The organism is Ruegeria sp. CDSC052, assembly GCF_059610685.1.
In genome coordinates this window covers 507464-620798 of sequence record NZ_JBXWOB010000001.1, presented here as the reverse complement: position 1 = coordinate 620798, position 113335 = coordinate 507464, and the positions used below count along the sequence as shown (strand labels likewise).

The window sequence follows — 113335 nt, the reverse complement described above, 5'->3', positions numbered from 1 at the left end:
ATTGCGGGGCGGAAGCAAACTTTTATGCCTGTTTCAGGCAGAATTGGCGCCGCCAATGGCTTGCCCTGCGTTGGCGCGACGATTACAGCAGGCGCAGTTTTCGGAGACAACCATGCCAAGCGACAAATCCCAGCCCTCATTTGTGCTCGTGCGCCCGCAGATGGGTGAAAACATCGGTGCCGCCGCGCGGGCGATGTGGAATTTCGGGCTGGACCGGATGCGGATCGTGGCCCCACGTGATGGCTGGCCGAACCCCAAGGCAGTGGCGATGTCCAGCGGTGCGGGCCGTCTGCTGGATGAGGCGCAGCTGTTTGACGATTTGGCTGGCGCACTCTCCGACAGCACCTATGTCTTTGCCACCACGGCCCGCCAGCGCGGGTTGACCAAGCCGGTCTTCAGCCCCGAACGCGCTATGCAGATCGCGGCCGAAAAGGTCGCTGCGGGCGAAAAAGTCGCCGTGCTGTTCGGCCCGGAACGGGCAGGGCTTGAGAATGAGGATATCGCCAAGGCCAATGCCATCATCTCGGTCCCGGTGAATCCGGAATATGCCTCATTGAACCTTGGGCAATGCGTGTTGCTGACCGCCTATGAGTGGATGCGCCAGACAGGCGACGTCGTGCATGAGGCAACCGATCTGGGCAAAGGCGACTGGGCCACAGGCATCGAGGTCGAAAAACTGGTCGAACATTATGAAGACCGGCTGGAAGAGGCGGGGTTCTTTTACCCCCCCGAAAAGGCCGAAAGCATGAAGACCAATCTGCGCAATCTGTGGTCACGGATGCGGATGACGCGGGCGGATGTGCAGATGTTGCACGGGGTCATGCGTCAGATGGTCCGTTGGAAAGACAAAGGGTAAGGCTGGACCTCGTCCCATGGTGGTCCTAGCTTGCAACGAAATTCAAGACACATGAGGAACGCATGAGCGGCAAGCGCAGCATCTTCGAAGAGGTCTCAGACTCTGAAAAACAACAAGCGGTTCAACCTGGTATGATTGACCGGGGCCGCGGTGGTGCGCGTAAGGCTATCCGGGCCTGGCTGATGATCCTGTTTGCGCTTGTGGTTGTGATGATTGCGGTCGGTGGGCTGACCCGCCTGACCGATAGCGGGCTGTCGATCACCGAATGGCGCCCGCTCACTGGGGCTGTCCCGCCGATGACCGAAACCGACTGGCAGGCCGAGTTCGACAAGTACAAGCAAATCGACCAGTGGCGCATCCAGAACCAGTGGATGGAGCTGGCGGATTTCAAATCCATCTATTGGTGGGAATGGGGCCACCGGCAGTTGGGCCGTGTGATCGGGCTGGTCTGGGCGCTTGGCTTTTTCGGGTTCCTTATTGCCCGCAAGATACCAACAGGCTGGACCGGCAAGCTGATGATCCCCGGTGCTTTGGGTGGGATTCAGGGAGCGGTTGGCTGGTGGATGGTTGCGTCAGGCGTGACGCAGGGCGAGGGGATGATCGCCGTTGCCAGCTATCGCCTGGCGATCCATCTGGGTCTGGCCTTTGTGATCTTGGGTTTCCTCGCCTGGTATATGTTCGAACTTGGCCGGGATGAGCGTGACCTGATGCAGGCCCGCCGCGCGAAAGAGGCCAAACTGTTTTCCCTGTCTACCGGCCTGATGCATTTCGCATTCCTGCAGATCCTCATCGGCGCACTTGTCGCAGGTATCGACGCTGGGCGGTCTTATACCGACTGGCCATTGATCGGCGGGCAGATTTTCCCGCCGGACGCGGCGATACTGGAACCGATGTGGCGGAACTTTTTCGAAAGCCCCGGGCTTGTGCAGTTCATCCATCGTTGCGCGGGTTATCTGCTGTTGATCTTTGCCATCGTTGTCTGGCGGCGTGGCAATTCCAGTGCGCATCCGCAAACGCGCTTTGCCTTCAACATGATTTTCGCTGCCTTGTCGCTGCAGGTGGTTGTCGGGATCATGACCGTGATCTACGCGGCCCCCTGGCAGATCGCCATTTTCCATCAGTTCATGGCCGTGATCGTGTGGACTCTGATCCTGCGTGCGCGCTTCCTGACAGCCTATCCCATCGCAACTTCGATCCGCGGAGCCTGACCCAGATGACTGCCTATGATAAACTGATGGCCTTCCAACGTGAAACTTCAGCCCTTGGTCAGATTGCCGGGCGTCTGGGATGGGATCAGGAAACAGTTATGCCGCGCGGCGCAGCACCGCAGCGCGCAGAAGAAATGGCCGCGATCGAATCTGTTTTGCATGCCCGACGGTCTGATCCGCGTGTGGCAGAGTGGCTGGAGCAGGCCGACCCGCAGGACGATGTCGCCCGCGCGCAACTGCGCGAGATCCGCCGGTCCTATGAGCGGACCGTGAAAGTGCCCGCCGATTTGGCCAAGACCATCGCACGCGTTACCTCAGCCGCGCAGGGCACATGGGCACAGGCGCGCGCCGATGAGGATGTGGCGGCCTTTTTGCCCGTGTTGGAAGAGGTTGTGGCGCTCAAACGTCAGGAAGGTCAGGCCCTGGCACAGGGCGGTGATGTCTATGACGCCATGGTCGAAGATTACGAGCCCTATACGACCGGCACTCAGATCGCTGCGATCTTTGACCAGATGCGTCCGCGTCTGGTGGCATTGCGAGCAGCCGTACTGGATCAGCCCGGACCGGCCGCCCTGACTGGGACGTTTGACTCAGCGACCCAGATGCGCCTGTCACAGAAGCTGGCCACCGGATTCGGTTACGACCTGAACACTGGCCGGGTCGACAAGGCCGTTCACCCGTTCAGCTCGGGCAGCGGATTGGACGTGCGGATCACCACGCGCACCAGCGAGACCGATCCGTTCAACTGTTTCTATTCAACCATTCACGAGGTCGGCCACGCCGCCTATGAACAGGGCATCGACCCGGCCTACCTTTTGACCCCGCTGGGGCAGGGCGTGTCGATGGGCGTGCACGAAAGCCAGAGCCGGATTTACGAAAACCAACTGGGTCGATCACGCGCCTATACCGGCTGGCTGTTTGGCCAGATGGTCGAGGCTTTTGGCAGTTTCGGCGTCGCCGATGCCGATGCGTTCTATGCCACGGTCAACCGGGTCCATAACGGCTATATCCGCACCGAGGCGGATGAGGTGCAGTACAACCTGCACATCATGCTGCGCTTTGATCTTGAGCGTGCGTTGATGAGCGGCGATCTGCAGGTCAGAGACCTTGAGGGTGCATGGAATGACCGGTTCAAGGCCGATTTCGGCTATGCGGTTGATAAGCCCTCGAACGGGTGTCTGCAGGATGTCCATTGGTCCGTCGGTCTGTTCGGGTATTTCCCGACCTACTCGCTGGGCAATGTCTATGCCGGATGCCTGAATCAGGCTCTGCGATCCGCGCTGCCCGATCTGGATACTCAACTGGCCGAGGGTGACACGTCGGGCGCCACCGGTTGGCTGCGCGAAAACCTCCAACGCCACGGCGGCCTTTTCGCCCCACGCGAGATCATCCAACGCGCAAGTGGAATGGAACCGGGTCCAGAACCACTGTTGGAGTATCTGGAGCAAAAGTTTGGATCGTTGTACGGGTTGTGATAGTGGGCCTAACTGGGCCTGACCAGACAACGCACTCAATCGTACACCCAATTCGTGATAGGAGACGAAAGCTTGCTCTGAGCCCAAACCTGCCGAGAAAGCGCCAACCTGCTTATAAGTTGACACTTGTCAAGGATCGAGACTTTTAGTTCACCTACTCTGACAATGGATTGTCCACTACTTAGGCGCTTCCGACATGAACGGATTTATCCAAATTGGTATAGCAATCAGTATTATAGTTTGGGCAGTTCCCTCAACTGCCCAGAGGGCGAATCCCCATTTGATCTACGAAGAGAATTGCGCATCTTGTCACCTGCCGCATGCAGGAGATTTTGTCTCCGAAAAATTGATTGTGTCAGAAAGCGGCATTGTCGGAAAAGCTTCTGGTCGTCCCGTCATTGATTATCTGAAGGCAGGACACGGCGAGTTGTCAGACGAAGAAATCAATGTGCTGATAGAACAGTTTGAGTTCATCCAAGAATCTGGCCGTCTATTCCAAGAAAAATGCATTATTTGCCACGACAACGCCGCCGAATTTGCGCGCCAAAAGTTGATCTTGCGCGATGACATAGTTACGGGCCGGTACACAGACAGAGATGTCGCAGAGTTTTTGTTGCAGCACGGACGGCTTGATGCTTCTGAGGCACAAAAGATGGTTGAGGTCCTTATGCGCCAACTTCAGGTAAAATAAAGAGCATCAAAATACCACGCGATGCAGGTCGGTTCTTAGCCTTAATTCGGGCATTAGGTCTATGCATTGATAGGCAGTTTTGTCCGCACACCAGACACCCAGAAACATCGCCGAGGCCAGAGAGCCTCGGCTTTCATTGCTTATTCTTCCGTCTCGTCCTCATCACCCTGATCTGCGATCCAGGCAACGGATACGACCTCTTCGCCTTTGCCGGTGTTGAACACCTTCACGCCACCTGCTGACCGCGAGCGGAATGAGATGCCTTCGATCGGGACCCGGATCGACTGACCCTTGGACGTGGCCAGCATGATCTGATCTTCGATATCGACCGGGAACGACGCCACAAGTGCCCCGCCGCGCATCGCCTTATCCATCGCCGCAACACCCATGCCACCGCGCCCGCGAACGGGGTAGTCGTGGCTGGAGCTCAGCTTGCCCGCACCGCCCGTGGTGATCGTCAGGATCATGTTCTCGGCCGCAGACATCTCGGCATAGCGTTCCTGCGTGATGGTGCCGGGGGTTGCTTCATCCTCATCCGTCTCACCGTCATCGGCGATGCCTGCCACTGCGCGGCGCATCTTGAGATAGGCGGCGCGTTCATCCGGATCAGCTTCAAAGTGGCGGATCACCGACATCGAGACGACACGGTCGCCACTGCTCAGCCTTATGCCCCGAACACCGGTGGATTCGCGTGAGTTGAATACGCGAACATCAGTGGTGCGGAACCGGATTGCGCGGCCCGAATTGGTGACCAGCATCACATCTTCGTCTTCAGAGCAGATGCGTGCATTCACCAGTTCGATGCCTTCGGGCAATTTCATCGCAATCTTGCCGTTGCGGCGGACATTGGTGAAATCCGACAGTCGGTTCCGGCGCACATCACCTGCGCTGGTGGCAAAGATGATCTGCAGGTTTTCCCATTCTTCGTCCGGCACATCCACGGGCATGATCGCCGCGATGGAAACCCCGGTCGGAATCGGCAGGATGTTGACAATGGCCTTGCCCTTGCCAGTGCGCCCGGATTGCGGCAGACGCCAGGTTTTGAGCTTGTAGACCATCCCGTCAGTGGTGAAGAACAACAACTGTGTATGCGTGTTCGCCACGAAGAGGTTGGTAACGACGTCCTCTTCCTTGGTCTGCATTCCCGACAGGCCCTTGCCACCACGTTTTTGCGCCCGGAAATCGGCCAGCGGAGTACGCTTGATGTAGCCACCCGACGTGACGGTCACGACCATGTCCTCACGCTCGATCAAGTCCTCGTCTTCCATGTCGCCGGACCAATCGACGATCTCGGTGCGACGGGGCACGGCAAACTGTTCACGCACGCTGCGCAGCTCGTCCCCGATGATCGACATGATGCGCTCTCGCGAGGACAGAATATCCAGGTATTCCTGGATCTTACCCGCCAATTCTTCCAGTTCGTCCGTAACCTCTTTGACACCGATCTGGGTCAATCGCTGCAGGCGCAGGTCGAGGATGGCGCGGGCCTGAACTTCGGTCAGGTTATAGGTGCCGTCGTCGTTCATCATCGACAGAGGGTCGTCGATCAGGCGCAGATAGCTTTCGATCTCAGCCGCGGGCCAGCGGCGGGTCATCAGCTTTTCACGCGCTTGCGCGGCGTCAGCGGATGACCGGATGGTTGCAACCACCTCATCCACATTCGAAACTGCCACGGCCAAACCGCACAGGATGTGACTGCGTTCGCGGGCCTTGCGCAGGTCGTAAGCCGTACGGCGCGCAACAACGTCTTCGCGGAAATCGATAAAGCTGGTCAGGAAGCGGCGCAGGGTCAACTGCTCGGGCCGGCCACCATTCAGCGCCAGCATGTTGCAGCCAAACGAGGTTTGCATCGGCGAAAAACGGAACAGTTGGTTCAGAACCACTTCGGGCGTGGCATCACGTTTCAGTTCGACCACAACGCGTACGCCGTTACGGTCGGATTCGTCCTGAACGTGGCTGACGCCTTCAATCCTCTTCTCACGCACGGCCTCGGCGATCTTTTCGATCATCGAAGCCTTGTTCACCTGATATGGAATCTCATCAACCACGATGGCATAGCGGTCTTTGCGGATTTCCTCGACGCGGGTCTTGGAGCGGATTATGACGCTGCCGCGCCCTTCCAAATAGGCTTTGCGCGCGCCGGACCGGCCCAGCATTACGCCGCCGGTCGGGAAGTCGGGGCCTGGAACATACTCGATCAGCTGCTCGGACGTCAGATCGGGATCGTCGATCAGGGCTAGGGTGGCGTCGACCACCTCACCAAGATTGTGCGGCGGGATATTGGTCGCCATGCCCACGGCAATGCCGCCAGCGCCGTTGACCAGCATGTTCGGGAACCGTGCGGGCAAGACTGTCGGCTCTCTGTCTTTGCCGTCATAGTTGTCCTGAAAATCGACGGTGTCTTTCTCGATATCCGCCAGCAGAGAGGCGGCGGGCTTGTCCATCCGAACTTCGGTATAGCGCATGGCCGCCGGGTTATCGCCGTCCATCGAGCCAAAGTTGCCCTGACCATCCAGCAGCGGCAGCGACATCGAGAAATCCTGAGCCATCCGCACCAACGCGTCATAGATCGCGCTGTCGCCGTGTGGGTGGTATTTACCCATTACGTCGCCGACCGGACGGGCCGATTTGCGATAGGATTTGTCATGGGTGTTTCCGGTCTCGTGCATCGCGTAAAGGATGCGCCGATGTACCGGTTTCAACCCATCGCGCAGATCAGGAATCGCACGGCTAACAATGACCGACATCGCATAGTCCAGATAGGACGTGCGCATTTCGGATTCGATGGAGACCGTCGGGCCACCGTAAACGGGGCGTTCTGGTGGGTTTTCATCCATATTTTCAGGAACTTCTGGCGTATCGCTCACGTAAACTGCCCGTTCTGTATGCAGACTCTATATCTTGTGGATACACCTTATCAGACCCGGCACATAAGGTGCAAGCAAGCAACCATTTTGCAAGTGAGAAACTCCGGTAACATCACGGTAACATATTGTTAACTAAGGATTAGGGTGTTTTCGTGATACAATAGGCGGACCTTGCAATTAATATTGAGGTCGAAATGGAGCGCAGCGAAACGGAATTGATGCTTAAAGGATATGGGCTGACAACGGCGGAATTATTCTACCACATGCCCGACTATATCCATGTTCTGAACACCTTCATCTGGCAGGAATACGATCTGGCGCCGGATCATCCGAAACTGTTCGAGTTCATTGATTTCTGGCAGCGAGAGATCGAAGGTCCCTTACATTCCGTAAAATTCACCCACCGTAAGATGATCGCGCCCGGAGAGTGGCGCAATCAAGTTGGCGAGTTTCGGGTGAATTAGCCGCCCTGACAGATTATTGGCTGTGTAACGAAAGGGCGTGTTCCATTTGATTTTCTTAGGCTAGGGTCGTGTCCAAACCATTGATCAGCTAAGGAAATGTCCCATGCCCAGAATGTTGCTGTTTGTCGCCGCCGTTTTGCTTGGTGGGTCAGTCGCCGCTGAGGGAGTTTTGGACAAGATCAAAAAAGGCGCGGCAAACGCGGCTGACGTTGTCGGGCAAGGGGCCGAAACCGTTGGCGAGACAATCGATAAAGGCGCGAAAGCTGTTGAGGGTACGGTCGACTCGACCACCGAATTGCTAAGCAATGAGGCCACTCCGGAAGAGACGCGCGCCAAGCTGGACACATTGGCCACGCAGATTCTGGATCAGTTGCTGGCCGAAAATCCCGAAGCGCAATCACTGTACGAGGTCTGTGCCGGCTATGCCGTGTTCGACTCGCGCAAGGTTACGGTGTTTCCAGTCTCGGCTGGGTATGGGCGGGGTGTGGCGGTGTCAAAGGACACCGGCCAGCACACATATATGAACATGGGAACAGGCGGCGTGGGTGGAGCGATCGGCATCGGCGGTTTTGAATCCAAATTTGTGATCATGTTCGAAACATCTGCTGATCTGGATAAGTTCATCACTCAAGGCTATGACGCGACCGCCGAAACCGGTGCCATGTACGGCGACGAAAACACGACGGAAATCGTGCGATTCAGCGACGGTCGGTCCTTTTTTGCATTGTCCAAGACAGGGTGGCGCGTGGCAGCGGGCGCGTCGGGTACAAAATTCTGGAAATCGCCGGAACTGAACTGATCAACCCGAGCAGCTGGCCCCGCCCAGAACGCAGAATTTGGCACAATGCGGATGGTTAAGGTGCACGTCCGTTTCCGCCTCGGCCAGCGTATGCCCCATCTCGAATTCCGGCTCATAAGGCAGCAACGTGCAGGCCAGAACGGCCGGTTTTTCAGCGCCCTTGCGTTTGACCACCATCCGGGCACTGGCGCACATCACAGTCGCGGGTGATTTGTCCAAGATACCCCAGCAGGCGGTGGTAATTTCCGGCACTTCGACGGTTTCGTCCATTTCAGGGAAAAGGACCGTTCGCGCAGGGTCATGCGCGTCGATGCCAAACCCGTGGCGGTTGAATAACGTAGCATATCCCTGACGGCTTTTTTCATCGTCCTCGCCCCATACGGTTCTGCCGGCAACAGCCATCCGGAATCCGCCATCGCGTAGCCACTTCATACCTTCCACGGTTTTGTCAAAACTGCCTTTGCCACGTTCCTTATCGTGCAGGTCGGCACGATAATGGTCGAGCGATACCCGCAGCGTCAGTTTCCCAGCGTAGTCGCGCTGAAGTTCAGTCAATCCCTCGCGCATCTTCTGGCGCATCATTGGCCGCATCGCGTTGGTCAGTATCAACACCTCATAGCCGCGTTCCAGCGCAGCGCGTGCCATCTCGATCATGTCGGGGTTCATGAACGGCTCACCACCGGTAAAGCCAATCTCACGCACGGGCCAGTTTCTGTCTTCGATCTGGTCCAGATAGTCTCGCACTTCATCCGCCGAGATATAGACCAACGCATCATTGGTCGGGCTGCTTTCGATATAGCAGTTGACACATTCGATGTTGCACAAAGTCCCGGTATTGAACCAGAGCGTCTCGGGGTTGGTCAACGCCACCGAGGCACGAGTCTGGCCATCCGCTGTCACCAATTTGTTTTGAAACTTGCCGATATTGACGATCTGAGGGGCGTTGTCTTTCATTCCGGTTTCCGGTTCTTTTCTGTTGTCACCTTGAATTAGAGGTTTCAGACCGTTTCGCAAAGTGAGACATGGGTGAGCTGACAGAGAATTGATGTCGCGGAAATCCGCAAAAATGGTTGCGCTAACATTGGACATTGAGCATAGGGCAAGGTAAGGAAAACACATGGTTTCTCGCGTCATACCTGTAGACCCCTTTGATCTGGTCATTTTTGGCGGAACCGGCGATCTGGCGCAGGGTAAAATCCTGCCTGCTCTGTTTCGCCGGTTTTGTGCTGGCCAGTGGGCTGAAGGCGCGCAAGTAATCGGGGCGGCCAGAACGGATTACGACCGTGACAAGTTCCGCAATTTGGTCCGCAACTCGCTTGAGGCACATGCCGGACGACACAGTCAGGACACCGCTGCACTGAACGCGTTTTTGCAGCGGGTTGATTATGTGACATTGGATGCTGTTGCGGATCATGGCTGGGTCGAGCTTGCGCAGAAACTTCAGCCGGATCGGGTTCGGGCGTTCTATTTTTCGGTGGGGCCGCGGTTGTTTGGCCCTCTGGCGGAACGGATCGAGGCTTATGATCTGACTACGCCGCAGACGAGGATCGTGGTTGAAAAACCCTTTGGCCATGATCTGGAAAGTGCGCGAGCTTTGAATGCCACGCTGGCCGCGCATTTCAGGGAAAGTCAAATCTATCGAATCGACCACTATCTGGGCAAGGAAACCGTCCAAAACCTGATGGCTGTTCGGTTCGGCAACATGTTGTTCGAACCACTTTGGAACAGCCAGTATGTCGACCATATCCAGATCACCGTAGCCGAATCCGTCGGAATTAACGGCCGTGAAGAGTATTACGAGCGCGCAGGCGCGATGCGCGACATGATGCAGAACCACCTGATGCAGCTTTTGTGCCTGATCGCCATGGAGCCTCCGGCCAAGTTCGACCCGGATGCGGTGCGTGATGAAAAGCTCAAGGTTATTCGCGCTCTGGACCCGGTAAAGCCGCATCATATCGTGCGGGGGCAGTTTGAGGGCGAAAGTTCAAGTTACCGCAAAGCGGTTGGAAATCCGCGCTCGACCACGGAAAGCTATGTGGCGCTGCGGGCGCATATCAGCAACTGGCGATGGGCGGGAACACCGTTCTACTTGCGCACAGGCAAGCGCCTTGTGGCCCGGTCTTCGGTGATCAACGTGATGTTCAAAGACGCTCCGCACTCGATCTTTGGAGCGGATGCCGGGCGTCATGCGAATGCGCTGTCGATCCGCCTGCAGCCAAATGAGGGTATCACGCTGAAAGTGACGATCAAAGAGCCCGGGCAAGGAGGTATGCGTTTGGTCGACGTGCCCCTGGATATGAGCTTTGCCGAGGCATTGGGCGCCGAGAACCAGGACCCGCCAGACGCCTATGAACGTCTGGTGATGGATGTGATCCGAGGCAATCAGACGCTGTTCATGCGCGGTGATGAGGTCGAGGCCGCCTGGGCCTGGACAGACCCGATCATCGCAGGATGGCAGGCGCGTGGCGACGTGCCGAAACCTTATGAGAGCGGCAGCACTGGGCCGGGCGACGCCGAGCTGCTGATGAAACGGGACGGTCGCCGTTGGCAAGGGATAAACCCATGAAAATTCAGGAATACGCCGACCGGGATATGCTAGCCATCGACGTGGCCAATGCTATCGCCGGAGATCTTGAGGCGGCGCTGCTGCATCACGATCTGGTCTCTTTTGCTGTGCCGGGCGGTACCACACCCGGGCCGGTCTTTGACGGATTGTGTGCCGCTGATTTGGATTGGGACCGGGTCCGAATTCTGCCAACGGATGAACGGTGCGTGCCCAGCGACAGCGATCGCGCAAATGCGCGGCTGATCCAAGAGCGTTTGCTGACCAATCGCGCCTCAGTCGCGCAATATGTGCCTCTGTATCTGGATGGCAAAGATCCGGAATCGGTGCTGCCCGAAATTGAGAGCTTGATTGCGCCCGTGCTGCCTCTTTCGGTTCTCATGCTGGGTATGGGCGAAGATATGCACACCGCCTCGCTGTTTCCGGGGATGGAAGGGTTGGCCGCCGCATTGGACGGGCATGCGCCACCTTTGGCCGTGGCCCGACCCGAAGTTCAGCCCGAGGCGCGGATTACATTAACGGCTCCGGTCTTGGACGGCGCATTGTCTAAGCATCTGGTGATTTTTGGGGAAACCAAACGCAAGGCGCTGGACCGGGCCATGTCCCTGCATCCCAAAGAGGCGCCGATTGCTGCTGTGTTGGGCGGCATGACGGTCCATTGGGCGGAGTAGAGTTATGAACCTGGATACTCTCAAGGCATTTGCGTCAGATGGCGGTCATTCCATTTTGGACTTGTTCGAACAAGACGTGGATCGGGCACAGGTTTTCTCGACCTCAACGGGCGATATGCTGTTTGACTATTCAAAGACGCAGATTGACGCAGATATTCGCGCAGCCCTGATCCGCCTATGCGACGAGGCGGGGCTTGCCGACAGGCGCGACGCGATGTTTGCGGGTGCCAAGATCAATGAAACCGAAGAACGCTCGGTTCTGCATACGGCATTGCGGAATCTGGATGGCGGTCCGGTCGACGTGGATGGTCTGGATGTCATGCCTGGCGTTCTGGATACGCTGCAGCGGATGCGTGTCTTTGCCGAAGAGGTGCGCGGTGGCGCGGTGGCCGGGGCAGGGGGCAGCTTTACCGATGTGGTGAATATCGGAATTGGTGGGTCTGATCTGGGACCGGTTATGGCCACGCATGCACTGGCTCCGTATCACGACGGGCCGCGGCTGCACTATGTCTCGAATGTAGACGGGGCACATATTGCCGATGTTCTACGGCAGCTGGATCCGACGCGGACACTTGTGATTGTCGCGTCCAAGACGTTCACGACCATTGAAACCATGACCAATGCCCGCACCGCGCGCGCCTGGATGGTCGATGGCGGCGGGGAGCCGGCCCGACAGTTTGCTGCGGTTTCCAGTGCTTTGGACAAGACTCAGGCCTTTGGCATTCCCGAACAGCGCGTGTTTGGTTTCGCCGATTGGGTCGGCGGACGTTATTCGGTTTGGGGGCCTGTGGGCCTGCCGGTGATGATTGCCGTAGGCTCGACGGCCTTTGACGCGTTTTTGCGTGGTGGACAGGCAATGGACGTGCATTTTCGCGCCGCCGATTGGTCCGAGAATATGCCGGTGATGTTGGCTTTGACCGGTATCTGGCATCGGCAGGTTCTGGGATATGCCAGCCGGGCCGTGCTGCCATACGATCAGCGTCTCCTGCGCTTGCCCGCATATTTTCAGCAGCTCGAGATGGAGTCGAATGGCAAATCCGTTGCCATGGACGGCAGTGCGCTGACCATTCCTTCGGGTCCGGTGGTCTGGGGTGAGCCTGGTACCAATGGTCAGCATGCGTTTTATCAGCTGATCCATCAGGGCACAGACGTTATCCCTTGCGAATTCATGGTCGCTGCCGAGGGACATGAACCTGAGCTGACCCACCATCACCGGCTGCTGCTGGCCAACTGTCTGGCCCAGTCCGAGGCGCTGATGCGCGGCCGATCGCTGGACGAGGCGCGGCAGCGCATGGCCGACAAAGGGTTGACGGGTGAAGAATGCGAACGTCAGGCCCGACATCGGGTGTTTGCTGGCAATCGTCCCTCGACCACGCTGATGTACCCCAAACTAACGCCTTTTGTTCTGGGTCAGGTCATTGCCCTGTACGAGCATCGCGTATTCGTCGAAGGGGTCCTGTTGGGGATCAACTCTTTTGACCAGTGGGGCGTTGAACTGGGCAAGGAACTGGCGACTTCACTGGGGCCAATCGTGGACGGTGCAGAAGGTACCGAGACCAAAGACGGGTCAACCGCCGCCCTTGTTGCCTATGCCATGTTGCACCGGGAAACCGAATAAAAGCCAGCTTTACAGCCCTGGCATGACGCATTCTTCTATTGTCAGACAATTAAATGCTTGGCAGGGTTTCTTTTGACCGCGCCGATTGCAGAAGATGCGTGGCAAACAAGAAGGTGCTGCAAAAAGCGGCCCCGACACAGGGAGGATGTCCATGCTGGGACAAATGATGACGCAACCGTTGCTGATCTCGTCACTGATCGAGCATGCCGATCGCTATCATGGCCAAACCGAGATATATTCTGTCGAAACTGACGGCAGCTTGACTGAAACGAACTGGTCGCAAGTCGCCGCGAACGCACGAAAATTAGGTTCTGCACTGTTAGGTCTTGGGCTGGAACCGCACGCTCGGATAGCGACATTGGCATGGAACAACCGCCGCCATCTGGAAATCTACTATGGCACTTCGGGTGCTGGATTCGTCTGCCACACCGTAAACCCCAGGCTGTTTCCAGAGCAGCTGACCTATATCATCAATCATGCGCAGGACCGGGTTCTGTTTTTCGACGCCACATTCATCCCGCTTGTCGCCGCTTTGAAGGACCAACTGACAGAGGTGCAGCATTTCGTGTTAATGGGTCCGCGGAATGATGACGCAATCGCGCAGGTTCCAGGGGTGCAGTTCTATGATGAGCTGATCGAAACCGGTGATTCCGGCTTTCAATGGCCCAGACTGGACGAAAACACAGCCTCAAGCCTTTGTTACACCTCGGGCACAACCGGAAACCCCAAGGGGGTGCTCTATTCCCATCGCTCGACAGTTTTGCACAGTTTTGGATCCAACACGCGTGACGTGATCGGGTTTTCGGCGATGGATGTGGTACTCCCAGTTGTGCCGATGTTCCATGTGAACGCTTGGGGATCGCCGTACGCTTGCGCGATGTCGGGGTCTCGGATGGTATTACCGGGACCAGATTTGCATGGCGAGGCATTGGTCAATTTGATTGACAGCTATGGGGTGACACTGGCCATGGGCGTGCCGACGATCTGGCAGGGTCTGCTGGCCTCTGCAAAGAAGTCGGGCAGTCAACTGTCCAGTCTTGAGCGCACAGTTATTGGTGGGGCCGCATGTCCGCCGTCGATGATCGAGACGTTCCGCGAAACCTATGGTGTCGATACAGTCCACGCCTGGGGGATGAGCGAGATGAGCCCGCTGGGAACCGCGAACCAGCCCTTGGCGAAACATGGAAAACTGCCCAAAGAAGAGCAGTATGGGCTTCGGGAAAGTCAGGGCCGTCCTTGTTATGGGGTCGAATTGAAAATCGTTGATGATTTCGGCAATGAGCTTCCGCGTGACGGTGAAACACAGGGAGACCTGATGGTGCGCGGATACTGGGTATTGGACAGCTATTTCATGATGCAGGATCAGGGTCTGCTGCAAGACGGTTGGTTTGCCACTGGCGACGTGGCGACACTGGACCCGGACGGGTATATGACGATCCGAGATCGCTCAAAGGACATCATCAAATCCGGCGGTGAATGGATCAGTTCGGTCGAGCTCGAAAATATCGCGGTGGCACATCCAAAGCTGGCAGGCGCAGCCGTTGTGGGTGTGCCGCATCCGAAATGGGACGAACGGCCCGTTCTTGTGGCGGTGAAAGCCGAGGGGGCAAACCCAAGCGAAGAAGAATTGCTGGCGTTTTTTGGTGGTAAGATCGCCAAGTGGCAGATCCCGGACAGGGTAGTCTTTGTGGACGCGCTGCCACTGAACGCGACTGGCAAGATCCTGAAACGCAACCTGCGGGAAGACTTCAAAGATGTGCTGAGTACCTAGCGCAAGATCACTGGCCTGGCAGACACAAGCGAGATGGTTTGCCGGGTTTTCTGACTTCGCGGCGAACGTAGATCTATAGCCCCTCAGCCTTCTGAAGTTCCACGCCTGAAATCTGCCAGTTTGGGCTTCCTCGTGCGCCTGAAATACTCGAATGAACTGCCGGGCCAGTTGGTGGTTATCCGCTCGCCATCTTTGTAATAGCTGCGCTCGATCCGCGCCCACTGACTTTTGGCAAGACGCTGTTGCATCTCGTCATCGAAACGCAATGCCGCCTCAGGTTTTACTTCGATCGTGCCGTGATCGGCCGCCTTGATAAGTTGGATGACAAAACCGATTTGCGCTTCGATCATGGCCAGAACCGTCGTGTGGCCAAGGTTTGTGTTTGGTCCGTAAATAATGTGCAGATTAGGGAATTTGGGAACCGAGATGCCAAGATAGGCCCGCGCACCACCTTCATCCCAAACATCGCGCAACAAGATACCATCACGTCCCTTGATATCAATAGCTTGCAGGAAGGGGTTGGATTGGAACCCAGTGCCAAGAATGACCACATCATGGTTGCGTTCGGTACCGTCTGTGGTCTTGATCCCATCTTTGGTGAAACAGTCGATTCCGTCCGTCACCAACTCAACCTTATCCTGGTTCAGGGTCTGATAGTAGCTGTCCGAGACCAAAAGACGACGCGCGCCGGGCGGGTATTTGGGCCGAAGCGCCTCGCGCAGTTTTGGGTCCGATATCGTCTTTTCCAGATGCCGGTTCAGTATGTTCTGCATCAGCATCTCGTGCAGTTTCGATCCTTTCATGACTGGAAAGATCTTGAATTCATTCTCGGCCCAAAGGCGGAAACGATAAAGTTTTTGAAGGAAAGGCATCGAACGCATCAGCGACTTGAAGCTCTCGCCATAGGTCTTGTTGCCTTTGGGCATGACCCAATTTGCCGTGCGTTGATAAACTGTCAGACTGCGTGCCTGTTTGGCGATCTCTGGGATGAACTGCAGCGCGCTGGCTGCATTTCCAATCACGGCAACTGATTTGTCCTTCAGGTCGATATCATGGCGCCATTCGGCAGAATGGAATATGGTTCCCCCGAAGAGCTTCATCCCCGGTATCCCAATACGGTTGGGAAAGTGCAACTGACCAACCGAGCAAACCACGTGGCGGCAGAGATAGGTTTCATCTCCATTGCCCTTGGTCGTTACAGTCCACATTTCACTGGTCGGATCGAAGCTTGCTGAAGTGACGGCGCAGCCAAGGCGTAAATGCGCGATCACTCCGAATGTTTCCGCACAATCCCGGATGTAATCCAGAATCTCTTTCTGTCCCGACCATTTTCGGCTCCAGTTCGGCGTTTTGCTGAAAGAGTAAGAATACAAATGCGAGGGCACATCGCATTCCGCACCGGGATAGGTGTTATGCTGCCAAGTGCCCCCAAATTCAGTGGCCTTGTCGAGTATTGCGAAGCTGTCGATTCCCGCTTGTCTGAGCTGGTAGCCCATACCAATGCCGCCAAAGCCAGCACCTATGATCAAACAGTTCACCTGCTTCATGATACTTCCTTATGCTCGTATGTCCGTTTCGCGACTTGCCAGTGGCGTTTCTGATCTGCCTGGTTTGGCTTTGGGACAAGCGTGACCGGCATAAAATCTTCTTTCAATTTATCTCAAGTTCACCTGAGCCTGCTAATAACTTGGGCCCAGACTAAGTCCTTCAATGCAAATGTAATTGGGAACTTATCCCTCAACTTTGAGTTGAAGGGAATGGAAAAATTAGAGGATGAAACTTTGAAACCGTTTATCATCTGCCTTGAGTTATGGCGCACGGCCTGAGGCAGGGTGTTTCTATAGTCGTGAAGATTTTGGAAGATTGGCTCCGGCGGTAGGGATCGAACCTACGACCAATTGATTAACAGTCAACTGCTCTACCGCTGAGCTACGCCGGAACGGTTCGCGCCGTATAGCAACCCGACTCTTCGCCGTCCAGAGGGGAAGCGCGGTTTTGGAAAAAAAATTACCTCGGCATCTATGGGGTTCTGGCGAAGATCGCGCCGACGGATAATTTTGACTGCGGTGCAACCAGAAATCGGCATGTAAGATCAACGAGATGGGCGAATACATTCCGTTCGGCAGCGGGCAACAGGGCAGCGGGGGTTTCGGTATAGATTCGCTCGGCCAATTCCCGGGCGGTTCCTGGCCTGGTTTCCAATGCGGACAGAATCTGTTTTTCCCGGGCGCGCCGGTGGGTGATCAACCAATCGAGCCTTTTGGCAGGGTCGTTAATCGGTGCGCCATGCCCTGCGTGGAATACGGACCAGTTATGTTGTCCTAGCTTTTCGCAAGCCGCCATGAAATCGGTCAGATCACCATCAGGTGGTGACACCAGTGAACTGGCCCAACCCATCACATGATCGGCGGTAAAGCAGACATCCCCCCAACCCAGCGCAATATGGTTACCAAGATGACCGGGCGTATGGATCACATTCAACTGCCACCCTTCGGCGGCGATTACATCACCATCTTCGACTTCGATATGCGGGCGGAACGCCGTGTCGATCCCTTCACCTCCGCCTGCGAGCCCCTGATTGGCCAATTCGGACATCACCTCACTGCGGCCTGCTTCAGGGCCTCCGAAAGCAATGATCTTTGCTTGCGTTCGTTCGGCCAGCGGTGCAGCCAGCGGAGAGTGGTCCAGATGAGAATGTGTGACAATGATGTGGCTGATCCGTTGTCCGGGTTTAACCGCGTTCAGGATTGCATCCAGATGGTCCGCATTGGCAGGGCCGGGGTCAATCACCGCAAGATCGGTTTGGCCAAGCAAGTATGTATTGGTGCCGCGATATGTCATCGGAGACGGGTTGGGGGCGAGAATCCGCCTTAGGCCCGGTTGTAACTCGTCATCTCGACCTGGCATTGGATTGAAATCGTCCGGTGCTTGCATTCTGCACTCTTTCTCTCGTCTGAACAGCCCGTTAGGTTTAACCCATGACGACGCAATGGCTCAAACTTTATATGCCGCGCAGCCTGTACGCACGGGCGGCTTTGATTCTCATTTTGCCGGTGGTGGTGATGCTGCTGGTGATCAGTGTCGCCTTTTTGCAAAAGCACCTGGAAGATGTCACCGCGCAAATGACTCGTGCCGCATCGCGTGAGGTTACGCTGGTTACGGATGTGATAGAACATTCTGAAACGCAGCATCAGGCGGTGGCCGAACTTCGGCCCGATCTGGCCGCGCTTGATATGAAACTGCGGTTTCTCGGGATAAACGAAACGCCAGTCATCGGGAATCGCCGCTGGTATGATTTCATTGCACCTCAAGTCGAATCCGAGTTGCGCGCTTTGCTTCCCGATCTTGTAGCGGTCGCCTTGCCAAGCGGGCAGGAGGCTCGATTGTATCTGCAGACGGATTTGGGTGTATTGCAGCTAACTTTCGACCGTCGGCGATTGTCCCCAACCGCGCCGCATCAGTTGATTGTGACCGTCTTGTTCTTTGCGATCATCATGACAACCATTTCGTTTTTGTACATGCGCAACCAGCTACGACCGATCACCCGTCTGGCCGAGGCTGCACAGGCGTTCGGACGCGGGCGGGTTGTTCCTTATTCGCCAGGCGGCGCGATCGAGGTGCGGGCCGCTGGCAGTGCGTTTCTGGATATGCGCGCCCGGATTGAGCGTCAGATGGAGCAGCGCACCATGATGCTGTCCGGTGTCAGCCACGATTTGCGAACGCCTTTGACGCGTCTCAAGCTTGGGCTGTCTTTGTTGCCCGAAGGTGAGGCAGCGCCATTGCAACAGGACGTGGATGAAATGCAGCTATTGCTGGACGCGTTTTTGGACTTTTCCAAAGGAGCGGCAGAGGTGGCGCCGGAATCCGTAGACCCTGAGAGGTTCCTTCGGCAGATCGTCAAGGATGCGTGCAGGGCAGGGCATAAGGTCGAATTGGTAAAGGTTGATGGCGCAGGAACCGCGATGTTGCGCCCGACGGCTATTCGTCGCGCGGTAGAGAACTTGATCGGGAATGCGGTCAGGTACGGAAATCGCGCTGAGATCAGCCTGTCGGTCTCCTCCAAATCGCTGCGTATCCGCGTCGAAGATGATGGTCCGGGTATTCCGCCCGAGCAGCGCACCGAAGCGGTCAAACCTTTCTCGCGATTGGATCCTGCGCGCAACCAGAATCGGGGCAGCGGTGTTGGTCTGGGGTTGGCCATTGTGGCAGATGTCGCCCGAGCCCATGGCGGCGTGCTTCGATTGGGCAAAAGCGAACATCTGGGCGGTCTGTGTGCCGATATTATCATCGGTCGCTAGAGCATCGTGCACCGGACCTCTGCTCTGCCAAATCTGGTGTGAGTTCATCTTGGATTGTCGGATGTTCAGTGACCGATAAACTGATTCAAGCGCCTGAAAAGTTACCGGGATATCCCGGGCGGGAATCGAAGATATGTCCTGAAACCGTGGGGCACTTGCCTCGCAACCTATTGTTAGGTCGTGGAGCATCTCTCTCTATTTTCGGGCTGATCGATCGTTGTTTCTAAAGGAAAATTTGCGGAATTTGGTAGGCCCGGAGGGACTCGAACCCCCAACCAAAGCGTTATGAGCGCTCTGCTCTAACCAATTGAGCTACAGGCCCGCCTAGGCGCTTTGCCTATCATGGTGAACGCCCGCGTCAAGCCTGACCGTTGCAACATCTCCAACAATCGACTAACCCGCGCGGGAACCATTCAAAAGAGGTTGGCCATGACAGCGGGCAAAAACGGAATCACCTACGCGGATGCGGGCGTTGATATTGATGCGGGGAATGCTCTGGTCGACCGGATAAAACCTGCTGCCAAGCGGACCAACAGATCCGGTGTGATGAGCGGGCTGGGCGGGTTCGGCGCATTGTTCGACCTGAAGGATGCAGGTTATCGGGACCCGATTCTTGTCGGCGCCACCGACGGTGTTGGCACCAAGTTGCGGATCGCGATTGATACAGGCCTGGTCGATGGCGTCGGTATCGATCTTGTGGCCATGTGCGTCAACGATCTGATCTGTCAGGGGGCTGAGCCACTTTTCTTCCTCGACTATTTCGCCACAGGCAAACTGGATACCGAGACCGCCGCACGGATTATTGAGGGCATTGCCGAAGGCTGCGTTCAATCGGATTGCGCATTGATCGGTGGTGAAACTGCCGAGATGCCGGGCATGTACCCCGATGGTGATTTCGATTTGGCCGGGTTTTCGGTCGGTGCGATGGAGCGCGGCGCACACCTTCCTGCAGATGTTCAAAAGAGTGACGTGTTGCTTGGGCTGGCCTCAAACGGGGTGCATTCCAATGGCTATTCGCTAGTGCGCAAGCTGGTCGAGATCTCGGGCCTGGGTTGGGATGCGGCATCGCCCTTTGGGGATGGATCGCTGGGCGAGGCACTGCTGACCCCGACGCGCCTTTACGTGAAACCTGCGCTACAGGCGATCCGGACAGGCGGGGTGCATGCGCTCGCCCATATCACCGGCGGTGGCCTGACCGAAAACCTGCCACGGGTGCTGCCCGAAGGGCTGGGTGCCCAGATCGACTTGAACTCCTGGGATTTGCCACCCGTATTCCGCTGGATGGCAGAAACCGGCGGTATTGCTGAATCCGAGATGCTCAAGACTTTCAACTGTGGCATCGGCATGATCGTGGTTTGCGGCGCAGAGCAGGCCGACGACCTGTCGGCACTGCTGGCCCAAGCTGGTGAGACGGTTTCGCGGATTGGCACCGTGACCGACACCGCAGGAGTGGCCTATTCGGGCAAATTGCTGTGAGCCATAAGCGCGTCGCCATTCTGCTCTCGGGCGGGGGGTCGAACATGGTCTCTCTGGTCGACAGCATGACCGGCGACCATCCGGCACGGCCTTGTCTGGTCTTGTCCAACGATGCCGGGGCAGGCGGGCTGAAAAAGGCCGCTGATCGTGGAATCGCGACCGCCGCCGTTGATCACCGACCCTTTAAAGGCGACCGCGCGGCTTTCGAAGCCGAGCTGCTGAAACCGTTAGAGCAAGCACAACCGGACATCGTGTGTTTGGCTGGGTTCATGCGGGTGCTGACCGGTGATTTCGTCTCGCGCTTTCAGGGTCGGATGCTCAACATCCACCCGTCACTGTTGCCGAAATACAAGGGTCTGAACACCCATGCCCGTGCGATTGCAGCAGGTGATATCAAGCATGGATGCTCGGTTCACGAAGTGACCGCAGCGCTGGACGATGGCCCAATCTTGGGGCAAGCCCGCCTGAATATTGAGGCTGGAGACACTCCTGAGACTTTGGCGTCGCGCGTTCTGACCTACGAACACAGGCTTTATCCGGCCGTATTGCGCCGCTTTGCCGGAAATGACCGCACACCGGTGCTTTTGCCGTGAATCCCGCGGGGTGATTTACACGCGGTTGCCATTCGGCCTATGGTTCGCCCGACGGCCCGGAAACGTGTAGGACTGACGGGTGATTAAAAACAAAAGCAAGAATAGCACCACGAATGAAAACCCTCACGACGACGCAAGAGCTGGCCGATTTCTGCAAAGCGGCTGCGGCCTTTGATTACGTAACCGTAGATACCGAGTTCCTGCGCGAACGGACCTACTATTCCAAACTTTGCCTGCTTCAACTGGCGGTCCCGTCGCCCGACGAAGACAGCGCCGTTTTGGTCGACCCGTTGGCCGAAGGGATGACTCTGGAGCCTTTGTACGAGCTCTTCGCCGATGAAAGCGTGGTTAAAGTATTTCACGCAGCCCGTCAGGATCTTGAGATTTTCTGGGTTGAGGCGGGTGTGTTCCCCAACCCTCTGTTCGACACCCAGGTCGCTGCTATGGTCTGCGGATTTGGCGAGCAGGTTGGCTATGAAACCCTAGTGCGCAAGATTTGTAAGGAAGGCGTGGACAAGACCTCTCGATTTACTGACTGGTCACGCCGCCCACTGTCCGAGGCGCAAAAGACGTATGCCCTGGCAGATGTAACGCATCTGCGGAAAATCTATGAGTATCTGTCGGCCGAGTTGACGAAAACCAAGCGCAGCCATTGGGTCGCCGAAGAGCTGCGCACGCTGACGCAATCCGGCACCTATGAGATCCAGCCCGAAAATGCGTGGAAGCGTATCAAAACCCGGACGAACTCGGCCAAGTTTTTGGCTGTTGTTCGCGAGTTGGCCGAGTTCCGCGAAACCTATGCGCAGGAAAACAACGTACCGCGCAGCCGGGTGTTCAAAGACGACGCTCTGATCGAACTGGCATCGACCAAGCCGAAATCTTTCTCAGATTTGGGTGGATCGCGCCTGCTGTTGCGCGAGGCCCGCAAAGGGGTCATTGCGGATGGGATTCTGGCCGCCGTCAAAAAGGGTGTTAATTGCCCACCAGAAAAATTGCCCAAGATTGATACCAGCCGTGACAAGATGAAGGTAAATCCTGCGCTTGCCGACCTATTGCGGGTGCTGCTGAAATCAAAAACCGAAAGCTCGGGCGTGGCCGCCAAACTGATTGCTACCAGTTCCGAACTGGATCAGATCGCAGCCGGTGAACGGGAATTACCTGCAATGTCCGGTTGGCGGTTCGAGGTATTCGGCGAAGATGCCCTGAAACTGTGCGATGGCAAAATCGCCCTGGCAGCTAAAGGGCAGACCGTCACGGTCGTAGAGCTTTAGCAGGAATTATCTGCGGCGGGATTCCAGGGCATTTTGTTCCCCTTTGACGCGGACCAACCGAATGTTTGCAAGCTCGTCTCGGCTGATATTGATTGCATTGGATACTCTTCGGGACCGTTCGGTCCCCTGGCTTGTCGCATATGACGGGTAGTCGACACGGAACGTGAATTCGAGAATGCCGTTTTTTGCATTCTCTTCGCTTTCAACACGAACAAGCCGCGCATTATAGGCACCCTGCCTTGCAGCAATACCAGTCGTGTAAACGATAGCTCCATTCGGAATTGGATCGATCCGCAATTCTTCGATCTTGGCGATCGGGAAGCTCTTATCCTCGGGTGGCTTCTTGGAAAACAGGCCAACACCATCGTCTGTCTGGGGAACCAGCGCATTTGCATCGTTCACCGAGACTTCAGAGGGTGCCGGAGTACTGGACCCAAACCAGTTTGTCGGGTTGACCCGAGAATCACGCCAAGCGCTGCAAGCCGACAGGGTCAAGGCAGCAGCCAAAAGAACAGACAGTGATTTCTTCATCGTCACAACACCCAGAGCAGTCTATATGGCAATGAGTTATAGCACTTTTCCGGGTTTGAAAAGCCACGTGGGGGGCTGGACAGATGCTGGTCAGGATCATAGTTCAAAAATGTGAACCCAATGAGAGGACAGCCCCGAGATGGCGACACCTGCTTTCGAAGAAATCGTCGAAGATTTCGAATTCCTGGAGGACTGGGAAGACCGGTACCGCCATGTCATCGAGCAGGGGAAAGCGATGGCGCCAATGGATGATGCGTTGAAGGTGCCTGCAACCAAAGTACATGGTTGCGCCAGCCAGGTCTGGCTGCATCCCAGTGTCGAGGGAGGGACCTTTCATTTTGACGGCGACAGTGATGCTCTGATCGTGCGGGGGCTGATTGCGGTTCTGCGATCCCTATATAACGGCCTGCCGGTTCAAGAAGTCCCGCAGGTTGACGCAGGAGGCGAACTGGCGCGGCTGGGGTTAAACGATCATCTTTCCGCGCAACGATCTAACGGTTTGAGGGCGATGATCGACCGTATCCGCGAGGTCGCGATAGAGGCCGCCTAAAGCGGGCGGCTGGCCCAGTCGCTCAGCGTGGATTGCAGATCACCATAGCCGGTAAAACGGCGCTCGAAAGCTAGGCCCATTCGGTCTGCGCACTCCTTGGCCCGTTCGGTCAGAACCGCATCATCAGTCTGTGCCTGATAAACCAGTTTCGTGTAGTTGCCGAAATACATTTCCCTAAGCTCGGGGTGCCGATCCAGCCCCAGCGGCTTCCAGACGAAGGCATCGAATTGACGTGCCAGAAAATCTGTTAGGTAGAACGCTGTAGTTTCATCCTCGCCGCGATTTTCAAAGACCTGGTTCCCCTCGAAGAAAGAATAGCAGTGGGGCCCTTTAATCATCTCCACTCCAATCTCCTCGCAGGCTTTCTGCAACAGGCCACCGGTGCCGCAATCTGCGTAGACGACATAAACTTTATCGTATTGGTCGCGGTGTTTGGCAACGGCCTCTTCCACCGCCTGCGTGATCCGTTCCGGGTGGACGTGCAAGATGGCGGGCAGGCAGGTCAGTTCCATATGATCCCAGCCGTTACGACGCTTTAGGTCCAGGATTTCCCGCGCCAGCGCACCGCAGGCCAATAGCAGAATTCGCCCTGCGCCGTGATGGTCTGAATAGCCCTGTGTTGTCAGGCTGGCGTCGTCGGGAAGTTGGTCCTGAGTCATTTCGCGCCTCTTTCTCGTTATCTAGAAAATCGGCTTATTCGGTGGCTGGCAAGCCCGTATTCGACACATAATGTCGGCTTCGGATCAGGGTAGGGTGAATAAATGAAAAAGGCCGCCCGAAAACCGGACGGCCCTGAAATGGTCTAGATGTCGATCAACCCGCCAGCTGATTGTGCTTGCGCGAGACAAAATCCTTTGCGGTCTCAACCGCTACGGCCGCGTCACGGCAATAGGCATCAGCACCGATCGCCTTGCCGAACTCTTCGTTCAGGGGCGCACCGCCAACCAGAACGATATAGTCGTCGCGCCGACCCTGTTCGATCAGTGTGTCGATCACGACTTTCATATATGGCATGGTCGTCGTCAGCAGTGCCGACATGCCCAGAATATCGGGCTGTTCGGTATCAAGCGCTTCCAGATAGTTTTCGACGGGGTTGTTGATGCCGATATCAACAACCTCGAATCCGGCGCCTTCCATCATCATTGACACCAGGTTTTTGCCAATGTCGTGAATGTCGCCTTTAACAGTGCCGATCACCATTTTACCAACACGCGGTGCGCCGGTTTCGGCCAGCAGCGGCTTGAGGATAAACATGCCGCCCTTCATTGCGTTTGCGGCCAGCAAGACCTCGGGTACGAACAGAATGCCGTCACGGAAGTCGTGGCCCACGACCGTCATGCCGCCGACCAGTGCCTTGGTCAGGATGTCATAAGGTGTCCAGCCGCGCTCCAGCAGGATGTTCACACCTTCTTCGATTTCTTCTTTCAGACCGTCGTAAAGGTCATCGAACATCTGTTCGACCAGTTCGTCGTCGTTCAGTTCGGACAGGACGATGTCTTCTTCATCGGACATGGGGCGTTTCCCTGAGCTGTTCGGGCCTTGCGCCCGTGGTGGCATTTTTTCCGTTTTGGCCATTTCGCCGTAATACTACTGTGACGATTGCGACCTTGGCAGTTCCGAGACCGACCTATAGGCCAAATTTGTCGTTATCTCGACGTCATTTTACACATGAACATCCTGCAATTCGTTCAAATGTACCAATTGTTCAGGGCCTGATTGGGGTTCTGATGATGCCTCAGCAAGGTAAATGTGCCGCTTGCTGGACCGGTCGATATTCCATATACCAAATGACATGAACAAAAGTAGAACAAACCTACCTTCGGCCATTCCCAAGGGGCGAGCAGCCACGGAAAATACGGCAGGCAGATTCGAACGGTTTGACACAATCCCCTGCGATGACGGCTGGGGGTATGATGACGATCTTCCTCCGTTGCGGACTGAAGTCAGGCACGAAACGGCACGCAGCATAATCACTTATAACCGCTCCCCCGACTTGCCATTTGATCGCTCGATTAACCCCTATCGGGGGTGTGAGCACGGCTGCATCTATTGCTTTGCGCGGCCCAGCCATGCCTATCTGGGTCTGTCGCCGGGGCTGGATTTTGAGACGCGCTTGATTGCCCGACCCAATGCGGCCGTGCTTCTTCGCAAAGAGCTTTCTGCGAAAGGTTACACTGTTGCGCCAATCGCGATTGGAACCAATACCGACCCTTATCAGCCAGTTGAAAAAAACCTCGGAATCACAAGGTCTTGTTTGTCGGTGCTTACTGAGTTTCGCCATCCGTTTGCGATTGTGACCAAGGGGGCACTGATCGAACGTGACCTCGATCTGCTCGCACAGATGGCGGAACAGGGTTTGGTTCGGGTCGGGATATCTCTGACCACGTTGGATGCGGATTTATCGCGCCGAATGGAGCCACGGGCACCCGCGCCAAATCGGCGCCTGAAAATCATTCGCAGGCTGACCGAAGCGGGGGTTCCGGTACGAGTCATGACCTCGCCTTCTATTCCCGGTTTGACAGATCATGAGATGGAAAGCCTGTTAGAGGCGGGCAGGGATGCCGGGGCGGATGCAGCAAGCTGGATTATGCTGCGGCTGCCGCGCGAAGTTTCGCAACTTTGGCAAACCTGGCTGCAAGAGCAAGAGCCAACGCGCGCCGAAAAAGTCATGTCCAAGCTTCGGCAAATGCACGGGGGCAGGGACTATGATCCGCGCTGGGGCCACCGAATGCGCGGTGAGGGCGAATATGCCGAGATGGTGGCTAAGCGGTTTTCACTGGCTGTAAAACGACTGGGCCTTGCAACGCGCACCCCGAAGCTGCGGTGCGATTTGTTCGATATCCCGCCCCAAGCCGGGGACCAGTTGACGCTGTTCTAACAAATCAGCCCCGGATTCTGGTCCGGGGCTGTTTGGTTTGTTGGGGATCGAAATCAGCGTTTTTCGATGTCCACGTAATCGCGACTGGTTTCGCCCAGATAGAGCTGGCGCGGGCGGCCGATTTTGTTCTGTGGATCTGCGATCATCTCTTTCCACTGACTGACCCAGCCAACGGTGCGCGACAGTGCGAAAATCGGGGTGAACATCGACGTCGGGAAACCCATCGCCTCAAGGATGATCCCTGAATAGAAGTCCACGTTCGGGAACAGTTTCTTTTCGGAGAAATACGGATCTTCCAGTGCCTGTTTTTCCAGCGCCTTGGCGACCTGCAGCTTGGGATTGTCCTCAATCCCCAGCAGATCCAACACTTCGTCGGCGGATTGCTTCATAACCTTGGCGCGCGGGTCAAAGTTCTTATAGACGCGGTGACCAAAGCCCATCAGGCGGAACGGATCAGCCTTGTCTTTGGCGCGGGCGATAAATTCCGGGATACGGTCAACCGTGCCAATTTCTTCCAGCATTTCAAGGCAGGCCTGGTTTGCGCCGCCATGGGCAGGGCCCCAAAGACACGCGATACCAGCGGCAATACACGCAAACGGGTTCGCCCCCGAGGACGAGGCCAGACGCACTGTCGAAGTCGAGGCATTCTGTTCGTGATCCGCGTGCAGAGTAAAGATGCGGTCCATCGCGCGGCTGAGGATTGGGTTTACCTCATATTCTTCGGCAGGGACGCTGAAGCACATGCGCAGGAAGTTTGAAGCATAATCCAGATCGTTGCGCGGGTACACGAAGGGCTGACCGGTATGATACTTGTAAGCCCAGGCGGCGATGGTCGGCATCTTGGCGATCAGACGATGGGATGCGACCTCACGCTGATGCGGGTCCGAAACATCGGTCGAATCGTGATAGAACGCAGACATCGCGCCCACGACACCGACCATGATCGCCATCGGATGCGCATCACGGCGGAAGCCACGATAGAAATACTGCATCTGTTCGTGCAGCATGGTGTGGCGGGTGATCGTGGTTTCAAACTTTTCCAGTTCCTTGGCCGCCGGCAGCTCTCCATAAAGCAGCAGGTAGCACACTTCGAGGAAATGCGATTTCTCGGCCAACTGGTCGATCGGATAGCCACGGTGCAGCAGTTCACCTTTTTCGCCGTCGATATAGGTGATGGTGCTGTCGCAGCTGGCTGTCGAGGTGAAGCCGGGGTCATAGGTGAACACATCCGCTTCGCTGTACAGCTTGCGGATGTCGATGACATCAGGTCCCACGGTAGGCGAATGAACCGGCAACTCGTATGTTTTACCATGTACGGTCAAAGTGGCTGATTTATTGCTGTCGGTCATAATGTCCCTTCCTCATTCATACGTGAAACGGATCGTCGTCCGTTTCGGCGGGCAACGGTTGCGCACAGGGGCGCAGCCCGGGTGTTAGCGGAGCAGCGTTACCCAAATGTGAAACCTTTGGTTATGTCGCTGCGTCGGAGAGCCGTGCCAGGGTTTCATCCCGCCCAAGCACAAGCATCATATCAAAAACCGAAGGCGTTACAGCCCGACCAGCCAATGCAGCGCGCAACGGCCCTGCCAGCTTGCCAAACTTTAGCCCTTTCGCTTCTGCAAACGAGTTCAGGGCACTCTCCAGTTCGTTCCGGGTCCAGCTAGCATTTTGCACGTGCGGCGTCAATTCACTCAGTATACCGTCGGATACAGAGGACAGCGCCTTTGCAGCCTTCTCATCAGGTTTAATCGGGCGTGACGTCAGCACAAAATGCGCTTTTTCAAGGAGTTCCGGGAATGTGCGTGCCCGATCCTTGAGGCAATACATCGCACGTTCCAGATCACCTGATTGTGCATTGGTGAGAGCGGGCAGTCCCGCCGCCGCCAAGTATCCCTGAATTTCCTGCCGCAACGCGGCATCGCCAGTGATTGGAATATGCTGACCACATAGATTCTCGAGCTTTTTCAGATCGAACCGTGCAGGGCTTTTACCGATTCCAGCCAGATCGAACCACTCTTTCGCCTGCTCATCTGTAAAGAATTCGTCATCCCCATGGCTCCAGCCGAGACGGGCTAGATAGTTGCGCATACCCGCGGCCGGGTACCCCATCGCCTGATATTCTTGGGCACCCAAAGCTCCGTGACGTTTGGATAGTTTCTTGCCGTCCGGACCATGAATCAGCGGAATATGTGCCCAGACCGGAACATCCCAACCCATGGCTTCATAGATCATCATCTGGCGTGCGGCATTGTTCAGGTGATCGTCGCCCCGGATAACATGGGTCACACCCATGTCGTGATCATCCACAACAACCGCCAGCATATAAACCGGTGTTCCGTCCGAGCGCAGCAGGATCATGTCGTCCAACTGATCGTTGCGGATTGTCACGTCGCCCTGAACCTGATCGCGGATCACAGTGACCCCGTCCCGCGGTGCCTTTATGCGGATCGCATATGGGGTGTCAGGTTGGGTCGAAGGGTCAGCGTCGCGCCAGGGGCTCTGGAACAGCGTCGATTTTCCCTCTGCACGCGCCTGTTCGCGAAAGGCTGTGATCTCGTCCTGGGTCGAAAAACATTTGTAGGCTTTGCCGTCCGCCAGCAGCTGATGTGCCACTTCAGCATGACGCGGGGCGCCTTCGAATTGGCTGATCACATCGCCATCATGGTCCAGGCCCAACCAGGACATCCCCTGAAGAATTGCTGCAGTAGCCTCTGGCGTTGAGCGTTCGCGGTCCGTGTCTTCAATCCGCAACAAGAACTTGCCACCACGTCCCCGAGCAAAGAGCCAGTTGAACAATGCAGTGCGCGCGCCGCCGATGTGAAGAAAACCAGTGGGTGAAGGTGCAAAACGGGTGACGACCTGATCGGACATAGTGTGGATTAACCTTTTGGTAACCGTGTCGGGCTTAACTTGGCGCCTGTCTAACGAGCCCGAAGGACGGGGGCAACCATGCGTGTTCTGGCACGGGTCGAGACCGCATTGCTGAACCAGACAGGCTATTTGTTTCAGTGGTCACCAGTGTGCTTGGCCATTGGCATCGGCCTGTATTTCGCGCTCCGGTTCGAGCCGGGGTGGCAGATCTACGTCTGTTTCAGCTCGGTGATTGTTGCGGCTATGGGGATGGCCCGCAAATCGCGGTCTGGCTGGGCTTCGTTGGCAATCGGGGGGACGCTGATCGCTGCCGGGTTTATCCTGGCCGGCGCACGTGCCCATACGGTGGCAGAGCCGGTTCTGTCTTGGCGGTACTATGGCCCGGTCGAGGGACGTGTTGTCGCCATAGACCGCTCTGCGTCGGATGCGCTGCGGGTGACGCTCGATCGGGTGCGATTAGGGGACGTGCCCTTGGATCGACGACCGCGGCGCGTCCGACTTTCCCTGCATGGTGGGGATGTCGCGCTGGTTCCTGGGCAAAGGATCATGACAACAGGTCATCTGTCGCCACCTCAGGGGCCGGTAGAGCCCGGCGGTTTCGATTTCCGTCGCCACGCATGGTTTCAACGTTTAGGGGCAGTCGGATACACGCGCGTACCGGTGTTGTTGGTTGCCCCGCCGGACAGGACCAATCTCCGCATCACGGCGTGGAGGATGGCGATCTCTGCACATGTGCGCGCTTTGCTGCCTGGAGAGGTCGGAGGTTTCGCCGCGGCTGTCACGACGGGTGATCGCAGCGGAATGGGTCAGGAAACGCTGAACAATCTACGGGCATCTAATCTGGCTCATCTGTTGGCGATATCCGGATTGCATATGGGGTTGTTGACAGGTTTTGTTTATCTGATTTGCAGGGTCACGCTGTCTGCTGTCCCGGTGCTCGCTCTTAGACTTCCGGTCCGCAAGATTGCAGCGGTTTGCGCCTTGGTCGCGGCGGTTGTTTATCTATTGCTGTCTGGCGGGAATGTCGCAACAGAGCGGGCCTTTATCATGGTCAGCGTAATGCTGGGGGCCATTTTGATCGACAGAAGGTCAATTTCGCTACGCGCGGTGGCCGTCGCTGCCCTTATCGTGCTGTCGTTGCGCCCGGAATCTCTGTTAAGCCCCGGTTTTCAGATGTCCTTTGCTGCAACAACGGCACTTGTGGCCGTTTTCGGAGCCTTACGCGGTTTCGGTTCCGCTTTCGGGCCGAAATGGCTACGGCCCATTATCGGGGTATTGATGTCCTCTGCCATAGCCGGGCTTGCAACCGCACCGATTGGGGCCGCGCATTTCAACTCACTGTCTCACTATGGGCTCGTTGCGAATATGCTGTCGGTCCCGGTGATGGGAGCCGTCGTGGTTCCTGCGGCCGTTATTGCCGCAATCCTGGCGCCATTCGGGCTCGAGTGGTTTGGGCTGGCGGTCATGGGGGCAGGGTTAGAATGGATTCTGGCGGTTTCAGACTGGATCTCGGGACTGGAAGGTGCGCAAGGTTATGTGGTCAGTCCACCGTCCTACGTCTTGCCCATATTTGCATTGGGTGCGCTGTGGATCGCCTTGTGGCGCGGTGGGGCAAGGTGGGTCGGCGTCGCACCTTGCATGGTGGCGATTGCGCTTTGGGGGCAGGGTAACCGTCCGGAAGTTTTGGTCGCAGACTCCGGTGGGTTAGTTGGTGTGATGACTGATCAGGGGCGCGCGCTGAGCAAGGAAAAGGGCAGCAAATTTATTGCAACCGTGTGGCTTGAAAACGACGGAGACGGCGCGAGCCAGAAAACTGCCGCAAATCGCTGGCCCGATGGGAAAGATCTGTCGCAAAGATATTTCTGGCAGGGCAAAGAGCTGATTCACCTCACCGGCAAACGATCTGCGCGCGAATTCAGCGAATGTGGAGATGACCAAATCGTCATCTCTGCTGTTCCGGTCCAGCTGTCCGGCACCTGTATGGTGATTGATCCCGAGTTGCTGAACAAGACAGGAAGTATTGCACTGTCCATCGGAAACGTAATGACCAGTGCCGAAGTCATAGGCAAAAGGCTGTGGTCGCCAGACAGCTAAAGATCAATAGCTTCGGATCAGCCCAACCAAACGGCCCTGAACCTTGACCTTATCTTCAGGCAGTACACGCGTTTCATAGGCCGGGTTCGCAGCCTCAAGCGCTATCGCCTGACCTCTCCGAAAGAACCGTTTGAGCGTTGCTTCCTGATCTTCGACCAGAGCGACAACGATATCGCCATTATCAGCCGCGGAGGTTTCGCGGATGACGACCACATCACCGTCGTTGATGCCAGCGTCAATCATCGAGTCGCCACGCACCTCAAGCGCGTAATGCTCACCTCTGCCGGAAACCATGCTCCCGGGAACGGCAACGCGGTGCGAGACATGGCTGATCGCCTCGATCGGAACACCTGCTGCGATGCGTCCCATGACCGGCAATTCCATTGCGTCAACGGTCACTGGTTCGAAATTCGCGGGGCGTCTGCCTTCGGGTTTGTCACCTTCGATAACACGGGGCTTGAAAGCGACTGTAGGCTCTCCTCCCAGGCTTTCAGGAAGTTTGACGATTTCGATGGCCCGGGCACGATGGGCCAGACGACGGATAAAGCCGCGTTCTTCAAGCGCTGTGATCAACCGATGGATGCCGGATTTGGACCGCAGGTCCAGCGCAGCTTTCATTTCATCGAAACTTGGGGGGACGCCATCCGCCTGAACGCGTTTATGGATGAACTCCAACAAATCCAACTGCTTCTTGGTCAGCATTGCTCACACCTCGTCGCTCATACGTTTTCTTTTGTTCTACGCATGTTCACGTTTTGTGTCAATGGTTTTGCGCGGTCTCAGATCGGAAGGAACATCACTTCGTCTCCGGCCAGGCGTGCCGGGTCATTGGGTTGCCGAACCAAAAGCGCGTTTGCTTCGGCGAGGACGCTGAGCAGCGAGCTGTCCTGGTTTTGGCAGGCTTTTATCCCGTCCGCGGTCACGATGGCACGCATGTAATGCTCTCGCGGCCCATTCGCGGGGATTGCCTCGGTTAAATTGGCGCTTTGAAGCGGGGTCAGAACCTGTTCCAGGCCCAGCATCTTACGGATCATCGGGGCAAGAAACAGATAGCTGCAAACCATTGCGCTGACCGGATTACCCGGAAGTCCAACCATCACGCTATCGCCCAAGCGACCGGCCATCAGCGGTTTGCCGGGGCGCATGCGGATCTTGTAAAAACTCCGCTCCAACCCCAGTGCGGTGGAGACCTGAGAGACAAGATCATAATCCCCAACCGAGGCACCGCCGATCGTAACCACCAAATCAACGTCGGCTGCTAGAGCAAAGGCGGTCTCAAGGGACGAAACCGTGTCAGAGGCGATAGGCAGAACCCGAACATGCGCTCCAACATTCTCTAACAACGCTTTGATACCAAAGGTGTTTGAGGCGATTATCTGATCCGGTCCCGGTGTTTCGCCGGGCATGATCAATTCATCCCCGGTTGCGATCAGTGCGACCACGGGTTTACGTGCAACCGGCACCATGGGGATATTCATCGCCGCCAAAAGCGCCAGATCCTCGGGGCGCAAACGACGTGGAGCCGTAATCTTGGCGCCAATTTCGAAATCGACGCCTTTTGGACGAATGTTGGATTTAGGGCCCGGCAGATCAGAAATGGTGATTAGGTCACCTCGGCGATCAACATCCTCTTGAATGACAACAAAATCTGCACCTTCAGGAATAGGGGCGCCAGTGAAGATCCGAACCGCCTGTCCGGGTCCAACCTGACCGTCAAATCGCCGACCGGCCGCAGCCTCGCCAATGACTTTGAACATGGCGTGCGGCTCTACCTCGGTCGATTTTACCGCGTAGCCATCCATCGAAGACGAAGCGAATGGCGGCTGATCGCGTGTGGCTGCTACATCCTCGGCCAGTACTCTACCCGCCGCATCCATCAAGGGAGCCGGCTCGGAGGGGAGGGTGTTTACAAGATCGAATAGCTGCGCCCGGGCGCTTTCAACGGTTATCATTTCGCCTCGTAACGACCTGATTTACCACCATCTTTTAGCAAGACGCGAATGCCGCCAATTTCCATTGCCTTATCGACGGCTTTGGCCATGTCGTATATGGTCAGTGCGGCAGTTGAGGCCGCTGTCAGCGCCTCCATTTCCACGCCGGTTTGACCAGATGTCTTGACGGTTGCCTGTACCTGTATGCCGGGTAATTCTGGGTCCAGTGTCAGGTCTACGGTAACTTTGGTCACTGGCAGTGGGTGACATAGCGGGATCAGATCGGGTGTCTTCTTTGCCCCCATGATACCGGCCAGACGTGCAACCCCCAAGACGTCACCTTTTTTGGCGCGACCTTCTGCGATCAAGTCGAACGTATCTTGTGCCATCGTGATATGAGCCGCTGCGACGGCGACACGATCCGTGATGGGCTTGTTCGACACATCGACCATATGAGCCTGTCCCTGGGCATCAAAGTGAGTCAGCGGCATCACATCACACCCGGGCTGAGCGGACGCGACAGCAGATCGTGTGTCGCTTCTGCGACGTCATCCTGACGCATCAGGCTCTCGCCAATTAGAAAACAACGCGCACCGAAACGGGCGATATCGGCCAAGTCTGCTGGAGTGCTCAACCCGCTTTCGCAAACGATGGTCCGGTCAGCGGGAACTAGTTTTGACAGGCGGCGTGTCGTATCAAGAGTGGTCTCGAAGGTCTTGAGATTACGGTTGTTTATCCCAATCAACGGGCTTTTGAGCTGCGTTGCACGTTCCAGCTCGGCTTCATCATGAACTTCAATCAGAACGTCCATGCCCCAGTCAAAGGCGGTCTGTTCCAACTCAGACGCCTGGCTGTCATCAACCGATGCCATGATGATCAGAATACAATCCGCCCCAAGAGCGCGGGCTTCGGCCACCTGATAGGGATCGTACATGAAATCTTTGCGTAGAACCGGCAAAGAACAGGCTGCGCGTGCCTGAACCAGAAACTCTTTGGCACCCTGAAAGCTGGGCGTGTCGGTCAACACGGAAAGGCAGGCAGCGCCACCTTCTTCGTAAGCCTGAGCAAGTGCTGGTGGATCAAAGTCAGCGCGGATCAGACCTTTGGAGGGGCTGGCTTTTTTGACTTCTGCAATCAGCCCGTACCCAGTACGTACAGCCATTTGCAAGGCTGATGCGAATCCGCGTGGTTCAGAGGCTGATCTTGCTTCGTTTTCAACAGCTTCCAGAGACTTATTGGCCTTGTCCGAAGCGACCTCTTCGAGCTTGTAAGCTTTGATTTTGTCCAGAACCGTTTCGGTCATGCGGCCTCCTGAGTAATGCGGGCCAGGGCCGCGATCTTGTCTTTGGCTTTTCCGCTGTCGATACTTTCAGCGGCTTTTGCGACACCTTCGCGCAGATCAGCAGCGGCCTCTGCGACGACCAGGGCAGCTGCGGCATTCAACAATACCGCATCGCGATAGGCGGAGGCCTCGCCGTCTAGAAGAGCTCGGAAGGCTACTGCGTTTTCCTCGGGGGTTCCGCCGAGAATGTCCTCGAAGGGATGTACCGGCAGCCCTGCATCTTCTGGGTGAAGCTCGACCTCTTTAATTGTGCCGTCTTCGAGGGCCGCAATCCAACTGATACCCGTGATGGTCAATTCGTCTGTGCCGTCCGATCCGTGCACCAGCCATGCGCGTTCGGACCCAAGCAGGCCCAACGTTTCGGCCATCGGGCGGATCAACTCTCGGCTAAAGGCTCCGGTCAACTGCCGCTTGACGCCTGCCGGATTGGTCAGCGGACCGAGAATGTTAAAGATCGTCCGTGTCCCAAGCTCTTGCCGGGTGGGCATGACATGCGCAATCGCCGGGTGATGCATGGGGGCCATCATGAATCCGATGCCGACATCTTGCAGTGCATTTTCAACGGTTTGCGGGCCGACCATAACGTTGATACCCAGCTGGCCTAGCGCATCTGCGGCTCCGGATTTAGAACTCAGGTTCCGGTTGCCGTGTTTGGCCACGGTGACACCGGCACCCGCAACCACAAAGGCGGTCGCGGTCGAGATATTCAGCGTTCCCTTGCCGTCACCGCCGGTGCCCACAATATCTATCGCGCCAGCTGGTGCCTGAACTGCATTGCATTTTGCACGCATCACGGCAGCGGCGGCGGCATATTCATCGACGGTCTCTCCGCGTGTGCGCATAGCCATCAATAGCCCGCCGATCTGGCTGGGTGTTGCGGCGCCGTCAAACAGGATCCCAAAGGCTTCTTCCGCTTCGGCGCGAGTCAGGGGGCGGTCGGCGGCAACTCCGATCAGCGGTTTCAGGGCGTCGCTCATGCGGGAACTTTCATCTCGGACAGGAAATTCTTGAGCAACGCGTGGCCGTGCTCGGAAGCGATGGATTCCGGGTGGAACTGTACGCCATGAATGGGCAGTTCGCGGTGCTGGAGGCCCATTATGGTGCCATCTTCCAATTCCGCCGTAATCTCCAGGCAATCGGGCAGGGTATCGCGATCCACAATCAGCGAATGATAGCGCGTCGCCTCAAACGGCGTGGGCAGGCCCGCGAACACACCTTTACCGGTGTGGTGCATTGTTCCCATTTTGCCATGCACAATCTCATGGCAACGCGTGACTTTTCCACCGAAAACCTGACCTATGGTCTGATGGCCAAGGCAGACACCCAACAAAGGCGTCCGTGTTTCGGCGGCTGCCTCGGTCAGGGCAAGGCAAATGCCTGCCCGGTCAGGGTCGCAAGGGCCAGGGCTGAGCAGGATGCCAGCGGGGTTCATGGCCATCGCTTCTTGCACGTCCAGCGCGTCATTCCTTCGAATGACCATTTCCGAGCCAAGTTCGCCTAAATAATGTACCAGGTTGTAGGTAAATGAGTCGTAGTTGTCGATCAGCAGCAGCATTTGGCTCTTGTCTCGTGTTGGGCATTTCGGGCTGGCGATGCAACCCAAGGCCACGGTATAGTGTTGGCACATACATGCTCAGGCTTGTGGGGCAGCGTCAAGGGTGCATCCCGAACTTGGCGGTCCTGCAGGCAGGTGCCACAACAGATGGTGCAAGGGCAAGGCAGCAGGACTAAGGCGAGAGGCAAATATTATGGGCGGATTTGTCGGCGGAATGATCGCAGGCGCAGTTGTCGTTGTGGTGCTGGGGGCAGTCTTATCGCTCAACGCGCCGCTGTCGAAAAAGCCGTCCATAGCGACAGTCGCACCAGAACCTGCACCGGTGCAGACGTCGGAGAGCTCCGAGGTTGTCGCTGAGGCGGGTGCAGATGCCGATCTGCTCAAACTCCCTGCGCAGACGCCCGAGAATGAAGTCGAAGAAGAGGATTCTCTGGCCGGTTTATCCGAAGCTGAGAACGCCCCGGACAGCCAGCCGGTAGTGAATGACGTAAGCGTTCCGGTCGAAGCGCCGACGCCCAGCGAGGCGGATTCCGTAAGCATCTCGAGTGAGGCCCCGGTCGTTCCGCGAATGCCTGTCCCCGTTCAGCCTGCGCCGTTTGCCGACCTCAGCCCAGATGCCGCAGAAGATGCCCCTGAGCCACCGGCTGATCAGGTTGCTCTTGCCGAGCCCTTGCCCGAAGTCTCGCCTTCGGAATCAATCGAGCTGGAGGTGAATCCGGAGGATAACCCAATCGCAGTGGAAGGGGACGAGGACACGCTGCCCAGTCAGCCGCTACCGCGTATCGCCTCGGTTCCGCAGATCGGCGCAGAGGACAACACGTCGGGAAATACCACTATCGGGCGTCGTGTAGTGCCTTTGACTGAACGAGATGATGAAGCAGCCCAAAATCCGCAGGAAGAAGTTCCTGTAGGTAAACCGATCGAGGCCTTCGCAGAGAAGTTTGACAATCCGGATTCCAAACCCCTCATGTCGATCATTCTGATTGACGATGAAGGTGCATATGGCGCCGAGGCGCTTCAGGATTTCCCATATCCGCTTACGTTTGCGGTGCGCCCATCAGACCCCGATGCAGCTGAGAAAATGGCTCGACATCGGGCGGCCGGGTTCGAAGTGATGGTCACTGCTGACCTGCCCAAGGCGGCCAGCGCACAGGATGCTGAGGTATCGCTTTCGGTGTGGCTTGAAGCGTTGCCCGAAACGGTAGGAATTCTTGAAGGTGATGGATCCGGCATCCAGGGTAACCGAAAACTGGCGGATCAGGTCGCCGCCATCGCCGGTGGAACGGGTCGAGGACTGATCACTCAGGATAACGGGCTCAACACGGTACAGAAGCTGGCCTCCCGTAATGGAATTCCGTCTGCGGTAATTTTCAGGGATATCGACGGCGCGCGGCAGGATGCAAAAATCATGCGACGTTTCCTGGACCAGGCTGCGTTCCGGGCCGGGCAGGAGGGCACTGTTGTCATGTTGGGCCGGTTGCGCCCGGATACCATATCGGCCTTGCTGCTTTGGGGTCTGGAAGATCGCGGAGGCCGCGTTGCAATGGCGCCTATTTCGGCAGTGATGATGCAAGGGGCACAATAAGCCCGATCACTTCCTTCCCCGAAACAGGCAGCCCAGACGGGCTGCCTTTATCAATTCTTGCCGGACAGCGTAAATCGGGCCGCGTCAGCCGCAGCGCGTCTGATGGCGTTGGACTTGTGGACGGTTTCCATGAATTCAGCCTCTGGATCGCTATCATACACAACGCCACCACCGGCCTGAATATATAGCTTTTGATCCTGAACGATGGCCGTTCGCAGGGCGATACACATGTCCATGTCTCCGCCGGCGCTGAAATAGCCGACGCCGCCGCCGTAGACACCGCGTTTTTCCGGCTCAAGCTCATCAATGATTTCCATGGCTCGTACCTTGGGCGCGCCCGAGACCGTCCCCGCAGGCATTCCCGCAAAAAAGGCGTCCAGCGCATCCTTACCCTCGGCCAGCTCACCCACAACGTTTGAAACGATGTGCATAACATGGCTGTACCGTTCAATGATGAACTCTTCGGTCGGGCGCACCGTTCCGATCTTTGAAACCCGCCCGGTGTCATTGCGGCCTAGATCCAACAGCATCAGATGTTCGGCCAGTTCTTTCTTGTCGGCCAGCAACTCAATTTCGTAAGCTTTGTCCTCTTCCGGGGTCGCTCCACGTGGGCGCGTCCCGGCGATGGGTCGTATGGTGACTTCATTGCCAAACACGCGCACCAGGATTTCCGGGCTGGCGCCGATCACCTGAAACCCGCCAAAGTTAAAATAGAACATGAAGGGCGACGGGTTTGTTCGCCGCAGCGACCGGTATAGCGCAAATGGAGGCAGCGGGAAATCCTGCGTCCAGCGCTGCGCTGGCACTACCTGAAAGATATCACCAGCGCGGATGTATTCCTTGGCTTTCTCGACCGCTTCCAGATAGCCGGATTTGGTAAAATTCGAGACGGGCGGGGCGACTTCGTACGCATCGCCAAGGTCGCGTGTTTCAGCAGGCATCGCCCGCTCCAGATCGCGCACTGCGTCCATAACGCGCTCGGCTGCCTGGGCATATGCAGCCTTGGCCGACTGGCCATCGCTGACCCAGGCGGGGGAAACGACCGTGACTTCGCCCTTCACACCATCCAGAACCGCGACGACAGAAGGGCGCAGCATGACGGCATCCGGCAGGCCTAGAGGGTCGGGGTTGATGTTCGGCAGATGCTCGACCAAGCGCACCATGTCATAACCGAGATAGCCAAATAGTCCCGCCGCAGCTTGTGGAAGGTCGTCAGGCAGCTCGATCCGGCTTTCGGCCAGAAGCGTCCGAAGGTTGTCCATCGGATCGCCATCCTGCGCCGTGAAAGCGTCCGGGTCGAACCGGGCCGAGCGGTTCAGTTCCGAGGTCTCAGCGCGACAGCGCCAGATCAGGTCGGGTTTCATACCAATGATCGAATACCGTCCGCGGACCTCGCCGCCAGTTACCGACTCGAGCATAAAGGCGTCTTTTTGCGCGCCGGTCAGTTTCAGCATCAAGGAGACAGGCGTATCAAGATCGGCTGCCAGACGGGTGTAAACGACCTGGTTCTCGCCGGCCTCATAAGCACGGGCGAAGCTGTCAAACTCTGGGGTCAGGGCCATATTCGGTCTCTTAATTAATAGCTCGCCTGAACGGCGTTCAGTGCTTGCTGATCCACCACAGGACGGGCGCGGGCCTGGGCGTCGCGAACATAGGCATCGAAAATGTTCTGTGCCAGAGCCTGATTCAGCTGAGCGGCAAGCGCTTGTTGAACCTGACGGCGTTCATCGGTCTCGGCAGGGGGCAACAATTCGTCAAGTCGAACGATCAACGCGACCCCGGCACCGGGAACGACACGATAGCTTCCTAGTTCCATGTCGAACACTTCCGGCATGAAACCTGCGGGTACATCTTCTAGAAATGCAGTTCGTGTCAAAGCGTTTTCCACGCGGTGAGGTAGGCCGGTCGTGCTGAAATCCCCGTTCTCCTGCAACTGCTCCAACACGGCATTCGCGTGGTCTTCCAACGCTTTGTCAGTTTGAACCTGTGTCCAGGCCGCCGCAACGCGATCACGCGCTGATTCCAGCGGTTCAGGCCGACGAGGCAGCGTTTCGTTCAGGCGCAGCGCAAAGATCGAACCGTCCTCAAGGAATGCAATCTCGGGAAAATCTCCGTCTTGCACGGCTTCGGCTGCACTGCGGAAACCGTCATATGCGGCCACACCATCCTGACTGGCGCGAGTCCAGTCGATCTGTCCCAGCTCCATCCCGGTCTCGGCTGCCAACTCCTCAAGTGTTGCCCCGCCTGCAAGCAGGTCATTGATGTCTTCGGACTGAGCCTCGATCTGGCGGCGCGCACGGTCTGCGGCCAACTCTTCGCGCAGAGCTGGGGCGGCGTCTTCGAAGGGAGTGTTGTTCTCAGCCAGCGAGCCGTTGATGCGGAAAAGGGCAGGGCCGAATACCGAGGGCAGAGGTCCAACAACAGTGTCCAGTTCAGCCGCGAAAATGGCCTCGGCCGCATCGCCCAGGTCGTCGCGGGTAACGTCGCCCAGATCCACGTCGCTCAGCTCAAGCTCACGGTCACGGACAAGTTGTTCGAAGGTTGTCCCGCCAACTTCAATCTGTGCCATGGCATCTTGCGCAGCGGCGTCATCAGAAAAAGAAAGGCGTTCAACAAGGCGGCGTTCGGGTTGCTGAAACTCGTCTGCGCGCTGTTCGAAAAGCCGGAGAACTGAATCTTCGTCCACCTCGACACTATCCAGCAGCATATTGGGCGACAGAATCGTATAGGTCAGCTTTTTGGTGCGGGGCAGGGAAAACTGGTCCTGGTTCTCGTCGTAATAGGTCTGGATTTGTTCATCGGTTGGGGTTGCAACCGGCTCTGCCAAAGCTTGGGGTGAAACGGTTGCAACAGTAAAGCTGCGGCGCGCACCGACAAAGTCTGTCAGAACTTCAGTTAGGATCGAGGGCATTTCTACTCCGCTGACCACGGCATCCTGCACGATGGTCCGTGCGGATTCTTTCCTCAGATCGGTTTCAAACTCGGTGTCGGTCATACCAACCTGTTCAAGCTGAAAGCGATATGCCTCACGGTCGAAAGAACCGTCAGGCCCCTGAAACGCAGGGATCGAGACGATTTCTTCCTGCAAATTTTCATCGCCGATCGAAATACCCAGCAGACCAACTTCGTTATCCAAAGCAGCCAGCGCGGTGAGGCGCGACAGAGCCAGCTGGTCCAAGCCAAAATCGCGGGCCTGTGACATTTGCAGGGGCTGGCCGGTCTGGCTTTCGACCGCGCGGATTTCGCGCTGAAGTTCGCGGACGTAATCGTCAATCGAGATATCTTCGTTGCCCACCTGTGCTACAGTGCGCACAGTTCCAGTCAGGCTGGTCGCGCCAAATCCTGCAAGGCCCAGCATCAAAAGACCCATGAGGATCCAGACAAAGGTCTTTGATAGATTTTTCATGCCTGCGGCCATGGTGCCCTCTTGTTTTATTCGGCAAGTATTTGCCCTGTCGGTTGCGGCCCTGAATACGACGCGCACCGCCGAGGGGCAAGCTTAGAAGGAGAGAGCGTGCAGGCGGTCAAACAATTCCGTAATTCCGTTGCGATCAAGATTGGCAAATGCGATGCGGACCTGTCGTTTTCCGGCCGGGTCGTGATCGGGCATGAACATCGTGCCTGGCAGCAACAGAATGCTGGCATCCGTGACCAGCCGACGGGCTAAATCATCCGAAGAGATGTCAAACGGGTGTTCGAAATAAGCAAAATAGGCGCCCAACCCAAGCAACCGCCATCCTTTACTGGTCAGTTTGGGAAGTTGTCTTGTAATGACAGCGCGACGGTCGAGGATTTCCCTTCGTTCATCGGCCAGCCATTGCGACAGGTTTTGCATCCCCCAAAGCGCACCAAACTGACCGATTTGGTTTGGACAGATCGCGACGGTATCCAGAAATTTCTCAATCTCAGACAGCAGCGACGGACTGGTCGCAACAGCACCTACTCGGTGACCGGTCAGACGGTAGGCCTTTGAAAACGAATATAGATGAATCAGAGTGTCATCCCAGCCCGGCTGAGCGAACAGATCATGGGGCGGGCCGCTGCGGCTGTCGAAATCGCGGTAGGTCTCATCAACCAAAAGCTTAATTCCGGTTTCGCGCGACAGTTCGAAAAACGCGCGCAGCAGCTCAGCCGGGTATTCGACACCGCCGGGATTGTTCGGAGTGACCAGAGCAATGGCGCGGGTCTTATCCGTTATCAAATCCCGCGCCGCGTTCACCTCTGGCAACAGTCCATCATCAGTTCTCAGATCAATGGCGTTAACACCTGTCATATCCAGCCACATTTTATGGTTGAAATACCACGGCGTGGGCAGAATGACCTCATCCCCTTGGTCTGTGATGGAGGAAATCGCAGCGGCGAAGGCCTGATTGCAGCCAGAAGTAATGGCAACCTGTTCCTGTGCGACAGGTGCGCCATAATGAACCGTAATCTGGCTGGCCAGTTCAGACCTGAGGGCGCTGTTGCCCAGAACCGGGCCATAGAGATGAGCGGAATCCTCGGTCGACGCATAAGCCGCCATCGCCTGACGCATCTCAAGTGGAGGCGGATCGACGGGGGCCGCCTGACTTACGTTTATCAAGGGCCGCTCTTCAGGGAAGGTCACGCCTTCGATCCACCGGCGCGCCTCCATGACTGGGGGCGGAAAGGTGGCGGCGGTGCGTGTCCGGGTCATCTCTGCGCCCCAGTCAGTTGCTGCGCTTGGGCCGGATCAATCCGTGCCCCGGTAGGGTTCGACATATTGCAAAGCCATATCCCACGGGAAGAAAATCCAGGTGTCCTGGCTGACTTCGGTGATGAAAGTGTCAACCATCGGGCGGCCTTTCGGCTTGGCATAAACCGTCGCGAAATGCGCCTTGGGATACATCGCCCGCACCAGTTCCAGAGTTTTGCCACTGTCGACCAGATCGTCGACAATCAGGATTCCGGTGCCGTCGCCCATGAGGTCAGCGTCGGGTGCTTTGAGCACTTCGGCTTCGCCTTGATCCTGGTGATGGTAGGAGCGCACGCTGATCGTGTCGACTGTGCGAATGTCCAGCTCGCGGCTGACAATCATCGCCGGTGCCATACCGCCACGGGTAATGGCAACGACGCCACGCCAGGCCCCATCATTCGGACCTTGCCCATCCAGCCGCCAAGCGAGCGCTCGGGAATCGCGGTGAATCTGATCCCAGCTGATGTGAAAGCCTTTTTCGTGGGGCAGGCGGTCCTTGGCACTCATGATTCAACCCTTCTCAACGTCTGGAGCATCAACGGCTTTCATACCGACGATGTGGTATCCCGAATCCACATGCAGGTTCTCACCAGTGACACCGCCGCTTAGATCGGAAAGCAGATACAGCGCCGAGTTGCCCACATCGTCGATGGTCACATTGCGGCGCAGGGGTGAGTTATATTCGTTCCACTTCATGATATAGCGAAAGTCGCCGATGCCGCTGGCGGCCAGTGTCTTGATCGGCCCGGCCGAGATCGCATTCACACGAATGCCGTCCTTGCCTAAATCCTCGGCCAGATATTTGACCGATGCTTCCAGCGCGGCTTTGGCAACGCCCATGACATTATAATGCGGCATCACCTGTTCGGCGCCGTAATAGGTCAGGGTGATGGCGCTGCCGCCTTCGGTCATCATCTTTTCGGCACGCTGCATCACGGCGGTAAAGGAATAAACCGACACGTCCATCGTGAGGTTGAAATTCGCCCGCGACGTATCAACGTAGCGCCCGCGTAGCTCATTCTTGTCTGAAAACCCGATTGCGTGGACAACAAAGTCCAGCTTTCCCCATTTCTCGGATAGCGCATCAAACAATCCGTCGATCGAGGCTTCATCGCTGACATCGCAGGGCAGGACGATTTCACTGCCCAGCTGTGCCGCCAGAGGGTCAACGCGCTTTTTCAAGGCATCCCCTTGATATGAGAATGCTAACTCGGCCCCGGCCTCGGACAAGGCGCGGGCGATTCCCCATGCGATTGATTTGTCATTGGCCAGTCCCATGATGAGGCCGCGCTTTCCGGCCATCAACTGATTTGACATGTTCGGTTCTCCGCCTGTCTTCGCGTTATGTTGCGTTGGTTTATGCCATTGGCTGGTCTGCTTCAAGGCCGTGCACTCTTGCCCGTGGCGGGAACTCGCCCTAGGGTATCCCTCAATAGTTTCCAGGGGATGGAAATGAGCGAACGTGATGGCATCTTCGCAGGAACCGACCCATTTGCAATAGCAGGGCGGTGGCTGGGCGAAGCTGTGAAGAGTGAACCCAACGATCCTAACGCGATTGCACTGGCAACCGTGGGCGAAGATGGTATGCCCAATGTACGAATGGTGCTGTTGAAAGAGATCGAAGCCGACGCCTTCGTTTTCTACACAAATTACGAAAGTGCCAAGGCAGGCGAGTTGGACAATGCTGGCAAGGCGGCCTTCGTGATGCATTGGAAATCTTTGCGGCGTCAAATCCGCGTTCGTGGTACAATCACGCGCGAGGATGGACCAAAGGCTGATGAATATTATGCCTCCAGGTCCTTGAAAAGTCGGCTTGGTGCATGGGCGTCCAAGCAATCTCAGCCGCTTAGCAGCCGTTCCGCGCTGATGGCGGATGTGGCGAAAGTGACCGCAAGGCTTGGCCCTAACCCTCCGCGCCCTAAATTTTGGGGTGGTTACCGGCTTGTGCCGACGGAAATTGAATTCTGGGCAGACGGCGCATTTCGTCTGCATGACAGGTTCAGGTGGTGCCGGGATGACGCTGATTCCGAATGGCAGATTCAGAGGTTGAATCCATGACGTTCACGTGTCGCGAATTGCAATGCGCAGATAACAAAGGGATTTTTCACCTTGAATTTGCGCGTCAATCCCATACACATCGGACCCTTAACAAAGTGAAAAAAAACGCAGTGGGACCACAGTGCCAGAAGATCTGAACAACATGTACCGCGTCCGAGGACACGTTAAATGGTTCGACCCTGCCAAAGGATACGGCTTTGTCGTATCGGATGAAGGTGGGCCGGATATTCTGCTGCACGTAAACGTTTTGCGTAATTTCGGTCAAAGCTCGGTTGCAGACGGGGCGGGCATCGAAATTATGACGCATCGCACTGATCGCGGTGTGCAAGCTGTCGAAGTCATCAGCGTCGATCCGCCAGCGCGCGCTGATACGATGATGCTCGCGGATTTTGCTGAACTTGATCCAGTTGAGATTGCAGCGGCCCCTTTGGTGGCTGCGCGGGTTAAGTGGTTCGACAAGGGCAAAGGGTTTGGCTTCGCTAATGTATTCGGGCGTGGCGAAGATGTGTTCCTGCATATTGAGGTTCTACGCCGTTCGGGGCTTGCGGATCTGCAACCCGGTGAAGCATTGGCCATGCGGGTCATAGACGGACAGCGTGGTCGGATGGCGGCCCAGGTTATGGCCTGGGAAGCAGCTATGGATGACTGATCTGCCATGGCAGGGCTTTTCAAGGTTCTGACTGTCGTCTTGTTACTTTGGGCCGGTGGCGCAGAAGCCGCCTGTCGTACAGATCGTGTTAGCCTGAAAAATGATAAGTCCCAAATCGGCTTTGATATTGAACTCGCCGTGTCGCCACAGGAGCGATCGCGCGGACTCATGTTTCGAGAATCGCTTCCGGTACGTTCAGGGATGCTGTTTGTATTCGACCCGCCGCAACCTGTTGCGTTCTGGATGAAGAACACGCTGATTCCTCTGGACCTGATCTTCATAGATAAGACGGGTATGGTAACGAAAGTTCATCACAACGCGATTCCCGGTGATTTGACCCCCATCGGAGGGGGCGATTCGGTATTCGCGGTGTTGGAAATCAACGCTGGTCTCGCAGATCGTTATCTGATCACGCCTGGAACACAGATCCAGCACAAAGTTTTTTCACATGGTCCGGCGATTTGGCCCTGTTAGGGCTTTTCAAATCAGAACGGCACGGTTAGGAAGGCGCACGGTTCGGGGCGTGGCGCAGTCTGGTAGCGCACCTGTTTTGGGTACAGGGGGTCGTAGGTTCGAATCCTGCCGCCCCGACCACTTCTTCAAAAATTAAAATGGCGACCCACCCATCGTTCGATAGATGGCGCTAAGGGTTTTATCCAATTCTTTGCTTTCTACAGGGACTTTTGCAGCAGGCCCTGTTTCGCGCGGCACATTAAAAAACAGATCCGCTTCAACTAGATAGCCACCTGCGTTTTTTTCGGCGGTCAGCCGAGTCACACTTTTGGGTAGGTTCTGTGGATAGCCGTCATAGTTGAGAATCAGGTAGGCTGTGGTCTTCGGAGGCAGAAGTTCCTGACACTCGAACTGACGATTTCCGATTTTCCTAAATTCCTCACCCGGGCCGTTGCAGGATGTCTCGAACGTAGCAAACAACTTGTCGGGAAAGGCCGAGAACTGCGCGCTGCGCGATGTGGCGGGCGTTTCTTGTGGTGTGCAGGCCACGATCAGGGCAAACAGGGAAATTATTCGAAACGCGGTCATTGATCGGTCTGCCCTTTGTTGGATGTGCTTTTACGCGCACTTCTGAGTAATGTCGAAATCGGCCGGATGCTGATTCTATTTCAACCTAGACATCTTAAGGCTGGTTTATCAAATCGCGATAAGTAAGCCGGAAAGAACGGTTAATCGTATTACGGACTTGGCTAGGTGATGGCGAACCATGGCGGATAACTCTGTGGAGGAATCGGAAACTGTCCTTCACCAGTTTGTCTATGCGGATCGGTCAACATAAAAGATTCCAAAAATGGCGGAAAAAGGCCGTTGACGATCTATGTGTGAATACGCCAGATTGTATAGGCCGAAAGTGCTGCCACTAAATCTGGTAGAAAATCCAGAACGTGGCACAGGGCGAGGGCTGGAGAGCACATCATACTTACGTGCGTCCGTCGGAACGGGGTCACGCTGCTTCGGGCAGCGGCCGGTTTCCTGCGCCCAAGATTTTCGGTTAGGGCAGATGGTCCGTTTATTGGGATCAAAAGCCAAGGGACAAGTTGATTGAATCTAGGGCGGCGGACATGAAGATTGACAGAAAATTTACCAAATCGGGACAGGATGCTTATGCAGAGCTTAAGTTCGCTTCTGCGACGTCAGAAATCCGAAACCCGGATGGGACCATCGTTTTCCGCCTAGACGATATCGAGGTTCCAACCAGCTGGAGCCAGGTCGCAAGCGACGTCATCGCGCAGAAGTATTTCCGCAAGGCAGGCGTTCCAACCAAGCTGAAGAAGGTCAAGGAAAAGGATGTCCCAGAATTTCTGTGGCGTTCTGTTCCGGCTGAGGACGCTGAATTTGGGGGCGAAATCTCGTCCAAACAGGTGTTTGACCGTCTTGCCGGCGCCTGGGCCTATTGGGGCTGGAAAGGTGGCTATTTCTCGACCGAGGATGACGCGAGCGCCTATTTCGACGAGATGCGTTATATGCTGGCGACTCAGCGCGCTGCGCCGAACAGCCCGCAATGGTTCAATACCGGCCTGCACTGGGCTTACGGAATCGATGGCCCGGCACAGGGGCACCACTATGTCGATTATAAGTCAGGCAAGCTGACCAAATCGAAATCCGCCTATGAACATCCGCAGCCGCATGCGTGTTTCATCCAGTCCGTAGATGATGATTTGGTGAACGAGGGTGGCATTATGGACCTGTGGGTCCGCGAGGCGCGCCTGTTCAAATACGGAAGCGGAACCGGGACCAACTTTAGCCACCTGCGTGGCGAGGGCGAGGCACTGTCGGGTGGCGGTAAATCCTCGGGTTTGATGGGCTTTCTCAAGATCGGCGACCGCGCCGCTGGCGCGATTAAATCAGGCGGCACGACCCGTCGAGCAGCAAAGATGGTCATCGTCGATGCAGATCACCCAGACATCGAGAAATTCATCGAATGGAAGGTGATCGAAGAGCAGAAGGTGGCCTCGATCGTTGCCGGATCGAAGATGCACGAGAAGATGCTGAACGGCATTTTCGAGGCCATCCGCAGCTGGGACGGCGCGCAGGAAGACGCGTATGATCCCAAGACGAATGACAGCCTGAAAAAGGCGGTTCGCGAGGCGAAAAATGTTGCGATCCCAGAGACTTACATCAAACGCGTTCTGGATTACGCCAAGCAGGGCCACGATAGCATCGAATTCCCGACCTACGATACGGATTGGGATTCGGAAGCCTACAGCTCGGTTTCGGGCCAGAACTCGAACAACTCGATTCGCGTAACCAACGCCTTCCTGACCGCTGTCGAGAAGGACGCGGACTGGGAGCTTATCAACCGCACAAACGGGAAAGTCGCCAAGACCGTCAAGGCGCGCGACCTGTGGGAAAAGGTTGGCCACGCGGCCTGGGCCTGCGCCGATCCCGGCATCCAGTTTCACGACACAGTCAACGAGTGGCATACATGCCCCGAAGATGGGGAGATTCGCGGATCGAACCCGTGTTCGGAATATATGTTCCTCGATGATACGGCCTGTAATCTTGCGTCGATGAACTTGCTGACTTTCCTCAAGGATGATGAGTTCCAGGCAGTGGACTATATGCATGCCTCGCGCTTGTGGACCCTAACGCTGGAAATCTCGGTGACCATGGCGCAGTTCCCGTCCAAGGAAATCGCGCAGCTGTCCTATGACTTCCGCACTTTGGGTTTGGGCTATGCCAATATCGGCGGTCTGCTGATGAACATGGGCTATAGCTATGACTCGGATGAAGGCCGCGCGATCTGTGGCGCGCTGACCGCGATCATGACCGGTGTAGCCTATGCAACCTCGGCCGAGATCGCTGGTGAATTGGGTCCGTTCAATAGCTATGAGCGCAACGCCGATAACATGCTTCGGGTCATCCGCAACCATCGCCGCGCATCTCAGGGTGTGACTGAAGGGTATGAGAAACTGGCAGTGAAGCCTGTACCTCTGGACCATGGCAACTGCCCGGATAAACGTTTGGTTGATCTGGCGATGTCAGCTTGGGATGAAGCGCTGAGCCTGGGTGAGCAGAACGGTTATCGCAATGCGCAGGCCACTGTGATTGCGCCAACCGGAACCATCGGTCTGGTGATGGATTGCGACACCACCGGGATCGAGCCGGACTTTGCTTTGGTAAAGTTCAAGAAACTGGCCGGTGGCGGGTATTTCAAAATCATCAACCGCTCGGTGCCTGCAGCGTTGGAAAAGCAGGGGTATTCCTCGGCTCAGATTGAAGAGATCGTCAGCTACGCGGTTGGTCATGGCACCATCGGCAACGCTCCGGGGATCAACCACACCTCGCTGACGGGTCACGGCTTTGGCCCCAATGAACTGGCCAAAGTGGATGCCGCACTGGAAAGCGCCTTCGACATCCGGTTCGTGTTCAACCAGTGGACTCTGGGCGAGGATTTCTGCACCGGTGTTCTCGGCATCCCTGCGACCAAGCTGAATGACCCGACCTTCGATCTGCTGCGCCATCTGGGCTTTACCAAAGCGGATATCGACGCGGCCAACGACCACGTTTGCGGAACCATGACGCTGGAAGGTGCACCGCATCTGAAAGAAGAGCATTATTCGATCTTCGACTGTGCCAACCCGTGCGGCAAGAAAGGCAAGCGTTTCCTGGGTGTTGACAGCCACATCACCATGATGGCTGCAGCGCAGAGCTTCATTTCGGGTGCGATCAGCAAGACGATCAACATGCCGAATGACGCCACCATCGAGGATTGCCAGAAAGCTTATGAGCTGTCCTGGTCGCTGGGTGTGAAGGCAAACGCGCTGTATCGCGACGGCTCTAAACTGTCGCAGCCATTGGCAGCCGCGCTGGTCGAGGATGACGAAGAGGCAGCAGAAGTTCTGGAAACCGGGACGCCGCAGGAAAAAGCCGTCGTTCTGGCCGAGAAGGTCATCGAGAAGGTCGTCGTCAAGGAAATCATCCGCAGCCATCGTGAGAAACTGCCGCATCGCCGCAAGGGTTACACTCAAAAGGCAATCGTGGGTGGCCACAAGGTATACCTGCGCACGGGCGAGTTCGAAGACGGCCAATTGGGTGAGATCTTCATCGACATGCACAAGGAAGGCGCTGGCTTCCGTGCGATGATGAACAACTTTGCCATCGCCGTGTCGGTTGGCCTGCAATATGGCGTACCGCTGGAAGAGTTCGTGGATGCCTTCACCTTCACCAAGTTCGAACCGGCGGGAATGGTACAGGGCAACGACTCGATCAAGAATGCGACGTCGATCCTGGATTACATCTTCCGCGAATTGGCCGTGTCCTATCTGGACCGCACCGATCTGGCCCATGTGAAACCAGAAGGCGCAAGCTTTGATGATCTGGGCCGGGGCGAGGAAGAAGGTGTCTCGAACGTGTCCGAGATCAGCGAAAGCGCGGCGTCCAAGTCATTGGAAGTGCTGAAACAAATCAGTTCGACCGGGTATCTGCGCAAGCGGATGCCGCAGGAGCTGATGGTTCTGAACGGCGGACAGAACGTGGTGAACGGCATGGCCGAAACCGCAGCCACATTCGAAGCGCCGGTGGCCGAAACCGCCGTAGCAACCGGGATGGACGCCCGCACCAAAGCCAAGATGCAAGGCTATGAGGGCGATCCCTGCGGTGAATGCGGAAACTACACGCTGGTGCGCAACGGCACCTGCATGAAATGCAACACCTGCGGCTCAACAAGCGGGTGTAGCTGAGTTAAGCGCCCCGGCAACCCGGGGCGCAGGGGGTCGGAAGCTGCCACAGTTGCCGGCCCCGACGAATACGGATCAAGGCGCAGAGACTTACCTTCGATGCCTTGGTCCACTCGGCCGACATGCCCGTGTTGGCCGGGAACAGGGTGGGGCGGAATATTTGCTCTTTCCCACTCTTTCACGGAACGGGTGCGCTCGTTCCATGCGACGTCCAGGCCGCAGGCAAACAAAACACCGGGCGGTCAACGAATGGAGCCTGGATGGCGAAACTGACAGGGGGCTTCGGCCCCCTTTCTTTTTGTCCTAAAGCCGTTAACTCGGCAGAGCCTCGCCATATTGCCTGTTTCCCATCGGGCAAGAACCGCCGACCGTGTTTGGGGGAGTTTTACCCAGCGACAGATCGCGGATGCGACTCTGGCAAACGCGCGGAGTTTGGCGCGAAATCAAAACGATGGCACTCAGTGGCTGACAACTGGTGGTGATTGCGTGTTCTTGATGCTTGTCCGGACACAAAACACACAAACTCTATCAGGAGGCATCACAATGAAACTGAATACTCTGGTCACATTTTCCGCACTTGCTTTTGCTCTGCCGACTTTGGCTTTCGCGCAGTCTGCGGCTGATACCAATGGGGACGGCGTTCTGACAATCGAAGAAGTTCAGGCCGTCGTGCCAGACGTTGACGCAAACGGATTTGCAGCAATGGATGCAAATGGCGACGGCGCGCTGGATCAGGATGAAGTTGCAATCGCGCAGGAAGCCGGGTTGCTGCCATCCACAAACGGCTGATCAACAAATTATCAAGGCGGCCAGACGAAAATTCTGGCCGCCTTTCTAGGTGTTTATCTGGGTAGGTGAATGTTGAATTTACTGCGAATCTGCGCATCCAATGCCGGATCGAACTGTGCCGGAGAAGAGGTCGACAGGATTTCCAGTTTTCGCGCGGTCGCTTTTTCGATCAAGTCAGGTTTGCCAAGCTCGACCCATTCTTTCGGAGACGTTCGATCTCCATGTGCGGGATACACATAATCGGCCTGCATGCGCCCAAGTGTGGCATCGGTTCCCAAATAGTGACCGGGCCCACCAAGGCAAACCTCGGCCATCTGATCCAATGCCAGTGTTTCGTCAGATACTTCGATCCCGCGGACGCAGCGCATCGCCTGTCCGATAAGATCATCCCCTAAGATCAAGCTTTCAAAGCAAAAACCCAACAGAGACGAGTGCATCCCGGCGGATTCATAAACCATATTCAGGCCCGACAGGCCGGCCATGACGTTCGAGCACATCTGCTCCCATCCCGCTTGCATATCGGGCAATTTGGAATCCGACGCGCCTGCGGCGGCTCCGCCTGGCAGATCATAAAACTTGTGCATTTGGGCACAGCCTGCGCTGAGCAGAGCCTGTTCACCTGATCCTACGGACATGGCGCCTGTCCGAAGGTCCAACCCAAAGGGCCAGGTTCCAAAAATCGCCGGTGCACCTGGCTTTACGGCATTTACATAAACCAAACCGGCAAGACATTCTGCTGTCGCCTGGGCAATGGCGCCTGCGATTGTGGACGGAGCAGTTGCACCTGCCATTCCGGCCGAAAGAAGAAGAACAGGCATTCCTTCCTTGATGCATTCCTCCATCACCTGACAGCTTTCAGTGGCAAACTTCATGGGCGGTACGACAAAGCAGTTCGAGTTCGAGATGAATGGCCGCTCGCGCCACTTGTCTTCACCGCCTGCGATCATGTGGATTAGTTCCATCGCTGGCGCGACATAACTAGGATCGGTGAACGATGTGCCGATATGCTTGTAAGTGCCAGAACTACAAGCATAAATCGTGTTCAGGTCCATCTCGAGATTGTCGGAAATATCGCGACAAACCATCGGGCGTTGGACAAAATGGATGTTATCCAGCTGTTGGCAAATCCGCGCGGCATCGTGCAGATCCTGCACAGTCGAATCGCGGTATTCGCGGCCGTTGACTTCAACCATACTGACAGCGGCACCGGCGGTCCCATAGTGAACCTTTGCCCCCGACAATTCCAGGTCAGTTTGACCATCCCGGCTGAACAATGTGACCGAGCGGTTGGCTTTGGCAATGGTGTCTTCAACCAGCGCGCGCGGAAACCGGATGCGTCCGTCGTCGCCAAGTGTGCAGCCCGCGCCAACCAGATAGTCGATCCCGCTTTGCGGAGCATCCGCCAAACCTATGGTTTCAAGCGCCTGCAGCGCGGCCTCGTGAATGCGTTCGACTTGTGGCTGAGTCAGTGGCTTGTAGCGTCCGCCCTCCATTCCCGGGCGGATAGGGCGCAGATGATCAGGCAGAGCAGATGCGCGGGCAGCACGACGCGCAGCACGTCCGCCACTGCGGGAAGAGTTACGGGGTTGGTCGTTCATGTTTAGGATCCAATAGTGAGAAACGTATTTTGAGAGGCCTTACAAAAAGCCTGAAGGACGCCCCCTGGCAGCACGTCCCCGATCCGCGCCGATTGTGCGGCTGATCAGGTGGATTTTCCAAAATTCGTTCTGCATTTGGTTCCTCATCCAGTGGCCGCAGTGTTCCAATTCAGAACGGCATTATCTGTTCTATTTGCGACCTTGATGCCGAAAAGCGAAGCAAATTCTCAAGTGATTGTTGCCTAAAGATATTTTTCCCCGAGGCGGTCGAAATCTGCTATAATTTCTCTGCTTACTTGAATTGGGCCACTAGGCTAAACACTTTTTTAACGAATGCGGCCCAGTTTGTAGCAAATTGATCTGAATACTCGAAAGCATTTCTGAAAGGTTTTTGGTGAATCGTAGGAAGGTGCATATCGCATTAATTGTTGCTCTGGCGACATCCGGCTTCTCACCGGCTTTGGCCGAGGATTGGAGCGGTGCCTATGCGGGATTCAGCTTTGGCTATGCTGATGCACACGGGCCGAATGGTTCAAGCGGCAGCGACACCAGCTTTGGTCCTCATCTCGGGTATGACTTTGATTTCGGCAAGTTCGTGTTGGGTGGTGAGCTTGAGTATAACCGGCTGTCGCTGAATCTTGGTCAGGGCGAAGGCAGTCTGGATAGCATGACCCGGCTGAAACTGCGCGGCGGATACGATTTCGGTAATGCGTTGGGATATGTAGTTATCGGTGCGGCGCGCGTGGATTCCACGGTCGAAAACGATACCGCAGCGGTTTATGGCATTGGTGTCGCTTATCCGATTGGCAATAATTTCGTCATCAGCGGTGAGGCGCTGCGCCAGAATTTCAATGACGTTACCCGATCGAATGGGGGGCTGGATTCGAATGTGTTCAATCTGCGTACGACATTTCGGTTCTAGCAAGATTTCCAGATTGAATCTGATCTGAGCTGCCGAATTCACGACTATGAAGGTCTGGCGTTTGCGGAGCATGGCGTCGATTTCCTGTTCCAATTCAGGGCGTTCGCCAATCACTCCCCGGTCATGATAGAACGTAAGGCTTGGCGCGGCGGGATAGCCGTGCTAGAGGATGATCCATGAACCGGATGACCTGCATCATTATCTGCTGCATTACCTGCTGATTTATCAAGCGGGCCGGTTTCTTTCGTTTTCTTCCCTGAGACAAGTTGCTAAGCCCGCGCCAACGCGAGACGCTATGCCGTTCTTAGGAGCCGACAGATGAAGACGATCAAACTGCACAACACACGGACACGGACAAAAGAGGATTTCGTTCCGATCAGCGCCGACAATGTGCGGATGTATGTCTGTGGACCTACCGTCTATGACCGTGCCCATCTGGGTAACGCGCGGCCCGTGGTCGTGTTTGATGTGCTCTATCGTTTGCTGCGGCATGTTTATGGCGCAGATCATGTGACCTATGTGCGCAATTTCACCGATGTGGATGACAAGATCAACGCGACCGCCCTGGAACGCCAAAAGGCGGGGGCCGCGGGGACGTTGGAAGAGTTGGTGCAGGAACGATCGGATGAGACCATTGGCTGGTATCTGCACGACATGGGCGCGCTGGGGGCGTTGGAGCCGACCGAGATGCCGCGCGCGACGCAATATATTACTCAGATGGTCGCGATGATCGAGGATCTGATTGCCAAGGGTTACGCCTATGCGGCCGAAGGGCATGTTCTGTTCGCGGTGGACAGTTGGAAAGAGCAGTACGGAGCCCTGTCCGGTCGGTCCGTGGATGACATGATCGCGGGTGCCCGGGTCGAAGTTGCGCCGTATAAGAAGAACCCGATGGATTTCGTTCTGTGGAAACCGTCTACCGACGATTTGCCCGGGTGGGAGTCTCCTTGGGGCCGAGGGCGTCCGGGTTGGCATATCGAATGCTCGGCCATGAGCTATGAGCTGTTGGGTGAGAGCTTTGACATTCACGGTGGTGGCAACGATCTGATGTTCCCGCACCATGAAAACGAGATCGCCCAGAGCAAATGCGCCCACCCGCATGGGGAGTTCGCGCGTGTTTGGCTGCACAATGAGATGTTGCAGGTCGAGGGTAAGAAAATGTCCAAATCGCTGGGCAATTTCTTCACCGTGCGCGACCTTTTGGAAAAGAAAGTGCCCGGTGAGATAATTCGCTTTGTGTTCCTACAGACCCATTATCGCAAGCCGATGGACTGGACCGAGAAAAAGGCACGCGAAGCCAAAGCGACCTTGCTGAAGTGGCGGACGCTTACAAAGCACACCGAGCCCACAGCCAGCGCGGCACCCGCAGTCATCGCTGCGTTGAGCGATGATTTAAACACGGCGGGTGCCTTGGCCGAAATGCACCGTTTGGCTGCGAATGGAGAGGTTGGTGCGTTGTTGGCAAGTGGACATTTACTTGGCTTGTTGACCGAGGAGATGGGAGCTTGGGCAGAAGTTGAGGATAGTTTTGATGCAGCCGACTATGAGTGGGAAATCGAGCAATGGCAGACGTTGCTAACGAACATCAAAACGGAAGCGATGAGTTTGATGAAGGCGGGCAACAAAGAGGCCGGTAACCGACTTTTTGAGTTGCGATCTGATCTAAGAGACCGTGTTCTAAAGGGGCTAGGTTTTGAAGTGAAAGACACAAAAGTTGGATATGTTTGGACGCCGGTACTTGTCATTAGGACCCCGGACGGAAAAATAAATGATGAACGTATCGAGCGAAGCCAGAGCAATATTGTACCGCAAACCCGCCTCCAATTAGAGCTTGCTCATGTTGAGGGCGAAAACAAGTTCAAAGAACTGCTCGCGACACTCTAACAAACAACAATGGTTTGCCTTCGACCCAAGGATGGGGGCGAACCTAGATGCAAGTGCGGCCTAAGAAGGAGCCATGCTGTGACCGAACGCCTCTACCTCTACGACACCACGCTGCGCGATGGGCAGCAGACGCAGGGCGTGCAGTTCTCGACCGCTGAGAAGGTGCAGATCGCGCAGGCTCTGGACCAGTTGGGTGTGGATTACATCGAAGGTGGTTGGCCCGGTGCGAACCCGACTGACAGTGCGTTTTTTGATGCCGCGCCGAGAACTGCGGCGCGGTTGACTGCTTTTGGGATGACCAAACGCGCGGGCCGGTCGGCTGAGAATGACGATGTTCTAGCGGCGGTGATGAACGCAGGCACGAAGGCAGTGTGTCTTGTGGGCAAGTCGCATGATTACCACGTGACCCAGGCGCTGGGGATCACTCTGGAGGAGAATGTCGAGAACGTGCGCGCCTCGGTTGCGCATATCGTGGCGCAGGGGCGTGAGGCGTTGTTTGACGCCGAGCATTTCTTTGACGGCTACAGGGACAATCCCGGATATGCGGTTGAGGTCTGCAAAGCCGCTTTAGAGGCCGGAGCTCGCTGGGTTGTTCTGTGTGACACCAATGGGGGCGCATTGCCCGGTGAAGTGTCGCGGGTTGTGGCCGAGGTGATTGCCGCAGGCCTGCCCGGGGATCGTTTGGGCATTCATACGCATAATGATACGGAAAATGCGGTTGCATGCTCTCTGGCTGCTGTGGATGCGGGCGTGCGTCAGGTTCAGGGAACGCTGAACGGGTTGGGCGAGCGTTGCGGGAATGCAAATCTGACCGCCTTGATCCCGACCTTGTTGCTGAAAGAGCCTTATGTGTCGCAGTTTGATATCGGGGTCAGCGTCGGGGCCTTGGCGGGTCTGACTCGGGTCAGCCGTATGTTGGACGAAATCCTGAACCGGGTGCCCAGCAAGCAAGCGGCCTATGTGGGTGCGTCGGCTTTTGCACATAAGGCGGGGCTGCATGCCAGCGCGATCCTGAAGGATCCGTCGACATACGAACATGTCGATCCGGCGACTGTCGGCAATGCACGGATCATCCCGATGTCGAACCAGGCGGGGCAGTCGAATCTGCGTAAACGCCTGACTGAGGCCGGCCTGAGCGTGGAAAGTGGTGATCCGGCGCTGGGGCGCATTCTTGACCGGATCAAGCAGCGCGAGGCCGAAGGCTATTCTTATGACACCGCCCAGGCCAGTTTTGAGCTGTTGGCGCGCGATGAGCTGGGCCAGTTGCCCGCGTTTTTCGAGGTCAAACGCTATAAGGTCACGGTCGAGCGGCGGAAGAATAAATACGACAAGATGGTCAGCCTGTCCGAGGCGGTTGTCGTGGTGAAGGTCGACGGGGAAAAGAAGCTGTCGGTCAGTGAATCTCTGGACGAAGATGGCAGCGACCGAGGGCCGGTGAACGCTTTGGCCAAGGCTCTGGCCAAGGATCTTGGGCAGTATTCGCGGATATTGGACGACATGCATCTGGTCGATTTCAAGGTGCGGATCACCCAAGGCGGAACCGAGGCCGTGACGCGGGTCATCATCGACAGCGAAGACGGGCAGGGGCGGCGCTGGTCAACTGTCGGGGTCAGCGCGAACATAGTGGATGCGTCGTTTGAGGCCCTATTGGATGCGATCCAGTGGAAGCTTGTACGGGATTGCCGTCCTCGGGCGGTGGTGGCCGAGTGACGGTGCAGTTCAATGACGATCTGAAGGCTTGTGCTGCATTGGTGCATCGCGCCGATCCGGACCGGTTCATGGCGGCGATGGCCGCGCCGATTGCTGCACGTTCGGTTCTGTTTCCGATCTATGCGCTGAATGTCGAGGTCGCCCGAGCGCCCTGGGTCACGCAAGAGGCGATGATTGCCGAAATGCGCCTGCAATGGTGGCGCGATGCATTGCAGGAAATTGCTGAAGGTCCGACTGTGCGTCGACATGAGGTCGTGACGCCGTTATCGCAGGTTCTTTCCCCACATCTGGCGGTGATGCTGGATGAATACGTGGCCGTAAGGCGCTGGGATATCTATCGCGATCCTTTCGAGGACGAGGCCCATTTCGAGGCCTACCTCAATCACAGCTCAGCCAGTTTGATGGTCGCGTCGGCGCAATCTTTGGGTGAGGCCGACGAGCTTGTGTTGCGAGATTTCGGCTATGCCGTTGGCGTAGCGAACTGGTTGCGCGCAATCCCGGATCTTGAAGCGCGCAGGCGTATTCCTTTGTTGGATGGAACACCCGATGCAGTGCGCGATCTGGCGCAAAAGGCTCTGAACCGGTTGCGGCGCGCACAGGGACAGCGTCTGGCGATTTCACCAGAGGCGCGCCCGGCGCTTTTGGCGGGTTGGCAATCTGAATGGGTGTTGCGCAAGGCGATTGCTCAGCCAGATCGCGTGGCCGCAGGGAATTTGATGCAGGGTGAGGTTCGGCGCCGGGTTTCCCTGATGTGGAAGGTGGTCCGGGGTCGCTGGTAGACCTCAGACCGTTTCGGGATCGGACGGGCGCAGAACCAACCAAAGCAATGCGCCCCCGGCCAGAGTCAACAATGGAACCATGGCAAGGTTTACCGCGGTCCAGCCTTCAACCGGTGAGCCGCCAGAGCAGTTCATTAACCCACCCGAAGCAAGTGAAGCCAGTGTGACGCCACCGAATACCAGCAGGTCGTTCAGACCCTGCATACGGCCACGCTCGTTGATGTCATGCGATGCCGCCAACATGGTGGTCGCGCCAATAAAGCCAAAATTCCAACCGACGCCCAGCAAGATCAGAGCGATGAAGAAGTTTTCGAGCTCAACCCCTTGCAAGGCGACAACGCCAGCACCGGCAAGGATTGCCAGACCAAGAGCTACGATCTTTTCGACGCCAAAACGGGCAATCAACTGGCCGGTGAAGAAACTGGGGATGTACATGGCGAGAACGTGAAAAGAGACCACATCTGCCGCGTCATTGGCTGTGTAGCCACAACCAACCACTGCCAGCGGAGTGGATGTCATGACCAGATTCATCAACGCATAAGAAACCATTGCGCAGATGATGGCCACGGCGATGCGCGGCGTCTTTAGCATCTCAAGCCGGGTGCGTCCGGTCGGGGCCCCCTCAGCGGCTTTTGCAGGCGTGGGGATGTCCAGAAAGAAAAACAAGACCGAACCCAGAATGTTGAGCACAATCACCGCCAGATAGGTGCCCAGGAATGGGATCACATAGGCGGTTGAGGTCAGCTTAACGATTTGGGGGCCAATGAGCGCGGCGGCCAGACCGCCGGCCATGACGTATGAGATTGCCTTAGGGCGAAAGGCGTCCGAGGCTGTGTCCGCGGCGGCAAAGCGATAGAATCCGTGCGCGCTCATATAGATTCCGGTCAGCAGACTGCCCGCCAGGAAGACCGGGAACGAGGCCAGATACAAACCGTAGGCCCCAACCAGCCCCCCGCAGGCACCTGCCGTTGCCCCAACCAGAAACCCTGCGCGCCGTCCCCAGCGTTGCATTATGGCCGAAATCGGTGTTGCCGCCAGCATTGACCCCAGCACGATCAACGAGATGGGCAGGGTTGCTAGACAGGCATTGGTGGCCAGCGACTGCCCGGCCAGACCGCCAACAATAAAGATCATCGGCATCTGCGATCCCAGAATGGCCTGAGCTGCGACCAGAACAGCGACATTACGCTTGGCCTGACTGTTATCCGGGATCGTGAGTGTCATTGTCATGCGCCAATGCGTAGCGATGAAAGCAGGGTCATACAAGACGGTTGCATCTGCGACAAAGCACCCTAACGTGCTGCTGACCAATTTGCCGGAGCGCGCATGTCCGTCGGACGTATCATTGAAACCCCCGATTGCGTGGCCGAGGGGGCCAAGTGGCTGGCCGAGACCTGTCCGCGCATGGCCTATGCGATGGACCAGACCGGGCCTTTGCCGCTGCGCCGTAAGCCTGACGGGTTTGCCCAGCTGCTAAGTGCGATTGTCAGCCAACAGGTCAGTGTGGCCTCGGCGAACGCAATCTGGAAACGACTGCAAGATGCAAAACTGACGGGCCCACGCAAAATCATGTGGGCCACCGATGAGGATTTGCGTGCGGTGGGCCTTAGCCGCCAAAAGATCGGATATGCCCGAGCGCTTGCGGAGGCTCGTATTGATTACAAGGCGTTACGCGACGCACCTGATGAGGATGTTGTGGCGATCCTGACCGAAATTTCAGGCATAGGCGTCTGGACTGCCGAGATTTACGCGATATTTTCTCTGGGCCGTGCCGATGTGATTGCACCGGGCGACCTTGCGCTGCAAGAGGCCGCGCGCATCCTCTATGATTTACCCAAGCGCCCTACGGATAAAGAACTGCGCCGGATGGCCGAAGCGTGGTCACCCTGGCGGTCGGTTGCAGCGCGGGTGTTGTGGGCCTATTACCGGGTCGCAAAAGAACGAGAAGGGATCAGATGACACGGGTTTTGAATGCGCTCCGAAAAGAGCCGGTTTCGGGCGATACGCGCTCGGTCGTGGTGTTCGTGCATGGCTATGGCGCCAACGGGGCCGACTTGCTGGGGCTGGCCGATGTGTTGGGCGAGCACTTGCCGGACACGCTGTTCGTTGCCCCTGACGCGCCCGAGCAGATCCCGGGTATGCCCAATGGCTTTCAGTGGTTCCCGATCCCGTGGATTGATGGCTCTTCCGAAGAAGAATCGCGCCGCGGGATGGAAATGGCGGCGGATGACTTCGACGCTTTCCTCGATGCGTTGATGGTGGACGAAGACGTTCTGCCCGAGCAGGTGGTTCTGTTCGGATTTTCGCAAGGCACGATGATGAGCCTGCATGTCGCCCCGCGCCGCGAGGACCCAGTGGCCGGGATAGTAGCCATTTCAGGACGCCTTCTGGAACCCGATCTGCTGCCGGATGAAACAGTCAGCCGCATGCCGGTCCTACTGGTACATGGCGACGCCGATGACGTCGTGCCGCCACAATCATTGCCCGAAGCCGCCGAGGCCCTGCAAGCGGCTGAGTTCAAAGAGGTCTATGCCCATGTCATGAAGGGCACCGGCCACGGTATTGCCCCGGATGGTCTTAGCGTCGCACTGGCTTTCATGCGTGACAAGCTGAGCCTTTAAGCAATGATTGCGGTCCGCCCCATGATGCCCGAGGATGTCGCAGCAGCTTGCGATTTGCTCAACCAGATCATCGCCATTGGTGGTACGACTGCGAATGAAACCCCTTTCTCCGAGGCGCAGTTTGCGCAGAGTTATCTGGAGGGGCAGGATAAGATATGCTGCCACGTGGCGCTGGATGCGCAAGGTGAGGTTTCCGGGTTTCAATGGCTCGGGGTGAATGACGCACTTCCCGACGATTGCGCTGACATTGCAACCTTCACCCGCCGCGAACCGGTATTGAAGGGGGCAGGGCGTGCCTTGTTTGAAGAAACCGCCAAATTTGCCGTAGGGGTTGGGCTCGGTTCCATCAGCGCGACAATAAGGGCCGATAACCGGATGGGCCTGAACTATTACGAGAAGATGGGATTCCAAGATTACTCGGTTGATTTTGGTGTGCCCCTTCGTGACGGCACGCCGGTCGACAGGATTACCAAACGGATTGATCTGAGATTAGAGATACCATGCTGATCGTAACCGGAACTATCGAAATTACGCCGGAAGGTGCCGAGGCTGCCAGAAAAGCTGCGCAGGAAATGGTTGCCGAGACGGTGAAGGAAGCAGGCTGCACGGTCTATGAATTCAGCCAGATTCTGGGTCATGCCAATCGGTTTCGGGTTTACGAAGAATGGGAAAGTCAGGCCGCGCTCGAGGCGCATTTTGCCACACCGCACATGGCAACATTTCAGGCGGTGCTGGGCAAGGTCGGAGTGACTGAAAGTCTAATCTATCGGATCACGGGAGGTGACAAGAAACCGCTGCGGTGATCCTAGTCCCATAAGGAAGGCTCGGCGAATTCGATGGAATTCCCGGACGGGTCGCGAACGTATAAAGACAGTACTCCGTTCGGCCATTCAAATTCAGCGTCTACGGGCACGTTCCAGTCTATAAGATGTTTTCGCATCACCGCGATTTGCGCGCGCGCCATGCCAAAGCAGGCATGACCCGGACCTTGGGCGCCATGGGCGGGAACAGGCAGGCGCGGGTTGCCCGGAGGTTTTTCGGTCTCTGCCGCATTGAATAGCAGCAACACTGAACCACCCACCTTGTAGAACACATGCCGGTTGGCGACACGCTGGATTTGCTCAAGCGCCAGAACGTCCCCATAGAAATGCTCTGCAGCATCCAGGTCGTCGACATAAAGTGACGCTTCTAAAAGGCCGGTTGGCTGCGGAATGTCAGGTGATACCTTCATTCCGCTATCCTATCACAAATAGGCGTTTCGGTCACCGACGTGGGCGCCGGTCCCGTTTGCGCGAAGAAGATGGTGCGAGGGCAGGCATAGATAGGCTATCCCATTGCCCCGGCTCAAGCCCGTCCAATGTCCAGTCGCCTATCCGGGCGCGGATCAGTCGAAGGGTCGGGTGCCCAACGGCCGCCGTCATCCGGCGCACTTGCCTGTTTCGACCTTCTCGAAGGACCAGTTCGACCCAACAATCCGACACCGTCTGCCGCACTCTAATCGGCGGGTCGCGCGGCCATAATGCCTCGGGCTGATCCATCAATCGCGCCTTGGCAGGGCGGGTCAAGCCCTCCTTCAGCTCAACACCATCGCGCAGGGCTTTTAGGGCGGAGGCGTCTGGCTCCCCTTCGACCTGCACCCAATAGGTCTTAGCCATTTTATGCTTGGGATCGGCTATCTGCGCCTGCAGGCGACCATTGTCGGTCAACAGCATCAAACCTTCGCTATCGCGGTCCAATCGCCCGGCCGGATACACATCCGGCAGATCAATGAAATCCGACAGCGTCCTGCGCGGAGACTCCGCATTCGCGCGATCCGTGAACTGTGGCAATACATCGAATGGTTTATTGAAGCGGATGAACCAGGACATTACCCGCCATAGCCCGGCGATCGAATTGGTGCAACCTGTGGATAACTGTCATCGGCCTGTTACGGATTCGGAATACTCAATCCCCGAGATATTGTGGAAACTCAGGGCTTGTCAGAGCTTTAACACGATATATAGTAAAGCTAAGGCCGGGGCGGGGGTTCTCCGCTCTGATGTCAAAATAGGCAGAGCAGAGCGTGGAGCGATTCTGATATGGACGGAGACTTCAGGACCGAATTTGTCAGGGAACCCGGTGCGCTCAAGCATCATCCGGCATTGGTTTTGAACGCCGATTACCGCCCCTTGTCCTACTATCCACTATCGCTCTGGCCGTGGCAGGAGGCCATAAAAGCTGCCTGGCTGGACAGAGTGGATATCGTCGCCGAATATGACGAAGTTGTCCGAAGCCCGAGCACCGAGATACGAATACCCTCGGTCGTTGTGCTGAAAGATTATGTAAAACCCAGAAAGCGCGTGGCCTTCACGCGCTTTAATTTATTTCTGAGGGATGAATTCCGCTGCCAATACTGTGGCAGCCGTGGGGATCTGACCTTTGATCACGTGATCCCGCGCGCGGCGGGCGGGGTGACAAGCTGGCAGAACGTTGTTGCGGCCTGTAGCCCATGTAACTTGCGCAAAGGGTCTAAATCACTACGGCAAGCAGGAATGACATTGCGCAAGCCTCCGCGGCAGCCGGATGCCGAGGCTTTGCGCAACGTTGGACGAAAATTCCCACCGAACCACCTGCATGACAGTTGGATCGACTTTCTCTATTGGGATGCGGAACTGGACGAGCTCTAACGGCCTTCACGCCACGCGGCGAACCAGAGCAGAACCAGAACGAAAGAGAAAGCGGCATTCCATCCGGCCATGGAAACACCAAATAACTCCCATGGAATATCATCACAGCGTACCAGTGGTGCCGACATGATCTGATCCAGCAGTTCTTCTGCCGACAGACCGCCGATGCTGCTTGATGTGCAGCTTGAAGGACCTTCCCACAAACCGCGTTCTACACCAGCGTGATAGACACCAATGACCGCAGTGGTCAGCGCCGCCATGACGCCTAAAAGAGGGAGGATCGCCAGCCGAGGTAGCGCAAGCGCCACAGCGCCGATCAGGATGGCGACGCCATGTGGATAGCGTTGCCAAATGCACATTTTGCAGGGTGGAAGCCCGCCGAGATACTGAAACGCAAAGGCCCCAAGCAGCAATGCCACAGATCCAAACGTGGCAACCAGGACCAGTAAATTTCGTCTTGTCATAAGAATTTCACCGCTAGGAACCCGCCGAACAGAAGGATGATGAACAGGGTAAACATAAGGCCCAGCCGCTTTTCTATAAAGCTGCGGATCGGCTCTCCGAAGCCCCAAAGCAAACCTGCGACGATGAAGAACCGTATCGCTCGGGCCAGAATCGAGGTGGCAATGAAGGTGCCCAGAGGCATCCCTGTCCAGCCGGACATGATGGTGATGACCTTATAGGGAAAAGGCGTAACCCCAGCGGCCAGAACAGCCCAGAAACCAAAGTCATTGAACCGTGTGTTGAACTCTTCCATGGCGTGGGCTTTGCCCATGGATTCAAGGATGGGCTGACCGAGGCTTTCATAAAAGAACGCGCCGATTGCATAGCCTAACATACCGCCCAAAACCGAAGCTACCAGTGCAACAGAAGCAATCAGCCAGGCCCGGGAGGGTCGGGCAAGGATCATGGGGATCATCAGAACGTCCGGCGGTATCGGAAAGAAAGAGCTTTCGATGAAGGAAACAATAGCCAGCGCCCACAAGGCATTCGGGTGTTCTGCCAGGCGAATGGTCCAGTCATAAAGAGGTCGCAGCATCAGGTGCAATTTCCCTGTACATGTGTTGGGTAAGCCAAATCATGCGCCCCGCAGGCCGTCAACCTTGCAGGCTGGAACATTCCTTAATCAGGGTGTTTTTTGCCTCTGGACCTTCTCGATTTTGAACGCTAATTCAGTGTCCGTGGCCCAAGTGGCGGAATGGTAGACGCAGGGGATTCAAAATCCCCCGGTAGTGATACCGTGCCGGTTCGAGTCCGGCCTTGGGTACCAAAGTAAAAACAGAGGGTTAGGGGAACCTGCCTTCTGTTTTTTCTTTTCGGCAGTTCTAATTGCTCGCATTCCCAACTCACACGTTCGCGTTCTGGTCAGAATTCCCGAAGTCAAAAGCGCATAATTGGATTTGTTTGCGGTCACTGCGGGGCAGATGCGCAAGAAAAGCGTCAAAGGCGGGGAAAATTCAGGAGGGCTTGTCAAATCTGAGGATACGCCTGCTTTGGTGACCTGCTGGCCTTGACAAGCTAATGCTCAGAATGAAACCTCTTACGGGTTGGGAGATTCTGAAAAATCAAAGATATGCCTGCTGCATAGCGGGCGTTGTTGCATATCGCAGGGCCATTTATCCGGCGCTTTGATGTGTCTCCCACCAGAAAAATAATGGGAGTTCACTTATGAAAAACAGCAGCAAGCTTAGCCTCGGCGCGGTTGTCACGGCGGCTCTGATGGCGCCTGCGGCCTATGCCGAAGAGTTTATCACGATCGGCACAGGTGGCGTGACCGGGGTGTATTACCCAACTGGCGGTGCAATCTGTCGTCTGGTCAACAAAGGGCGTAAGGAACATGGTGTGCGCTGCTCGGTCGAATCGACCGGCGGTTCCGTGTACAACATCAACACCATTCGCGAAGGCGAGCTGGAGTTTGGTGTTGCGCAGTCCGACTGGCAGTACCATGCCTATAACGGCAGCTCGAAATTCGAAGAGGCGGGCCCGTTTGAAAACCTGCGCGCCGTCTTCTCGGTTCACCCCGAACCGTTTACCGTTGTGGCCCGTGCCGATTCCGGTGTGACCAATTTCGAAGACCTGAAAGGCAAGCGCGTAAATATCGGCAACCCCGGTTCCGGTCAGCGTGGCACCATGGAGGTTCTGCTGGGCGAAATGGGCTGGTCCACTGACGATTTCGAACTGGCGACCGAGTTGAAGGCGGCGGAACAGTCTGCGGCGCTTTGCGACAACCAGATTGACGCAATGGTCTATACCGTGGGTCACCCCTCGGGCTCGATTCAAGAAGCCACCACGGCTTGCGACTCGGTTCTGGTCAATGTCAGCGGCGAGGCCGTGGACAAGCTGGTCAACGACAACTCGTTCTACCGTACTGCTACCATTCCCGGCGGCATGTACCGCGGGTCGGATGGTGATACCGCGACATTCGGCGTTGGCGCGACCTTCGTGACTTCGGCGGACGTGTCGGATGATGCGGTTTATGCGGTTGTCAGCTCGGTTTTCGAGAACTTCGATGACTTCAAAAAGCTTCACCCGGCATTTGCCAACCTTAAGCCCGAAGAGATGATCGCGGACGGCTTGTCGGCTCCGCTGCATCCGGGTGCCGAGAAGTACTATAAAGAAAAAGGCTGGATTCAATAAGCCAGACCTGACGCGGGGTGCCCGTCGGGCGCCCCGCACAAAACCCGTATCAAGCGGGTGATGCAGAAGGCCGCAAATGGCCACGACGGGGAGACATTTTCATGAGTTCCGAGACACAATCGAACCGCCCGCTATCCGAAGAAGAACTACAGGATCTGGTCGCATCTTCAGATGCCGGAGGGCGTAATCCGGTTGGGAATGTAGGCGTTTTCCTTGCGATCGTGGCGGCGATCTGGTCGATCTTTCAGGTCGTACTTGCTTCGCCTCTGGCGAACTATGTGTTGCCCGGCAGCGTGGTTAACAATTCGCGTCAGTTTCACCTGGCCTTTGCGATGTTTCTGGCCTTTGCAGCCTATCCGGCGCTGAAATCCAGCCCACGGGATTATATCCCTGTGCATGATTGGATCATGGGCCTTCTGGGCGCTTTTGTGGCGCTGTACGGATATTTCTTCTACACCAAGATCGTTGATGCCGGAGGGCTGGCAGACGATACAGACAAATGGATCGCCCTGGGTGGGCTATTACTGTTGTTCGAGGCCGCGCGCCGCGCGCTTGGCCCGGCGATGGCGATTATTGCGACGATCTTTTTGGCCTATGTCTTCTTTGGATCATCCGAATGGGTGCCCGAAGTCATCCGCTGGAAGGGCGCCAGCCTGAAAAAGGCGATGAGCCATATGTGGATCACCTCCGAGGGCGTGTTCGGTATCGCCTTGGGTGTTTCGACCAAGTTTGTATTCCTGTTTGTTCTGTTTGGCGCCTTGTTGGATAAGGCCGGGGCAGGGAACTATTTCATCAAGATGGCCTTTGGCGCGCTGGGTCACCTGCGCGGCGGCCCCGCCAAGGCGGCGGTTGTGGGCTCAGCTGCGACCGGTCTGATCTCGGGCTCGTCCATCGCAAACGTTGTGACCACTGGTACCTTCACCATTCCATTGATGAAACGTGTTGGGTTCAGCAGCGAACAAGCAGGTTCGGTCGAGGTCGCCTCTTCGGTGAACGGGCAGATCATGCCACCCGTCATGGGCGCTGCAGCTTTCTTGATGGTAGAATATGTGGGTATTTCCTATGTCGAGGTGATCACCCACGCCTTCCTGCCAGCGGCGATCTCATACATTGCTCTGGTCTATATCGTGCATCTCGAAGCCGTAAAGCGGAACATGCCCACATTGGGCGACCGCGAAGTGAAGCTGGCACGTACCGTGGTTGGTATGTTCTCGTTCTTCATTGTTTTTGCTGGGCTCTGCTATGGCTCTCAATTCCCTGTGGAAGCAGTGACAAATTGGATGCCGAACTCGGCCGGTCTGGTCCTCAGCCTCATCATCTGCGCAATTTACGTGGCGCTGCTGTATCTGGCCGCACAGGTGCCCGATCTGGAACCCGATGACCCGAATGCCAAAGAGGTGACGCTGCCGGTCATTAGCGAGATCTACAAGGCGGGCCTGCACTACCTTCTGCCGATCATCGTGCTGGTCTATTTCCTGATGATTGAACAGAAATCGCCCGGTCTTTCGGCCTTTTGGGCCACGTCCTTGCTGTTCGTGATCCTGCTGACGCAGAAACCGCTGAAGGCGATGTTCCGGGGGCAAAGCAACCTCTACAACGCGTTCATCGACGGTGTCGCGGATCTGTGGCAGGGCATGATCGACGGCGCGCGCAACATGATCGGTATCGCGCTGGCGACGGCCACGGCGGGTGTGATTGTTGGCACCGTTACCCTGACCGGTGTGGGCCAGGTGATGGCCGATCTGGTCGAGTTCCTGTCGGGTGGCAATCTGATCCTGATGCTGATCATGGTCGGTATCCTCAGCCTGATCCTGGGCATGGGCCTGCCGACCACTGCGAACTATATCGTCGTCAGTTCTTTGATGGCCGGTGTGGTCGTGGAGCTGGGCGCGCAGAGCGGGCTGATTGTGCCGCTGATCGCGGTGCATCTGTTCGTCTTCTACTTTGGCATCATGGCGGATGTGACACCGCCCGTGGGGCTGGCCAGTTTCGCGGCTGCGGCTGTATCTGGGGGCGATGCGATCAAGACCGGATTCATCGCCTTCTTCTATAGCCTGCGCACGGTCGCGTTGCCGTTTGTCTTCATCTTCAACACAGACCTTCTGTTGATTGATGTGACCTGGGTCGAAGGGATAATCGTTGCGATATTTGCGACGATAGCGATCCTTGTCTTTACGGCGGGCACGATGGGCTACTTCCTGACCCGCAGCCGGATCTATGAAAGCGTTGCCTTGGTCGCGGTTGCTTTCGCACTATTCCGTCCGGATTACTTTATGGACAGGATTTCACCCCCATATCAGACCGTTGAACCGGCTGCATTCACCGAAACGATCGGGGAAACACCGCCCGGAACCGAGGTGCGTCTGGTCATCAGCGGCCCGGATTTCGACACGCTTGAGATGGTGGATACCACGGTTGTCGTCTCTGTCGGTGACGAAGACGGCGGTCCTGCACGGGTTGATGCGATGGGTCTACTGCTGATCGAAGAGGACGGTCTGATCAAGCTGGAAGAGCCGCTGTTCGGCGCGCCTGTTGCCGATGATCTGAGCATCTTCGACTATTACGGGGATGAGGCCGTGCGCCTGACCTCGGTCAGCCTGCCGTCAAGCCAGCCACCCAAGCAACTGGTCTATATCCCGGCGATGATCCTGTTGGGTCTGATCGCCTTCCTGCAACGCGGCCGTGCCGCCAGACAAGGGGTGCCCGCATGACACGTTCTGTTCTGTGTGCTGTTGATATCAGCAATGGCAAAATTGATGGCCCGGTCCTTCAAAAGGCCGCTGCATTGGCCGATTTGGAGGGGGCGCAGCTGGATGTGGTCAGTGTTCTGCCCGATTTTGGAGAAAGCTGGGTGTCCGGCTTTTTCCAGGCGGATTTCCATGAAAAGGCTTTGGCTGAGGCGCAAAAACAACTGACCGAGCTGTGCGCATCAACATTGGGCAGTGAGCGCAATGAAAAGATCCGCCATGTCGTGGCCACGGGCACGGCCTATCAGGAGATCCTGAAAACCGCAGAAAGCGCCGGATCTGACCTGATCGTCATTGGGGCGCATAAGCCGGACTTCAAGGATTACCTGCTGGGTCCGAATGCTGCGCGCGTCGTGCGGCATTCGACAGTCTCGGTCTACGTGGTGCGATGATCTAATACCCGGTCATTTCAAGATAGCCACGGCCTGAATGGCTGCCTGAGACCGTAACGGGCCCCTCCCAATAGGCAAAGCGGGTTGCCATCCAGGCTTTGGGTGTCAGGGCGCTGACGACAATATCCACCCCGCGGGCGGGGAGTGTAACACGCCATTCAATCGGGATATCCCGGTCAGCGACATGAGCGGTCTGAAGCGGTTCAAATGAAACAGAGCCATCGGCAAGCGCGGTGGTTTCGCCATCCTTGCCGATCCACGTTGCAGAGGTGAAATCCTCAGCCTCTCCGCGCAGGCGAAAGGCCATCAGCTTGTCGCCGCCTTCAAAGCTGAGCGAGAACCAATCCCATCCGCTTTGATCCTCGGCCAAGGGCTGCGAGGACCATTCCCGATCCAGCCAACCCTGTCCGGATACCGCAACATCCCCATCCGGCAGATGCACTGTGCCTGTCAGGTCGAAAAACGGCTGTGAATAGTAATGACTTGCCTGCCCCTGCGTAGACTTGACCGAATACCCGGCATCCCCGTGAAAGACCAAAGGCCCCGTTGCGCGCATTGACAGATCGTATCCGAACTCAGAACCGTTGGCCCTAATCTTCAGCGCATTAAAGTCGGGTCCGCGCATGTACCATTCGTCGATCCAGGCTTCGAATGGGGTGGCGGTTACTCCGGCCTGACCGATACCGCCCCGCGACAGGCGTTCAGCAAAGTAATGGGCAACAGGGGTGGTCAAGGCGGCATGGCCCAACCACAACTGCGGACTTTGCCAGGATTGCTCTTCATAGGGTTTCAGCGCCGAGCGGAACAAAGTCCATTGTACTCCGTAATCGCGCCCGTCTTCTCCTTTCAGGTTCGCGGTCAGATACCACCATTCGATCTTGAAAGTGGGATGGGGACCGTGATCCTGCGGAAAGCTCAACTGATACCCAAGCTGGGGGACGTCGAACCCGTCGGCCTCACCTCCAAGACCGGCAAAGCCCTGCGCCCGAAGTTGGGCGGGCAATAGCAGGGCCAGAATTAGGAACCAGACTTTAGCGTTCATTGGCAAACACTCTTAACAACTCGGCAGGCGGGATGCGCAGCAACCGAATGGCTGGAACCGCAGCGGCGATAACAGCGGCCAGTAAGGTCAGAAGAAATAGATAGAACCAGTCGCTTGGGAATAGGTACATTGGTAACCGCCAGCCAAACGCCTCGACATTGATGACCGTCAGCAACGTCCAGGCCAGAACCAACCCAAGCGGCAAGGCCAGCGCGGCGGTCAGAGAGGCGAGAAGCACGCTCTGCGTCAGTTCAAACCGCGCCAGCTGCGCCCGCGTCAGGCCAAGCGCCCAGACCGGTGCGATCTGTGGAAGCCGTTGCGTCCAAAGCGTCAGCAGGCTGGTCAGAATTGCAAATCCAGCAACCCCGAGCGTCAGGATATTCAGCGCAGAGGTCACCACAAATGTGTCTTCGAAGATTTCCGTGGATCGGGCCTTCATGTCTGCTTGATGAACGACTGCCTGCGGAGGAAGGTCAAATTCCGCCCGAAGCCTTTCGGCAACATCGCTGGCCTGATCAGGGGGCATGCGAACGCCATATCGCCGTTCCTCGGTATTGGGTGCGATGTCTTCCAAAAGCTCCATCGACACGATGGCTTGTCCGGTTGGATTGCCATAATCAGAATAGACCCCTGCAATGACCAGCTTGTGACCCGGGCGGAGCGTGATTTGATCTCCGGGCCACAAATTGGATCTGCGCGCAAGCTGTTCGTTGATCAGAACGGCGGTTCCGGACATCACCTGATCCCATACTCCGGGCACTGAGGCGATCAGCGGCCAGTTTTCTTGATAAACCGGATTGTTCACCACCCCGTAAAGAAACAAGGGGCCGCTTCCGTGCGCCAGCTCGACGTTTCGGATCGGCAAAACGGCGTCGACCTGAGGCAGCAGCCATTTCTTGATGTCCTGCGCCTGTTGTTCGTCGGCTGCGGTTATATACAGTTCTGATGTCAGTCGTTGGTCAAGCCACCCAGTAAATGTCAGCCGGAAACTCGACACCATGGTTCCAACGCCGATATTTGCGGCCAATGCCAACATCAATGCCATCAGGGCCAAAGAGAGACCGGGCAGTTGCGCCTGCATGTCGGCGAATACCCATTGTCTGACTGGGCCGTTCTGTAGCTTCTGAAGTCCGGTTACTGCGATCAGCAAGAGAAACGGTAAAATCAACGCAGAACCCGTCAGGATTCCGGCAACCAGCACGAACCCTGCGACCAAACCGTCGGCCACAAAGATTGAAACGATCCCCAACCCAATCAGGAATACTCCGATCAGAGCCAATCTTTTGGTTGCAGTGTCATCCCCCCGCCAGGCCTGCGGACCCGGGCTGGATAACAGCGGCAGCCGAGCCAATCGGAACAAAGCCTGAGAGCTGGCCAATAGCGTTCCGAACAGGGCCATGGCCAAGCCCGCGAGAACCCAGTGCAGTTGAAGCGAAAGCTGACCTTCAACTGGTGCACCATACAACCCGCGTAGGGTCGATGCCACGTCGGGCAGCAAGGACCCGGCCAGCAGGAAACCCAGTACCAGACCGGCGCCCCCTCCAATCAGGGCCAGCAGCGAAAGCTCGGCCAGAATGATCCATACGATCTGACGCATCGGAACGCCCAGCGCACGTATTGTTCTGATAATTGCTCGGCGCTGTGCAAAGGCCAGCCCGACGGTGCCATGGACGATGAACAGCCCGACGGCAAAGGACAAAAGAGCAAAGGCAGACAGGTTGAGGTGGAAGCTCTCTGTCAGTTGCGCCGTGTCCAATCTGGTCGAGGCTGCAACGCGTGTCAGATCGGGGGCGATCTGCTCAAGCGATGGGATCGCTCGGGGCTGCTCTGGCAAGACGACCAGACGTGAAATCTGCCCCTTTTTGTCAAGCAGCTGTTCGGCAACGCCAATATCGGTAAAGACCAGATCCGGTGGCAGCGCGTCGCTGGACAGGATCGGGGGCAGGTTGCTGGCCTGCTGCAGAATCTGGGCCAGTTCCGGCGCGACCAGTATCCTGCCGGGCGCGGTCAGCATGTCTGCGGGATCAGGCGGCGTATCGCTTTGTTCCAGACGGCTGAGGGCGGGCAGGGGTGGAAAGGCGACCATGTCGACCCCCATGACCTGCAGATTGTGACCGCTATGGCGCCAACGCCCCTCAAGCACCGCGGCGATCTGCCAGCCAGCCCGACGCAAGCTGACATAATGGTCGATCGTCAAATTCCCCGAGGTGGCGCGCAATTCATCGTATTGACCAAATGAGAGTTGATCATTGGCCCGTTGATAGCTTGCCCGCGCCTCGGAATTTATGGCTTGAACTGCCGACCACAGCCCGGTCGCAAGCGCAATGCCGGTCAACAAGGTTAACAGCTGAAGCCAATGGGCACGCCAGTGCGACACCAACGCCTGTATGATGGCCAAAGTCACGAGATAAGGCCGCCGGACAGGCGGACCTGTTGGTCCAGACGGGCTGCTATGTACTGCGAATGTGTCACCAAAAGCAGGGCTGCGCTGGTTTCGGCGACCAGCGTAAGCATCAAATCCAATACATTGGTGCTTGCGACCTCATCCAGATTTCCTGTTGGTTCATCCGCGAGCAAAAGACTGGGGCGCGGCGCAAGGGCGCGTCCGATGGCAACGCGTTGCTGCTGGCCGCCTGACAGGTTCTCGGGAAAGCGGTTCAGCAGGTCCCGCAATCCCAGTTTGTCGGCAAGATGATCGCACCAGTCCGGATCATGTTTACCGGCAAGCCGGGCATGGAAGGACAGGTTTTGGCCGACCGTCAACGACGGGATCAGATTGAACTGTTGGAATACCAGGGCCACACGCTCGCGCCGAAGGGCTGCGCGCCCGGTATCGTCTAGTTTGGACAGGTTGGTTCCGCCCAGTGAGATTTCGCCCGCATCGAATATGTCCAGCGCACCTGCGAGATTTAGAAGCGTGCTTTTGCCACTGCCACTTTCCCCGGTTAGGGCAAGCGTTTGGCCATGGTCCAACGACAGAGATACTCCGTTCAAAATCGGTCGACCGTTTGCATATGATTTATGGACATCAGTTATTTTAAGCAGCATTCATAGGCGCCCTGTATTCTGCCACTCACAATTTGCAGCCGACCGAAGCGGTGTCCAGTTCAATGGCGCTATCGTTTCCATTCGTCGCAGACGCAGGGTTGCCCAATCCTGCAATTGAAGCGATTGTGACGAGACTTAAAAACAGAGGGGATGGGCGCCGGTGACCTTATCCGAGCAGATTATCTGGGGAAGCGTTTATTTGGGTATCTGCTTTTTGATCGAAATTGCCCTGCTGACCTGGTGCATGCAGATCATCCGCGTGATGTCGATCAAACTGGAAAAAAGCAAAAGGTTTGTCACAATCGCCAGTCCGCTCTGTATCGCACTGATTTTTATCGTGATGATCCATACCTTTCAGGTCTGGCTTTGGGCGATTGTCTGGGTCTTTGGGGATGTTCTGGCGGACTGGAATTCGGCGCTGTATTTTTCCTTGGTGACGTTCACTACGCTGGGTTACGGCGACATTGTGTTAGGAGAGGGGCTGCGCATCTTTGGTGCATTTGCGTCGGTCACCGGGCTTTTGGCATTTGGGCTGTCCACAGCCTTTTTGGTCGCGGTCATGTCGCGGGTGCTGCAGGAAGAGTCGATCCTTTAAAGGATTGGTGCGAACAACCGCGCCAGAGGTGAGCCGAACCGAATATAGGCCGGTTGTTCGGGCAAGGTTTTGTCCAGCTCATAGCTGGATTCAAAGTCCATTAGCAGCATGTCGTGAACTGCATGGGCCGCGTCCTTGTCAAAGAACAGGGCCATCGCCTCAAAATTCAGGCGGAAAGAGCGGTTGTCCAGATTGGTGGTGCCAACAGCGGTCAGGGTGTCGTCCACCAGAAATACTTTTTGATGCATGAATCCATCAGTGTACCGGTAGACCCGCGCGCCGCATTCCCTGATCTCGTCGAAATAGGCAAAGGCCGCCAGCCAAGGCAAGCGGTGATCAATCACGTCGGGAACCAGAATGCGAACATCTACCCCGCGCATTGCGGCGTGGCGTAGTGCGGTCATGATGTCGATATCAGGAACGAAATAGGGGGATGCGATCCACAATCGTTCCTTTGCTTCCGTGATTGCAGAAAAGAACATCATGGCGCCGGTTTCGGTTTCGTCCCCCGGACCTGTGGCGACGAGAAGGGCGTTCATGTCCTGATCAGATTCCTGACCCGCCCAGGCCAGTTGATCTATCAGGTCTTCTTGATGCGCCCAGTACCAGTCCTCTGTAAAGATCAGTTGTAGTTGGCGCACGATATGTCCAGTCAGCCTTATGTGTGTGTCCCGCCAATGTCCGAACTTTGCGGACTGACCGAGATATTCGTCGCCGACATTGTGGCCGCCGATAAAGCCGATTTCACCGTCTATGATCACCGTTTTCCTGTGATTGCGATAGTTTAGCTGAAATCGCTGTCCTGGATGACGCTTTTCATGCTGACCGGCAACGTGAATTCCCGCCGCGCGCAGCGACGTGATGTAGCTTGTCGGTAGGCCATAACTGCCTACGGCGTCGGTCATAAAGCGAACTAGCACGCCGCGCTCTGCGGCAGCGATCAGTTTGCTTTGCAGTTGCCGCCCCAATCCGTCATCACGCACGATGTAGAACTGGACAAGCACATAGTCCTGAGCCGCGTCGATAGCCTGAAAGATAGCGTCAAAGGTTGCCTGCCCATCGACAAGCAAATCTGCACCGTTGCCGCGTGATATGGGAAGATGCGCAAGCTCTTCGAAAGGGAGCGGATTGATCGTGATCATGCCCGGATCTGGGCGCGAAAAATCCGCAAAGCTTTTTATCCCTTCGACAACAGTCTCAGCGTGCTTTCGGGCCAGGCGATACCCGCGAAAACGATGATGTCCCAGAAACAAGTACAGCGGTACGCCAGCTATCGGCGCCGAGATCAAAAAGACCACCCATCCCACGGCACCCTGCGGTGTGCGCGCTGTTTGAGCGGCGCGTATCGAAAAGACCGCGGCGGTCAGGTACAAACATAGGACAAAGAGGGAAACAAAGAGTGTCAGCATGGAGGATTCGATCCTGGCATTTTCCTTAGTGTTTCAAGTTGCATTGGGGATTGGCCTGTTCAGACTGTATTCCCCGATGGCGGCCCTTCGTCGCCGAGTTCACCATTCAGGGACATTAAAATTGCGATCGGGCGCAATGCGGGAATATGGCTGAAGATGATCAGGATGCAGACGGTCAGCGGAACGCTCAGGAAGGCTCCGATCAGACCCCAGACCGTAGTCCAGAACATAAGTGCCAGAATGACCAGAAATGTCGACATGTTCAGCGATCGGCCCAGCATGGCCGGGTCCAGAAAATTACCGGTCATGAACTGAAGCGTGCCACAGCCGAAAACTATGATCAGAAACGGCCCGATACTTTCAAATTGAACCAGTGCAATCGCCGCTGGAAACAGAACCGCAATAATTGACCCAATCGAGGGTATGAAATTCAGGGCAAAGGTCAGCACTGCCCATGTCTCGGAATACTCAAGACCAAGGGTCTTGAAGACCACATAGCTGATTCCAGCCGTTATCAGGCTGATAAAGGTCTTCACTCCGACATAACGCTGCAGACTAAAGGAAATCGCGTCCAGAACCAAAGCGAACTCGGCACCGGTTTTAGGGTCACCGGCGGCCATACGGATCTTTTTGCGGAACGCCAGACGTTCGGCCATCAGGAAGGCAACGTAAAGGCTGATGAGGAAAAACTGGTTCAGCAAGGACGTTGCGCTGCCCAGCAACATCCGGGCGACGAAAGACATATCAATGTTGACCAGATTGTCCCTGATGAAGGCCGTGATATCGTTGCCCACAAGGTCGTTTATGCGGTTAACGGCCTCGTCGAACTGGCTTTCATATGTATTGATCGAGCGTGCAAACTGCGTCGCCTGATTGCCCAGAATATACATGATCATGAACAACCCGACCAAAACCACGGTCACTCCAGCCAGGTTAGCCAACCAGACCGGAGCCTTGGTCAGCGCAATAACCCGGTCACTCAGCGCGATGATCAGGACGTTGATCAGCAAGGCCATGGTCAGCGGGATCAGAAAAGCGGAACCTGCATAAAGCCCCAATACGACCAGTGACACGACAATCGCGGTGTCGCGGACAACCGAAAGGCGCAACCTGTTCGGCATGCTTGGGTTCTGGTCGCTGGTTGGCATTTTTCGCCCGGCTTTGTGTAGGTTCCGTTTCGATCCTGCACGGGACAAAGGGATTATGCAATGCAACCAAACATTTGGAGTTGGTTAATTGCGTCCATTCGGGTTTTGCCGGTTCTGGTTCGAATACAGTCAGGGTAGAGTTTTCGGATGACGACAAGTTTGATTCCCCTGACTGGAAGAGTAATTCGAGCCCTTTGGCTGGCCTTGGGTCGATTTGGGGCCAAAAACGGCATGGTCATGAGCAGCCACGTTGCCATGTCCCTGATGCTGGCCCTGTTTCCGTTTGTTCTGTTCACTGTAGCACTGGCTGGTACGCTGTCTCAGGATTATGTCACGGACGAGCTGATCGAACTGATCTTTGGCGCCTGGCCAAAAGATGTCGCCGGCCCGATTGTGGGAGAGTTGCGCTCGGTCCTGGCGGAATCAGGTTCGGGGGTAATCACCCTGGGCGGTTTGCTGGCCATTTTCTTTGCCTCAAACGGCGTAGTTGCGGTGCGGGCAGCCATGAATCAGGCCTATCATGATCATGACGCCTGGCCATTCTGGAAGACACGCTTGCTGTGCCTGGGATTGGTGATTGTTGGCGGGGGGGCCATTCTGGCCATCGCCGCCGTCGAAGTCGTCTTGCCGGTCTACACGCGCCTCGTGTCCGAAAAAACTGACGTCAACGTATCAGACTGGTTGTCTGTGGATCGATTGCGTTGGACCTTTACCGTGGCGGTTCCTGCGGGCACGGTTATCGTTGCACATCTTGTGCTGCCGACGCGCCGCCATCGGCTGTGGCAGATCCTTCCGGGCGTTGTTCTGACACTTGCTCTGTGGGCGATGGGCGGTTGGGGCTTTTCGATCTATATCGGACAGTTCGCCTCGTACAGCGCTACTTATGCTGGTCTTGCGGGGGCGATGGCTGCGTTGATTTTCCTGTATCTATGCGCGGCCATCCTGATTCTGGGCGCTGAATTCAACGGCGCGCTGATGGATTTGCAGGATCAAAGTAACGGACAAACCTGAAGGGCAGGGTGGCTGGGGCTGTAAAATAGCAATTCAAAGCCCGGTTTGCGTCATGAAATCGGCACTTTTCTTACCAAAACTGCATGGGACTGTGACCCCATACGCATCAAGGTGAGGCCTCATGACCAAACTGCCCGAAAGCGCGAAATCGCAAAATCCATCGTCGCTGACCCGGCGGATTGAAGAATTACGGGCCAAACCGGCGACGGATATCAGTCACGGTGAGGCATTGTTGTTGCAAGGAAACGCAATATCTTCGCTGCGTGAACAGCGCCTTGCGCGTTCTCTGGCTGACTTCGCAGATTAACTTCAGCCGCGAAATCCTGTTGCCACAACGAATTTTTCCGAACTGTCGGCGCGGGATGCCGGTGGTTTAACATGCGCTACCTTGTCAAACTTCTGTTTCAGAATCTTCTGCAGATCCCCTTCGGCTCCTCCGGCCAGAACCTTGGCGACAAATGTGCCGCCCTGTTCAAGCACATCAAAGGCGAAATAGGCGGCGGTTTCGCACAAGGCCATGATCCGCAAATGGTCGGTTTGTTTATGCCCCGAGGACGCAGCAGCCATATCTGACATCACCACGTCAGCTTTGCCACCCAACCAGTCTTTGACCTTCTGGTCGGCATCGTCCTCCATAAAGTCCAACTGGTGAACCTCGGACCCGGCCACCGGTTCGACCTCTTGTATGTCGACACCCAGAACAGTGCCGATTTTCTTACCGCTTTTCTCACCCAATGCATTAACGCGCTGGACCGCAACCTGCAGCCAGCCGCCTGGGGCGCAACCCAGATCGACGATGCGCGCACCTGGAACCAGGAAGCGAAATTTATCGTCCAGTTCCAATATCTTGAAAGCCGCACGCCCACGATAGCCTTCGACCTGCGCGCGCTTGACATAGGGGTCATTCAGCTGACGTTCCAACCACCGGGTCGAGCTGATTTTGCGCCCGCGGGCGGTTTTGACCTTAACCTTCAGGTCGCGCTGCCCGCGGCCCGAATTGTTTTTGCCAGTAGGTGTCTTCGCCATCAGAACGGTCCGTCTTCCAATACACCGTCCGCGCTCATCTGCGCATAAAGCAGGCCTTCGCGCAGCCCCCGGTCCGCCACTGAAAGACGGTCGGTTGGCCAACATCGTAACAAAGCCTGCAATATGGCCGAGCCGGACATGATCAGGGCCTGGCGGTCATCGCCGATACGCGGATCTCTCCGCCGCCCCAGTGGGCCGAGTTCTAGATACCCGCGTATCACTTTGTCAATCTGATCGCTTGTCATGCGCAAACCGTCTACCTTGGTCCGGTCATACCGCTTCAATCCCAGATGTGAGGCTGCGACTGTCGTAACCGTGCCACTGGTGCCGACGATCTGAAAACCTTCGCGGGCTTGTTCATCCTTATAGGGCGCAAAATCGGCCAAGTTTTCTTCGAAAAACCAGCTCATCAAAGCAAACCGCGCCGCATCATCTTCGACATCATGGAACTGATCGCGCAGCGTCGCAACGCCGAGGGGAACACTGATCCAATCCACAACCTTGGCTGCAGGAAACGGGCTATCTGTTGTATGAAATCCATTATGCAGACGCATAATCGCCGCCGGGCGATCCCGACGCGGAAGCGAGGATATGTCGATCCAGACAAGCTCTGTCGAACCGCCGCCAATATCCACAACCAACAACTGTTCTGTCTTAGTGGACACCAGCGGGGCACAGGATATTACGGCCAGGCGCGCTTCTTCCTCGGGCTGGATGATCTCAAGCGTCAACCCGGTTTCACCCTTTACCTGGCGAATGAATTCACGTGAATTTTTTGCACGGCGACAAGCCTCGGTTGCGACTAGACGCATCCGCTTGACCTTGTTGCGTTTCAGTTTTTGCTGGCAAATGCGCAACGCCTGAATGGTGCGCGCCATCGACGACCGAGACAAGCGCCCCGTCCGCTCTAAGCCCGCGCCCAACTGCACGGATTTAGAAAAACTGTCCACCACATGAAACCCGCTGCCCTTGGGCTGGGCAATTAACATGCGACAGCTATTTGTTCCCAAATCCAGCGCGGCATAAAGCGCATCAGGATCGGGTCTTGCCGGCGCGGGGCTTTCGACCGCCTTCGGGAACGCGCCCGCACCTTTGGGACGCTTGGGCGCCATCTTCAACGCCCTCCGATTTACGAGTTACCCCGACCATAGGTCGGCCTTTTGGTTCGTGCAAGATACTCATTAAAGTGATGAGAATTTCGAGGTGCGGTTTACAGGAACAATTCGTTAGAAGCCGTGTATCCCGTTGTAGGTGAAAACGTCGTTTGAAATGCGCCTTGTGTCGAAAATCGACCGACCTGCGACCACATTGAAGTTTAGAACCGGTCCATCTGGTTAGGAGGAATCAAAGCAGATGCCTGACGTCACCATCGTATACTGGCGCGACATTCCCGCCCAAGTCATCGTCGGCAAGGGCCGCCGGGGCGCAAAACGGCAGTTGGAAGAACGGTTCGAGCAAGCCATTGACCGCGCTGCCATGAAGGTGAACGCCAAGGACAGCGATGCCTATCTGGCCGAATGGCGCAAGGCCGCGCCTTTCGCGGTTGAGGGCGATCCGTCCGAAATTGCCGAACAGCAGGCTGTGCGTTTGGAAACGGAATATGATCAGGACCGTATCAAGGCTCTGATCGCCAATGACGGTTGGGCATGAGCTCGAAATCTATATGGGAGGCCGCTATGGCTTTGCTGAACTTCAAGAAACGTGATGCCGCCGAAAACGGTCCGGTAAATCCAACCGTCGAAGCCTTCCTGCAGGGCTATTCGATTGAGGTGATGCCGCGCACCGCCGAGAAGGTCGAGGATTTTCGCGCTTTGTTGCCTGAAGGCACACGCGTCTATATTGCCCATATCGAAGGCACTCCGATCGAAGACATGGTCAAGACCGCCAAGCGCATCGCGGCGGACGGCTATCCTGTTATGCCGCATTTCCCGGCGCGGATCATTAAAGACACGGCGACGCTGGAAAACTGGATTTCCATGTACCAGGGTGAAGCAGGTGTGGATCAGGCGCTGTTGCTGGCCGGTGGTGTCGCGAATCCTCATGGTGATTTCGACAGCTCGATGCAGCTGCTGGAAACTGGTTTGTTCGACAAGGCCGGGTTCAAGCGTCTGCACGTCGCGGGCCACCCTGAAGGCAACAAGGACATCGACCCTGACGGATCGACCAAGAATGTTGACGACGCGCTGCGTTGGAAACAGAAGTTCTCTGAGACCACAGATGCCGAAATGGCGCTGGCCACTCAGTTTGCCTTTGACGCCAAACCGATCATCGCCTGGGCCGACAGCCTGAAAGAGGCGGGGATCGACATTCCGGTTCATATCGGCATCGCCGGTCCGGCCAAGCTGCAAACGCTGATCAAATTCGCCATCGCTTGCGGCGTTGGCCCGTCACTGAAGGTCCTGCAAAAGCGCGCTATGGATGTGTCCAAGCTGCTGCTGCCTTATGAGCCCACGGATGTGATCACCGAATTGGCCAACCACAAAGCAGCCAACCCTGATTTCAATATCACAAACGTACACTTCTTCCCGCTTGGTGGCATCAAGACAAACGCCAACTGGGCCATCAACAACGGCGGCGCTTCGGCAAAGCCTGTAAACTCCTAAGGATCGGACATGACCCGTACAGTCGTAGAATCAAAAACAAAAACCGCCGTCCTGGGCTTTGACGAACCGTTCTGCGTGATCGGTGAGCGGATTAACCCGACAGGCCGCAAGAAACTGGCGGCGGAACTGGAAGCAGGCGATTTTTCGACCGTTGAAAAGGACGCCATCGCGCAGGTAGCTGCTGGCGCGACCGTTCTGGATATCAACGCGGGCGTTGTCTACAACTCGAACCCCAACCCGAACGAGACCGAACCGCCGCTGATGCGTAAGATCGTTGAAATGGTGCAGGGGCTGGTCGAAGTGCCGCTGTGTATCGATTCATCGGTTCCGGGAGCTCTGGAAGCGGGTCTTGAGGCGGCAGAGGGCCGTCCTCTGTTGAATTCGGTCACGGGTGAAGAAGATCGTCTGGAGCTGGTTCTGCCGCTGGTCAAGAAATACAATGTCCCTGTGGTGGCGATCTCAAATGACGATACGGGGATTTCGGAAGATCCCGATGTGCGGTTCGAAGTGGCCAAAAAGATTGTCGAACGGGCCGCTGATTTCGGCATCCCGGCCCATGACATCGTGGTCGATCCGCTGGTGATGCCTATCGGCGCAATGGCAACTGCCGGTCAGCAGGTGTTTGCTCTGGTTCGTCGTTTGCGTGAGGAACTGGGCGTGAACACCACTTGCGGGGCGTCCAATGTCTCGTTCGGTCTGCCGAACCGCCATGGTATCAACAACGCCTTCCTGCCAATGGCTATGGGCGCCGGCATGACCTCAGCGATCATGAACCCGGTGGCTCTGCCGGTTGGTCCCAAGAAACTGGCCGAGAAGAAGGCTGAAGTTGAAGCAAAGGGCATCATCCTGCCTGCGGACATGGATGATGAGACCTTCTGCCAGCTGTTTGGCCTGGGTTCGACCTTGCCGCGCGCCGGTAAAGAGATGGAGGCCATCCGCGCCGCCAACTTGCTGACCAATAACGATCCGCATGGCGGGGCTTGGATCAAATTCAACAAAGCCCCCAGCGAAGCCGGTGCCGAAGGAACTGGAGGTGGTCGTCGCGGCGGTGGCCGTCGCCGTCGCGCATAAGCGTTATAAAACAACATGCTGGCCGGGTCTTTTGATCCGGCCTTTTTTGTCTTCGCCGTCGCAAATAGCCTGACGGTTTGGATCAAAACCGCTTGAACCTGATCTTGTACCAGTGATATTCAGCTAGCAGCGGCGGGTATGATGTAATGGTAGCCTGTCAGCTTCCCAAGCTGAACGCGCGGGTTCGATTCCCGCTACCCGCTCCATTCAGTTCGATCGACGCGCTTGGTACAGGTTTATCACCGCCGGGATGTGCAGGCCGGTTTCGGATGTGAACTGGGCGAATTCCTGACAGACCTCGTGCTGGATTGCTGCTGCGTCCTGTTCGGTGCCTTCGAAATGCGCGATGGTTCGCGCGGCGGGGCCGACGCGGGTGCACAAGGCGGCTATTTCCTCTGACCCGCCAGCGCCGGGCAGGTTTAGGGAGATGGCTTGGGCCTGAATGTCCGACAGCCCCGCCTGTTGCATCATGCCGGTGACGTGATCCAGATCGTGAAACGCCAGCGGACCCGGCGCATAACGATCTACCCGAGGCGGCTGCCCAAGGCGTTTTACCGCAGCAATATGGGGTATTTTGAACCACGGGTTGTCATCCAATGGCCCCCAAGCTGCAAAGGTCATCTGCCCGCCGGGTTTAAGTGCGCGGGCGATATTGGCGAATGCAGCAACCGTATCGTCAAAGAACATCACGCCGAACCGTGAAATCGCGGAGTCCAACTGATTGGCAGGAAACCCGAATATCTGCGCGTCAGCATGTTGGAAGCTGATGTTGCTCAGCCCGTTTTCCGAGGCTCGGGCGCTGGCACGATCAAGAAACGCTTGCGATATATCGGCGGCCAGAACATCGCCATCCGGCCCGACCAATCGCGCGGCTGCAAGAGAGCTTTCGCCAGTGCCACAGCCGATGTCGAGCACATGCATTCCTAGTTTAAGCTGGGCATTCTCCAGCACAAGGTCCAGAACCGAAGCCATCAGTTGATCCAACTGATCCTGATATGTCAGCCATTTGGCTCCGGATTCGGATTTTCCCCAGTATTCTGCCTGTTCCTCATTCACCGACTGCATCGTACCCCTCCGTGGTTGCCGCGACTATGACCTCCGGCGACGGCGGCGGCCAGAGTTTTCCTGATCTCCACCACCGGTGTTGAACGAGGGCGCGGGCAGGGTCGTCACTTTTGCCAATTCCGGGAATGGATCCGTCTTGTGGGGGATCGCGTTCGCTGCCACGAAATGATCCTGAAACTTGGGCTCGATGGCAGTTTCAACCTTGGTGATTTCGCGTACTACGCGTTCAATTTCACTCCGCGATCCGATATTGCACAGTGCGATCCGGGCACCTGTACCGGCGGCGTTGCCCGCGCTTGAGACCTTGTTCAAGGGCGCATCTGGGATCATTCCCAGAACCATGGCATGTTTGGTCGAGATATGCGCGCCGAAGGCACCAGCAAGAACAATGCGGTCGACAGTATCCACGTTCATTTCGTCCATCAAAAGCCGCGCGCCTGCATAAAGCGCGGATTTTGCCAGTTGAATCGCGCGAATATCGCCCTGAGTGACTGTGATACGTGGGCCGCCTTCGGCGCTTGCGTCGTGGATCAGATAGGAATGGGTGCGCCCCTCGGGGACGTTGCGTGATGTGCCCGTTTGTTCTGCGGATCCGATCAGGCCGCTTTCATCCAGCAAACCCGCCATACGCATTTCCGCCACCGCTTCAATAATGCCTGATCCACAGATGCCGCTGATGCCAGTGGTTGCGATGTCTTGATCAAAACCCTCTTCATCCGACCATTTCTCGGACCCGATGACGCGAAAACGGGGTTCTTTAGTGACAGGATCAATCTCGATCCGTTCAATCGCACCGGGGGCGGCACGCTGACCAGAGCTGATCTGCGCGCCTTCAAAGGCCGGGCCGGTCGGTGAGGAGCACGCCAGAACCCGGCTGGTATTGCCCAGCAAAATCTCGGCATTGGTGCCTACATCTACGATCAGAACCAGATCTTCGGATTTGCCGGGCTCTTCCGACAAGGCAACCGCCGCACAATCCGCACCCACATGACCCGCAATGCAGGGCAGGATGTAGACCTGCGCACGTGGGTTCATGTTGGTCAGATCCATCTCGCGCGCGGGCAAAGACATGCTTTCGGACGTAGCCAAGGCAAAGGGCGCTTGGCCCAGCTCGACCGGATCCAGCCCAAGCAGCAGATGGTGCATGACCGGGTTACAGACGAACACCGTTTCGACAATCAGGTTAGCGTCAATCCCGGCCTCATCCGCGATGGATGTTGTCAGATCGTTTATCGCTTCGCGAACGGCTCGGGTCATCTCTTTGTCGCCGCCGGGGTTCATCATCGAATAGGACACGCGGCTCATCAGGTCTTCGCCAAAGCGGATTTGGGGGTTCATAAGGCCCGAAGATGCCTTGACCTCGCCTGTGTCCAGATCGGTCAGGTGAGCTGCAATCGTGGTAGAGCCGAGGTCGATGGCCAGACCGAAAAGTCCGTTCTCGTGCAATCCAGGCCAGATTTCCACGATCCGTGCGACATCGTCCTTGTGACCTTTATGCACCGCAACGGTGACCTCCCACTTACCCTTGCGCAATATAGGCTGCAGTTTGGACAACAAGGAAAGATCAGCGGTTACGGCGTCGACGTTCCATTGCTCGCGCAGCGCGCGTTCCAGACGTTCCAGATCGCCGGTTGGTGAATGCATGTCGGGTTCTTCTACCGCAACAAAATAAAGCCGGGTGGCCGGATCCATTGTGATGGTGCGTGCTGTGGCGGCCTTGCGTACGACCTGACGGTGCACCTGGCTTTCTGGTGGCACGTCGATCACCACATCCCCCTGAACCGTGGCCTGACATCCAAGACGGCGGCCGGGTTTCAATCCGCGCTTGTCGTCATAGCGCTGTTCAACCGCGTTCCATTCGCTTAGTGCACCGTCGGCTACGGTCACGCCGTGCTTGGGAAACTCGCCATAGCTTGGCGTGATCTGGCATTTCGAACAAATCCCGCGTCCACCGCAAACGGAATCCAGATCCACACCCAGTTGCCGTGCCGCAGTCAGAACCGGAGTGCCTACGGGAAAGTGCCCGCGTTTGCCCGATGGGGTAAAGACAACAAGAGGGTCGGTGGTCATGATTGGCCTGCCTTTTATATTCGCGCCTATGTCGGGCAAGATATGGTTTTGTACGCAAAGGGAAAGGCCATTCAGCGGCACGTTTTGTGTGCGTTGCGTCGTTTTTTGCCGCAGCACCGACCAGCAGGTAAAAACTAGTTTATGTCGGGGGCTTTTCCTTAGATGCAATCCATGCAATAGGGTCACCGTCAAACGGGCTTTTGCATGGGGTTAACAGATGCAGATTCGTGAGGCACTCACCTTTGACGACGTTCTTCTGGTTCCGGGCGCATCTTCTGTGCTGCCGGCCACGGCGGATACGACCACGCGCGTGACGCGGGAAATCACCATGAACATCCCACTGCTCAGCTCGGCGATGGACACGGTGACCGAGGCGCGCATGGCCATCGCCATGGCGCAGGCGGGCGGCATCGGCGTGGTTCACAAGAATCTGACGGTGGATGAACAGGCCCGCGAAGTGCGCCGGGTCAAACGGTTTGAATCCGGTATTGTTTACAACCCGGTGACACTGCGGGTGGATCAGACGCTGGCGGACGCCAACGCGTTGGTGCAGCGTTATAACTTCACCGGCTTTCCCGTGGTGGACGAAGAAGGCCGCGTGGTCGGTATTCTGACCAACCGTGATATGCGTTTTGCGACCTCGGATGATACGCCGGTTCACGCGATGATGACCTCGGACAATCTGGCGATGCTTCAGGAACCCGCCGATCTGGAAGAGGCCAAAAGCCTGATGCGCGCGCGTCGGGTCGAAAAGCTTCTGGTTGTGGACGGGGCGGGCAAGCTGACGGGTCTGCTGACTTTGAAAGATACCGAACAGGCGGTGCTGAACCCAACGGCCTGCAAGGATCGGCTGGGCCGGTTGCGAGTCGCGGCAGCGACGTCGGTTGGTGACTCTGGTTTCGAACGATCCGAACAACTGGTGGATTCCGGTGTCGACATTATCGTTGTAGACACCGCTCATGGGCATTCTCAAGGGGTGCTGGACGCGGTGAAGCGGGTCAAGACCCTGTCGAACGAGGTGCAGATCATTGCCGGTAACGTCGCCACTGGGGACGCAACCAAGGCGCTGATCGACGCAGGCGCGGATGCCATCAAGGTGGGGATAGGGCCGGGTTCGATCTGTACTACGCGGATGGTTGCCGGTGTGGGCGTGCCGCAGCTGACTGCGATCATGGATTGCGCCGCGGCCGCCGGCGATGTGCCGGTTATCGCAGATGGTGGTATCAAATTCTCGGGCGATTTTGCCAAGGCGATTGCTGCGGGTGCGTCCTGTGCCATGGTTGGCTCAATGATCGCCGGAACAGATGAAAGCCCGGGCGAAGTGATCCTGTATCAGGGCCGGTCGTTCAAATCTTATCGCGGCATGGGCAGTCTAGGCGCGATGGCACGCGGCTCTGCGGATCGCTATTTCCAGAAGGATGCCGCCAGCGACAAGCTGGTGCCCGAAGGGATCGAAGGGCAGGTGCCTTACAAGGGCTCGGCCAGCGCGGTTGTGCATCAACTGGTCGGCGGCCTGCGCGCAGCCATGGGTTATACCGGCTGCGCCACGGTCGAAGAGATGCGAAAGAACTGCAACTTCGTCAGAATCACAGGGGCTGGCCTGAAGGAGAGCCATGTGCATGACGTGCAAATCACACGCGAAAGCCCGAATTATCGAGTGATGTAAATTGCCGGAACCTGAACTGCGGCGCCCCGGTGAGGGCGCCGCTTTGCGTTTTTGCCCTGCACTATAACGGAGAATGAAATGACCCCCGCCGCACGTGTTCAGGCCTCCATCGAAATTCTTGATCAGATTCTTTCGGGTGCCCCGGTCGAAAAGGCCCTGACAGGTTGGGCGCGGCGAAGCCGTTTCGCCGGTTCCAAAGACAGGGCTGCTATTCGCGACCACGTGTTTGGTGCTTTGCGGTGCAAAAGGTCATTTGCGGCGGCAGGTGGGGTGGAAACCGGTCGGGGGTTGATGATCGGCGCGATGCGCATGCAAGAAGTCGATCTGGATCAGATATTCAATGGCGAAGGGTACGCTCCGGCCAGTTTGGAAGAACACGAACAGGCTAAACCATGTGAATCCGACGCCCAGAAATACGACATACCGGAATGGCTTTGGCCAACCTTTCAAGAGTCTTTGGGTGATTTGACCCTTCCAGTGGCCGAGGCATTGCGCGCTCGGGCCCCGGTTCATTTGCGGGTCAATCTGATTAAGTCGAGTGTCGATCAGGCGGTCTCGGTCTTGCTGGCGGACGGCATCCAAGCGAGGCCACATCCCGCTTGTTCGACCGCACTCGAAGTTGTCGAGGGCGAGCGGAAAATCTCAGGAAGCCGTGCCTATACTGATGGGTTGGTCGAACTGCAGGATGCGGCGAGCCAGGCCGTGGTTGAATCATTGGACTTAAACCCCGGCATGCGGGTTCTGGATTATTGTTCCGGCGGTGGCGGCAAAGCCTTGGCCTTGGCCGCGCATCACGGTGTAGATGTGTTCGCGCATGACGTTAATGCGGCGCGAATGCGTGATTTGCCCGCCCGGGCCGAGAGAGCGGGTGCACAGATAACACTCCTGACCAATGACGAGATCTCTGCGCAGGCACCATTCGACATTGTGCTGACGGATGCCCCCTGTTCAGGCAGCGGATCCTGGCGTCGCGCCCCGGCGGGAAAATGGTCTCTTACACAAGATGGACTGAACCGGCTTACGGAAACGCAGCGGACGATCCTAGATGATGTCGCGCCTTTGGTGGGGCCAGCGGGTGTTCTTGCCTATGCAACATGTTCCTTGCTCGAGGTCGAAAACGGTGCAGTGGTCGATGCGTTCGTGGCGGCGCACCCCGAATGGACCGAGACGTTTCGCAAAACGTGGTATGTATCACACGGTACTGACGGGTTTTTCACGTCACACTTGACGCGGTAGTTGGCGGACAAATAGCAACCTAAAGGAGAATTGCTCACTTTGTTAATTAAGTGGGCGTTAACCCTTTTGCGTTGGGTTACACCTAGCCCGGCAAGTTGAGTATTTAATGTCCGATACCGCAGATTTCTATTCTGACCCAAAGTTACGAAATTCACCAAGCGGTTTGCGTCTAGCACCATTGGTTGCGATAGGGGTGTTGCTGTCACTGCTGCCGCTGGCAGAAATCATTCCCCAAGCCTGGAATCTCGGCCTTGTGGTGGCAGGTGTGTCTTTGCTTGCTGCATCACTGTTGGTCGTGGCGAGGGCGCTGATTTCCGACGACTCGGTACGTCGTGAGCTTAGGGTTATGGAGGTTTTTGCCGAAGAAGAGCTGTACCCCTGCGCGATTGCCAATGCACAGGGTGATGTTCTGATTTGCAATTCTCATGCCCGGGCTCAGCTCCATGTTTTTCCCGGCAACCGGCTGGATGAAGGTCTAAAGTCTATTTTTGCGAACCCGTCGGCAATTTTGCTGCGCCTACAGTCTTTGGCCGAGATCCATGGCCGTGCAAGAGAAGACGTTGTCACTTTAGAGACAACCGTACCGATTTCTGTTCTCGGTGTTGGGAAAAACTTTTTCTTTTGGCGGTTTCATCTGGATGGAACAGGTCAGTGGGATGCTGTGCCTGTGCCCATTTTGACTGAAGGCAGAAACGGAGCATTGCTGCGGATCAACGGGGCGGCGGAACAAATCCTGGGGCAACGACCCGACAACCTTGCACAGGTTCTGACTGGCGCGCAGCCCGAATTGGGTGAGGTTGTGCAGGTACAGACGGCACAGGGGCCAATTCCGGCTACGATGGCCGAACTGTCTCGGTCGGGAACCACGCGCGATTTGCTTGTTCTACCGCTTGATCGTGCACAGGAAAGTGGAATTGGCGCGTCATTTGTGGATCTTCCGGTCCCGGTAATGACCCTGTCTCCCGACGGGAGCATCCTTGAGGCCAACAGGCTGGCAACGCGTCTTGTCGGAAACATAGAGCCCGGAGAATCCAATGTTGTGCATATCATGCATGGTCTGGGGTATCCGGTTCTGGACTGGCTGACGCTGGCTTCAAATGAGGGCGCCGTTTCACGATCTGAATTCCTGAGGCTGACACGGGAAGACCGCGAGATATTCGTACAGGTCACATTGAAACGTGTGCTGAGCGAGGGAGAAGTCAGACTGATTGCGGTTCTGAATGATGCTACCGAACTCAAGACTTTAGAGGCGCAATTTGTGCAGGGACAAAAAATGCAAGCCGTTGGCCAACTGGCTGGGGGTGTAGCGCATGATTTCAACAATTTGCTAACGGCGATTTCCGGACATTGCGATCTTCTGCTTTTGCGGCACGACCAGAATGACCCTGACTACGGGGATCTTGTACAAATCAATCAGAACGCAAACCGTGCTGCAGCTTTGGTGAGCCAACTGCTGGCCTTTTCGCGCAAACAGACTTTGCAGCCGGAAATCCTGGATCTCAGAGATACGATCTCAGACCTTATTCATCTGCTAAATCGTCTGGTCGGAGAAAAGATTAAGCTGACACTCAGCCACGATCCCGTTCTGAAAGCGGTTCGTGCGGATAAACGCCAGCTAGAGCAGGTGTTGATGAATCTTGTCGTAAATGCCCGCGATGCAATGCCTGAAGGTGGTGAGGTCAGGATCGAAACCGAAGTGGTCGTGCTGACAGAACGCTTCACAAGGGATCGCGCTACGGTACAACCTGGTGAATACGTCACCGTCAAAGTCATTGATAGCGGTACGGGGATTGCCCCCGATAAGCTACAGAAAGTGTTCGAGCCTTTCTTTACAACCAAACGCACGGGTGAGGGGACAGGTTTGGGCCTGTCGACTGTCTACGGAATTGTAAAGCAAACCGGCGGTTTTATTTTTGTCGACAGCATTCAGGGGAGAGGGACCGAGTTTATTGTGTACCTGCCGGTTTCAACCGCCCCCAAAAAAACCGAGGCAGCGCCTGCGCAATCCCCTGAGAATCCAACGGTTCGCCAGGGTGAGGGTGTCGTGCTGCTGGTCGAAGACGAAGCCCCGGTTCGGGCCTTTGCGACCCGCGCACTGAGGTTGAAAGGCTACACTGTGCTCGAGGCCGATTCGGGAGAAGAGGCTCTGAGGCTTCTCGAAGATGGCACATTGAATGTTGACGCATTCGTCACCGATGTGGTCATGCCCGGATTGGATGGTCCGACCTGGGTTCGTATGGCTAAGCAGAACAGGCCAGATGTCCGGGTCATATTCATGTCTGGATACACAGAGGGTGCGTTTGGCGATTCCGGACCAGAGATTTCCGATTCAACTTTCCTGCCCAAACCATTTTCACTAAACCAACTAACCGAAGCTGTTTTTCAGCAGATCAATTAGGGTTTCAAAGTGCCGAGGCGTGGCAATCGAATTCCGCGGAGTGGGTATTGCGGAACTTGGTCAATGTCTCTGCGCCCAGTGTTAGGTCTCGTGTGAGTGACACGTTTTCGCGTTGCAGCCGGATATCCATATTCAAGCGGTTTTGCAGGAAATCGAGAATTTTGTCCTGGTTTTCATATTTGAAGACATGGGTGGCGCCACGCCCGTTGTTGCGGGTGCGAAAAAATTGGCTCTGACTGCCGACATCGGCAAATTCAGGTCGGGGTGTGCGCATATAGGCCTGGACGAAATCATCAAAGCTCAGGTCATGTGTTGAATGCGGGTGGTCAAGACGCTCTTGGCGGCCGCGAAACCTGTACCAACTGCCCAGCCAATCGACCGGTTCACGAACAACCGCCATGATTTCCATCTCAGTATCGTACATTTTACGGAAAATGTTCTGGAAAAACCGATCATACCGGCGGACAGGTGCGTGTTTCAGATCTGGCGGATCGGTGACAACCAGATCGGCACGGTCCCGCAAAGCCGTATGATAAGCGGTGCTGCCGGTTTTTGGGACAGCCAGAAACGCAAGGCGTTCTTCATAAAAAACAAGCATTTATTCGTCCATCGGCAGTAATTATCTCCAGCTCAGATTGGCGTAAACGACTCTTTAATACAATTACAGAACAGTAAGTAATGTAAGTTTTAGTTGAAATGTTCTCTTTTTGGTCCCATAAGGAACAAGAGGCGAACAAAGCAGCGATTGCCGCCCGTTCAAGGGTGTGACAAAAGGGAAGGCGACAGGACAATGGCGGATCTTCTGACGATGAGCGACAAGAAAAACGCAGATAAGCAAAAGGCGCTCGACAGCGCGCTGGCACAGATCGAACGGCAGTTCGGCAAAGGCTCGATCATGAAGCTGGGCGAGGATTCCAAGCAGGACATCGACGCCAGTTCGACCGGATCGCTGGGTCTGGATATCGCTCTGGGAATCGGCGGCCTGCCGATGGGCCGGATCGTTGAAATCTATGGCCCGGAAAGTTCAGGCAAAACTACGCTGACACTGCACTGCATCGCAGAACAGCAGAAACATGGCGGTGTATGCGCATTTGTCGATGCGGAACATGCGTTGGACCCGCAATATGCGCGCAAACTGGGCGTCGATCTGGACGAGTTGCTGATTTCGCAACCCGACACTGGCGAACAGGCGCTTGAGATTACCGATACGCTGGTCCGTTCGGGCGCGGTGAACATGGTCGTGGTTGACTCGGTCGCGGCGCTGACGCCGAAATCTGAACTCGAAGGCGATATGGGCGACAGCAGCGTTGGTGTGCAGGCCCGGCTGATGAGCCAGGCAATGCGTAAACTGACGGGTTCGATCAGCCGCTCGAACTGTATGGTGATCTTCATCAACCAAATCCGGATGAAAATCGGCGTGATGTTCGGCAGCCCGGAAACCACCACCGGTGGTAACGCCCTGAAATTCTACAGCTCGGTCCGTTTGGATATTCGTCGGATCGGTGCGATCAAGGACCGGGATGAGGTTGTTGGCAACCAGACCCGTGTGAAGGTCGTTAAAAACAAAGTGGCACCGCCCTTCAAGCAAGTTGAATTCGACATCATGTATGGCGAAGGCATCAGTAAAATGGGCGAGCTGCTGGATCTGGGCGTCAAGGCCGGTGTGGTCGAGAAGTCGGGCTCATGGTTCAGCTATGGTGATGAGCGGATCGGGCAGGGGCGTGAGAATGCCAAGCAGTATCTGCGCGACAACAACCGCATCGCGTTTGAGATCGAGGACAAGATTCGCGCGGCACATGGGCTGGAATTCGATGTGCCGCCCGGCGCGGAAGAGGATGATATCCTCGAGGCATAAGTGGTTCGGGAAGAAAGCGATTTTCGCTGCTCTTTCCTAAGAACGAACCATATTCCGAACAAGGCGGTCCGTCGGGGCCGCCTTGTTCCGTTCTGCGACGCTCGCCTGTGGACTATCCCGGGGGAGGCGGATAAACCCTTTTTGAAACAAACTGATCGCGCGCCGAGAGAGCCCTATGTCAACGTTGAACGAAATCCGATCGACCTTTTTGAACTACTTTGCCAAACAGGGGCACGAAGTAGTGGCATCCAGTCCCCTTGTGCCACGCAACGACCCGACATTGATGTTCGTCAACTCGGGTATGGTGCAGTTCAAAAACCTGTTCACCGGGGTCGAAACCCGTGACTATCAGCGCGCGACGACAGCACAGAAATGTGTTCGGGCCGGTGGCAAGCACAACGACTTGGACAATGTCGGCTATACTGCGCGTCACCACACATTCTTTGAGATGTTGGGCAATTTTTCGTTCGGCGATTACTTCAAGCCCGAAGCAATTCCATTCGCATGGGAATTGATCACCAAAGAATTCGGGGTCGATAAAAACCGCCTTCTGACAACGGTTTACCACACCGATGACGAAGCGTTCGAGATGTGGAAGAAGGTGGGCGTTCCCGAAGATCGGATCATCCGTATCGCAACCAGTGACAATTTCTGGCAGATGGGTCCGACCGGCCCGTGCGGTCCCTGCACCGAGATTTTCTACGACCACGGGGATCATATCTGGGGCGGCCCTCCGGGTTCTCCTGAGGAAGACGGTGATCGGTTCATCGAGATCTGGAACATCGTTTTCATGCAGAACGAACAGTTCGAAGACGGCTCGATGGTCGAGCTCGACATGCAGTCAATCGACACCGGGATGGGGCTGGAGCGGATTGGTGCCCTGTTGCAAGGAAGCCATGACAATTACGACACCGATCTGTTCAAGACCCTAATCGAGGCCTCGGCGAGTGCCACCAATGTCGATCCTTATGGGGATCAGAACGTACATCACCGCGTGATTGCGGATCACCTGCGGTCGACCTCGTTCCTGATTGCAGACGGGGTAATGCCCAGCAATGACGGGCGCGGCTATGTGCTGCGGCGGATCATGCGTCGTGCGATGCGGCATGCACATCTGTTGGGTGCGAAGGATCCGGTGATGTATCAGCTGGTACCGACATTGGTCCAACTGATGGGTGCCCAGTACACCGAACTTGGCCAGGCTCAGTCGCTGATCGAAGAGACGCTGTTGCTGGAAGAAACCCGCTTTAAGCAAACATTGGATCGCGGCCTGAAGTTGTTGGATGACGAGGTCTCTGACCTGCCAGAGGGTGCGGCACTGTCTGGAGAAGCCGCTTTCAAGCTGTATGATACATATGGTTTTCCGCTTGATCTGACGCAGGATGCACTGCGTGAAAAGGGCCGGACGGTTGATACCGACGGGTTTGATACGGCGATGGCCGAGCAAAAGGCCAAGGCACGCGCTGCCTGGGCTGGATCGGGGGAAGCAGCGGATCAAGCCGTTTGGTTTGACGTTCTGGATATTGCGGGCGCTACGGATTTTCTTGGATACGATACAGAAAAGGCTGAAGGACAGGTCGCGGCAATGGTCGTGGATGGCGCTTTGGTCGACAAGATCGAGACAGGTTGTTCCGGCTGGGTCGTTGTGAACCAAACCCCGTTTTATGGTGAATCCGGTGGTCAGATAGGCGACACCGGCGAAATTCGTCGTCTGGAAGAGCGTGATGATGTCGCGCGGGTCGAGGACACCCGGAAATTTGCGGATGGCAAAATCTATGCGCATCGGGTCAGGGTCGATCACGGTACCTTGTCCAAGGGAGACGCAGTTGAGCTTGAGGTAGACCATGTTCGCCGCACCGCCATCCGGGCCAACCATTCGGCCACACATTTGCTGCACGAAGCATTGCGGGAAACATTGGGTGACCACGTTGCGCAGCGTGGTTCTTTGAATGCGGCTGACCGGCTGCGGTTCGACTTTAGCCACGCGAAGGCGATGAGCCCCGAGGAAATTCGGCAAGTTGAACGCTCGGTCAACGCTTTCATCCGCCAGAACTCGACCGTCGAGACCCGGATCATGACACCGGATGATGCCCGGGAACTGGGTGCGCAGGCCCTTTTCGGTGAGAAATATGGCGACGAAGTTCGCGTGGTTTCGATGGGCAAAGCGCCAACCGGCAAAGGCCAGGATGGTGAGACCTGGTCGATCGAACTGTGTGGTGGAACGCATGTTCGCCAGACCGGTGATATTGGCGCGCTTGTTGTATTGGGGGATAGCGCCAGCAGTGCCGGTGTCCGGCGGATCGAAGCGCTTACCGGTGACGAAGCCATGGTTTACCTGACCGACCAGGACCAACGTTTGGGGCAGATCGCATCTGAACTGAAAGCGCAACCGGATGACGTTGTATCTCGTGTCAAAGCTCTGTTGGATGAACGTAAATCCCTTCAAAATGAAGTTGCACAGCTGCGCCGCGATCTCGCGATGGCTGGTGGTTCGGGGCAGGGCGGTAGCGCTGAGGCCAAAACGGTAAACGGTATCTCGTTCTTGGCTCAGTCCCTTACTGGCGTATCTGGCAAGGACTTACCCGCGCTGATCGACGAACACAAAAGCCGACTTGGATCGGGTGCTGTGTTGCTGATAGCGGATACCGGCGGCAAAGCAGCCGTCGCGGCCGGTGTCACAGCTGATCTGACGGATGCAATCTCGGCCGTGGATCTGGTTCGGGCGGCGGTTGCTGAACTTGGTGGAAAAGGTGGCGGTGGACGCCCTGATATGGCGCAGGGTGGTGGCAAGGACGCTTCGAATGCTGATGCCGCGATCAAGGCTGCAGAGAATATTCTTGGAGGTTAACAAAATGTCCGCACTTTGGATTGCACATGTCAGTGTTACTGACGCCGAATCCTATGGAAAATATGCCGAGCTCGCCGGGCCAGCGATTGCCAAACACGGTGGTGCGTTTATCGCGCGTGCTGCGCGATACGTGCAGTTGGAAGGCAAAGAACGGCCGCGCAACGTTGTCGCCAAATTCCCCTCGTTGGAAGCCGCTGTAGAGTGTTATAATTCGGTGGAATATCAGCAAGCACTGGATCACGCGCGTGGTGCAAGTGAGCGGGAATTGGTGGTCGTAGAGATCACAGATTAGAATCACCCCGTGCGATCAGGGATTTAATACCCCTGTCAGCTTATTCATTGGGCGGTTTTCAGCCAAAAGATGGCCGCCCAATTATGACGTTGCGGCAAGCGTCGACCTGAAGTCCCATAAATTTTTTATTTACAAGTAGTTAGCGGGTCTTGATTTCGGGCCTGCCAAGGGGTTCGTGTTTCGAATGTGGCGAGCAGCGCCAGATTCTTACCCAAAAATGCCATTTTCAATGACGGAATTCCGCCTCTTTTAGTTGCAAGATTTGAGACAGATTGCACAATTAGGCGTGTTTACCGATAGTTTCGGAAAACGGAATATGGTCCTGTTTTGCGGCAATCGCAGGGAAAACACGGATCGAGGGACAGGCATGGCGACCATGGGTACGGAATTTAGGGCCGTTAATGCGCGGATCTGGACTGGTTTTGGTAGAACTTTAGGAATCCTCGCATTGGCGTTGGGGTCCTCGGTTATGGCACCAGATGCGCAAGCGCGGGAAGGCAACTTTATCCGCACAGTCGCATCTTCGCCCCCGCCGTCTGGAGCGCGGCAACTGTGCCGTCAATACTCTTGGGCATGTTCCAGCAAGGCTTCGAATTCAATGTCGAGCCAGCAAGAGATGCAGATCATCAAAAAGGTCAACCGGCAGGTAAACGCAACCACCCGCTCGGTTACTGACCAAGCCCAATATAGAACACGGGAACGTTGGGCACTGCCGACTTCGCGCGGTGGGGATTGCGAAGACTTTGCTCTGTTGAAGAAAAGGGATCTTATCCGAGCGGGCGTCGATCCGAGCAAACTTTTGATCGCAACTGTACTGGATACGCAGCGAAATTCTCATGCGGTTTTGGTTTATCGCTCGGCCAGTGGCGATCTGGTTCTGGATAACTTGACCAACCGCATCAAACCCTGGTCGGCGACGCGATATCTGTTTCTGCGGATGCAGGACCCTCGGCGGCCCAGTAAATGGGTCGGGGTCTTCGGCAGAAGCTGAGGAAAGCTAATCTCAGCTGGTTAGAATGCAAAAATGGCGAAGCAGCAGCTTCGCCATTTTCTGTAGTGCCTAAATTTGCTTACTTGGGGTTGCCCGGATTGTTGGTACCGTTCGGGTTCTGAGATTGGCCGCCTGGATTGGTTCCGTCGCTATGGCCAGAACGGTTGCCCTTGGGTCCACCGTCACCACCTTCGCCGCCGTCACCACCTTCGCCGCCGTCACCACCTTCGCCGCCGTCGCCACCTTCGCCGCCGTCACCACCTTCGCCGCCGTCGCCACCTTCGCCGCCGTCGCCGTCACCACCTTCGCCGCCGTCGCCACCTTCGCCGCCGTCGCCGTCACCACCTTCGCCGCCGTCGCCACCGTCGCCGCCGTCGCCACCGTCGCCGCCGTCGCCACCTTCGCCGCCGTCGCCACCTTCGCCACCTTCGCCGCCGTCGCCGCCGTCGCCACCTTCGCCGCCGTCACCACCGTCGTCATCATCGTTGCCGTCACCATTGCCGCCACCGCCGCCGCGGGTATCACCGCCGCCGCCACCGCCGCCGCCGGTACCACCGCCGCCGCCACCGCCGCCGCCGGAACCACCACCGCCATTTTCATCAGCAGCGCCGTCTCCTGATCGTTGCTCATTTCCGAGAATAGATGCGGTTGGAAAGTCAGTCAGAACTGCTGCAAAAGCTGGGCAACTCTCCAATGTACGGGACAAGATGTCCTCGAAATCTGAGCGTCGCTGCAAATAGCGCAGCATCCGGGCGTCTACGACAGAACATGCACAAAGCGTTTCAGTCGATACCGACTGTTTGGCTGTTCGTATTGTACACATGTCTGAAGCTGAAGCGGATACAGCTGAAATAACTGGGAATGTTGCTGAAACAAATACTATTGAAAGTAAGCGAGACTTAATGCGCATGGCGCTACTCCTTGATACTCATTACTCAAAACTTGGCAGGCAAACAGGTGCCATACTTTGGACACAAATACATCCCTTTTGAGCCAGAATTACAAGTTTCCTAAAATTGTGAATGTTAAAAGTGAAACAACTTAAAGAGGAAAGTGTAGGTAAAACAAAAAGAAGGCCCGCTTTGAGAGCGAGCCTTCCAGGATGGGCCTTAATACGCGTGTGCGCAAATATGTCACGATTGTGTTATTGTTTCCAATCTGTGAACTGCATCACTGCAATGATCAGGCAGATCTTGCCATACGCTTGCGCTCGTGCGGATCCAGAAAGCGTTTGCGCAGACGGATTGCGTTCGGGGTCACTTCGACAAGTTCGTCATCGTCGATATAGGCGATCGCCTCTTCCAACGAGAACTGAATATGGGGTGTCAGGCGCACAGCGTCATCCGATCCGCTGGCCCGGACGTTGGTCAGCTTTTTCCCCTTCAGCGGGTTAACCTCAAGATCGTTGTCGCGCGAATGCTCGCCGATAACCATACCCTGATATACATCGGTCTGAGGGCCAACAAACATGCGGCCACGCTCTTCGAGGTTCCAAAGGGCATAGGCAACTGCTTGTCCGTTCTCCATCGAGATCAGAACGCCTGCGCGGCGGCCCGGAATTTGTCCTTTATGCGGTGCCCAGTCGTGGAACACACGGTTCAAAACGCCAGTACCGCGTGTATCTGTCAGGAATTCACCGTGATAACCGATCAACCCGCGTGACGGCACATGGGCGATGATGCGGGTTTTGCCTGTACCAGCAGGCCGCATCTCGGCCAGTTCACCTTTGCGGACACCTGTTATCTTTTCAATGACCGAGCCGGAATACTCGTCGTCCACGTCAATGGTGACTTCTTCGATGGGCTCCAGGCGCTGACCGTCTTCTTCGCGGAACAGGACCTGTGGGCGAGAGATACTCAGCTCGAACCCTTCGCGGCGCATGTTTTCGATCAGAACACCCATCTGCAATTCGCCGCGTCCCGCAACTTCGAAGGCCTCACCGCCCGGAGTGTCGGTAATGCGAATGGCGACGTTTGATTCTGCTTCTTTCATCAAACGGTCGCGAATGACACGGGACTGAACCTTTTTACCGTCTCGGCCGGCAAGGGGCGAATCGTTGATACCAAAGGTCACTGTGATGGTCGGCGGGTCGATCGGCTGCGCCGGCAGAGCGTCTTCGACCTGTGGGGCAACAAGCGAATCTGCCACGGTCGCTTTGCTCATACCTGCGATGGTGACGATATCGCCCGCCTCGGCCACATCAATGGGTTGCTGCCCCAGACCGCGGAAAGCCAGGATTTTTGAGGCGCGAAAGTTCTCGATAAGTGTTCCGTCCCGGCTGAGCGCCTTGAGGGTGTCACCTGCCTTGAGCGTACCACTTTCGACACGGCCAGTCAGAATGCGGCCGATGAACGGGTCGCTGCCCAGTGTCGTGGCAAGCATCCGGAAGGGTTCGTCCTTGCGTTCGATCTGTTTGGGAGCAGGGACGTGGTCAACGATCAGGTCGAACAGTGCTGACAGATCCTTGCGGGGTCCTTCCAGCTCCATATCTGCCCAGCCCGACCGGCCTGAGGCGTACATTGAAGGGAAATCAAGCTGATCGTCATCCGCACCGAGGTTTGCGAACAGATCAAAGCATTCGTCCAGCGCACGGTCTGGTTCGGCGTCGGGTTTGTCGACTTTGTTCAGCACCACAATCGGACGCAGACCCAGCGCCAGCGCCTTGGAGGTCACGAATTTGGTCTGCGGCATTGGACCTTCGGCAGCATCGACCAGCAGGACAACGCCGTCGACCATGCTGAGGATGCGTTCAACCTCGCCGCCGAAATCGGCGTGGCCCGGCGTGTCGACAATATTGATCCGCGTGCCTTTCCACTCCACCGAAGTGGCCTTTGCAAGGATGGTGATACCACGCTCACGCTCGAGGTCATTGCTGTCCATGGCGCGTTCTGCGACAGCTTGATTTTCCCGGAACGCACCGGATTGTTTTAGCAGCTCATCGACCAGCGTTGTTTTGCCGTGGTCCACGTGAGCGATGATTGCGATATTGCGCAGGTCCATGAGAGGTCAGCCTTTGAACGGGAAGTTGACGCGCGCATAACGCGGCTCGGCGAAATATGCCAGCCCTAACCGATCGTCAGTGTCCTGCTGTACCGGAAAAGAGGTGTATGATTAGTATTCCACCCAAAATCATGCTGAGTCCAGCTATCCCGGGTAAATCCAACCTCTGACCAAAGACAATGAAACCGATGATGGCAATCAGCACGATTCCAAGACCGGACCAGATCGCATAGACGATACCAACCGGCATGTATTTGAGCGTGAGGGCCATCAGATAAAAGGCAATTCCATAGCCAACAACCACAAGCACTGACGGCCAGAACCGGCTGAATTGCTGGCTGGCCTGAAGTGCAGTTGTACCAATCGTTTCGGCAACAACTGCCAACAGCAGTAGAAGATATGCTTTGGGCACGGGGGTCTCGCATTCAATAAGGTTGCATTGGGTTGAGCACGAAATGACCGATACGCGCAAGCGATAGCAGGAGTTTACAGGCATCCGTCAGGGGTCAGGATTACCCGACTATGTGGATTTTCGGCAATGTGATACTTTGTCCGCGTTTTATCGTGTTTTTTTATGAGTATCGCCATGACGAAATTTGCAAGATACGTCATCGCTCTTTCGGCACTTATTGTTGCGCTTGGGTGGCTTGCTGGCGGGGGGTCCGTCGAAACAAAAGCAGCCCGAAATGTTGAGCGATTGATTGGTGCATCGGTTTAAGCGACTGCCGAATACAGGAAAAAGGGGTGTTATGCTCCTTTTTCCGCTGTGTTTTCAGCCTTCTGCAGTCTCAGAAAAGTAACCCCGAAGCAACGGATCCAGCCATGCCCACAGGGCTGGTGCACCGGGAATAATCACCGTGCCGACACGGCTGTGGATTTGTTCGTATGTGACGTTGTAATCAATCCAGGAACCGCCTCCTGTCTCGAGGTTGCCAACCGGGGTTTGGAAGCGATCAATCGCTTTGGCGAAACAGGCATCGGGGCTTTCGGCCTGTTCAAACTCCTGCCAGATCGACATGAATTCTTGATTTTGGACCTCTGGGAGCATTCCAAACAACCTTTGCGCCGCAGCAAGTTCCTCGGCGGCTTGTGCCGCGTGGTCGACCTGCCCATGAATTGGGTGATCACCGGCGTCAATTTCAACAATGTCGTGCAGCAAAAGCATCCTGAGGGCGCGGTTTACATAAACGGAAGGGGCTGCATATTCGGACAGGACCCAGGCAAAAAGCATGATGTGCCAGGAATGTTCGGCTGAATTCTCAAACCGGTTATCATAGAGCAGACGCGATGCGCGCTGAACCGATTTGAGTTGGTCAGTTTCGGACAAGAAACCCAAACGCAAAGAAAGCTCGGAGGTTTCGAGTTTGCCTCCATTCAGCAGTGCTTGGGCAAGATTATATGCGTCCGGGAAAGCTTGTTGCAGATAGGCAGCGCGACCTTGTTTCAGGTTGTCATTCACGACAGCTAAATGCTCTGGGTTTGGCCGTTCTGCACACAGCACCTGAAACATCGGTTGCGACCGATCCAGAATCTTGGCGAATTTCGCGTCCGGAGTGGTGTCGGCCTCGAATTCTTGCCAAAGAGCCAGAAACGTCGTGGCCTGATCAGCAGGCAGCATGCCAAACAGCTCTTCAGCAGCTGTTTGTTCCGCCAATTCCAGTGCTTTCCAATCTGTTTTCAGGTGAATCGGGTGATCGCCTACGATGATTTCGACCAGATCATGCAGCAGTAGCATTTTGATCACGCGGTCGATATTCACGTCTGGCCCGGCAACCGGTTCCAAAACCAGGGCCCAAAGCGCCAGTTGCCAACTATGCTCAGCCGCGTTCTCTGGGCGGGACTGATCCAACAAGGCGTTGGCACGATTGACAGATTTCAGCCTGTCCGCGCGTTTAAGGAAGTCGATTTGCGCGGACAATCTTTGCGTCATTGTTTTTCTATAGCTTTCAGTTTTGACCGATGTTCGGTCAATTTCTCGACGACAAACTTGCGGGCCTTACGTTCGGCCATCCGGACACGGATCTCGGTCAGGAATGCTTCTTCCAATGTTTGTGAGGACGCCCCGATCACTTCGCCAACTTCCATGAAGAAGCGGTCGTTTCCGGTTTCGTCCATCACTTTCATTGTGTCTTCGGCCAGCTTGGAAGCAAGCCTGATGATCGTGTCGGACATTAGCGCGTGTTCTCTGTCAGCCGCCGTTTCACATAGTCACTTACATCAGTGATCAGCGTATCCATGTGGCGATCCTGAAAGAAGTGGTCTGCACCCTCAACTTCGTTATGGGTGATTGTGATGCCCTTCTGTTCATGCAGCTTGTTAACCAATGCAGTGGTGTCTGCAGGCGGGGCTACCCGATCAGAGGATCCGTTGATAATCAGACCCGAAGAGGGGCAGGGCGCCAGGAACGAGAAATCATACATGTTGGCTGGCGGAGAAACGCTGATGAAACCGGTAATCTCAGGGCGGCGCATAAGCAGTTGCATCCCGATCCAGGCTCCGAACGAGAACCCTGCGACCCAGCAGTGTTTCGAATTGTTGTTCATCGACTGCAGGTAGTCCAGTGCCGATGCCGCATCACTCAGCTCGCCTACGCCCTGGTCATATTCGCCCTGGCTGCGGCCAACACCGCGAAAGTTGAACCGCAACACGGTGAAACCCATGTTGTAGAACGCATAGTGCAGATTATAGACCACCTTGTTGTTCATGGTCCCGCCAAATTGAGGATGCGGGTGCAACACGATGGCGATCGGTGCGTCTTTTTCCTTTTGCGGGTGGTAGCGGCCTTCCAGGCGGCCTTCGGGTCCGGGAAAAATCACCTCGGGCATGTGTGCATAGGTCCTGTCTTTTTCTTCTGGGTGTCCGGAAATACTTGACGATAATCGTCGGACACCTTAGAACGGTTCTAATTGTGATAGTCGGCGCAAGGGCGCTGTCAGTCGGAGATACGCACTGGCAGCGGCGGCGTCAATGATTTCGCGCGTTAACTGCCATAAGGGAATGAGAATGAAGCTTTCGACCAAGGGTCGTTACGCGATGGTGGCCTTGGCTGATATCGCTCTTCAGTCTTCTGACGGACTGGTAACGCTGAGCGAAATTTCCGAACGGCAGGACATCTCGTTGCCTTATCTTGAACAGCTGTTCGTAAAGCTGCGCCGGGCCGAGCTTGTCTCGTCAGTGCGCGGTCCGGGCGGAGGTTATCGGTTGGCGCGCCCTGCGTCGGAAATCCGTGTAGTCGAAATTCTGTCCGCCGTCGACGAAACTGTAGACGCGTTGAAAAAAGGGGCAGGGGCATCCGGGGCCTCATCGGGCAGTCGTGCGCAATCGCTGACCAACCGATTGTGGGAAGGGCTGAGTGCCCATGTTTATGTGTTTCTGCATCAAACGCGGCTTTCTGATGTGATCAGGAACGACTTGGCACCCTGTCCGGCTGTTCCCAATCTGTTCGCGGTCGTGGACGAGTAAGATGAATTTGCTTTGTCCAAGTCCCTTTGGTTGCCAAAAGGTGCATCCATGAATCGTGTTTACCTTGATCATAACGCCACAACGCCAATTCGCCCCGAAGCGCGCGATGCGATGATCACGGCAATGGATCAGATCGGTAACCCTTCCTCGGTTCACGCTGAAGGACGAGCGGCAAAGGCCATGGTCGAGCGTGCACGGGCGCAGGTGGCCGAAGCTGTCGGGTGCCGACCGCAGGAAGTTATTTTCACCTCTGGTGCGACCGAAGCGGCTCGGGTCCTGCAGAATAGACCGAATAATTGCGATGTGTTCGTCGATGCAACGGCGCATGACGCGCTTTGGTCGCATCTTGATCTATCGAACTGCAACGAACGCCCGTTCGGTCCTGGTCACATCTTAGCAATGGGGTTGGCGAATTCGGAAACAGGTATCGTTACCTTGCCACCGAAAAAGGTCGAAGGTCAGTGGCCCTATGGCGCACGGCGCGCCGATTGGTTGTTGCTGGATATTACACAGGCTGTTGGCCGTATTCCCTTTTCCTTCGCCTGGAGCGATGCGGATATGGCGGTTCTTTCGGCGCATAAAATCGGCGGTCCTAAGGGTGTTGGCGCTCTGATCCTAAAACAAGGGCTGGACATCAACCCGCTTGCGGTTGGTGGCGGGCAGGAAATGGGCCGGCGCTCCGGGACGGAAAACGTTGTTGGAATCGCGGGTTTTGGTGCCGCTGCCGAGGCCGCAGTGAAAGATCTGGCTAACGGTGTTTGGGAAAATGTTGCTAAATTTAGAAATATTCTAGAGAACGCTCTTGAGGCCGGATCGAAAGCGACTATTTTTGTCGGGAAAGATCAGGAGCGACTCCCCAACACTTTGTGTTTTGCAACTCCCGGATGGAAAGGGGAGACGCAGGTTATGCAGATGGATCTGGCTGGATTTGCGATCAGCGCAGGTTCGGCCTGTTCAAGTGGCAAGGTAAAGACCAGCCGAGTTCTGACGGCAATGGGATATGACGAGGTAACGGCAGCCAGCGCAATTCGCGTATCGCTCGGCCCTTGGACGACAGAAGATGATGTGCTGCGTTTCGCGGATACGTGGCTGGAAAAAGAGAAAAAGCATCGCGCGCGTGCCGCGTGATCTGACGGAGGATAAGTCATGGCCGCTTTGGACCAGACTCAGGTAAAAGAAGGTGTCGATCAGGAAACCGTTGATGCGGTGCGCGAGGCCGGAACTTATAAATACGGCTGGAACACCGATATCGAGATGGAATACGCCCCAAAAGGCGTGAACCCCGATATCGTCCGTCTGATCTCGGACAAGAATGAAGAACCGGAATGGATGACCGAATGGCGTCTGGCCGCGTTCGAACGCTGGACCAAGATGGAAGAGCCGAAATGGGCGATGGTCAGCTATCCCGAAATCGACTTCCAGAACCAGTATTACTATGCCCGTCCGAAATCGATGGAGGTAAAGCCGAAATCGCTGGATGAGGTGGATCCGAAGCTGCTGGCTACTTACGAAAAGCTTGGTATCCCACTGAAAGAACAGATGATTCTGGCTGGCGTCGAAGGTGCCGAGGATATGCCCGTCGAAGGGCGCAAAGTGGCCGTGGATGCGGTGTTCGACTCGGTGTCCGTTGGCACAACTTTTCAGGCCGAACTGAAAAAGGCAGGTGTGATCTTCTGTTCGATTTCTGAAGCGATCAGGGAACACCCCGAGCTGGTCAAGAAATACCTGGGCACTGTGGTTCCGGTATCCGATAATTTCTATGCCACGCTGAACTCGGCCGTGTTCTCGGACGGGTCATTTGTCTACATCCCGCCGGGCGTACGCTGCCCGATGGAGCTGAGCACCTATTTCCGCATCAATGCGGAGAACACCGGTCAGTTTGAACGCACCCTGATCATCGCCGATAAAGGCAGCTATGTCAGCTACTTGGAAGGCTGTACTGCGCCTCAGCGCGACACTGCGCAGCTGCATGCTGCCGTGGTCGAAATCATCATCGAGGAAGATGCCGAGGTAAAATACTCGACCGTTCAGAACTGGTACCCCGGGGATGAGAATGGCAAGGGCGGCATCTATAACTTTGTGACCAAGCGCGCGGATTGCCGCGGCGACCGGTCCAAGGTGATGTGGACGCAGGTGGAGACCGGCTCTGCCGTGACATGGAAATACCCGTCCTGCATCCTGCGCGGCAATGAAAGCCAAGGTGAGTTCTATTCGATCGCGATTGCCAATAACTATCAGCAGGCCGACACTGGCACCAAGATGATCCACCTCGGCAAGAACACCAAGTCTCGGATCGTTTCGAAAGGGATCAGCGCGGGCAAGGCGCAGAACACCTATCGCGGGTTGGTCTCGATGCATCCAAAAGCCAAGGACAGCCGCAATTACACCCAGTGTGACAGCTTGCTGATCGGCGACAAATGCGGGGCGCATACGGTGCCCTATATCGAGGTCAAGAACAACTCATCGCGCGTCGAGCATGAAGCGACGACGTCGAAGGTCGATGATGATCAGCTGTTCTATTGCCGTCAGCGCGGAATGGACGAGGAAGAGGCCGTGGCCCTTGTTGTCAACGGGTTCTGCAAGGACGTGCTACAGGCACTGCCAATGGAATTTGCGATGGAGGCCCAGCAGTTGGTGGCCATCAGTCTCGAAGGATCTGTGGGTTAATCCCGACTTTCCCTGAATTCAGAACATACAGGGGGCATGACCCTCTTGCGATACGCCAAAGGAAATAAACATGCTGGAAATCAAAAACCTGCACGTCAAACTTGAAGAAGAAGACAAGCAAATCCTCAAAGGTGTCGACCTGAAGGTTGAGGCTGGCAAGGTACATGCGATCATGGGGCCGAATGGCTCGGGCAAATCGACGCTCAGCTATGTGCTGTCCGGTCGGGATGGGTATGAAGTGACCGAAGGCTCGGCGACCCTTGGTGGTGAGAACCTGTTCGAGATGGAACCGGAAGAGCGCGCAGCAGCCGGTGTTTTCCTGGCGTTCCAATATCCGGTTGAAATCCCGGGCGTTGGCAACATGACCTTTCTGCGCACCGCTGTGAACTCACAGCGCAAGGCCCGCGGGGAAGAAGAGCTTTCAGCAGCCGATTTCCTGAAAGAGGTGCGCGCCAAGGCCAAATCGTTAAAGATCGATGCGGATATGCTGAAGCGCCCTGTGAATGTTGGCTTTTCTGGCGGTGAGAAAAAGCGCAACGAAATACTGCAAATGGCCATGCTCGAGCCCAAAATGTGCATTCTGGACGAGACAGATTCCGGTTTGGATGTAGACGCGATGAAACTGGTTGCCGAGGGCGTGAACGCGCTGCGCGACGAAGCGCGTGGTTTCCTTGTTATCACGCATTATCAGCGCCTTCTGGACCACATCAAACCTGATGTCGTGCATATCATGGCCGATGGGCGGATTGTAAAAACTGGCGGTCCCGAGTTGGCACTTGAGGTTGAAAACAACGGTTATGCCGACATTCTGGCCGAGGTGAACTGATGGCGTTGCCCCAAGCAAAACAGACTGCGACAGAGGAGCGGTTGGCCGTCCTGTCGTTGCCCGATGCCGGATGTACTCGCGCTGCGCGCGAGGACGCAATTGCCCGTGTGCGCCAAATGGGCTTGCCCAGCCGGCGCGACGAGTACTGGAAATACACCCAACCCGATACGCTCGTATCGGCTGATGCAGCGCATGCGGCGCTGTTCGAGTCGGACGAACCGCAAATGTTCGATGAATTCGACCGCTTGAAGATTGTCTTCGTTGACGGAGTGTTCAATCCCGAAGAGTCCGATGATCTGACACTCGAAGGTGTTTCGATCGACCGGCTTGAAGATATTTGCTGCAAAGATATCCATTGGGCCAAAGACTTGTACGGCGTTCTTGAAGCAAATGGACAAGTCCCGGTTCAGCGCCCGCTGGCCGCATTGAACACCGCATTTGCATCAGACGGCGTGGCCATCCATGTGACCGGTAAGCCATCGAAACCGATCAGCCTGATCTATCGCCATGCGTCCGAGGATTCGGATGCGATCCTGCATCACGTAGTGCGGGTCGAAACTGACGCCGAGGTTACCATTCTCGAAAACGGGCCGGCGGCATCGCGTTTCAACAAATGTATGGAAATTGACATTGCCGATGGTGGCTCGCTGCACCATGTGCGGGCCCAGGGTCGTGACCACGAGCGTCGTGCGGCGACGCATATGTTTACACGGTTGGGTGCCAATTCTGTCTACAAATCCTTCACCCTGACTATGAACGGTGTTCTGACCCGGAACGAACAGGTGATCGAATTGACCGGCGATGATGCGGTGGCGCACGTGGCCGGTGCCTGCGTCGGAGATGGCGATTTTCACCATGACGACACGGTGTTCGTCACCCATGACGCGGTTGGTTGCGAAAGCCGCCAGGTGTTCAAGAAGGTGCTGCGGAACGGCGCGACCGGCGTGTTTCAGGGCAAGATCCTTGTGAAAGAGGGCGCCCAGAAAACAGACGGGTATCAGATCAGCCAGTCTTTGCTGCTGGATGATGATAGTCAGTTCCTCGCCAAGCCCGAGCTTGAGATCTATGCCGATGACGTAGTCTGTTCGCACGGTTCGACATCAGGTGCGCTTGATGAAACGGCTCTGTTCTACCTGCGGTCTCGGGGTGTGCCCGTCAAAGAGGCAACAAATTTGCTGACTTTGTCGTTCCTAGCCGAGGCTGTGGAAGAGATCGAGGATGAAGGCCTTGCGGAGGCTATGGTTGACCGCCTTGAAGGCTGGCTTTCTCGGCGAAGCTGATGCCGGTAACGTCGGATATAGTGGCCACATACCGTGGACCAGGCCGGGTTGTAAGCCGGCTTCTGGATTTGGGCGAACGTGAGGACCGCGCTTTGGTCTTTGTAATGGCGTTCTGCGTGGTGGCATTCATTGCGCAACTGCCACGTTTGTCCCGGCGGGCGCATCTCGAAGACCTCGAACTTAACATGCTGTTGGGCGGTGCCTTGCTTGGAACTGTCATTATCTTGCCGCTGTTCTTTTACCTTCTGGCCTTCGTGTCCCACGGTGCGGCGCGTCTGTTCGGCGGAAAGGGGACTGCCTATGGCGCAAGGTTGGCTCTGTTCTGGGCGTTGCTATCCTCGACGCCGTTGATTTTGCTGAACGGCCTTGTCGCTGGTTTCATCGGTCCGGGGACAACCATGACCACTGTCGGGTTGGTCTGGTTCGTCGTATTCCTGTGGTTCTGGTTTTCGGGCCTTAGGCAAGCGCAAAGGTATGCGGAATGAATCCGGCCGTGCTGAGTCAGATTGCTGTTCTGACCCTGACCAACCCTGCCGAAGCGGCAAGACGGTTGCTGGATCTGCGTCCCGGGCGTGAAGTTGTCTGGCTGGCATTCTTTCTGGCTGTCGTTCTGAACGGTGCCATCCAAATTGGTATCGAACAGATGGTCCCTGTCCCGCAGGGTGAACCGCTTCCCGTTTCTGATCCTGTTATTCTGAACCTTCTACGTTCGTCAGGCGCGATGCTGCTCAGCGTGGTGGCTCTTCTTTTTGTTGGTCGTACTATCGGGGGCGTTGCGACATTCAAAGATATCCTGATCCTGACGATCTGGCTGCAATTCCTTCAGATCGCAGCGATGTCGGTGACGCTGATCGTTTCGATGGTTGTTCCATTTATGATGGTCATGTTTTTGCTGGCGACCGCACTTGTCAGCCTTTACGTCTCAATGCATTTCCTGAATGAAGCTCATAAGTTCAACTCGATGCTGAAATCTTTTGGGGTCATTCTGTTATCCGCACTGATTTCAATCTCATTTGTCCTCATGTTCACACCCAGCGGCCCGGTCTAGGGAAGAAAAATACGATGTTCGATCTGCAGAAAATTCGCGCTGACTTTCCGATCCTGTCCCGAGAGGTAAACGGCAAGCCGCTGACCTATCTGGACAATGGAGCATCAGCTCAGAAGCCACAGGTTGTCATTGACGCTGTGACGCGGGCTTATACCGAAGAATATGCAAATGTGCATCGCGGGCTGCACTATCTGTCCAATCTGGCGACCGAGAAATACGAATCCGTTCGTGGAACTATTGCCCGATTTCTGGGCGTAACGGATGAAGATGAGATTGTTCTGAACTCGGGCACGACCGAAGGCATCAATCTGGTCGCCTATGGCTGGGCGATGCCGCGTCTTCAGGCCGGGGATGAGATCGTCCTGAGTGTGATGGAGCATCATGCAAACATCGTACCCTGGCATTTCCTGCGCGAGCGTCAGGGAGTGGTGCTGAAATGGGTGGATGTGGATGCGGATGGCGGGCTTGATCCGCAAGCTGTCATTGATGCCATCGGTCCAAAAACCAAGCTGGTCGCGGTGACCCATTGTTCGAACGTGTTGGGCACGGTTGTGGATGTCAAAGCAATCACCGAAGGCGCCCATGCCAAAGGCGTCCCGGTGCTGGTGGATGGCAGTCAAGGCGCCGTGCATATGCCGGTCGATGTCCAGGATATTGGCTGCGATTTCTACGCCATCACCGGGCATAAGCTTTATGGCCCATCGGGATCGGGAGCGATTTACATCAAATCTGACCGGATGGCCGAAATGCGCCCGTTTATCGGTGGCGGTGACATGATCAAAGAGGTCAGCAAGGATCAGGTGATCTACAATGATCCACCGATGAAATTCGAGGCGGGAACTCCTGGCATCGTGCAAACCATCGGACTGGGCGTCGCTCTGGACTATCTGATGGATTTGGGGATGGACAACGTTGCTGCTCATGAGGCCGAGATCCGAGACTATGCGATGCAGAGGTTTGCGGGGCTGAACTGGATTCAGCTTCAGGGGACACGGCCGGACAAAGCGGCGATCTTTAGCTTCACTTTGGACGGTGCAGGCCACGCACATGACATTTCGACGATTTTGGATAAAAAGGGCGTCGCTGTTCGGGCCGGGCACCATTGTGCTGGACCATTGATGGATTTCCTCGGAGCAACCGCGACATGCCGCGCAAGTTTTGGTCTCTATAACTCGAAAGATGAGGTCGATACCCTGATCGAAGCGCTTGAACTTGCGCATGATCTGTTCGCGTGAAACCTGTTTGATCCGGGTCGATTTTCAGTTGCACCCGGACCGGAACAAGGTTAGCTAACGGCTCAGGCACCTGTAGCTCAGCTGGATAGAGCGCTGCCCTCCGAAGGCAGAGGCCAGAGGTTCGAATCCTCTCAGGTGCGCCATTTCTTGAATATTTGGGCTCGTATTGAAAATCACCTGCGACAGCCGGTTTGCGCAGGGTTTATGAGGCTGCCTGAGTAGAATAGGCACCTCCACAATGGCAGATAAATCTGCTCATTCAAACGGTTAGGTGACCGACAAAGTTCTCTTGACGACAGGCGGGGCGGATCAACCGCCCCAGCTTCTTACCACACCGCAATCCATATGCACGAAGTTCGAGCGGTGGTATTTGCCAACACCACCAGCACGGCAAGACATCGCCGCTTTGGCCATTTGCGAGACCGAACGAGATGACAGGCGGAGGTCGGCTGCCTGGCCTTTCATGTGCAACGAATTCTTGGCAACACGGCGCGACCGTGACCGCAGCATCGCGTTGGTCTGCGGCGAGCGATAGCCCGACAGCAGCATATAGGGTTCGTTGACATCCAACAGATTATGCGACGCCGCCATGATGTCGATCGTGCGGAGGTCCATATCCTTGGCCTGGTCGGTGCGCCAATCGCGCATGAAGTGGTTCACTTCTTTGACCGCGTCTTTGATGTATTTACCGTCAACCCAATAGATCATATCGATCCGCTCGCCAGTGCGTCCGGAATACATGCGAATACGGCGAATATCACCACCGCCACGAAGGAATCCTGCTGCATTGGAGTAGGTTGGAGTTGCTACAACTGCTGTAGCTGCGAATGCGCCCAATAAAGCACGCCGGGTCAAACCCGAGGAACTGCTCGTCGTCATTTTGTGTTTCGTCCCGTACTGTTCCTGCCTGCACACGATGTTACGCGCGCTGTATTAATTTATTCCCATCCCAGATGAGGGATTTATGACACAGTCGTGAAGGGCGGCCAAGAAGTCTTTCAAATTCATCTTTTCAAGGGGGAATTTTCGGCAGTTTTTTGCGCAGGTGGTGCAAAATGGCAAAGATCCAACGTCTTAGGCCGTCGCGGAAATCTGTCCGATGCAAACAAGCATCACGCTTGGGTATAAGCACGAAATTGATGCATTTGTGAATAGACAATGGGTTTCAAGCAAAACCATAATTGTTCGGCATTGCCTGAAACGGCGTATTATATTGAAAATTCAAGGGCTCCAAATGTTCTCTGTTCTTCGTGCAAGCACCGGTATTGCTTTGGCCGCATGTTTTCTAACGACTTCGGCGATGGCGAACACTGAGGCCAAGCCTGACACCGCATTCCAGATGGCGGTTGCCGAATTTGCACCTTCCGGGTCTGAGATTGCCGATTTCTACCGTGAAAGAGGATTCGTGCCTGTTTGGATTGGCGACACGGCTGCACATGCTGAACGTCGTCAACGGTTGATTGAGGGGCTTTCTGCGGTCGAATTACACGGGCTACCCGCGAACGCCTATGATGCGCAGGGCTTGGTTGACCGGCTTCAATCAGCAAAATCAGCGCGTGAGCTTGGGGCGATTGAGGTCGAGCTGACGCGCGTTTTTGCGGCCTATGCACAAGACATGAGGACAGGCATTTTACGACCATCCGATATAGACGATGGATTGGTCAGGAAGGTCGAGCCGACCTCGACAGCAGGGCATCTGCGTGGACTGACGACCTCGGAGGATGCAGCCTATTTCGATCAGTTGGCGCCAAGCTCGACCCAGTATCGGGCTTTGATGAAGCAGAAACTTGCGCTGGAAGAATTGGTTCGCCAAGGCGGTTGGGGAACTACTGTTCCGCAGGCTAAGCTCGAACTGGGAGATACGGGACCCGCCGTAATAGCGATGCGTAACCGACTGGTTGAAATGGGTTTTATGAACCCAACAGCCAGCCCTGTTTTTGACGATGCCTTGCTGGCAGGCGTTCAGCGGTTTCAGATCGCACATGGTCTTGCCGCAGATGGCGTCGCGGGTCCGGGCACAATTACTGAGCTGAACCGCACTGCTTCGGATCGTCTGAAAGCCGTTTATGTCGCGCTGGAGCGTGAGCGCTGGTTGCCGCGCGAGCGCGGTGAACGCCACATTCTGGTCAATCAGGCTGATTTCTCAGCCAAGATTGTTGATGACGGCTTTATTACCTTTGAAACCCGCGCTGTGATCGGCAAGAACACCCATGATCGTCGGAGCCCCGAGTTTTCCGACAAGATGGAGCATATGGTCATTAACCCCAGCTGGTATGTCCCACGCTCGATCATCACCAAGGAATACCTGCCGCAGCTGCAGTCCAACCCAAATGCCGTTGGGCATATTCAGATTACCGATCGCAGTGGTCGCCAGGTCAATCGCGGGGCAGTAGATTTCACTCAGTTCACCGCAAGCAACTTTCCTTTTGCGATGCGCCAACCGCCCAGCAAAAGCAATGCCCTGGGGCTGGTGAAGTTCATGTTCCCCAACAAGCACAACATCTATCTGCATGATACACCGCAGAAAAGTTTGTTTGCTCGGGAATCTCGTGCCTTCTCGCATGGTTGTATCAGATTGGCGCAGCCTTTCGAATTCGCTTACGCACTGTTGGCGAAGCAAGAAGAAAACCCAAAGGCATTTTTCCAGCGTATTCTCGCGACTGGAAAAGAGACCACTGTGAAGCTTGAGCAGCATGTCCCTGTCCACTTGATTTACCGCACTGCCTTTATTGGCCCGAAAGGTGAGGTACAGTACCGACGCGACGTCTATGGTCGTGATCAGAAAATCTGGAATGCTCTGCAGAAAGCAGGGGTGGCCCTGCCGGACGTTCAGGGGTAATCACCGGGGGCAGGTCCTAGTTCCGGGAAGCCCCACATGAAATATACAGTTCAACAAATCGCAGATGCCCTTGACGCTGAGTTCCAGGGCGATGCCAGCCTGGTCGTACATGCTGCTGCTGAACCGTCGGATGCAACTGCCACCGATCTGGCGATGGCGATGTCGCCGAAATATGCCGAGGATCTGGGATCGGGTTCGGCGCAGGTCGCCATCCTTTGGGAAGGTGCTGACTGGCAGGCGTTGGGGCTTAAGGCAGCAATATTCGTTCGACGACCGCGCATGGCGATG

103 protein-coding genes and 6 tRNA genes (1 of these 109 only partly in view) are annotated in these 113335 nt (G+C 56.2%); 63 read left to right on the top strand and 46 right to left on the bottom strand.

The annotated features are described in order from the left end of the window. The first annotated feature begins 112 nt into the window (after positions 1 to 112). The 4 genes from AC2FIM_RS03115 (at position 113) to AC2FIM_RS03100 (ending at position 4230) form a co-directional block, all read left to right on the top strand. Complete coding sequence (locus AC2FIM_RS03115) at positions 113 to 856, top strand: RNA methyltransferase (RefSeq protein WP_281972025.1); 744 nt, start codon at positions 113 to 115, stop codon at positions 854 to 856. 62 nt (positions 857 to 918) lie between these two features. Beyond that, on the top strand, positions 919 to 2064 hold the full coding sequence (gene ctaA / locus AC2FIM_RS03110) for a heme A synthase (protein WP_496707941.1): 1146 nt from the start codon (positions 919 to 921) through the stop codon (positions 2062 to 2064). Between the two features lie 5 nt (positions 2065 to 2069). Then, the gene (locus AC2FIM_RS03105) at positions 2070 to 3539 is read left to right on the top strand and encodes a carboxypeptidase M32 (protein WP_271947314.1); all 1470 of its coding nucleotides are present in this window, start codon (positions 2070 to 2072) and stop codon (positions 3537 to 3539) included. Between the two features lie 196 nt (positions 3540 to 3735). Beyond that, positions 3736 to 4230, top strand: a complete 495-nt coding sequence (locus AC2FIM_RS03100) for a hypothetical protein (protein WP_271947312.1) — start codon at positions 3736 to 3738, stop codon at positions 4228 to 4230. 140 nt (positions 4231 to 4370) lie between these two features. On the opposite strand, the gene gyrA is transcribed toward AC2FIM_RS03100, so the two are convergent. Further along, a complete protein-coding gene (gyrA, locus tag AC2FIM_RS03095; protein WP_271948064.1) occupies positions 4371 to 7067 on the bottom strand; it encodes a DNA gyrase subunit A in 2697 nt (898 codons plus the stop codon). A 224-nt stretch (positions 7068 to 7291) separates the two neighbouring features. Here gyrA and AC2FIM_RS03090 point away from each other — a divergent pair, with 224 nt between their 5' ends. Both AC2FIM_RS03090 and AC2FIM_RS03085 read left to right on the top strand, forming a co-directional pair. Next, the gene (locus AC2FIM_RS03090) at positions 7292 to 7561 is read left to right on the top strand and encodes an usg protein (RefSeq protein ID WP_142633572.1); all 270 of its coding nucleotides are present in this window, start codon (positions 7292 to 7294) and stop codon (positions 7559 to 7561) included. Between the two features lie 103 nt (positions 7562 to 7664). Then, positions 7665 to 8360, top strand: a complete 696-nt coding sequence (locus AC2FIM_RS03085) for a lipid-binding SYLF domain-containing protein (protein WP_496675804.1) — start codon at positions 7665 to 7667, stop codon at positions 8358 to 8360. Here AC2FIM_RS03085 and AC2FIM_RS03080 read toward each other — a convergent pair whose 3' ends face one another. Further along, entirely contained in the window at positions 8361 to 9314 is a 954-nt protein-coding gene (locus tag AC2FIM_RS03080; RefSeq protein WP_496707942.1) for a radical SAM protein, read from the bottom strand. 163 nt (positions 9315 to 9477) lie between these two features. Here AC2FIM_RS03080 and zwf point away from each other — a divergent pair, with 163 nt between their 5' ends. From zwf to AC2FIM_RS03060, 4 genes are all read left to right on the top strand, one after another. Further along, positions 9478 to 10926: a glucose-6-phosphate dehydrogenase gene (gene zwf / locus AC2FIM_RS03075; protein ID WP_496728327.1), complete on the top strand. Its 1449-nt coding sequence runs from the start codon at positions 9478 to 9480 to the stop codon at positions 10924 to 10926. Next, positions 10923 to 11594, top strand: coding sequence for a 6-phosphogluconolactonase (gene pgl / locus AC2FIM_RS03070; protein WP_496675797.1), 672 nt, complete (start codon positions 10923 to 10925; stop codon positions 11592 to 11594). The genes zwf and pgl overlap by 4 nt, the downstream gene beginning before the upstream one ends. Positions 11595 to 11598: 4 nt before the next feature. Then, positions 11599 to 13212, top strand: coding sequence for a glucose-6-phosphate isomerase (pgi, locus tag AC2FIM_RS03065; RefSeq protein ID WP_271947302.1), 1614 nt, complete (start codon positions 11599 to 11601; stop codon positions 13210 to 13212). Between the two features lie 151 nt (positions 13213 to 13363). Further along, on the top strand, positions 13364 to 14983 hold the full coding sequence (locus AC2FIM_RS03060) for a long-chain-fatty-acid--CoA ligase (protein ID WP_271947299.1): 1620 nt from the start codon (positions 13364 to 13366) through the stop codon (positions 14981 to 14983). A gap of 83 nt (positions 14984 to 15066) precedes the next feature. Here AC2FIM_RS03060 and AC2FIM_RS03055 read toward each other — a convergent pair whose 3' ends face one another. The 3 genes from AC2FIM_RS03055 to AC2FIM_RS03045 all read right to left on the bottom strand — a co-directional run bounded on the left by AC2FIM_RS03055 (position 15067) and on the right by AC2FIM_RS03045 (position 17917). Continuing rightward, positions 15067 to 16530 (bottom strand): flavin-containing monooxygenase, encoded by a 1464-nt coding sequence (locus AC2FIM_RS03055; protein WP_496707945.1) that lies wholly within the window; start codon positions 16528 to 16530, stop codon positions 15067 to 15069. Between the two features lie 317 nt (positions 16531 to 16847). After that, a tRNA-Asn gene (locus AC2FIM_RS03050) sits at positions 16848 to 16922 on the bottom strand. Positions 16923 to 17002: 80 nt separating this feature from the next. Beyond that, positions 17003 to 17917 carry an MBL fold metallo-hydrolase gene (locus tag AC2FIM_RS03045; protein ID WP_496700429.1) on the bottom strand — a complete coding sequence of 305 codons (915 nt, stop codon included), beginning with the start codon at positions 17915 to 17917 and terminating at the stop codon, positions 17003 to 17005. Between the two features lie 44 nt (positions 17918 to 17961). On the opposite strand from AC2FIM_RS03045, the gene AC2FIM_RS03040 reads away from it, so the two are divergent. Continuing rightward, positions 17962 to 19281, top strand: coding sequence for an ATP-binding protein (locus tag AC2FIM_RS03040; protein ID WP_142633580.1), 1320 nt, complete (start codon positions 17962 to 17964; stop codon positions 19279 to 19281). 245 nt (positions 19282 to 19526) lie between these two features. Here AC2FIM_RS03040 and AC2FIM_RS03035 read toward each other — a convergent pair. Next, a tRNA-Ile gene (locus tag AC2FIM_RS03035) sits at positions 19527 to 19603 on the bottom strand. Between the two features lie 107 nt (positions 19604 to 19710). Between AC2FIM_RS03035 and purM the strand changes: the two genes are divergently transcribed. From purM to rnd, 3 genes are all read left to right on the top strand, one after another. Continuing rightward, positions 19711 to 20757, top strand: coding sequence for a phosphoribosylformylglycinamidine cyclo-ligase (purM, locus tag AC2FIM_RS03030; RefSeq protein ID WP_496675783.1), 1047 nt, complete (start codon positions 19711 to 19713; stop codon positions 20755 to 20757). After that, positions 20754 to 21350 carry a phosphoribosylglycinamide formyltransferase gene (gene purN, locus AC2FIM_RS03025; protein ID WP_496707784.1) on the top strand — a complete coding sequence of 199 codons (597 nt, stop codon included), beginning with the start codon at positions 20754 to 20756 and terminating at the stop codon, positions 21348 to 21350. The genes purM and purN overlap by 4 nt, the downstream gene beginning before the upstream one ends. Positions 21351 to 21463: 113 nt before the next feature. Further along, positions 21464 to 22621, top strand: coding sequence for a ribonuclease D (rnd, locus tag AC2FIM_RS03020; RefSeq protein WP_271947287.1), 1158 nt, complete (start codon positions 21464 to 21466; stop codon positions 22619 to 22621). Between the two features lie 6 nt (positions 22622 to 22627). Here rnd and AC2FIM_RS03015 read toward each other — a convergent pair whose 3' ends face one another. Next, on the bottom strand, positions 22628 to 23152 hold the full coding sequence (locus AC2FIM_RS03015; RefSeq protein ID WP_271947285.1) for a hypothetical protein: 525 nt from the start codon (positions 23150 to 23152) through the stop codon (positions 22628 to 22630). A gap of 139 nt (positions 23153 to 23291) precedes the next feature. On the opposite strand from AC2FIM_RS03015, the gene AC2FIM_RS03010 reads away from it, so the two are divergent. Continuing rightward, complete coding sequence (locus AC2FIM_RS03010) at positions 23292 to 23702, top strand: SufE family protein (protein WP_271947283.1); 411 nt, start codon at positions 23292 to 23294, stop codon at positions 23700 to 23702. Here AC2FIM_RS03010 and AC2FIM_RS03005 read toward each other — a convergent pair. Together AC2FIM_RS03005 and AC2FIM_RS03000 are read right to left on the bottom strand one after the other, a co-directional pair. Then, a complete protein-coding gene (locus AC2FIM_RS03005) occupies positions 23699 to 24361 on the bottom strand; it encodes a DUF1638 domain-containing protein (RefSeq protein ID WP_271947281.1) in 663 nt (220 codons plus the stop codon). The genes AC2FIM_RS03010 and AC2FIM_RS03005 overlap by 4 nt on opposite strands. A 154-nt stretch (positions 24362 to 24515) precedes the next feature. Beyond that, positions 24516 to 25214, bottom strand: coding sequence for a corrinoid protein (locus AC2FIM_RS03000; RefSeq protein WP_271947279.1), 699 nt, complete (start codon positions 25212 to 25214; stop codon positions 24516 to 24518). 280 nt (positions 25215 to 25494) lie between these two features. Between AC2FIM_RS03000 and AC2FIM_RS02995 the strand changes: the two genes are divergently transcribed. Beyond that, positions 25495 to 26580: a PA0069 family radical SAM protein gene (locus tag AC2FIM_RS02995; protein WP_496675774.1), complete on the top strand. Its 1086-nt coding sequence runs from the start codon at positions 25495 to 25497 to the stop codon at positions 26578 to 26580. Positions 26581 to 26633: 53 nt separating this feature from the next. Here AC2FIM_RS02995 and gltA read toward each other — a convergent pair whose 3' ends face one another. Together gltA and gltX are read right to left on the bottom strand one after the other, a co-directional pair. Beyond that, the gene (gltA, locus tag AC2FIM_RS02990; protein WP_142633596.1) at positions 26634 to 27929 is read right to left on the bottom strand and encodes a citrate synthase; all 1296 of its coding nucleotides are present in this window, start codon (positions 27927 to 27929) and stop codon (positions 26634 to 26636) included. Between the two features lie 121 nt (positions 27930 to 28050). Beyond that, positions 28051 to 29451: a glutamate--tRNA ligase gene (gltX, locus tag AC2FIM_RS02985; RefSeq protein WP_271947273.1), complete on the bottom strand. Its 1401-nt coding sequence runs from the start codon at positions 29449 to 29451 to the stop codon at positions 28051 to 28053. A gap of 78 nt (positions 29452 to 29529) precedes the next feature. Here gltX and AC2FIM_RS02980 point away from each other — a divergent pair, with 78 nt between their 5' ends. After that, entirely contained in the window at positions 29530 to 31545 is a 2016-nt protein-coding gene (locus AC2FIM_RS02980) for a ComEC/Rec2 family competence protein (RefSeq protein ID WP_271947271.1), read from the top strand. A gap of 3 nt (positions 31546 to 31548) precedes the next feature. Here the strand turns inward: AC2FIM_RS02980 and lexA are convergent, their stop codons facing one another. From lexA to AC2FIM_RS02950, 6 genes are all read right to left on the bottom strand, one after another. After that, positions 31549 to 32247 (bottom strand): transcriptional repressor LexA, encoded by a 699-nt coding sequence (gene lexA / locus AC2FIM_RS02975; RefSeq protein WP_142633603.1) that lies wholly within the window; start codon positions 32245 to 32247, stop codon positions 31549 to 31551. Between the two features lie 77 nt (positions 32248 to 32324). Next, positions 32325 to 33497, bottom strand: coding sequence for a molybdopterin molybdotransferase MoeA (locus tag AC2FIM_RS02970; RefSeq protein ID WP_496675768.1), 1173 nt, complete (start codon positions 33495 to 33497; stop codon positions 32325 to 32327). After that, complete coding sequence (gene moaC, locus AC2FIM_RS02965) at positions 33494 to 33967, bottom strand: cyclic pyranopterin monophosphate synthase MoaC (RefSeq protein ID WP_142633607.1); 474 nt, start codon at positions 33965 to 33967, stop codon at positions 33494 to 33496. Before moaC ends, AC2FIM_RS02970 begins: the two co-directional genes overlap by 4 nt. Further along, positions 33967 to 34779 carry an indole-3-glycerol phosphate synthase TrpC gene (gene trpC, locus AC2FIM_RS02960; protein ID WP_281972044.1) on the bottom strand — a complete coding sequence of 271 codons (813 nt, stop codon included), beginning with the start codon at positions 34777 to 34779 and terminating at the stop codon, positions 33967 to 33969. The genes moaC and trpC overlap by 1 nt, the downstream gene beginning before the upstream one ends. Continuing rightward, the gene (gene trpD, locus AC2FIM_RS02955; RefSeq protein ID WP_142633610.1) at positions 34776 to 35795 is read right to left on the bottom strand and encodes an anthranilate phosphoribosyltransferase; all 1020 of its coding nucleotides are present in this window, start codon (positions 35793 to 35795) and stop codon (positions 34776 to 34778) included. The genes trpC and trpD overlap by 4 nt, the downstream gene beginning before the upstream one ends. Next, positions 35792 to 36373: an anthranilate synthase component II gene (locus tag AC2FIM_RS02950; RefSeq protein ID WP_142633613.1), complete on the bottom strand. Its 582-nt coding sequence runs from the start codon at positions 36371 to 36373 to the stop codon at positions 35792 to 35794. The genes trpD and AC2FIM_RS02950 overlap by 4 nt, the downstream gene beginning before the upstream one ends. Before the next feature lie 193 nt (positions 36374 to 36566). On the opposite strand from AC2FIM_RS02950, the gene AC2FIM_RS02945 reads away from it, so the two are divergent. Beyond that, positions 36567 to 37958 (top strand): divergent polysaccharide deacetylase family protein, encoded by a 1392-nt coding sequence (locus tag AC2FIM_RS02945; RefSeq protein WP_496731746.1) that lies wholly within the window; start codon positions 36567 to 36569, stop codon positions 37956 to 37958. 50 nt (positions 37959 to 38008) lie between these two features. Here the strand turns inward: AC2FIM_RS02945 and trpE are convergent, their stop codons facing one another. The 5 genes from trpE to fabI all read right to left on the bottom strand — a co-directional run bounded on the left by trpE (position 38009) and on the right by fabI (position 43989). After that, on the bottom strand, positions 38009 to 39520 hold the full coding sequence (gene trpE, locus AC2FIM_RS02940; protein ID WP_142633617.1) for an anthranilate synthase component I: 1512 nt from the start codon (positions 39518 to 39520) through the stop codon (positions 38009 to 38011). 14 nt (positions 39521 to 39534) lie between these two features. Continuing rightward, positions 39535 to 41376, bottom strand: a complete 1842-nt coding sequence (locus tag AC2FIM_RS02935) for a peptidylprolyl isomerase (RefSeq protein WP_496707785.1) — start codon at positions 41374 to 41376, stop codon at positions 39535 to 39537. 81 nt (positions 41377 to 41457) lie between these two features. Then, positions 41458 to 42633, bottom strand: a complete 1176-nt coding sequence (locus AC2FIM_RS02930) for an aminotransferase (protein WP_496675761.1) — start codon at positions 42631 to 42633, stop codon at positions 41458 to 41460. Positions 42634 to 42669: 36 nt separating this feature from the next. Further along, positions 42670 to 43179, bottom strand: a complete 510-nt coding sequence (gene gpt / locus AC2FIM_RS02925) for a xanthine phosphoribosyltransferase (protein ID WP_142633622.1) — start codon at positions 43177 to 43179, stop codon at positions 42670 to 42672. Positions 43180 to 43182: 3 nt separating this feature from the next. Continuing rightward, positions 43183 to 43989, bottom strand: coding sequence for an enoyl-ACP reductase FabI (gene fabI / locus AC2FIM_RS02920; RefSeq protein WP_142633624.1), 807 nt, complete (start codon positions 43987 to 43989; stop codon positions 43183 to 43185). Positions 43990 to 44124: 135 nt separating this feature from the next. Here fabI and pdxH point away from each other — a divergent pair, with 135 nt between their 5' ends. The 4 genes from pdxH (at position 44125) to AC2FIM_RS02900 (ending at position 45973) form a co-directional block, all read left to right on the top strand. Continuing rightward, positions 44125 to 44730 carry a pyridoxamine 5'-phosphate oxidase gene (gene pdxH, locus AC2FIM_RS02915; protein WP_271947254.1) on the top strand — a complete coding sequence of 202 codons (606 nt, stop codon included), beginning with the start codon at positions 44125 to 44127 and terminating at the stop codon, positions 44728 to 44730. A 142-nt stretch (positions 44731 to 44872) separates the two neighbouring features. Then, positions 44873 to 45379 carry a cold-shock protein gene (locus tag AC2FIM_RS02910; RefSeq protein WP_282021219.1) on the top strand — a complete coding sequence of 169 codons (507 nt, stop codon included), beginning with the start codon at positions 44873 to 44875 and terminating at the stop codon, positions 45377 to 45379. A gap of 6 nt (positions 45380 to 45385) precedes the next feature. Further along, complete coding sequence (locus tag AC2FIM_RS02905) at positions 45386 to 45853, top strand: DUF192 domain-containing protein (RefSeq protein ID WP_142633632.1); 468 nt, start codon at positions 45386 to 45388, stop codon at positions 45851 to 45853. Between the two features lie 43 nt (positions 45854 to 45896). Further along, positions 45897 to 45973: transfer RNA gene (locus tag AC2FIM_RS02900), tRNA-Pro, on the top strand. Positions 45974 to 45985: 12 nt separating this feature from the next. On the opposite strand, the gene AC2FIM_RS02895 is transcribed toward AC2FIM_RS02900, so the two are convergent. Further along, entirely contained in the window at positions 45986 to 46420 is a 435-nt protein-coding gene (locus tag AC2FIM_RS02895) for a hypothetical protein (protein WP_496675753.1), read from the bottom strand. Between the two features lie 533 nt (positions 46421 to 46953). Between AC2FIM_RS02895 and AC2FIM_RS02890 the strand changes: the two genes are divergently transcribed. Then, the gene (locus tag AC2FIM_RS02890) at positions 46954 to 50574 is read left to right on the top strand and encodes a vitamin B12-dependent ribonucleotide reductase (RefSeq protein ID WP_496675750.1); all 3621 of its coding nucleotides are present in this window, start codon (positions 46954 to 46956) and stop codon (positions 50572 to 50574) included. 540 nt (positions 50575 to 51114) lie between these two features. Continuing rightward, a complete protein-coding gene (locus AC2FIM_RS02885) occupies positions 51115 to 51360 on the top strand; it encodes an EF-hand domain-containing protein (protein ID WP_142633639.1) in 246 nt (81 codons plus the stop codon). 53 nt (positions 51361 to 51413) lie between these two features. Here the strand turns inward: AC2FIM_RS02885 and AC2FIM_RS02880 are convergent, their stop codons facing one another. Continuing rightward, positions 51414 to 52958 carry a trimethylamine methyltransferase family protein gene (locus AC2FIM_RS02880; protein ID WP_496675744.1) on the bottom strand — a complete coding sequence of 515 codons (1545 nt, stop codon included), beginning with the start codon at positions 52956 to 52958 and terminating at the stop codon, positions 51414 to 51416. Positions 52959 to 53367: 409 nt separating this feature from the next. On the opposite strand from AC2FIM_RS02880, the gene AC2FIM_RS02875 reads away from it, so the two are divergent. The 4 genes from AC2FIM_RS02875 to AC2FIM_RS02860 all read left to right on the top strand — a co-directional run bounded on the left by AC2FIM_RS02875 (position 53368) and on the right by AC2FIM_RS02860 (position 58253). Then, positions 53368 to 53880, top strand: coding sequence for an outer membrane protein (locus AC2FIM_RS02875; protein WP_496675741.1), 513 nt, complete (start codon positions 53368 to 53370; stop codon positions 53878 to 53880). 318 nt (positions 53881 to 54198) lie between these two features. Beyond that, the gene (gene cysS, locus AC2FIM_RS02870; protein WP_496707786.1) at positions 54199 to 55764 is read left to right on the top strand and encodes a cysteine--tRNA ligase; all 1566 of its coding nucleotides are present in this window, start codon (positions 54199 to 54201) and stop codon (positions 55762 to 55764) included. 78 nt (positions 55765 to 55842) lie between these two features. Beyond that, positions 55843 to 57474: a citramalate synthase gene (gene cimA, locus AC2FIM_RS02865; protein WP_496707787.1), complete on the top strand. Its 1632-nt coding sequence runs from the start codon at positions 55843 to 55845 to the stop codon at positions 57472 to 57474. A 2-nt stretch (positions 57475 to 57476) separates the two neighbouring features. Further along, positions 57477 to 58253 (top strand): squalene/phytoene synthase family protein, encoded by a 777-nt coding sequence (locus AC2FIM_RS02860; RefSeq protein ID WP_271948062.1) that lies wholly within the window; start codon positions 57477 to 57479, stop codon positions 58251 to 58253. A 3-nt stretch (positions 58254 to 58256) separates the two neighbouring features. Here AC2FIM_RS02860 and AC2FIM_RS02855 read toward each other — a convergent pair whose 3' ends face one another. Then, the gene (locus AC2FIM_RS02855; protein WP_271947239.1) at positions 58257 to 59483 is read right to left on the bottom strand and encodes an MFS transporter; all 1227 of its coding nucleotides are present in this window, start codon (positions 59481 to 59483) and stop codon (positions 58257 to 58259) included. Positions 59484 to 59579: 96 nt separating this feature from the next. On the opposite strand from AC2FIM_RS02855, the gene AC2FIM_RS02850 reads away from it, so the two are divergent. The 4 genes from AC2FIM_RS02850 to AC2FIM_RS02835 are packed head-to-tail and all read left to right on the top strand — an operon-like array spanning position 59580 to position 61677. After that, entirely contained in the window at positions 59580 to 60212 is a 633-nt protein-coding gene (locus AC2FIM_RS02850; protein ID WP_271947237.1) for a DNA-3-methyladenine glycosylase family protein, read from the top strand. Continuing rightward, positions 60209 to 60874 carry an alpha/beta hydrolase gene (locus AC2FIM_RS02845; protein ID WP_142633653.1) on the top strand — a complete coding sequence of 222 codons (666 nt, stop codon included), beginning with the start codon at positions 60209 to 60211 and terminating at the stop codon, positions 60872 to 60874. The genes AC2FIM_RS02850 and AC2FIM_RS02845 overlap by 4 nt, the downstream gene beginning before the upstream one ends. A gap of 3 nt (positions 60875 to 60877) precedes the next feature. Next, positions 60878 to 61381, top strand: a complete 504-nt coding sequence (locus AC2FIM_RS02840; protein ID WP_142633655.1) for a GNAT family N-acetyltransferase — start codon at positions 60878 to 60880, stop codon at positions 61379 to 61381. Further along, a complete protein-coding gene (locus tag AC2FIM_RS02835; protein WP_142633657.1) occupies positions 61375 to 61677 on the top strand; it encodes a putative quinol monooxygenase in 303 nt (100 codons plus the stop codon). Before AC2FIM_RS02840 ends, AC2FIM_RS02835 begins: the two co-directional genes overlap by 7 nt. 2 nt (positions 61678 to 61679) lie before the next feature. On the opposite strand, the gene AC2FIM_RS02830 is transcribed toward AC2FIM_RS02835, so the two are convergent. Together AC2FIM_RS02830 and AC2FIM_RS02825 are read right to left on the bottom strand one after the other, a co-directional pair. Then, positions 61680 to 62105, bottom strand: coding sequence for a VOC family protein (locus AC2FIM_RS02830; RefSeq protein WP_142633659.1), 426 nt, complete (start codon positions 62103 to 62105; stop codon positions 61680 to 61682). Between the two features lie 31 nt (positions 62106 to 62136). Beyond that, positions 62137 to 62742: a pseudouridine synthase gene (locus AC2FIM_RS02825; RefSeq protein ID WP_142633661.1), complete on the bottom strand. Its 606-nt coding sequence runs from the start codon at positions 62740 to 62742 to the stop codon at positions 62137 to 62139. Positions 62743 to 62952: 210 nt separating this feature from the next. Here AC2FIM_RS02825 and AC2FIM_RS02820 point away from each other — a divergent pair, with 210 nt between their 5' ends. Beyond that, complete coding sequence (locus tag AC2FIM_RS02820; protein WP_142633663.1) at positions 62953 to 63540, top strand: HNH endonuclease; 588 nt, start codon at positions 62953 to 62955, stop codon at positions 63538 to 63540. Here AC2FIM_RS02820 and AC2FIM_RS02815 read toward each other — a convergent pair. Next, complete coding sequence (locus tag AC2FIM_RS02815; RefSeq protein WP_496675716.1) at positions 63537 to 64004, bottom strand: disulfide bond formation protein B; 468 nt, start codon at positions 64002 to 64004, stop codon at positions 63537 to 63539. The genes AC2FIM_RS02820 and AC2FIM_RS02815 overlap by 4 nt on opposite strands. After that, positions 64001 to 64579: a YqaA family protein gene (locus AC2FIM_RS02810; RefSeq protein WP_496691201.1), complete on the bottom strand. Its 579-nt coding sequence runs from the start codon at positions 64577 to 64579 to the stop codon at positions 64001 to 64003. Before AC2FIM_RS02810 ends, AC2FIM_RS02815 begins: the two co-directional genes overlap by 4 nt. Before the next feature lie 145 nt (positions 64580 to 64724). On the opposite strand from AC2FIM_RS02810, the gene AC2FIM_RS02805 reads away from it, so the two are divergent. The 4 genes from AC2FIM_RS02805 (at position 64725) to AC2FIM_RS02790 (ending at position 69316) form a co-directional block, all read left to right on the top strand. Continuing rightward, positions 64725 to 64810: transfer RNA gene (locus AC2FIM_RS02805), tRNA-Leu, on the top strand. Between the two features lie 398 nt (positions 64811 to 65208). Next, positions 65209 to 66177 (top strand): TAXI family TRAP transporter solute-binding subunit, encoded by a 969-nt coding sequence (locus AC2FIM_RS02800; protein ID WP_142633669.1) that lies wholly within the window; start codon positions 65209 to 65211, stop codon positions 66175 to 66177. Positions 66178 to 66278: 101 nt separating this feature from the next. Continuing rightward, positions 66279 to 68888 carry a TRAP transporter permease gene (locus AC2FIM_RS02795; RefSeq protein ID WP_496707788.1) on the top strand — a complete coding sequence of 870 codons (2610 nt, stop codon included), beginning with the start codon at positions 66279 to 66281 and terminating at the stop codon, positions 68886 to 68888. After that, positions 68885 to 69316: a universal stress protein gene (locus AC2FIM_RS02790; RefSeq protein WP_271947228.1), complete on the top strand. Its 432-nt coding sequence runs from the start codon at positions 68885 to 68887 to the stop codon at positions 69314 to 69316. Before AC2FIM_RS02795 ends, AC2FIM_RS02790 begins: the two co-directional genes overlap by 4 nt. Before the next feature lies 1 nt (position 69317). Here the strand turns inward: AC2FIM_RS02790 and AC2FIM_RS02785 are convergent, their stop codons facing one another. Genes AC2FIM_RS02785 through AC2FIM_RS02775 form a run of 3 tightly spaced genes read right to left on the bottom strand, consistent with a single transcriptional unit; the run spans position 69318 to position 73406 of the window. After that, positions 69318 to 70358, bottom strand: coding sequence for a lipocalin-like domain-containing protein (locus AC2FIM_RS02785; protein WP_496675702.1), 1041 nt, complete (start codon positions 70356 to 70358; stop codon positions 69318 to 69320). Next, positions 70348 to 72762: an ABC transporter permease gene (locus tag AC2FIM_RS02780; RefSeq protein WP_496675698.1), complete on the bottom strand. Its 2415-nt coding sequence runs from the start codon at positions 72760 to 72762 to the stop codon at positions 70348 to 70350. The genes AC2FIM_RS02785 and AC2FIM_RS02780 overlap by 11 nt, the downstream gene beginning before the upstream one ends. Next, positions 72759 to 73406, bottom strand: coding sequence for an ABC transporter ATP-binding protein (locus tag AC2FIM_RS02775; protein ID WP_496675694.1), 648 nt, complete (start codon positions 73404 to 73406; stop codon positions 72759 to 72761). Before AC2FIM_RS02775 ends, AC2FIM_RS02780 begins: the two co-directional genes overlap by 4 nt. A 160-nt stretch (positions 73407 to 73566) precedes the next feature. On the opposite strand from AC2FIM_RS02775, the gene AC2FIM_RS02770 reads away from it, so the two are divergent. Continuing rightward, a complete protein-coding gene (locus AC2FIM_RS02770; RefSeq protein ID WP_142633682.1) occupies positions 73567 to 74001 on the top strand; it encodes an ion channel in 435 nt (144 codons plus the stop codon). Here the strand turns inward: AC2FIM_RS02770 and cls are convergent. Both cls and AC2FIM_RS02760 read right to left on the bottom strand, forming a co-directional pair. After that, complete coding sequence (gene cls / locus AC2FIM_RS02765; protein ID WP_496675690.1) at positions 73998 to 75410, bottom strand: cardiolipin synthase; 1413 nt, start codon at positions 75408 to 75410, stop codon at positions 73998 to 74000. The two genes, AC2FIM_RS02770 and cls, sit on opposite strands and share 4 nt — an antisense overlap. Positions 75411 to 75469: 59 nt before the next feature. Then, complete coding sequence (locus AC2FIM_RS02760; protein WP_496731742.1) at positions 75470 to 76558, bottom strand: AI-2E family transporter; 1089 nt, start codon at positions 76556 to 76558, stop codon at positions 75470 to 75472. 147 nt (positions 76559 to 76705) lie between these two features. Here AC2FIM_RS02760 and AC2FIM_RS02755 point away from each other — a divergent pair, with 147 nt between their 5' ends. Both AC2FIM_RS02755 and AC2FIM_RS02750 read left to right on the top strand, forming a co-directional pair. Then, positions 76706 to 77569 carry a YihY/virulence factor BrkB family protein gene (locus AC2FIM_RS02755; protein ID WP_496707789.1) on the top strand — a complete coding sequence of 288 codons (864 nt, stop codon included), beginning with the start codon at positions 76706 to 76708 and terminating at the stop codon, positions 77567 to 77569. Between the two features lie 121 nt (positions 77570 to 77690). Next, complete coding sequence (locus AC2FIM_RS02750; RefSeq protein ID WP_142633690.1) at positions 77691 to 77876, top strand: hypothetical protein; 186 nt, start codon at positions 77691 to 77693, stop codon at positions 77874 to 77876. A 2-nt stretch (positions 77877 to 77878) separates the two neighbouring features. Here the strand turns inward: AC2FIM_RS02750 and AC2FIM_RS02745 are convergent, their stop codons facing one another. Then, positions 77879 to 78595: an RlmE family RNA methyltransferase gene (locus AC2FIM_RS02745; RefSeq protein WP_142633692.1), complete on the bottom strand. Its 717-nt coding sequence runs from the start codon at positions 78593 to 78595 to the stop codon at positions 77879 to 77881. Then, positions 78595 to 79707 (bottom strand): Ppx/GppA phosphatase family protein, encoded by a 1113-nt coding sequence (locus AC2FIM_RS02740; protein WP_142633694.1) that lies wholly within the window; start codon positions 79705 to 79707, stop codon positions 78595 to 78597. The genes AC2FIM_RS02745 and AC2FIM_RS02740 overlap by 1 nt, the downstream gene beginning before the upstream one ends. 241 nt (positions 79708 to 79948) lie before the next feature. On the opposite strand from AC2FIM_RS02740, the gene AC2FIM_RS02735 reads away from it, so the two are divergent. The 4 genes from AC2FIM_RS02735 to AC2FIM_RS02720 all read left to right on the top strand — a co-directional run bounded on the left by AC2FIM_RS02735 (position 79949) and on the right by AC2FIM_RS02720 (position 82475). Then, the gene (locus tag AC2FIM_RS02735; RefSeq protein WP_142633696.1) at positions 79949 to 80245 is read left to right on the top strand and encodes a virulence factor; all 297 of its coding nucleotides are present in this window, start codon (positions 79949 to 79951) and stop codon (positions 80243 to 80245) included. A gap of 26 nt (positions 80246 to 80271) precedes the next feature. Next, positions 80272 to 81198, top strand: a complete 927-nt coding sequence (locus AC2FIM_RS02730) for a methylenetetrahydrofolate reductase (RefSeq protein WP_271948061.1) — start codon at positions 80272 to 80274, stop codon at positions 81196 to 81198. A 9-nt stretch (positions 81199 to 81207) separates the two neighbouring features. Beyond that, positions 81208 to 82269, top strand: coding sequence for a methyltetrahydrofolate cobalamin methyltransferase (locus AC2FIM_RS02725; protein WP_271947214.1), 1062 nt, complete (start codon positions 81208 to 81210; stop codon positions 82267 to 82269). 132 nt (positions 82270 to 82401) lie between these two features. Continuing rightward, positions 82402 to 82475: transfer RNA gene (locus AC2FIM_RS02720), tRNA-Gly, on the top strand. Position 82476: 1 nt separating this feature from the next. Here the strand turns inward: AC2FIM_RS02720 and AC2FIM_RS02715 are convergent. Together AC2FIM_RS02715 and AC2FIM_RS02710 are read right to left on the bottom strand one after the other, a co-directional pair. After that, positions 82477 to 83334 carry a class I SAM-dependent methyltransferase gene (locus tag AC2FIM_RS02715; RefSeq protein WP_271947212.1) on the bottom strand — a complete coding sequence of 286 codons (858 nt, stop codon included), beginning with the start codon at positions 83332 to 83334 and terminating at the stop codon, positions 82477 to 82479. Positions 83335 to 83358: 24 nt separating this feature from the next. Continuing rightward, the gene (locus tag AC2FIM_RS02710) at positions 83359 to 85404 is read right to left on the bottom strand and encodes an ASKHA domain-containing protein (RefSeq protein ID WP_496707790.1); all 2046 of its coding nucleotides are present in this window, start codon (positions 85402 to 85404) and stop codon (positions 83359 to 83361) included. 217 nt (positions 85405 to 85621) lie between these two features. On the opposite strand from AC2FIM_RS02710, the gene guaB reads away from it, so the two are divergent. The 3 genes from guaB (at position 85622) to AC2FIM_RS02695 (ending at position 90704) form a co-directional block, all read left to right on the top strand. Next, a complete protein-coding gene (gene guaB / locus AC2FIM_RS02705) occupies positions 85622 to 87070 on the top strand; it encodes an IMP dehydrogenase (protein ID WP_496707791.1) in 1449 nt (482 codons plus the stop codon). 78 nt (positions 87071 to 87148) lie between these two features. Beyond that, the gene (locus tag AC2FIM_RS02700) at positions 87149 to 88306 is read left to right on the top strand and encodes an RsmB/NOP family class I SAM-dependent RNA methyltransferase (RefSeq protein ID WP_281972073.1); all 1158 of its coding nucleotides are present in this window, start codon (positions 87149 to 87151) and stop codon (positions 88304 to 88306) included. A 106-nt stretch (positions 88307 to 88412) separates the two neighbouring features. After that, a complete protein-coding gene (locus tag AC2FIM_RS02695) occupies positions 88413 to 90704 on the top strand; it encodes a hybrid sensor histidine kinase/response regulator (RefSeq protein WP_496707792.1) in 2292 nt (763 codons plus the stop codon). A gap of 4 nt (positions 90705 to 90708) precedes the next feature. On the opposite strand, the gene AC2FIM_RS02690 is transcribed toward AC2FIM_RS02695, so the two are convergent. Then, the gene (locus tag AC2FIM_RS02690) at positions 90709 to 91302 is read right to left on the bottom strand and encodes a sulfotransferase family 2 domain-containing protein (RefSeq protein ID WP_496675671.1); all 594 of its coding nucleotides are present in this window, start codon (positions 91300 to 91302) and stop codon (positions 90709 to 90711) included. 192 nt (positions 91303 to 91494) lie between these two features. Between AC2FIM_RS02690 and recA the strand changes: the two genes are divergently transcribed. The 4 genes from recA (at position 91495) to AC2FIM_RS02670 (ending at position 96690) form a co-directional block, all read left to right on the top strand. Continuing rightward, positions 91495 to 92559 (top strand): recombinase RecA, encoded by a 1065-nt coding sequence (gene recA / locus AC2FIM_RS02685; protein WP_142633714.1) that lies wholly within the window; start codon positions 91495 to 91497, stop codon positions 92557 to 92559. Positions 92560 to 92734: 175 nt separating this feature from the next. After that, a complete protein-coding gene (alaS, locus tag AC2FIM_RS02680) occupies positions 92735 to 95407 on the top strand; it encodes an alanine--tRNA ligase (protein WP_142633716.1) in 2673 nt (890 codons plus the stop codon). 4 nt (positions 95408 to 95411) lie between these two features. Further along, positions 95412 to 95699, top strand: coding sequence for a DUF1330 domain-containing protein (locus AC2FIM_RS02675; protein ID WP_142633718.1), 288 nt, complete (start codon positions 95412 to 95414; stop codon positions 95697 to 95699). Positions 95700 to 96015: 316 nt separating this feature from the next. Then, a complete protein-coding gene (locus AC2FIM_RS02670) occupies positions 96016 to 96690 on the top strand; it encodes a transglutaminase-like cysteine peptidase (protein WP_281972078.1) in 675 nt (224 codons plus the stop codon). A 79-nt stretch (positions 96691 to 96769) separates the two neighbouring features. Here the strand turns inward: AC2FIM_RS02670 and AC2FIM_RS02665 are convergent, their stop codons facing one another. Beyond that, positions 96770 to 97513 carry a hypothetical protein gene (locus tag AC2FIM_RS02665; protein ID WP_496731738.1) on the bottom strand — a complete coding sequence of 248 codons (744 nt, stop codon included), beginning with the start codon at positions 97511 to 97513 and terminating at the stop codon, positions 96770 to 96772. On the opposite strand from AC2FIM_RS02665, the gene AC2FIM_RS02660 reads away from it, so the two are divergent. Further along, the gene (locus AC2FIM_RS02660; protein ID WP_185956608.1) at positions 97512 to 97682 is read left to right on the top strand and encodes a hypothetical protein; all 171 of its coding nucleotides are present in this window, start codon (positions 97512 to 97514) and stop codon (positions 97680 to 97682) included. The genes AC2FIM_RS02665 and AC2FIM_RS02660 overlap by 2 nt on opposite strands. 190 nt (positions 97683 to 97872) lie before the next feature. Here AC2FIM_RS02660 and typA read toward each other — a convergent pair whose 3' ends face one another. The 5 genes from typA to AC2FIM_RS02635 form a co-directional block, all read right to left on the bottom strand. Next, positions 97873 to 99690 carry a translational GTPase TypA gene (gene typA / locus AC2FIM_RS02655; RefSeq protein WP_271947178.1) on the bottom strand — a complete coding sequence of 606 codons (1818 nt, stop codon included), beginning with the start codon at positions 99688 to 99690 and terminating at the stop codon, positions 97873 to 97875. Positions 99691 to 99766: 76 nt separating this feature from the next. Next, positions 99767 to 100102, bottom strand: a complete 336-nt coding sequence (locus tag AC2FIM_RS02650; RefSeq protein WP_142633723.1) for a DMT family transporter — start codon at positions 100100 to 100102, stop codon at positions 99767 to 99769. Positions 100103 to 100462: 360 nt separating this feature from the next. Beyond that, on the bottom strand, positions 100463 to 101620 hold the full coding sequence (locus AC2FIM_RS02645) for an HD domain-containing protein (protein ID WP_281972080.1): 1158 nt from the start codon (positions 101618 to 101620) through the stop codon (positions 100463 to 100465). Continuing rightward, a complete protein-coding gene (locus AC2FIM_RS02640; RefSeq protein WP_142633727.1) occupies positions 101617 to 101862 on the bottom strand; it encodes a hypothetical protein in 246 nt (81 codons plus the stop codon). The genes AC2FIM_RS02645 and AC2FIM_RS02640 overlap by 4 nt, the downstream gene beginning before the upstream one ends. After that, a complete protein-coding gene (locus AC2FIM_RS02635; RefSeq protein ID WP_142633729.1) occupies positions 101862 to 102515 on the bottom strand; it encodes an alpha/beta hydrolase in 654 nt (217 codons plus the stop codon). The genes AC2FIM_RS02640 and AC2FIM_RS02635 overlap by 1 nt, the downstream gene beginning before the upstream one ends. Positions 102516 to 102693: 178 nt before the next feature. Between AC2FIM_RS02635 and iscR the strand changes: the two genes are divergently transcribed. From iscR to AC2FIM_RS02590, 9 genes are all read left to right on the top strand, one after another. Beyond that, on the top strand, positions 102694 to 103152 hold the full coding sequence (gene iscR / locus AC2FIM_RS02630; RefSeq protein ID WP_142633731.1) for a Fe-S cluster assembly transcriptional regulator IscR: 459 nt from the start codon (positions 102694 to 102696) through the stop codon (positions 103150 to 103152). A 48-nt stretch (positions 103153 to 103200) separates the two neighbouring features. After that, positions 103201 to 104280 (top strand): cysteine desulfurase family protein, encoded by a 1080-nt coding sequence (locus tag AC2FIM_RS02625; RefSeq protein ID WP_496707794.1) that lies wholly within the window; start codon positions 103201 to 103203, stop codon positions 104278 to 104280. A gap of 18 nt (positions 104281 to 104298) precedes the next feature. Continuing rightward, on the top strand, positions 104299 to 105819 hold the full coding sequence (gene sufB, locus AC2FIM_RS02620) for a Fe-S cluster assembly protein SufB (RefSeq protein WP_281972082.1): 1521 nt from the start codon (positions 104299 to 104301) through the stop codon (positions 105817 to 105819). A 70-nt stretch (positions 105820 to 105889) separates the two neighbouring features. Next, complete coding sequence (gene sufC / locus AC2FIM_RS02615) at positions 105890 to 106645, top strand: Fe-S cluster assembly ATPase SufC (protein ID WP_142633737.1); 756 nt, start codon at positions 105890 to 105892, stop codon at positions 106643 to 106645. Beyond that, positions 106645 to 107925, top strand: a complete 1281-nt coding sequence (sufD, locus tag AC2FIM_RS02610; protein ID WP_271947165.1) for a Fe-S cluster assembly protein SufD — start codon at positions 106645 to 106647, stop codon at positions 107923 to 107925. The genes sufC and sufD overlap by 1 nt, the downstream gene beginning before the upstream one ends. After that, entirely contained in the window at positions 107925 to 108410 is a 486-nt protein-coding gene (locus AC2FIM_RS02605; RefSeq protein ID WP_142633741.1) for a YIP1 family protein, read from the top strand. Before sufD ends, AC2FIM_RS02605 begins: the two co-directional genes overlap by 1 nt. Then, positions 108407 to 108973 (top strand): YIP1 family protein, encoded by a 567-nt coding sequence (locus AC2FIM_RS02600; RefSeq protein WP_142633743.1) that lies wholly within the window; start codon positions 108407 to 108409, stop codon positions 108971 to 108973. Before AC2FIM_RS02605 ends, AC2FIM_RS02600 begins: the two co-directional genes overlap by 4 nt. A gap of 14 nt (positions 108974 to 108987) precedes the next feature. Next, entirely contained in the window at positions 108988 to 110208 is a 1221-nt protein-coding gene (locus tag AC2FIM_RS02595; RefSeq protein ID WP_496707795.1) for a cysteine desulfurase, read from the top strand. 66 nt (positions 110209 to 110274) lie between these two features. Then, positions 110275 to 110351 (top strand) — tRNA-Arg (locus AC2FIM_RS02590). Positions 110352 to 110517: 166 nt separating this feature from the next. Here AC2FIM_RS02590 and mepK read toward each other — a convergent pair. Next, positions 110518 to 111087 (bottom strand): peptidoglycan L,D-endopeptidase MepK, encoded by a 570-nt coding sequence (gene mepK / locus AC2FIM_RS02585; RefSeq protein WP_142633747.1) that lies wholly within the window; start codon positions 111085 to 111087, stop codon positions 110518 to 110520. 355 nt (positions 111088 to 111442) lie between these two features. Here mepK and AC2FIM_RS02580 point away from each other — a divergent pair, with 355 nt between their 5' ends. Both AC2FIM_RS02580 and lpxD read left to right on the top strand, forming a co-directional pair. Further along, positions 111443 to 113047 (top strand): L,D-transpeptidase family protein, encoded by a 1605-nt coding sequence (locus AC2FIM_RS02580; protein WP_496707796.1) that lies wholly within the window; start codon positions 111443 to 111445, stop codon positions 113045 to 113047. A gap of 36 nt (positions 113048 to 113083) precedes the next feature. Beyond that, positions 113084 to 113335, top strand: the start of a protein-coding gene (gene lpxD, locus AC2FIM_RS02575) for a UDP-3-O-(3-hydroxymyristoyl)glucosamine N-acyltransferase (protein ID WP_271947158.1). It continues 840 nt past the right edge of the window; the window shows 252 of its 1092 coding nt (coding positions 1–252); the start codon lies at positions 113084 to 113086; the stop codon falls past the right edge of the window.

What these genes read in the sequence shown, in the direction of transcription:
- AC2FIM_RS02835 (WP_142633657.1), top strand. Translation starts at nt 61,375, where the DNA reads ATGCTGATCGTAACCGGAACTATCGAAATTACGCCGGAAGGTGCCGAG.
- AC2FIM_RS02670 (WP_281972078.1), top strand. Translation starts at nt 96,016, where the DNA reads ATGGTCCTGTTTTGCGGCAATCGCAGGGAAAACACGGATCGAGGGACA.
- AC2FIM_RS02665 (WP_496731738.1), bottom strand. Translation starts at nt 97,513, where the DNA reads ATGTGTACAATACGAACAGCCAAACAGTCGGTATCGACTGAAACGCTT.
- AC2FIM_RS02640 (WP_142633727.1), bottom strand. Translation starts at nt 101,862, where the DNA reads ATGTCCGACACGATCATCAGGCTTGCTTCCAAGCTGGCCGAAGACACA.
- AC2FIM_RS02830 (WP_142633659.1), bottom strand. Translation starts at nt 62,105, where the DNA reads ATGAAGGTATCACCTGACATTCCGCAGCCAACCGGCCTTTTAGAAGCG.
- AC2FIM_RS02950 (WP_142633613.1), bottom strand. Translation starts at nt 36,373, where the DNA reads ATGCTGCTGCTGATCGACAACTACGACTCATTTACCTACAACCTGGTA.
- AC2FIM_RS02760 (WP_496731742.1), bottom strand. Translation starts at nt 76,558, where the DNA reads ATGCCAACCAGCGACCAGAACCCAAGCATGCCGAACAGGTTGCGCCTT.
- AC2FIM_RS02580 (WP_496707796.1), top strand. Translation starts at nt 111,443, where the DNA reads ATGTTCTCTGTTCTTCGTGCAAGCACCGGTATTGCTTTGGCCGCATGT.
- pgl (WP_496675797.1), top strand. Translation starts at nt 10,923, where the DNA reads ATGAAAATTCAGGAATACGCCGACCGGGATATGCTAGCCATCGACGTG.
- sufD (WP_271947165.1), top strand. Translation starts at nt 106,645, where the DNA reads ATGGCGTTGCCCCAAGCAAAACAGACTGCGACAGAGGAGCGGTTGGCC.
- AC2FIM_RS02810 (WP_496691201.1), bottom strand. Translation starts at nt 64,579, where the DNA reads ATGCTGCGACCTCTTTATGACTGGACCATTCGCCTGGCAGAACACCCG.
- mepK (WP_142633747.1), bottom strand. Translation starts at nt 111,087, where the DNA reads ATGACGACGAGCAGTTCCTCGGGTTTGACCCGGCGTGCTTTATTGGGC.
- ctaA (WP_496707941.1), top strand. Translation starts at nt 919, where the DNA reads ATGAGCGGCAAGCGCAGCATCTTCGAAGAGGTCTCAGACTCTGAAAAA.
- fabI (WP_142633624.1), bottom strand. Translation starts at nt 43,989, where the DNA reads ATGTCAAATCAGTTGATGGCCGGAAAGCGCGGCCTCATCATGGGACTG.
- AC2FIM_RS02880 (WP_496675744.1), bottom strand. Translation starts at nt 52,958, where the DNA reads ATGAACGACCAACCCCGTAACTCTTCCCGCAGTGGCGGACGTGCTGCG.
- pdxH (WP_271947254.1), top strand. Translation starts at nt 44,125, where the DNA reads ATGAGCGAACGTGATGGCATCTTCGCAGGAACCGACCCATTTGCAATA.
- recA (WP_142633714.1), top strand. Translation starts at nt 91,495, where the DNA reads ATGGCGGATCTTCTGACGATGAGCGACAAGAAAAACGCAGATAAGCAA.
- AC2FIM_RS02845 (WP_142633653.1), top strand. Translation starts at nt 60,209, where the DNA reads ATGACACGGGTTTTGAATGCGCTCCGAAAAGAGCCGGTTTCGGGCGAT.
- AC2FIM_RS02825 (WP_142633661.1), bottom strand. Translation starts at nt 62,742, where the DNA reads ATGTCCTGGTTCATCCGCTTCAATAAACCATTCGATGTATTGCCACAG.
- AC2FIM_RS03060 (WP_271947299.1), top strand. Translation starts at nt 13,364, where the DNA reads ATGCTGGGACAAATGATGACGCAACCGTTGCTGATCTCGTCACTGATC.
- AC2FIM_RS02740 (WP_142633694.1), bottom strand. Translation starts at nt 79,707, where the DNA reads ATGGCGCCCAAGCGTCCCAAAGGTGCGGGCGCGTTCCCGAAGGCGGTC.
- AC2FIM_RS02800 (WP_142633669.1), top strand. Translation starts at nt 65,209, where the DNA reads ATGAAAAACAGCAGCAAGCTTAGCCTCGGCGCGGTTGTCACGGCGGCT.
- AC2FIM_RS02850 (WP_271947237.1), top strand. Translation starts at nt 59,580, where the DNA reads ATGTCCGTCGGACGTATCATTGAAACCCCCGATTGCGTGGCCGAGGGG.
- AC2FIM_RS02905 (WP_142633632.1), top strand. Translation starts at nt 45,386, where the DNA reads ATGGCAGGGCTTTTCAAGGTTCTGACTGTCGTCTTGTTACTTTGGGCC.
- AC2FIM_RS02695 (WP_496707792.1), top strand. Translation starts at nt 88,413, where the DNA reads ATGTCCGATACCGCAGATTTCTATTCTGACCCAAAGTTACGAAATTCA.
- trpD (WP_142633610.1), bottom strand. Translation starts at nt 35,795, where the DNA reads ATGAGCGACGCCCTGAAACCGCTGATCGGAGTTGCCGCCGACCGCCCC.
- lexA (WP_142633603.1), bottom strand. Translation starts at nt 32,247, where the DNA reads ATGCTGACCAAGAAGCAGTTGGATTTGTTGGAGTTCATCCATAAACGC.
- AC2FIM_RS02690 (WP_496675671.1), bottom strand. Translation starts at nt 91,302, where the DNA reads ATGCTTGTTTTTTATGAAGAACGCCTTGCGTTTCTGGCTGTCCCAAAA.
- AC2FIM_RS02730 (WP_271948061.1), top strand. Translation starts at nt 80,272, where the DNA reads ATGGCTTTGCTGAACTTCAAGAAACGTGATGCCGCCGAAAACGGTCCG.
- AC2FIM_RS03105 (WP_271947314.1), top strand. Translation starts at nt 2,070, where the DNA reads ATGACTGCCTATGATAAACTGATGGCCTTCCAACGTGAAACTTCAGCC.
- gltA (WP_142633596.1), bottom strand. Translation starts at nt 27,929, where the DNA reads ATGACCGACAGCAATAAATCAGCCACTTTGACCGTACATGGTAAAACA.
- AC2FIM_RS02790 (WP_271947228.1), top strand. Translation starts at nt 68,885, where the DNA reads ATGACACGTTCTGTTCTGTGTGCTGTTGATATCAGCAATGGCAAAATT.
- AC2FIM_RS02815 (WP_496675716.1), bottom strand. Translation starts at nt 64,004, where the DNA reads ATGACAAGACGAAATTTACTGGTCCTGGTTGCCACGTTTGGATCTGTG.
- AC2FIM_RS02795 (WP_496707788.1), top strand. Translation starts at nt 66,279, where the DNA reads ATGAGTTCCGAGACACAATCGAACCGCCCGCTATCCGAAGAAGAACTA.
- AC2FIM_RS02715 (WP_271947212.1), bottom strand. Translation starts at nt 83,334, where the DNA reads ATGCAGTCGGTGAATGAGGAACAGGCAGAATACTGGGGAAAATCCGAA.
- AC2FIM_RS02895 (WP_496675753.1), bottom strand. Translation starts at nt 46,420, where the DNA reads ATGACCGCGTTTCGAATAATTTCCCTGTTTGCCCTGATCGTGGCCTGC.
- AC2FIM_RS02840 (WP_142633655.1), top strand. Translation starts at nt 60,878, where the DNA reads ATGATTGCGGTCCGCCCCATGATGCCCGAGGATGTCGCAGCAGCTTGC.
- AC2FIM_RS02605 (WP_142633741.1), top strand. Translation starts at nt 107,925, where the DNA reads ATGCCGGTAACGTCGGATATAGTGGCCACATACCGTGGACCAGGCCGG.
- AC2FIM_RS03045 (WP_496700429.1), bottom strand. Translation starts at nt 17,917, where the DNA reads ATGCAAGCACCGGACGATTTCAATCCAATGCCAGGTCGAGATGACGAG.
- AC2FIM_RS02745 (WP_142633692.1), bottom strand. Translation starts at nt 78,595, where the DNA reads ATGGCGAAGACACCTACTGGCAAAAACAATTCGGGCCGCGGGCAGCGC.
- AC2FIM_RS02595 (WP_496707795.1), top strand. Translation starts at nt 108,988, where the DNA reads ATGTTCGATCTGCAGAAAATTCGCGCTGACTTTCCGATCCTGTCCCGA.
- AC2FIM_RS02930 (WP_496675761.1), bottom strand. Translation starts at nt 42,633, where the DNA reads ATGACCCGGACACGCACCGCCGCCACCTTTCCGCCCCCAGTCATGGAG.
- AC2FIM_RS03080 (WP_496707942.1), bottom strand. Translation starts at nt 9,314, where the DNA reads ATGAAAGACAACGCCCCTCAGATCGTCAATATCGGCAAGTTTCAAAAC.
- AC2FIM_RS02750 (WP_142633690.1), top strand. Translation starts at nt 77,691, where the DNA reads ATGACCAAACTGCCCGAAAGCGCGAAATCGCAAAATCCATCGTCGCTG.
- alaS (WP_142633716.1), top strand. Translation starts at nt 92,735, where the DNA reads ATGTCAACGTTGAACGAAATCCGATCGACCTTTTTGAACTACTTTGCC.
- gltX (WP_271947273.1), bottom strand. Translation starts at nt 29,451, where the DNA reads ATGTCCGATCAGGTCGTCACCCGTTTTGCACCTTCACCCACTGGTTTT.
- AC2FIM_RS02625 (WP_496707794.1), top strand. Translation starts at nt 103,201, where the DNA reads ATGAATCGTGTTTACCTTGATCATAACGCCACAACGCCAATTCGCCCC.
- AC2FIM_RS03085 (WP_496675804.1), top strand. Translation starts at nt 7,665, where the DNA reads ATGCCCAGAATGTTGCTGTTTGTCGCCGCCGTTTTGCTTGGTGGGTCA.
- AC2FIM_RS02600 (WP_142633743.1), top strand. Translation starts at nt 108,407, where the DNA reads ATGAATCCGGCCGTGCTGAGTCAGATTGCTGTTCTGACCCTGACCAAC.
- AC2FIM_RS03055 (WP_496707945.1), bottom strand. Translation starts at nt 16,530, where the DNA reads ATGAAGCAGGTGAACTGTTTGATCATAGGTGCTGGCTTTGGCGGCATT.
- AC2FIM_RS02910 (WP_282021219.1), top strand. Translation starts at nt 44,873, where the DNA reads ATGTACCGCGTCCGAGGACACGTTAAATGGTTCGACCCTGCCAAAGGA.
- AC2FIM_RS02945 (WP_496731746.1), top strand. Translation starts at nt 36,567, where the DNA reads ATGGGCGGATTTGTCGGCGGAATGATCGCAGGCGCAGTTGTCGTTGTG.
- rnd (WP_271947287.1), top strand. Translation starts at nt 21,464, where the DNA reads ATGAAAACCCTCACGACGACGCAAGAGCTGGCCGATTTCTGCAAAGCG.
- AC2FIM_RS02660 (WP_185956608.1), top strand. Translation starts at nt 97,512, where the DNA reads ATGTCTGAAGCTGAAGCGGATACAGCTGAAATAACTGGGAATGTTGCT.
- cysS (WP_496707786.1), top strand. Translation starts at nt 54,199, where the DNA reads ATGAAGACGATCAAACTGCACAACACACGGACACGGACAAAAGAGGAT.
- AC2FIM_RS02980 (WP_271947271.1), top strand. Translation starts at nt 29,530, where the DNA reads ATGCGTGTTCTGGCACGGGTCGAGACCGCATTGCTGAACCAGACAGGC.
- gyrA (WP_271948064.1), bottom strand. Translation starts at nt 7,067, where the DNA reads ATGGATGAAAACCCACCAGAACGCCCCGTTTACGGTGGCCCGACGGTC.
- AC2FIM_RS02995 (WP_496675774.1), top strand. Translation starts at nt 25,495, where the DNA reads ATGAACAAAAGTAGAACAAACCTACCTTCGGCCATTCCCAAGGGGCGA.
- typA (WP_271947178.1), bottom strand. Translation starts at nt 99,690, where the DNA reads ATGGACCTGCGCAATATCGCAATCATCGCTCACGTGGACCACGGCAAA.
- AC2FIM_RS03100 (WP_271947312.1), top strand. Translation starts at nt 3,736, where the DNA reads ATGAACGGATTTATCCAAATTGGTATAGCAATCAGTATTATAGTTTGG.
- AC2FIM_RS02755 (WP_496707789.1), top strand. Translation starts at nt 76,706, where the DNA reads ATGACGACAAGTTTGATTCCCCTGACTGGAAGAGTAATTCGAGCCCTT.
- AC2FIM_RS02890 (WP_496675750.1), top strand. Translation starts at nt 46,954, where the DNA reads ATGAAGATTGACAGAAAATTTACCAAATCGGGACAGGATGCTTATGCA.
- AC2FIM_RS03010 (WP_271947283.1), top strand. Translation starts at nt 23,292, where the DNA reads ATGGCGACACCTGCTTTCGAAGAAATCGTCGAAGATTTCGAATTCCTG.
- AC2FIM_RS02855 (WP_271947239.1), bottom strand. Translation starts at nt 59,483, where the DNA reads ATGACAATGACACTCACGATCCCGGATAACAGTCAGGCCAAGCGTAAT.
- AC2FIM_RS02935 (WP_496707785.1), bottom strand. Translation starts at nt 41,376, where the DNA reads ATGGCCGCAGGCATGAAAAATCTATCAAAGACCTTTGTCTGGATCCTC.
- AC2FIM_RS02885 (WP_142633639.1), top strand. Translation starts at nt 51,115, where the DNA reads ATGAAACTGAATACTCTGGTCACATTTTCCGCACTTGCTTTTGCTCTG.
- AC2FIM_RS02970 (WP_496675768.1), bottom strand. Translation starts at nt 33,497, where the DNA reads ATGATAACCGTTGAAAGCGCCCGGGCGCAGCTATTCGATCTTGTAAAC.
- sufB (WP_281972082.1), top strand. Translation starts at nt 104,299, where the DNA reads ATGGCCGCTTTGGACCAGACTCAGGTAAAAGAAGGTGTCGATCAGGAA.
- AC2FIM_RS03015 (WP_271947285.1), bottom strand. Translation starts at nt 23,152, where the DNA reads ATGAAGAAATCACTGTCTGTTCTTTTGGCTGCTGCCTTGACCCTGTCG.
- AC2FIM_RS03040 (WP_142633580.1), top strand. Translation starts at nt 17,962, where the DNA reads ATGACGACGCAATGGCTCAAACTTTATATGCCGCGCAGCCTGTACGCA.
- pgi (WP_271947302.1), top strand. Translation starts at nt 11,599, where the DNA reads ATGAACCTGGATACTCTCAAGGCATTTGCGTCAGATGGCGGTCATTCC.
- sufC (WP_142633737.1), top strand. Translation starts at nt 105,890, where the DNA reads ATGCTGGAAATCAAAAACCTGCACGTCAAACTTGAAGAAGAAGACAAG.
- AC2FIM_RS02735 (WP_142633696.1), top strand. Translation starts at nt 79,949, where the DNA reads ATGCCTGACGTCACCATCGTATACTGGCGCGACATTCCCGCCCAAGTC.
- AC2FIM_RS02710 (WP_496707790.1), bottom strand. Translation starts at nt 85,404, where the DNA reads ATGACCACCGACCCTCTTGTTGTCTTTACCCCATCGGGCAAACGCGGG.
- AC2FIM_RS02775 (WP_496675694.1), bottom strand. Translation starts at nt 73,406, where the DNA reads ATGCTGCTTAAAATAACTGATGTCCATAAATCATATGCAAACGGTCGA.
- trpE (WP_142633617.1), bottom strand. Translation starts at nt 39,520, where the DNA reads ATGGCCCTGACCCCAGAGTTTGACAGCTTCGCCCGTGCTTATGAGGCC.
- AC2FIM_RS02785 (WP_496675702.1), bottom strand. Translation starts at nt 70,358, where the DNA reads ATGAACGCTAAAGTCTGGTTCCTAATTCTGGCCCTGCTATTGCCCGCC.
- trpC (WP_281972044.1), bottom strand. Translation starts at nt 34,779, where the DNA reads ATGACCGAAACGGTTCTGGACAAAATCAAAGCTTACAAGCTCGAAGAG.
- AC2FIM_RS02635 (WP_142633729.1), bottom strand. Translation starts at nt 102,515, where the DNA reads ATGCCCGAGGTGATTTTTCCCGGACCCGAAGGCCGCCTGGAAGGCCGC.
- AC2FIM_RS02725 (WP_271947214.1), top strand. Translation starts at nt 81,208, where the DNA reads ATGACCCGTACAGTCGTAGAATCAAAAACAAAAACCGCCGTCCTGGGC.
- guaB (WP_496707791.1), top strand. Translation starts at nt 85,622, where the DNA reads ATGCAGATTCGTGAGGCACTCACCTTTGACGACGTTCTTCTGGTTCCG.
- iscR (WP_142633731.1), top strand. Translation starts at nt 102,694, where the DNA reads ATGAAGCTTTCGACCAAGGGTCGTTACGCGATGGTGGCCTTGGCTGAT.
- AC2FIM_RS02700 (WP_281972073.1), top strand. Translation starts at nt 87,149, where the DNA reads ATGACCCCCGCCGCACGTGTTCAGGCCTCCATCGAAATTCTTGATCAG.
- AC2FIM_RS03000 (WP_271947279.1), bottom strand. Translation starts at nt 25,214, where the DNA reads ATGTCCGATGAAGAAGACATCGTCCTGTCCGAACTGAACGACGACGAA.
- AC2FIM_RS03090 (WP_142633572.1), top strand. Translation starts at nt 7,292, where the DNA reads ATGGAGCGCAGCGAAACGGAATTGATGCTTAAAGGATATGGGCTGACA.
- AC2FIM_RS02820 (WP_142633663.1), top strand. Translation starts at nt 62,953, where the DNA reads ATGGACGGAGACTTCAGGACCGAATTTGTCAGGGAACCCGGTGCGCTC.
- moaC (WP_142633607.1), bottom strand. Translation starts at nt 33,967, where the DNA reads ATGCCGCTGACTCACTTTGATGCCCAGGGACAGGCTCATATGGTCGAT.
- purM (WP_496675783.1), top strand. Translation starts at nt 19,711, where the DNA reads ATGACAGCGGGCAAAAACGGAATCACCTACGCGGATGCGGGCGTTGAT.
- AC2FIM_RS02645 (WP_281972080.1), bottom strand. Translation starts at nt 101,620, where the DNA reads ATGACGCAAAGATTGTCCGCGCAAATCGACTTCCTTAAACGCGCGGAC.
- AC2FIM_RS02675 (WP_142633718.1), top strand. Translation starts at nt 95,412, where the DNA reads ATGTCCGCACTTTGGATTGCACATGTCAGTGTTACTGACGCCGAATCC.
- AC2FIM_RS03005 (WP_271947281.1), bottom strand. Translation starts at nt 24,361, where the DNA reads ATGACTCAGGACCAACTTCCCGACGACGCCAGCCTGACAACACAGGGC.
- zwf (WP_496728327.1), top strand. Translation starts at nt 9,478, where the DNA reads ATGGTTTCTCGCGTCATACCTGTAGACCCCTTTGATCTGGTCATTTTT.
- cls (WP_496675690.1), bottom strand. Translation starts at nt 75,410, where the DNA reads ATGCTGACACTCTTTGTTTCCCTCTTTGTCCTATGTTTGTACCTGACC.
- gpt (WP_142633622.1), bottom strand. Translation starts at nt 43,179, where the DNA reads ATGAGTGCCAAGGACCGCCTGCCCCACGAAAAAGGCTTTCACATCAGC.
- AC2FIM_RS03115 (WP_281972025.1), top strand. Translation starts at nt 113, where the DNA reads ATGCCAAGCGACAAATCCCAGCCCTCATTTGTGCTCGTGCGCCCGCAG.